The sequence below is a fragment of the Micromonospora sp. PLK6-60 genome (genome assembly GCF_019890675.1).
GTDB lineage: Bacteria > Actinomycetota > Actinomycetes > Mycobacteriales > Micromonosporaceae > Micromonospora.
This window is the reverse complement of record NZ_JAIOAA010000009.1, coordinates 1-114,938: the sequence shown is the minus strand read 5'-3', so window position 1 is coordinate 114,938 and position 114,938 is coordinate 1. Positions and strand designations below refer to the sequence as shown.

Annotated in this window: 103 protein-coding genes, 2 tRNA genes, 1 pseudogene and 1 riboswitch (1 of these 107 running past the window's edge); of the genes and pseudogenes, 51 read left to right on the top strand and 55 right to left on the bottom strand. The window is 74.0% G+C overall.

Going from position 1 to position 114,938, the window contains the following annotated elements:
- A protein-coding gene (gene aceE / locus K7640_RS18685) for a pyruvate dehydrogenase (acetyl-transferring), homodimeric type (protein ID WP_222956150.1) crosses the window boundary here: on the top strand, positions 1-581 show its end. The gene continues 2,164 nt to the left of window position 1, outside the view; 581 of the gene's 2,745 nt are visible here — the last part of the coding sequence; its start codon lies off the left edge, out of view; it ends in the stop codon at positions 579-581.
- 385 nt (positions 582-966) lie between these two features.
- Here the strand turns inward: aceE and K7640_RS18680 are convergent, their stop codons facing one another.
- Positions 967-1,665 (bottom strand): MBL fold metallo-hydrolase, encoded by a 699-nt coding sequence (locus K7640_RS18680; protein WP_222956149.1) that lies wholly within the window; start codon positions 1,663-1,665, stop codon positions 967-969.
- A 412-nt stretch (positions 1,666-2,077) separates the two neighbouring features.
- The gene (locus tag K7640_RS18675; protein ID WP_222956148.1) at positions 2,078-2,524 is read right to left on the bottom strand and encodes an SRPBCC domain-containing protein; all 447 of its coding nucleotides are present in this window, start codon (positions 2,522-2,524) and stop codon (positions 2,078-2,080) included.
- A 188-nt stretch (positions 2,525-2,712) separates the two neighbouring features.
- Here K7640_RS18675 and K7640_RS18670 point away from each other — a divergent pair, with 188 nt between their 5' ends.
- The 3 genes from K7640_RS18670 to gltX all read left to right on the top strand — a co-directional run bounded on the left by K7640_RS18670 (position 2,713) and on the right by gltX (position 6,812).
- Positions 2,713-4,041 (top strand): GH1 family beta-glucosidase, encoded by a 1,329-nt coding sequence (locus K7640_RS18670; protein ID WP_222956147.1) that lies wholly within the window; start codon positions 2,713-2,715, stop codon positions 4,039-4,041.
- The gene (locus K7640_RS18665) at positions 4,038-5,315 is read left to right on the top strand and encodes an MFS transporter (RefSeq protein WP_222956146.1); all 1,278 of its coding nucleotides are present in this window, start codon (positions 4,038-4,040) and stop codon (positions 5,313-5,315) included. Before K7640_RS18670 ends, K7640_RS18665 begins: the two co-directional genes overlap by 4 nt.
- Positions 5,316-5,402: 87 nt before the next feature.
- Entirely contained in the window at positions 5,403-6,812 is a 1,410-nt protein-coding gene (gene gltX, locus K7640_RS18660; RefSeq protein WP_222956145.1) for a glutamate--tRNA ligase, read from the top strand.
- 175 nt (positions 6,813-6,987) lie between these two features.
- Here the strand turns inward: gltX and K7640_RS18655 are convergent, their stop codons facing one another.
- The 5 genes from K7640_RS18655 to K7640_RS18635 form a co-directional block, all read right to left on the bottom strand.
- Positions 6,988-7,605, bottom strand: a complete 618-nt coding sequence (locus K7640_RS18655) for a response regulator transcription factor (protein ID WP_222956144.1) — start codon at positions 7,603-7,605, stop codon at positions 6,988-6,990.
- Complete coding sequence (locus K7640_RS30860; protein WP_308042595.1) at positions 7,602-8,789, bottom strand: sensor histidine kinase; 1,188 nt, start codon at positions 8,787-8,789, stop codon at positions 7,602-7,604. The genes K7640_RS18655 and K7640_RS30860 overlap by 4 nt, the downstream gene beginning before the upstream one ends.
- Entirely contained in the window at positions 8,786-9,604 is an 819-nt protein-coding gene (locus tag K7640_RS18645) for an ABC transporter permease (protein ID WP_308042594.1), read from the bottom strand. Before K7640_RS18645 ends, K7640_RS30860 begins: the two co-directional genes overlap by 4 nt.
- Positions 9,601-10,437, bottom strand: a complete 837-nt coding sequence (locus K7640_RS18640) for an ABC transporter ATP-binding protein (RefSeq protein ID WP_222956143.1) — start codon at positions 10,435-10,437, stop codon at positions 9,601-9,603. The genes K7640_RS18645 and K7640_RS18640 overlap by 4 nt, the downstream gene beginning before the upstream one ends.
- Positions 10,438-10,545: 108 nt before the next feature.
- On the bottom strand, positions 10,546-11,115 hold the full coding sequence (locus K7640_RS18635; protein WP_308042593.1) for a copper resistance protein CopC: 570 nt from the start codon (positions 11,113-11,115) through the stop codon (positions 10,546-10,548).
- Between the two features lie 277 nt (positions 11,116-11,392).
- Here K7640_RS18635 and K7640_RS18630 point away from each other — a divergent pair, with 277 nt between their 5' ends.
- Positions 11,393-12,055 carry a hypothetical protein gene (locus K7640_RS18630; protein ID WP_222956141.1) on the top strand — a complete coding sequence of 221 codons (663 nt, stop codon included), beginning with the start codon at positions 11,393-11,395 and terminating at the stop codon, positions 12,053-12,055.
- Between the two features lie 30 nt (positions 12,056-12,085).
- Here K7640_RS18630 and K7640_RS18625 read toward each other — a convergent pair whose 3' ends face one another.
- Positions 12,086-12,403, bottom strand: coding sequence for a hypothetical protein (locus K7640_RS18625; RefSeq protein ID WP_222956140.1), 318 nt, complete (start codon positions 12,401-12,403; stop codon positions 12,086-12,088).
- Positions 12,404-12,604: 201 nt separating this feature from the next.
- Between K7640_RS18625 and K7640_RS18620 the strand changes: the two genes are divergently transcribed.
- From K7640_RS18620 to K7640_RS18595, 6 genes are all read left to right on the top strand, one after another.
- Positions 12,605-13,804, top strand: coding sequence for a PucR family transcriptional regulator (locus tag K7640_RS18620; protein ID WP_222956139.1), 1,200 nt, complete (start codon positions 12,605-12,607; stop codon positions 13,802-13,804).
- Between the two features lie 135 nt (positions 13,805-13,939).
- Positions 13,940-15,109: an acyltransferase domain-containing protein gene (locus K7640_RS18615; protein WP_222956138.1), complete on the top strand. Its 1,170-nt coding sequence runs from the start codon at positions 13,940-13,942 to the stop codon at positions 15,107-15,109.
- A 58-nt stretch (positions 15,110-15,167) separates the two neighbouring features.
- A complete protein-coding gene (locus tag K7640_RS18610) occupies positions 15,168-16,112 on the top strand; it encodes a beta-ketoacyl-ACP synthase III (RefSeq protein WP_222956137.1) in 945 nt (314 codons plus the stop codon).
- 86 nt (positions 16,113-16,198) lie between these two features.
- On the top strand, positions 16,199-16,438 hold the full coding sequence (locus K7640_RS18605; protein WP_088972559.1) for an acyl carrier protein: 240 nt from the start codon (positions 16,199-16,201) through the stop codon (positions 16,436-16,438).
- A gap of 2 nt (positions 16,439-16,440) precedes the next feature.
- The gene (gene fabF, locus K7640_RS18600) at positions 16,441-17,667 is read left to right on the top strand and encodes a beta-ketoacyl-ACP synthase II (RefSeq protein WP_222956136.1); all 1,227 of its coding nucleotides are present in this window, start codon (positions 16,441-16,443) and stop codon (positions 17,665-17,667) included.
- Between the two features lie 24 nt (positions 17,668-17,691).
- Positions 17,692-19,113, top strand: coding sequence for a carboxyl transferase domain-containing protein (locus K7640_RS18595; RefSeq protein ID WP_308042592.1), 1,422 nt, complete (start codon positions 17,692-17,694; stop codon positions 19,111-19,113).
- A gap of 145 nt (positions 19,114-19,258) precedes the next feature.
- Here K7640_RS18595 and K7640_RS18590 read toward each other — a convergent pair whose 3' ends face one another.
- Positions 19,259-19,480: a hypothetical protein gene (locus K7640_RS18590; RefSeq protein ID WP_222956134.1), complete on the bottom strand. Its 222-nt coding sequence runs from the start codon at positions 19,478-19,480 to the stop codon at positions 19,259-19,261.
- A gap of 115 nt (positions 19,481-19,595) precedes the next feature.
- On the opposite strand from K7640_RS18590, the gene K7640_RS18585 reads away from it, so the two are divergent.
- The gene (locus K7640_RS18585; RefSeq protein ID WP_222956133.1) at positions 19,596-20,306 is read left to right on the top strand and encodes a bifunctional 2-polyprenyl-6-hydroxyphenol methylase/3-demethylubiquinol 3-O-methyltransferase UbiG; all 711 of its coding nucleotides are present in this window, start codon (positions 19,596-19,598) and stop codon (positions 20,304-20,306) included.
- A gap of 4 nt (positions 20,307-20,310) precedes the next feature.
- Here the strand turns inward: K7640_RS18585 and K7640_RS18580 are convergent, their stop codons facing one another.
- The 5 genes from K7640_RS18580 to K7640_RS18560 all read right to left on the bottom strand — a co-directional run bounded on the left by K7640_RS18580 (position 20,311) and on the right by K7640_RS18560 (position 28,375).
- Positions 20,311-22,587 carry a hypothetical protein gene (locus K7640_RS18580; protein ID WP_222956132.1) on the bottom strand — a complete coding sequence of 759 codons (2,277 nt, stop codon included), beginning with the start codon at positions 22,585-22,587 and terminating at the stop codon, positions 20,311-20,313.
- Positions 22,584-23,690 (bottom strand): glycosyltransferase family 2 protein, encoded by a 1,107-nt coding sequence (locus K7640_RS18575; protein WP_308042591.1) that lies wholly within the window; start codon positions 23,688-23,690, stop codon positions 22,584-22,586. Before K7640_RS18575 ends, K7640_RS18580 begins: the two co-directional genes overlap by 4 nt.
- A 104-nt stretch (positions 23,691-23,794) precedes the next feature.
- Positions 23,795-26,071: a hypothetical protein gene (locus K7640_RS18570; protein WP_222956131.1), complete on the bottom strand. Its 2,277-nt coding sequence runs from the start codon at positions 26,069-26,071 to the stop codon at positions 23,795-23,797.
- A gap of 5 nt (positions 26,072-26,076) precedes the next feature.
- Positions 26,077-27,834, bottom strand: coding sequence for a glycoside hydrolase family 3 protein (locus K7640_RS18565; RefSeq protein ID WP_222956130.1), 1,758 nt, complete (start codon positions 27,832-27,834; stop codon positions 26,077-26,079).
- Positions 27,835-27,883: 49 nt separating this feature from the next.
- Positions 27,884-28,375: a DUF3145 domain-containing protein gene (locus K7640_RS18560; RefSeq protein WP_222956129.1), complete on the bottom strand. Its 492-nt coding sequence runs from the start codon at positions 28,373-28,375 to the stop codon at positions 27,884-27,886.
- Between the two features lie 321 nt (positions 28,376-28,696).
- Between K7640_RS18560 and K7640_RS18555 the strand changes: the two genes are divergently transcribed.
- Entirely contained in the window at positions 28,697-29,026 is a 330-nt protein-coding gene (locus K7640_RS18555; protein ID WP_222956128.1) for a hypothetical protein, read from the top strand.
- A 1,043-nt stretch (positions 29,027-30,069) separates the two neighbouring features.
- Here the strand turns inward: K7640_RS18555 and K7640_RS18550 are convergent.
- Complete coding sequence (locus K7640_RS18550) at positions 30,070-30,747, bottom strand: carbonic anhydrase (protein WP_222956127.1); 678 nt, start codon at positions 30,745-30,747, stop codon at positions 30,070-30,072.
- 151 nt (positions 30,748-30,898) lie between these two features.
- On the opposite strand from K7640_RS18550, the gene K7640_RS18545 reads away from it, so the two are divergent.
- The 3 genes from K7640_RS18545 to K7640_RS18535 all read left to right on the top strand — a co-directional run bounded on the left by K7640_RS18545 (position 30,899) and on the right by K7640_RS18535 (position 35,537).
- Entirely contained in the window at positions 30,899-31,867 is a 969-nt protein-coding gene (locus tag K7640_RS18545) for an alpha/beta fold hydrolase (protein WP_222956126.1), read from the top strand.
- A 50-nt stretch (positions 31,868-31,917) separates the two neighbouring features.
- Positions 31,918-34,029: an AAA family ATPase gene (locus K7640_RS18540; protein ID WP_222956125.1), complete on the top strand. Its 2,112-nt coding sequence runs from the start codon at positions 31,918-31,920 to the stop codon at positions 34,027-34,029.
- 283 nt (positions 34,030-34,312) lie between these two features.
- Positions 34,313-34,444, top strand: a riboswitch (cyclic di-AMP (ydaO/yuaA leader).
- A 4-nt stretch (positions 34,445-34,448) separates the two neighbouring features.
- On the top strand, positions 34,449-35,537 hold the full coding sequence (locus K7640_RS18535) for a hypothetical protein (RefSeq protein ID WP_222956124.1): 1,089 nt from the start codon (positions 34,449-34,451) through the stop codon (positions 35,535-35,537).
- A gap of 66 nt (positions 35,538-35,603) precedes the next feature.
- Here K7640_RS18535 and K7640_RS18530 read toward each other — a convergent pair whose 3' ends face one another.
- On the bottom strand, positions 35,604-36,074 hold the full coding sequence (locus K7640_RS18530) for an SRPBCC family protein (protein ID WP_222956123.1): 471 nt from the start codon (positions 36,072-36,074) through the stop codon (positions 35,604-35,606).
- 157 nt (positions 36,075-36,231) lie between these two features.
- On the bottom strand, positions 36,232-36,591 hold the full coding sequence (locus K7640_RS18525; protein WP_222956122.1) for an STAS domain-containing protein: 360 nt from the start codon (positions 36,589-36,591) through the stop codon (positions 36,232-36,234).
- 419 nt (positions 36,592-37,010) lie between these two features.
- On the opposite strand from K7640_RS18525, the gene K7640_RS18520 reads away from it, so the two are divergent.
- Positions 37,011-37,418, top strand: a complete 408-nt coding sequence (locus K7640_RS18520; protein ID WP_222956121.1) for a hypothetical protein — start codon at positions 37,011-37,013, stop codon at positions 37,416-37,418.
- A 105-nt stretch (positions 37,419-37,523) separates the two neighbouring features.
- Here K7640_RS18520 and K7640_RS18515 read toward each other — a convergent pair whose 3' ends face one another.
- On the bottom strand, positions 37,524-40,271 hold the full coding sequence (locus tag K7640_RS18515) for a cellulose binding domain-containing protein (RefSeq protein ID WP_222956120.1): 2,748 nt from the start codon (positions 40,269-40,271) through the stop codon (positions 37,524-37,526).
- Between the two features lie 276 nt (positions 40,272-40,547).
- On the opposite strand from K7640_RS18515, the pseudogene K7640_RS18510 reads away from it, so the two are divergent.
- Together K7640_RS18510 and K7640_RS18505 are read left to right on the top strand one after the other, a co-directional pair.
- A pseudogene (locus K7640_RS18510) lies at positions 40,548-41,003 on the top strand (BON domain-containing protein); the annotation flags it as partial.
- Between the two features lie 11 nt (positions 41,004-41,014).
- A complete protein-coding gene (locus K7640_RS18505; protein WP_222956118.1) occupies positions 41,015-41,563 on the top strand; it encodes a DsbA family protein in 549 nt (182 codons plus the stop codon).
- 41 nt (positions 41,564-41,604) lie between these two features.
- Here K7640_RS18505 and K7640_RS18500 read toward each other — a convergent pair whose 3' ends face one another.
- Positions 41,605-44,382 carry a LuxR C-terminal-related transcriptional regulator gene (locus tag K7640_RS18500; RefSeq protein WP_374198103.1) on the bottom strand — a complete coding sequence of 926 codons (2,778 nt, stop codon included), beginning with the start codon at positions 44,380-44,382 and terminating at the stop codon, positions 41,605-41,607.
- Positions 44,383-44,514: 132 nt separating this feature from the next.
- Between K7640_RS18500 and K7640_RS18495 the strand changes: the two genes are divergently transcribed.
- From K7640_RS18495 to serS, 5 genes are all read left to right on the top strand, one after another.
- Positions 44,515-44,946, top strand: coding sequence for a hypothetical protein (locus K7640_RS18495; RefSeq protein ID WP_255609413.1), 432 nt, complete (start codon positions 44,515-44,517; stop codon positions 44,944-44,946).
- A complete protein-coding gene (locus K7640_RS18490; protein WP_222956115.1) occupies positions 44,943-46,097 on the top strand; it encodes a zinc-dependent alcohol dehydrogenase in 1,155 nt (384 codons plus the stop codon). The genes K7640_RS18495 and K7640_RS18490 overlap by 4 nt, the downstream gene beginning before the upstream one ends.
- Before the next feature lie 62 nt (positions 46,098-46,159).
- The gene (locus K7640_RS18485; protein ID WP_222956114.1) at positions 46,160-47,329 is read left to right on the top strand and encodes a trans-acting enoyl reductase family protein; all 1,170 of its coding nucleotides are present in this window, start codon (positions 46,160-46,162) and stop codon (positions 47,327-47,329) included.
- 61 nt (positions 47,330-47,390) lie between these two features.
- The gene (locus K7640_RS18480; RefSeq protein WP_222956241.1) at positions 47,391-48,455 is read left to right on the top strand and encodes a MerR family transcriptional regulator; all 1,065 of its coding nucleotides are present in this window, start codon (positions 47,391-47,393) and stop codon (positions 48,453-48,455) included.
- A 96-nt stretch (positions 48,456-48,551) separates the two neighbouring features.
- Positions 48,552-49,838, top strand: a complete 1,287-nt coding sequence (gene serS / locus K7640_RS18475; protein WP_222956113.1) for a serine--tRNA ligase — start codon at positions 48,552-48,554, stop codon at positions 49,836-49,838.
- A 324-nt stretch (positions 49,839-50,162) separates the two neighbouring features.
- Here the strand turns inward: serS and K7640_RS18470 are convergent, their stop codons facing one another.
- The 4 genes from K7640_RS18470 to K7640_RS18455 are packed head-to-tail and all read right to left on the bottom strand — an operon-like array spanning position 50,163 to position 54,786.
- The gene (locus K7640_RS18470; protein WP_222956112.1) at positions 50,163-51,032 is read right to left on the bottom strand and encodes a cytochrome c biogenesis CcdA family protein; all 870 of its coding nucleotides are present in this window, start codon (positions 51,030-51,032) and stop codon (positions 50,163-50,165) included.
- A gap of 4 nt (positions 51,033-51,036) precedes the next feature.
- Positions 51,037-51,687 carry a redoxin domain-containing protein gene (locus tag K7640_RS18465; RefSeq protein WP_255609411.1) on the bottom strand — a complete coding sequence of 217 codons (651 nt, stop codon included), beginning with the start codon at positions 51,685-51,687 and terminating at the stop codon, positions 51,037-51,039.
- A 19-nt stretch (positions 51,688-51,706) separates the two neighbouring features.
- Complete coding sequence (locus K7640_RS18460) at positions 51,707-53,173, bottom strand: NADH-quinone oxidoreductase subunit NuoF family protein (RefSeq protein WP_222956111.1); 1,467 nt, start codon at positions 53,171-53,173, stop codon at positions 51,707-51,709.
- Positions 53,170-54,786 (bottom strand): ferric reductase-like transmembrane domain-containing protein, encoded by a 1,617-nt coding sequence (locus K7640_RS18455; protein ID WP_308042590.1) that lies wholly within the window; start codon positions 54,784-54,786, stop codon positions 53,170-53,172. Before K7640_RS18455 ends, K7640_RS18460 begins: the two co-directional genes overlap by 4 nt.
- Before the next feature lie 262 nt (positions 54,787-55,048).
- On the opposite strand from K7640_RS18455, the gene K7640_RS18450 reads away from it, so the two are divergent.
- Positions 55,049-56,494: an alpha-amylase family protein gene (locus K7640_RS18450; RefSeq protein ID WP_222956110.1), complete on the top strand. Its 1,446-nt coding sequence runs from the start codon at positions 55,049-55,051 to the stop codon at positions 56,492-56,494.
- Between the two features lie 239 nt (positions 56,495-56,733).
- The gene (locus K7640_RS18445) at positions 56,734-57,648 is read left to right on the top strand and encodes a L,D-transpeptidase (RefSeq protein WP_222956109.1); all 915 of its coding nucleotides are present in this window, start codon (positions 56,734-56,736) and stop codon (positions 57,646-57,648) included.
- On the opposite strand, the gene K7640_RS18440 is transcribed toward K7640_RS18445, so the two are convergent.
- From K7640_RS18440 to K7640_RS18425, 4 genes are read right to left on the bottom strand one after another with little or no spacing between them, the layout of a single operon-like run.
- The gene (locus tag K7640_RS18440) at positions 57,645-58,265 is read right to left on the bottom strand and encodes a response regulator transcription factor (protein ID WP_222956108.1); all 621 of its coding nucleotides are present in this window, start codon (positions 58,263-58,265) and stop codon (positions 57,645-57,647) included. The genes K7640_RS18445 and K7640_RS18440 overlap by 4 nt on opposite strands.
- A gap of 4 nt (positions 58,266-58,269) precedes the next feature.
- Positions 58,270-59,403 carry a sensor histidine kinase gene (locus tag K7640_RS30855; protein WP_222956107.1) on the bottom strand — a complete coding sequence of 378 codons (1,134 nt, stop codon included), beginning with the start codon at positions 59,401-59,403 and terminating at the stop codon, positions 58,270-58,272.
- 30 nt (positions 59,404-59,433) lie between these two features.
- Positions 59,434-60,234 (bottom strand): ABC transporter permease, encoded by an 801-nt coding sequence (locus K7640_RS18430; RefSeq protein WP_222956106.1) that lies wholly within the window; start codon positions 60,232-60,234, stop codon positions 59,434-59,436.
- Positions 60,231-61,163: an ABC transporter ATP-binding protein gene (locus K7640_RS18425; protein WP_222956105.1), complete on the bottom strand. Its 933-nt coding sequence runs from the start codon at positions 61,161-61,163 to the stop codon at positions 60,231-60,233. Before K7640_RS18425 ends, K7640_RS18430 begins: the two co-directional genes overlap by 4 nt.
- 142 nt (positions 61,164-61,305) lie before the next feature.
- Here K7640_RS18425 and K7640_RS18420 point away from each other — a divergent pair, with 142 nt between their 5' ends.
- The gene (locus K7640_RS18420; RefSeq protein WP_222956104.1) at positions 61,306-62,181 is read left to right on the top strand and encodes an alpha/beta hydrolase; all 876 of its coding nucleotides are present in this window, start codon (positions 61,306-61,308) and stop codon (positions 62,179-62,181) included.
- Positions 62,182-62,191: 10 nt separating this feature from the next.
- Here the strand turns inward: K7640_RS18420 and K7640_RS18415 are convergent, their stop codons facing one another.
- From K7640_RS18415 to K7640_RS18405, 3 genes are read right to left on the bottom strand one after another with little or no spacing between them, the layout of a single operon-like run.
- Positions 62,192-62,344 (bottom strand): hypothetical protein, encoded by a 153-nt coding sequence (locus K7640_RS18415; protein ID WP_222956103.1) that lies wholly within the window; start codon positions 62,342-62,344, stop codon positions 62,192-62,194.
- Between the two features lie 6 nt (positions 62,345-62,350).
- Positions 62,351-62,761, bottom strand: coding sequence for a type II toxin-antitoxin system VapC family toxin (locus K7640_RS18410; protein WP_222956102.1), 411 nt, complete (start codon positions 62,759-62,761; stop codon positions 62,351-62,353).
- Complete coding sequence (locus K7640_RS18405) at positions 62,758-63,039, bottom strand: hypothetical protein (protein ID WP_222956101.1); 282 nt, start codon at positions 63,037-63,039, stop codon at positions 62,758-62,760. Before K7640_RS18405 ends, K7640_RS18410 begins: the two co-directional genes overlap by 4 nt.
- 133 nt (positions 63,040-63,172) lie before the next feature.
- Between K7640_RS18405 and K7640_RS18400 the strand changes: the two genes are divergently transcribed.
- Positions 63,173-64,318 carry a site-2 protease family protein gene (locus K7640_RS18400; protein ID WP_222956100.1) on the top strand — a complete coding sequence of 382 codons (1,146 nt, stop codon included), beginning with the start codon at positions 63,173-63,175 and terminating at the stop codon, positions 64,316-64,318.
- 46 nt (positions 64,319-64,364) lie between these two features.
- Here K7640_RS18400 and K7640_RS18395 read toward each other — a convergent pair whose 3' ends face one another.
- Complete coding sequence (locus tag K7640_RS18395; RefSeq protein ID WP_222956238.1) at positions 64,365-65,600, bottom strand: FAD-binding protein; 1,236 nt, start codon at positions 65,598-65,600, stop codon at positions 64,365-64,367.
- A gap of 68 nt (positions 65,601-65,668) precedes the next feature.
- Here K7640_RS18395 and K7640_RS30615 point away from each other — a divergent pair, with 68 nt between their 5' ends.
- Positions 65,669-66,091, top strand: coding sequence for a hypothetical protein (locus K7640_RS30615; RefSeq protein ID WP_222956099.1), 423 nt, complete (start codon positions 65,669-65,671; stop codon positions 66,089-66,091).
- Between the two features lie 409 nt (positions 66,092-66,500).
- Here the strand turns inward: K7640_RS30615 and K7640_RS18385 are convergent, their stop codons facing one another.
- Complete coding sequence (locus K7640_RS18385) at positions 66,501-67,430, bottom strand: LLM class F420-dependent oxidoreductase (protein ID WP_222956098.1); 930 nt, start codon at positions 67,428-67,430, stop codon at positions 66,501-66,503.
- Between the two features lie 116 nt (positions 67,431-67,546).
- Here K7640_RS18385 and K7640_RS18380 point away from each other — a divergent pair, with 116 nt between their 5' ends.
- The 4 genes from K7640_RS18380 to K7640_RS18365 are packed head-to-tail and all read left to right on the top strand — an operon-like array spanning position 67,547 to position 70,652.
- A complete protein-coding gene (locus K7640_RS18380) occupies positions 67,547-67,852 on the top strand; it encodes a helix-turn-helix transcriptional regulator (protein WP_222956097.1) in 306 nt (101 codons plus the stop codon).
- A 1-nt stretch (position 67,853) separates the two neighbouring features.
- On the top strand, positions 67,854-68,393 hold the full coding sequence (locus tag K7640_RS18375; RefSeq protein WP_222956096.1) for an SRPBCC family protein: 540 nt from the start codon (positions 67,854-67,856) through the stop codon (positions 68,391-68,393).
- A gap of 22 nt (positions 68,394-68,415) precedes the next feature.
- Positions 68,416-69,114, top strand: coding sequence for an ABC transporter ATP-binding protein (locus K7640_RS18370; protein WP_222956095.1), 699 nt, complete (start codon positions 68,416-68,418; stop codon positions 69,112-69,114).
- Complete coding sequence (locus K7640_RS18365; protein ID WP_222956094.1) at positions 69,111-70,652, top strand: DUF6297 family protein; 1,542 nt, start codon at positions 69,111-69,113, stop codon at positions 70,650-70,652. Before K7640_RS18370 ends, K7640_RS18365 begins: the two co-directional genes overlap by 4 nt.
- Positions 70,653-70,660: 8 nt before the next feature.
- Here K7640_RS18365 and K7640_RS18360 read toward each other — a convergent pair whose 3' ends face one another.
- The 6 genes from K7640_RS18360 to K7640_RS18335 form a co-directional block, all read right to left on the bottom strand.
- Positions 70,661-71,149: a hypothetical protein gene (locus tag K7640_RS18360; protein WP_222956093.1), complete on the bottom strand. Its 489-nt coding sequence runs from the start codon at positions 71,147-71,149 to the stop codon at positions 70,661-70,663.
- Positions 71,146-72,153 carry a CCDC90 family protein gene (locus K7640_RS18355; RefSeq protein WP_222956092.1) on the bottom strand — a complete coding sequence of 336 codons (1,008 nt, stop codon included), beginning with the start codon at positions 72,151-72,153 and terminating at the stop codon, positions 71,146-71,148. The genes K7640_RS18360 and K7640_RS18355 overlap by 4 nt, the downstream gene beginning before the upstream one ends.
- On the bottom strand, positions 72,150-74,486 hold the full coding sequence (locus K7640_RS18350; RefSeq protein ID WP_222956091.1) for a hypothetical protein: 2,337 nt from the start codon (positions 74,484-74,486) through the stop codon (positions 72,150-72,152). The genes K7640_RS18355 and K7640_RS18350 overlap by 4 nt, the downstream gene beginning before the upstream one ends.
- Positions 74,479-75,108, bottom strand: coding sequence for a toll/interleukin-1 receptor domain-containing protein (locus K7640_RS18345; RefSeq protein WP_222956090.1), 630 nt, complete (start codon positions 75,106-75,108; stop codon positions 74,479-74,481). The genes K7640_RS18350 and K7640_RS18345 overlap by 8 nt, the downstream gene beginning before the upstream one ends.
- Positions 75,109-75,492: 384 nt before the next feature.
- A complete protein-coding gene (locus K7640_RS18340; protein WP_222956089.1) occupies positions 75,493-76,530 on the bottom strand; it encodes a hypothetical protein in 1,038 nt (345 codons plus the stop codon).
- Complete coding sequence (locus tag K7640_RS18335; RefSeq protein ID WP_222956088.1) at positions 76,530-76,799, bottom strand: hypothetical protein; 270 nt, start codon at positions 76,797-76,799, stop codon at positions 76,530-76,532. The genes K7640_RS18340 and K7640_RS18335 overlap by 1 nt, the downstream gene beginning before the upstream one ends.
- A gap of 371 nt (positions 76,800-77,170) precedes the next feature.
- On the opposite strand from K7640_RS18335, the gene K7640_RS18330 reads away from it, so the two are divergent.
- Genes K7640_RS18330 through K7640_RS18315 form a run of 4 tightly spaced genes read left to right on the top strand, consistent with a single transcriptional unit; the run spans position 77,171 to position 80,256 of the window.
- Positions 77,171-77,605, top strand: a complete 435-nt coding sequence (locus K7640_RS18330) for a YbaB/EbfC family nucleoid-associated protein (protein WP_222956087.1) — start codon at positions 77,171-77,173, stop codon at positions 77,603-77,605.
- A complete protein-coding gene (locus K7640_RS18325; RefSeq protein ID WP_222956086.1) occupies positions 77,592-77,912 on the top strand; it encodes a hypothetical protein in 321 nt (106 codons plus the stop codon). Before K7640_RS18330 ends, K7640_RS18325 begins: the two co-directional genes overlap by 14 nt.
- Positions 77,909-79,867 (top strand): ADP-ribosyltransferase, encoded by a 1,959-nt coding sequence (locus K7640_RS18320; protein ID WP_222956085.1) that lies wholly within the window; start codon positions 77,909-77,911, stop codon positions 79,865-79,867. The genes K7640_RS18325 and K7640_RS18320 overlap by 4 nt, the downstream gene beginning before the upstream one ends.
- Positions 79,864-80,256, top strand: a complete 393-nt coding sequence (locus K7640_RS18315) for a hypothetical protein (protein ID WP_222956084.1) — start codon at positions 79,864-79,866, stop codon at positions 80,254-80,256. The genes K7640_RS18320 and K7640_RS18315 overlap by 4 nt, the downstream gene beginning before the upstream one ends.
- Positions 80,257-80,262: 6 nt before the next feature.
- On the opposite strand, the gene K7640_RS18310 is transcribed toward K7640_RS18315, so the two are convergent.
- Positions 80,263-80,904, bottom strand: a complete 642-nt coding sequence (locus tag K7640_RS18310) for a biliverdin-producing heme oxygenase (RefSeq protein WP_222956083.1) — start codon at positions 80,902-80,904, stop codon at positions 80,263-80,265.
- 238 nt (positions 80,905-81,142) lie between these two features.
- On the opposite strand from K7640_RS18310, the gene K7640_RS18305 reads away from it, so the two are divergent.
- From K7640_RS18305 to K7640_RS18295, 3 genes are all read left to right on the top strand, one after another.
- Entirely contained in the window at positions 81,143-83,533 is a 2,391-nt protein-coding gene (locus tag K7640_RS18305; RefSeq protein ID WP_222956082.1) for an excinuclease ABC subunit UvrA, read from the top strand.
- Positions 83,534-83,605: 72 nt separating this feature from the next.
- Positions 83,606-84,223 carry a metalloregulator ArsR/SmtB family transcription factor gene (locus K7640_RS18300; protein ID WP_255609401.1) on the top strand — a complete coding sequence of 206 codons (618 nt, stop codon included), beginning with the start codon at positions 83,606-83,608 and terminating at the stop codon, positions 84,221-84,223.
- Between the two features lie 21 nt (positions 84,224-84,244).
- Positions 84,245-84,703 (top strand): DUF3291 domain-containing protein, encoded by a 459-nt coding sequence (locus K7640_RS18295; protein ID WP_222956080.1) that lies wholly within the window; start codon positions 84,245-84,247, stop codon positions 84,701-84,703.
- Positions 84,704-84,927: 224 nt separating this feature from the next.
- On the opposite strand, the gene K7640_RS18290 is transcribed toward K7640_RS18295, so the two are convergent.
- A complete protein-coding gene (locus tag K7640_RS18290) occupies positions 84,928-85,413 on the bottom strand; it encodes a MarR family winged helix-turn-helix transcriptional regulator (RefSeq protein ID WP_222956079.1) in 486 nt (161 codons plus the stop codon).
- Between the two features lie 85 nt (positions 85,414-85,498).
- On the opposite strand from K7640_RS18290, the gene K7640_RS18285 reads away from it, so the two are divergent.
- The 4 genes from K7640_RS18285 (at position 85,499) to K7640_RS18270 (ending at position 90,706) form a co-directional block, all read left to right on the top strand.
- The gene (locus K7640_RS18285) at positions 85,499-87,346 is read left to right on the top strand and encodes an LLM class flavin-dependent oxidoreductase (protein WP_222956078.1); all 1,848 of its coding nucleotides are present in this window, start codon (positions 85,499-85,501) and stop codon (positions 87,344-87,346) included.
- Complete coding sequence (locus K7640_RS18280; protein WP_222956077.1) at positions 87,343-88,245, top strand: LLM class flavin-dependent oxidoreductase; 903 nt, start codon at positions 87,343-87,345, stop codon at positions 88,243-88,245. The genes K7640_RS18285 and K7640_RS18280 overlap by 4 nt, the downstream gene beginning before the upstream one ends.
- 329 nt (positions 88,246-88,574) lie before the next feature.
- On the top strand, positions 88,575-90,050 hold the full coding sequence (locus K7640_RS18275) for an endo-1,4-beta-xylanase (RefSeq protein ID WP_222956076.1): 1,476 nt from the start codon (positions 88,575-88,577) through the stop codon (positions 90,048-90,050).
- 113 nt (positions 90,051-90,163) lie between these two features.
- Positions 90,164-90,706, top strand: coding sequence for a 2'-5' RNA ligase family protein (locus K7640_RS18270; protein ID WP_222956075.1), 543 nt, complete (start codon positions 90,164-90,166; stop codon positions 90,704-90,706).
- 205 nt (positions 90,707-90,911) lie between these two features.
- On the opposite strand, the gene K7640_RS18265 is transcribed toward K7640_RS18270, so the two are convergent.
- The 4 genes from K7640_RS18265 to K7640_RS18250 all read right to left on the bottom strand — a co-directional run bounded on the left by K7640_RS18265 (position 90,912) and on the right by K7640_RS18250 (position 93,995).
- Positions 90,912-91,241: a hypothetical protein gene (locus tag K7640_RS18265; RefSeq protein ID WP_222956074.1), complete on the bottom strand. Its 330-nt coding sequence runs from the start codon at positions 91,239-91,241 to the stop codon at positions 90,912-90,914.
- A gap of 315 nt (positions 91,242-91,556) precedes the next feature.
- Entirely contained in the window at positions 91,557-91,865 is a 309-nt protein-coding gene (locus K7640_RS18260; protein WP_222956073.1) for a hypothetical protein, read from the bottom strand.
- A 635-nt stretch (positions 91,866-92,500) separates the two neighbouring features.
- On the bottom strand, positions 92,501-92,893 hold the full coding sequence (locus tag K7640_RS18255) for a hypothetical protein (RefSeq protein ID WP_222956072.1): 393 nt from the start codon (positions 92,891-92,893) through the stop codon (positions 92,501-92,503).
- A 160-nt stretch (positions 92,894-93,053) separates the two neighbouring features.
- Entirely contained in the window at positions 93,054-93,995 is a 942-nt protein-coding gene (locus tag K7640_RS18250) for a DinB family protein (RefSeq protein ID WP_222956071.1), read from the bottom strand.
- A gap of 157 nt (positions 93,996-94,152) precedes the next feature.
- Here K7640_RS18250 and K7640_RS18245 point away from each other — a divergent pair, with 157 nt between their 5' ends.
- Both K7640_RS18245 and K7640_RS18240 read left to right on the top strand, forming a co-directional pair.
- Complete coding sequence (locus K7640_RS18245) at positions 94,153-94,431, top strand: type II toxin-antitoxin system Phd/YefM family antitoxin (RefSeq protein ID WP_222956070.1); 279 nt, start codon at positions 94,153-94,155, stop codon at positions 94,429-94,431.
- A complete protein-coding gene (locus tag K7640_RS18240) occupies positions 94,428-94,838 on the top strand; it encodes a type II toxin-antitoxin system VapC family toxin (RefSeq protein ID WP_222956069.1) in 411 nt (136 codons plus the stop codon). Before K7640_RS18245 ends, K7640_RS18240 begins: the two co-directional genes overlap by 4 nt.
- 281 nt (positions 94,839-95,119) lie before the next feature.
- Here K7640_RS18240 and K7640_RS18235 read toward each other — a convergent pair whose 3' ends face one another.
- From K7640_RS18235 to K7640_RS18225, 3 genes are all read right to left on the bottom strand, one after another.
- Positions 95,120-95,650 (bottom strand): GNAT family N-acetyltransferase, encoded by a 531-nt coding sequence (locus K7640_RS18235; protein WP_255609399.1) that lies wholly within the window; start codon positions 95,648-95,650, stop codon positions 95,120-95,122.
- Positions 95,651-96,869: 1,219 nt separating this feature from the next.
- Positions 96,870-97,727 (bottom strand): protein phosphatase 2C domain-containing protein, encoded by an 858-nt coding sequence (locus K7640_RS18230; RefSeq protein ID WP_222956067.1) that lies wholly within the window; start codon positions 97,725-97,727, stop codon positions 96,870-96,872.
- Positions 97,727-98,014, bottom strand: coding sequence for a hypothetical protein (locus K7640_RS18225; protein ID WP_222956066.1), 288 nt, complete (start codon positions 98,012-98,014; stop codon positions 97,727-97,729). Before K7640_RS18225 ends, K7640_RS18230 begins: the two co-directional genes overlap by 1 nt.
- Before the next feature lie 230 nt (positions 98,015-98,244).
- Between K7640_RS18225 and K7640_RS30290 the strand changes: the two genes are divergently transcribed.
- Positions 98,245-98,649, top strand: coding sequence for a tyrosine-type recombinase/integrase (locus tag K7640_RS30290; RefSeq protein ID WP_255609398.1), 405 nt, complete (start codon positions 98,245-98,247; stop codon positions 98,647-98,649).
- A 14-nt stretch (positions 98,650-98,663) separates the two neighbouring features.
- Here K7640_RS30290 and K7640_RS18215 read toward each other — a convergent pair.
- From K7640_RS18215 to K7640_RS18190, 6 genes are all read right to left on the bottom strand, one after another.
- A tRNA-Ile gene (locus K7640_RS18215) sits at positions 98,664-98,740 on the bottom strand.
- A 74-nt stretch (positions 98,741-98,814) separates the two neighbouring features.
- The gene (locus tag K7640_RS18210; RefSeq protein ID WP_222956065.1) at positions 98,815-100,521 is read right to left on the bottom strand and encodes a pitrilysin family protein; all 1,707 of its coding nucleotides are present in this window, start codon (positions 100,519-100,521) and stop codon (positions 98,815-98,817) included.
- On the bottom strand, positions 100,518-101,477 hold the full coding sequence (locus K7640_RS30285) for a lipopolysaccharide assembly protein LapB (RefSeq protein ID WP_255609397.1): 960 nt from the start codon (positions 101,475-101,477) through the stop codon (positions 100,518-100,520). Before K7640_RS30285 ends, K7640_RS18210 begins: the two co-directional genes overlap by 4 nt.
- A 51-nt stretch (positions 101,478-101,528) precedes the next feature.
- Positions 101,529-102,764, bottom strand: coding sequence for an NAD(P)/FAD-dependent oxidoreductase (locus K7640_RS18200; RefSeq protein ID WP_222956064.1), 1,236 nt, complete (start codon positions 102,762-102,764; stop codon positions 101,529-101,531).
- Positions 102,757-104,889, bottom strand: coding sequence for an MMPL family transporter (locus K7640_RS18195; RefSeq protein ID WP_222956063.1), 2,133 nt, complete (start codon positions 104,887-104,889; stop codon positions 102,757-102,759). The genes K7640_RS18200 and K7640_RS18195 overlap by 8 nt, the downstream gene beginning before the upstream one ends.
- Before the next feature lie 187 nt (positions 104,890-105,076).
- Positions 105,077-105,149: transfer RNA gene (locus K7640_RS18190), tRNA-Asn, on the bottom strand.
- Between the two features lie 269 nt (positions 105,150-105,418).
- Here K7640_RS18190 and K7640_RS18185 point away from each other — a divergent pair.
- From K7640_RS18185 to K7640_RS18170, 4 genes are all read left to right on the top strand, one after another.
- A complete protein-coding gene (locus K7640_RS18185; protein WP_222956062.1) occupies positions 105,419-105,823 on the top strand; it encodes a hypothetical protein in 405 nt (134 codons plus the stop codon).
- Positions 105,824-106,098: 275 nt separating this feature from the next.
- The gene (locus tag K7640_RS18180; RefSeq protein WP_222956061.1) at positions 106,099-109,431 is read left to right on the top strand and encodes a ThuA domain-containing protein; all 3,333 of its coding nucleotides are present in this window, start codon (positions 106,099-106,101) and stop codon (positions 109,429-109,431) included.
- A gap of 91 nt (positions 109,432-109,522) precedes the next feature.
- Positions 109,523-110,596 (top strand): sugar phosphate isomerase/epimerase, encoded by a 1,074-nt coding sequence (locus K7640_RS18175; protein WP_255609396.1) that lies wholly within the window; start codon positions 109,523-109,525, stop codon positions 110,594-110,596.
- Between the two features lie 108 nt (positions 110,597-110,704).
- Positions 110,705-111,889: an ROK family transcriptional regulator gene (locus K7640_RS18170; RefSeq protein ID WP_222956060.1), complete on the top strand. Its 1,185-nt coding sequence runs from the start codon at positions 110,705-110,707 to the stop codon at positions 111,887-111,889.
- Positions 111,890-112,002: 113 nt separating this feature from the next.
- On the opposite strand, the gene K7640_RS18165 is transcribed toward K7640_RS18170, so the two are convergent.
- Both K7640_RS18165 and K7640_RS18160 read right to left on the bottom strand, forming a co-directional pair.
- Positions 112,003-113,013: a sugar phosphate isomerase/epimerase gene (locus K7640_RS18165; protein ID WP_222956059.1), complete on the bottom strand. Its 1,011-nt coding sequence runs from the start codon at positions 113,011-113,013 to the stop codon at positions 112,003-112,005.
- 254 nt (positions 113,014-113,267) lie between these two features.
- A partial coding sequence (locus K7640_RS18160; RefSeq protein ID WP_222956058.1) for a family 16 glycoside hydrolase occupies positions 113,268-114,938 on the bottom strand: 1,671 nt, incomplete at its 5' end.

Genomic DNA, 114,938 nt, shown 5'->3' with positions numbered 1-114,938 from the left:
ACGTGGACGTGGAGGGCCTGCTCAAGGGCATCTACCGCTACTCCCCCGCGCCGAAGGTGGACGGTGACGCGCCGACGGCGCAGATCCTGGCCTCCGGCACCGGCATGCAGTGGGCGCTCAAGGCGCAGGAGCTGCTCGCCCAGGACTGGGGGGTGGCCGCCGACGTCTGGTCGGTGACCTCCTGGACCGAGCTGCGCCGGGACGCGGTGACGTGCGAGGAGCACAACCTGCTCAACCCGGGCAGCGAGCCGAAGGTGCCCTACGTACAGCAGAAGCTGGCCGACGCGGACGGGCCGAAGGTCGCGGTCAGCGACTGGATGCGCGCGGTGCCGGACCTGATCGCCCGCTGGGTGCCCGGCGACTACACCTCGCTCGGCACCGACGGGTTCGGCATGTCCGACACCCGGCACGCGCTGCGCCGCCACTTCCACGTCGACGCCGAGTCGGTGGTGGTCGCGACGCTGCGGCAGCTCGCCCTGCGCAAGGCGGTGCCGGCGAACGTGCCGGCCGAGGCCGCCAAGAAGTACGCGCTGGACGACGTCAACGCCGCCCCGGTCGGCGAGACCGGCGGCGACAGCTAGGTCGTACCGATTGAAGGGCCCGGCGCTTCCCGCGCCGGGCCCCTTCGTCGTCGCTGAGGTCGGGCGGCTGCCGTGCCCTTCCGTGATCACGCTCGATCCTGAATGTAGTGGCCTCGACGAGGTCGGGCGGCTGCCGTGCACTTCCATGATCACGCTCGATCCGGGAAGTAGTGGCCTCGACCTGGTGACAAGGCCACTACATCCAGGAAATTGCGCGATCTTGACCGGCGCGCGGTCCGCAGCGAACGGGGCGCGGGCGCGCGGGCGGCGCAGGTGCAGCCGGCGGCGCGGGTGAGCGCGGGCGCGGGTGAGCGCGGGCGCGGGTGAGCGCGGGCGCGGGTGAGCGCGGGCGCGGGTGAGCGCGGGTGAGCGGGCGGGACGGGGATCAGGCGGCGGCGAGGGTGGGCAGGGCGGCGCGGAGGCGGTCGCGGGCGGCGGTCAGGGCGGGCTCGCCGTGGCCGAAGCAGGCCAGGTCGGCGTCGAGGGCGGCCAGGCGGCGGAACGACTCGGCCGCCCGGGCGCGGTCGGTGTGGAAGACGCCGAAGATCACCTGCCCCGCGTACTCGGCCGCGACGTCGCCGGTGAAGAGCACCCGGTGCCCGGGCAGGTGCAGCGCGATGCTGCCGTCGGTATGGCCCGGCGTGCCCACCACCTCGGCGCCGCCGCCGAGGTCGAGCAGGTCGCCGTCGACCACCTCACGGTCGACGCGTACCGGCGGCGCCGGGGGCAGTCCGGCGGCGACCCGGGCGTGCAGCTCCCGCTCGGCGGCGGTGAAGGCCGGCGGCGGGCCGGGGCGCTCCCCGCGCAGCACCGGGGCGTCCGCGGCGTGCGCGACGACCTCCACGGCACCCCACCCGGCCACCTCGGCGGCGGCCCCGGCATGGTCGTCATGGAAGTGGGTGAGCACCACCCGACGCACGTCGGCGCGGGCGCGGCCGAGGCCACGCAGCGCCGCCTCGATGGCCGGCCCGGAGCCGGCCGGGCCGGGGTCGACGAGGGTGACGCCGTCGTCGTCCAGCCAGAGGTACGCCTGGAAGCCGCCGAGCAACACCCGGTGCAACCGCGGGCCGAGCCGATCCGTCATCGCCCCAGCCTAGAAGCGCCCCACCCACCCCGCCCCCTCCCTCTGCCGACGGCAGAACGCACCGACCACCCCGCGCCGCGACCGAAGGCAGCAACTTCACCGAAGATGCGGCCTCCCCGCGCCCGGAGGCAGCAACTTCACCGAAGTTGTCGCCTTCCGAGTGGCTACCCGGCCGGCGCGGGCGGCGGGCGGCGGGCGGCGGGCGGCGGGCGGGCAGGCGGCGGCGGGCGAGCAGGTGGGCAGGCGGCGGGCGAGCAGGCGGCCAGCGGGCGAGCGAGCGGCGGCGGGCGAGCGAGCGGCGATGGCGGGCGGGCCACGGTGGGGGTGGGCGGTTGAGTCAACGGTGGTCCGGTGCCCCTGGCGGGGACGCCGGACCACCGTTGTCGCGGGTGACGCCGGAGGACGTGGCCGCTCAGCCGACGGCGGCCAGGTCGGTCAGCCGGGCCAGCGAGTCCTCCAGGTCGGCGCCGACCCGACGCAGACCGAGCCGCAGCAGCGCGGCTTTGACCGGGCCGGCCGGCCAGCGTACGACGATCAGCCGCACGATCGTCCCGCCCTCTTCCTCGTCCCCGGTGAGCTGGACGTAGATCTCGGTGCGCGCCTCGGCCCGGGCGCCGGCGCCCTTGGCCCGCTCCCGCCAGCCGATCAGGGTCGGCTCCTGGTAGGCGATCACCTCGGCTTCGTGCGCCGCGCCGCGACCGGCCTGCACCAGTTGTCGTCGGCCGAAGCCCTCCCCGGAGAGCACCTCCGCCGCGCGGACCCCGGCCAGCCAGGCCGGCAACTGCTCGGCGCGCTGCACGACGTCCCACACCACTTCGATCGGCGCCTCGACATGGGCGCTGCGTTCCACGAGGATCATTTCTGTCTTTCCCCCACTTAAAACACATCCGCGATATTCATCACTGTATGCGTCAAAACGGACTTTCCCGGACGGGTTTGGAAAAGACACGCCGAAAACCCTTGCGCGCCGATCGTCGGCCGCCTATGGCGTAGCGACCGGCGAGGTCCTAGAGTTCCGAACACAATTCGCTTATTGCGGGAGGGTGGATGACGACCACGCCGATGCCCCGGTTCCCCGCCGAATTCCGCTGGGGCGTCTCCACCTCGGCCTACCAGATCGAGGGCGCCGCGTCCGCCGACGGGCGCGGGGCGTCCGTCTGGGACACCTTCGCCCACTCGCCCGGCCGGATCGCCGACGGCAGCACCGGCGACGTGGCCTGCGACCACTACCACCGGTACGCCGAGGACGTCGCGCTGCTGGCCGGGCTCGGGGTGTCCGCGTACCGGTTCTCGATCGCCTGGCCCCGGGTGCAGCCGACCGGGAGCGGCCCGGCCAACCCGGCCGGGCTCGACTTCTACGACCGGCTGGTGGACGCGCTGCTGGGCGTGGGCGTGGACCCGGTGGCCACCCTCTTCCACTGGGACCTGCCGCAGGCGCTCGAAGACGCCGGTGGCTGGCTGGCCCGGGACACCGCCGCCCGCTTCGCCGAGTACGCCGACCTGGTCGCCGCCCGGCTCGGCGACCGGGTCAAACTCTGGATCACCCTGAACGAGCCGTTCATCCACATGAGCCTCGGGCACGGCATGGGGGTGCACGCCCCGGGCCGGATGCTGCTCTTCGACGCCTTCCCGGTGGCCCACCACCAACTGCTCGGCCACGGGCTCGCGGTGTCCGCGCTGCGGGCCCGCAGCGCCAGCCCGGTGGCGATCGCGAACAACTACTCCCCGGTCCGGCTCGCCGGCGGCACCGACGCCGACCGGACCGCCGGGGCGGCGTACGACGCGCTGCACAACCGGCTCTTCACCGACCCGCTGCTCGGGCTGGGCTACCCCGACGCGCCGGGCCTCGACCTCAACGTGGTGCGCGACGGCGACCTGGCGGTGATCGCCGCCCCGATCGACGTGCTCGGGGTGAACTACTACAACCCGACCGGCATCCGGGCCGCAGAGGCGGACTCGCCGCTGCCGTTCGAGATCGTGCCGCTGGACGGGTACCCGCGCACCGCCTTCGACTGGCCGGTCGTCCCGGACGGGCTGCGCGACCTGCTCGTGGGGCTCCGCGACCGGTACGGCGACACGCTGCCGCCGATCCAGGTCACCGAGAGCGGCTGCGCGTACGACGACACCCCGGACGCCGACGGGCGGGTGCCCGACCCGGAGCGGATCGCGTACCTCGACGGGCACCTGCGCGCGGTGCGGGAGGCGATCGACGCCGGGGTGGACGTGACCGGATACTTCGTCTGGTCGCTGCTGGACAACTGGGAGTGGGCCGAGGGGTTCACCAAGCGGTTCGGGCTGGTGCACGTGGACTTCGCCACCCAGGCGCGTACCCCGAAGTCGTCGTACGCCTGGTTGCGGGATCTGATCCGGCCGTGACCACGGTGAACCCGACGCCGGCGTCGCTGCCGGCGGCGCTGGCCGAACCGACCGTGCCGGTCCGGCGGAGCTGGATCGCCCTGATCTTCGCGGCGAACCTCGGCGTCTGGATGGCCTTCTTCACCCCGATCCAGGTGCTGCTGCCGCAGCAGGTGGAGCGGATCGCGCCGGCCGACAAGGAGGCGATGCTGGCCGTCGTCACCGGCCTCGGCGCGCTCGCCGCGGTCCTCGCCAACCCGCTCGCCGGGGCGCTGTCGGACCGGACGGTGCTGCGGCTGGGCGGCCGGCACCTCGGCCGGCGGCACGTCTGGACCGCCACCGGGGCGGTGCTCGGCGCGGCGGCCCTGCTGCTGCTGGCCCGGCAGGACACCATCGCCGGGGTGGCGCTGGGCTGGGTCGCCGCGCAGGTCTGCTTCAACGCGATGCTGGCCAGCCTGACCGCGGCCATCCCGGACCGGGTGCCGGTCGTCCAGCGCGGCGGCGTCTCCGGCTGGGTGGGCATCCCGCAGGCGCTCGGCCTGGTGCTCGGCGCGGTGCTGGTCACCGCCGTGGTCACCGGCAACGCCGCCGGGTACGCCGCGATCGCCGCCGCGGTGCTGCTGCTGTCGCTGCCGTTCGCGCTGCTCACCGCCGACGACCCGCTGCCCCGGGAGCACCGGTCGGCGCTGCGGCTGCGGACCCTGGCCGCCTCGATGTGGATCGACCCGCGCCGGCACCCCGACTTCGCCTGGGCCTGGATCACCCGGTTCCTGGTCCAGCTCGGCAACGCGCTCGGCACCCTCTACCTGCTCTACTTCCTCACCGACGGGGTCGGCGTGGCGGACCCCGAGGGCGGGCTGCTGGTGCTGATCCTGCTCTACACGCTCGGCATGATGCTCACCGCCGTGGTCGCCGGGCGGCTGTCGGACCGTACCGGCCGGCGGAAGGTCTTCGTGATCACCTCCGGCGGGATCATGGCGGTGGCCGCGCTGCTGCTGGCACTGGCACCGCGCTGGCCGATGGCGGTCGCCGCCGCGCTGCTGCTCGGCGCCGGCTACGGGGTCTACCTGGCGGTGGACGCCGCGCTGATCACCCAGGTGCTGCCCGCCGCCACCGACCGGGCCAAGGACCTCGGCGTGATCAACATCGCCAACTCGGCGCCCCAGGTGCTCGGCCCGGCGCTGTCCGCCCCGATCGTGGTGCACCTGGGCGGCTACCCGGCCCTGTACGCGGCCACCGCGGCGGTCACCGTCCTGGGCAGCGTGCTGGTGTTGAAGATCCGCTCGGTGCCCTGAGGTGTTAACAGGGGGCCCCGCCTATACCGAATGCGTTAACAAGGGCCCCCTCCTTAACCGCTGGCCGGCGGCCGTAGGCTGGGGGACGTGACGGTACGTGTACGCTTCGCCCCTTCCCCGACCGGAATGTTCCACGTCGGCGGTGCCCGCTCGGCCCTGCAGAACTGGATCTTCGCCAGGCAGCAGGGCGGGGTGTTCGTGCTCCGCGTCGAGGACACCGACGCCGCCCGCAACAAGCCCGAGTGGACCGAGGGCATCCTGTCCGCGCTGGACTGGATCGGCATCGAGCGGGGCAGCTACGAGGGCCCGTACTTCCAGTCGTCGTACGCCGGTGAGCACCGGGCCGCGGCGCAGCGGCTGTACGACAGCGGCCGGGCGTACTACTGCGACTGCACCCGGGAGGCGGTGCAGGCCCGTACCGGTTCCCAGTACCAGGGCTACGACGGCTTCTGCCGGGACCGCGCGCTCGGCCCGGGCGAGGGGCGGGCGTTGCGCTTCCGCACCCCGGACACCGGCGAGACCGTGGTGGTCGACCTGATCCGCGGCGAGCCCACCTTCGAGAACAAGCTGATCGAGGACTTCGTCATCGCCCGCGGCGACGGCTCCCCGGTGTTCCTGCTGGCCAACGTGGTCGACGACATGACCATGGGGATCACCCACGTGATCCGCGCCGAGGAGCACCTGCCCAACACCCCGAAGCAGCAGCTGCTCTGGGACGCCCTGGGGGTCAAGCCGCCGGTCTGGGCGCACGTGCCGGTGGTGGTCAACGAGAAGCGGCAGAAGCTGTCCAAGCGGCGGGACAAGGTCGCCCTGGAGGCGTACCGGGACGAGGGCTACCTCGCCGCCGCGATGCGCAACTACCTGATGCTGCTCGGCTGGGCGCCGTCCGGCGACCGGGAGATCGTGCCCTGGTCGGTGATCGAGGAGGAGTTCCGGTTGACGGAGGTCAACCCCTCCCCGGCCTTCTTCGACGAGAAGAAGCTGCGCGCGTTCAACGGCGAGTACATTCGCGCGCTGCCGGTCGACGAGTTCGTGGCCGCCTGCCAGCCCTGGCTGACCGGCACCGACACCATCGCGCCGCCGCCGTGGCAGCCCGAGGAGTTCGACCCCGCCGCGTTCGCCGCCGTCGCGCCGCTGGCGCAGACCCGGATCGCGGTGCTCAGCGAGATCGTGCCCAACCTCGACTTCCTCTTCCTGGCCTCGCCGCTGATCGACGAGGCGGCCTGGGCCAAGGCGATGAAGGAGGGCGCGGCCGAGCTGCTGGACGCGGCGATCGCCGCGTTCGAGGCGCTGGCGTCCTGGGACGCCGACTCGCTCAAGTCGACGCTGGAGGCGGTCGGCGCCGAGCGCGGCCTCAAGCTCGGCAAGGCACAGGCGCCGGTCCGGGTGGCCGTCACCGGCCGGACCGTCGGCCTGCCGCTCTTCGAGTCCCTGGAGGTGCTCGGCCGGGAGCGCACCCTCACCCGGCTGCGCGCCGCCCGCGTCCGCCTGCCCTGACCGGCCCGCGCCCCCGCCCGGCCCGGGACGTTGGGGCGGGTGGGGCGTTGGGGCGGGTTGCGGCGGGTGGGGTCTTCCGGCGGCGCGGACGGTCCGACTTGCCGCATGTCGTGCCGGGCGCGCCCCACGGGCCGGCGCAGCGCGGCGGCGCACTGCGCCAGCGCACGGCGACGGCTCAGAGCAGGCCGGCGGCCATCGCGGTGGTCACCGCCGCGGTGCGGTCGGAGACGCCGAGCTTGGCGAAGCTGCGCAGCAGGTGCGTCTTGACGGTCGCCTCGCCGATGTGCAGCTCGCGTCCGATCTCGGCGTTGGACAGGCCCCGGGCGACGAGCCGCAGCACCTCGGTCTCGCGCGGCGACAGCGACTCCCGGGCGGGGCGGCGCACCTGGTGCAGCAGCCGGGTCGCCACCGACGGGGCGAGCACGGTGCCGCCCCGGGCGGCGGTGCGCACGGCCTGCACCAGGTCGGCCCGGGAGACGTCCTTCAGCAGGTAGCCGGCGGCGCCGGCCTCCACTGCCCGCAGGATGTCGGCGTCGGTCTCGTAGGTGGTCAGCACCACCACCCGGGTCGCCGGGGCCGCGGCCAGCACCTGCGCGGTCGCCGCGACCCCGTCCAGGCCGGGCATCCGCAGGTCCATGAGCACCACGTCGGGCCGCAGCGCCCGCGCGGCGGTCACCGCCTCCGCGCCGGAGGCCGCCTCGCCGACCACGGCCAGGTCCGGCTCGCCGTCGAGCATCCCGGCCACCCCGGCCCGGACCACCGGGTGGTCGTCGACCAGCAGGATCGAGATCACGGGTACGGCACCTCCACCCGCACCGTCGTGCCGTCGCCCGGGGCGGAGCGGACGGCCAGCCGGCCGCGTACCTGGTCGAGTCGGGCGCGCATGCCGGCCAGCCCGTACCCGCCGCCGGGCCGGTCCGGGTCGAAGCCGGCGCCGTCGTCGACCACCTGGAGCACGACGGCGTCCGGGTGGTGCTCCAGCAGCACCGCCACCGTGCCGGCCGCGGCGTGCCGCCGGGCGTTGGTCAGGGCCTCCTGGGTGGCGCGCAGCAGCACCACCTCCACCGCGGTCGGCAGCGGCCGGTCGGTGTCCGGCACGACGCAGGTGGCCGGCACGCCGGTCTCCCGGGCGAACCGCTCCACCAGCCGGCGCACGGCCTGGGCCAGCGACGAGCCGGCCAGCTCACCGGGGGTGAGGGCGGCGACGAGCGCACGCACCTCGGCCAGGTTGTCCCGCGCCGTGTCGACCGCCAGGCGCAGGTGCCGGCGGGCCGTGGCCCGGTCGCGGTCCAGGTCGGCCTCGGCGGCCTGGACCAGCAGCACCACGCTGGACAGCCCCTGGGCGACGGTGTCGTGGATGTCGGCGGCCAGCCGCTGCCGCTCCGCGGTCACCCCCGCCTGGCGGGAGAGCCGGGCCACCTCGTCGCGCGACCGGCCCAGTTCGGCGATCAGCTCGGCCCGCCGCTCGCTCTCGGCGACGGTGTGCTGCGACCAGACCCCGACCATCGACACCACGGCCGCCACCAGGGCCGCGATCAGCGCCGGCCCGGTGACGTCGGCCAGGTTGTCGGCGCGCGCCGCGAGGACCACCACGTGCACGGCGTTGAGCGCCAGCACCGCGCCGACCGCCGGCACGGCGGGCAGCACCATGAACGCCTGCGGGCAGAGCGCGAAGAGCAGGAAGCTGGCCGAGGTGGAGGCCAGCACGGCGGGCAGGTAGAGGACGAACACGCCGGCCAGGTAGAGCCAGCCGCGCCGGTCCTCGAGGCCGTCGCGCATCAGCGGCCGGCCGAAGGCGACGTACCAGGCGGTGAGCGCGCCGAACAGGACCACCGCCGTGGCCCGGTCGGCGCCGGGACGGCTGGGGTCGGCGGCCACGGCGGCGCCGACCCCGAGCACGGTGATCGCGAAGTAGCCGTCCCACAGTGGGAACCGGGCCGTCCACCCCGAGGTGGCCGCCGGCGTGGTGCCGCTCACCGGTCCCGCCGGCCCCGCCAGCGGAACGTGGTCAGACACAGGACGAGGCCTCCGATGCACCAGGCGGCGAGCACGAGCGCGATCCGGCCGTGCTCCCAGGAGGGTACGACCTCCTGCGCAAGGATGGTGTCGGGCAGGAACACCGACCGGAAACCCTGCGCCATCCACTTGAGTGGGAACAGCGAGCCGGCGGTGACCAGCGGTCCGGGTAGCTGACCGACCGGGGTGAAATAGATGCCGGAGATGAAGGCCAGCACCAGGTAGGGCAGGTTCGTCACCGCGGCGGCGCTGCGGGCCGACCCGGCGAGGCTGCTCACGGCGATGCCCAGCAGCGAGCAGGCGGTCACGCCGAGCAGGAACACCCAGCCGAAGGTGAGCCAGCGGGCCGGGTCCGTCGGCACCGTCAGGTCGAAGCCCACCACGCCGATCACCAGCAGCAGCCCCGCCTCCACAACGGTGATCAGCAACGCGGTCACGGCCTTGCCGAGGAAGTACGCCGACGGCGGCATCGGCATCCCGCGCAGCCGCTTGAGGGTGCCGTCGTCGCGGTCCGCGGCGATGCCCGTGCCGAGGTTGACGAAGGTCGTCGAGGCCACCCCGGCGGCGATCATGCTGGGCGCCAGGTACTGGGCCGTGGTGACGTCGCTGCCCGGGTAGACCCCGTCGAACATCGCGCCCAGCAGGACGAAGACGACGATCGGCAGCGAGAGGGTGAAGACGACCGCGTCCCGCTCGCGGAAGAACGTCTTCAGCTCCACCCCGGCGCGGTGCAGGCCGAGCAGGGCGGCGGATCGACGGAGTGCGAAGGTCCTCACGAGTGGTCTCCGATCAGGTCCAGGTACACGTCCTCCAGGCTGGGCCGGGTCACGGTCAGGCCCGGCACCGGGCCGCCGTAGCGGCGGGTCAGCTCGGCGACGAGGGCGGCCGGGTCGTCGGTGTTCTGCGCGCCGTCGGCCCAGCGCACCAGCGTGCGGCTCGCCCGGCCGGCCAGCGTCGCCGGCTCACCCTCGGCCACCACCCGGCCGGCGGCGATCACCACGATCCGGTCGGCCAGTTCCTCGGCCTCCTCCAGGTGGTGGGTGGTGAGCAGGACGGTGGTGCCGTCCCGGCCGGCCAGGGATCGGATCAGCCCCCAGAACCGGCGGCGGGCCTGCGGGTCGAACCCGGTGGTCGGCTCGTCGAGGAAGAGCAGCCGGGGCCGGCCGACGACCCCGATCGCCACGTCGAGGCGGCGGCGCTGCCCGCCGGAGAGGGTCCGGACCCGGGCGCCGGCCTTGCCGGTGAGCCCGACCAGCTCGATCGCCTCGTCGGGGTCCCGGGGCCGGGGGAAGTAGCGGGCGAAGTGCCGCACGCTCTCGCGTACGGTCAGCTCGCCGAGGTCGGCGCAGTGCTGCGGGACGATCCCGATCTCGGCCCGCCAGTCGAGCCCCGCGTGGCCGGGGTCCCGGCCCAGCACGCTGACGGTGCCGCCGTCACGGTCGCGGTGGCCCGCCAGGATCTCCACCGCGCTGGTCTTGCCCGCGCCGTTCGGGCCGAGCAGGGCGAGCACCTCGCCGGTCGCGACGTCCAGGTCCAGGTCGGTCAGGGCGGTCACGGGGCCGTACGCCTTGCGGAGTCCGCGCACCCGGACCGCGGGGTTCTCGGTCATGCTCCGATCGTCGGTCCGGGGTGGAGCCCGCCGCGACGACCGGTCGACGGAACCGCGCTGTCCGTCGGTCGGTGGACCCCGCGCGGCGGCCGACCAGGGCGGGTCGGGTCAGCGGGCCCGGCGTCGGCGGACGAACACGGCCGCCGCCAGCACGGCGAGCACGGCCACCGCGACCAGCGGCCACCGCCAGCGGGAACCGTCCCCGGTGGACGCGCCGGTCGCCACCGGATCGGCGCTGCTCGGGGCGGCGCCGGTGGCCGGGGTGGCGGGGCCGGTCGTGGCCGGTGCGGACGGGGCCGCGGGTGACGACGGGGCCAGCTGGGGCGTCGCGGCGGGCGTCGTCCCCCGGGTGACGGTGAACCGCACCTCGCCCTTGATCGGGTGCCCGTCGGCCGAGCCGACCCGGTAGGCCACCACGTATTCCCCGGCCGGACCGGCCGCCAGCGGCACCAGGACCCGGCTGCCGGCGAACCGGGGCGGGCCGCCGGCGGCCGGCGCGTCGCCCGGGCCGGTCACCGTGATGGTGGTGTTGTCCGCGTTCACCTTCGCCAGGAAACGCAGCTCCACCTGCGCGGGGGCGGTCGTCACCCGGGCGCCCTTGGCCGGGGTGCTGCCGGTGAACGAGTTGTGCGCGGCGGCCGGCGCGGCCGGGAACATGAGCGAAACACCGAGCGCCACGCCGAATACGACTAGCCACTCACGAGTGACCCGTGCGACCCTGCCCCCCATGAACCCCTCCGCAACGGTACGATCCGCCCACCGGTCGGGGGGCTGACAGTTAGTCGGACCGGGTTCCCAGATAGTTCCAATTAGCGTTCCAGCAGATGCAACCGAGTGACGTTCCACGGAGTCTTTCTGGTGGTGACCGGGATCGTGCCGGTGACCGCCGGCGACCGACCTGACGCGTGACCGGCAGCTAGAGCCATCCATCGATACCGGGGGCGAGGAGGCAGCGATGGTCCGACGGGTGAGGTGGTGGGCCACCGTACTGATCGGTGGTGTGCTGGCGGGCGCGCTGGCGGTGACCGGACCGGCGGTGGCCGACCCGACGAACCCGGTGTCGAGACCGGGGCCGACCGCCGGGGTGCAGATCAGCGGCGACGGGATGGCCGAGCCGCTGCGGCTGCGCTCGCCCGAGCAGCGTCCCCAGGTGCTGGCCGTCATCGACCAGGTCGACTGGATCGGCCGGGTGGGCCGCGCCAAGGCTCCCGCGAAGGCCGACCTCGGGCGCAAGTTCACCGTGGTGGTGTACGCCGGGGACAAGGCCACCCGCACCTTCGACCTCTACCCCTACGCCAAGGGCGGCCCGCGGATCTTCCGGCCGGCCAAGCAGCCCGGGACGCGGGCGGTCAACGCCGGCTGGTTCCTCGGCCGGCTGAACATGTCGGAGACGCTGCGCAGCGTGGGCGTGCCGGTCGAGCGGACCTTCGACACCATCTCCGGCGGCGTCGGCGGCGGCGAGCGGGTCATCCCGGAGGACGCGCTCAACCCGGCCGGGGAGATCGACGACGCCCTCGGTGAGCTGCGCCGCCTGCTGCTGCTCAACGTCTCGGTGGTGCTGGTGATCACCGTCGGCATCGCCGGGATCGCCTGGCTGATCCGCCGCCGCACCCGCTGAGCGGCGACCCGTCGGGGTCGGCCCCGCGGGTCAGCACCAGCGGCGCGGTGGCCGCTCCCGGCGGTGGACCCGCTGCCGGGGACGGACCGGGCCGTGCCGGTGCGCCCCGGCCCAGCCGGCGACCTCGTTGCGGCAACCCGTCGGCTCGGCCTCGGCGGCCGGTGGCTCCCCGGCCCGCTGCCGGGGCACCTGCGGCTCCTCGTCGGCGCGACCGGCCAGGCCCGGCGTCTCCGCCGGGTGGGGCAGGCCGGGCAGCCGCCGGTGGTGCTTGCCGCCGTTGGGGTGCTCCTGGTGGCCCGGGCGGCAGGACTCGTCCTGGGTGCAGCCGTCGGCCTCCCCGTGCGCCATGCCGGCCTCCTCACCTGTCGCCAACCCGCCGGGCGGTCGTCCCGACGTGCCCTGCCACCGTACTGGCCGCCCCCGACGGCTCGTGCGGCGGTTACCCCTGCTCGCGGGCGGCGCGTCGGGCGGAGATCATCCCTCGACCTGGGACGCCGGCCGCCCGGGCCGGCGTGCAGCCGTCACCGGCCGACATGTCAGGCTGGACGGGTGAGCGAGCCGGGCGGGAGTGAACTGTCGGCCACGCTGCGCCGCATCGAACGCGCGGCGGGGGCGCTGGCCACCGCGAGCGTGGCGCGGATGGACGAGTCCCTGCCGTGGTTCCGGGAGCTGCCCGCCGACCAGCGGTCCTGGGTCATGCTGGTGGCCCAGGCCGGCGTCCGGTCGCTGGTGCAGTGGCTGCACTCGGGCGGCGGCACGGTGGACAGCACCCAGGAGGTCTCCGACGAGGTCTTCGCCACCGCCCCCCAGGCGCTCGCCCGCTCGATCACCCTCCAGCAGACCGTCGCGCTGATCCGGGTGACCATCGAGGTGGTCGAGGAGCAGGTCTACCGGCTGGCCGCGCCGGGCGAGGAGCAGCAGTTGCGCGACGCGGTGCTGCGCTTCTCCCGGGAGATCGCCTTCGCCGCCGCCCGGGTGTACGCCCGGGCCGCGGAGTCGCGCGGCTCGTGGGACGCCCGGTTGCAGGCCCTGCTGGTGGACGCGCTGCTGCGCGGCGACTCCCCCGACGTGCTGGCCAGCCGCGCGGCCGCGCTGGGCTGGACCGACGCGCCGCCGGTGGCGGTCGCGGTGGGCCGTTCCCCGGGCGGCGAGGTCGCCGCCGTGCTGCACACCGTCTACCGGCACGCCCGCCGGATCGGTGTCGAGGTGATCGGCGGCGTGCACGGCGACCGGCTGGTCATCGTGCTGGGTGGCGCGGCGGACCCGGCCGGCGCCACGGAGAAACTGCTGCCGGCGTTCGGGGACGGGCCGGTGGTGGTCGGCCCGGCGGTGCCGAGTTTGGACGAGGCGACCGACTCGGCCCGGGCGGCGCTGGCCGGCTTCCGGGCCGCCCCGGCCTGGCCCACCGCGCCCCGCCCGGTGGCCGCCGGCGACCTGCTGCCGGAGCGGGCGCTGGCCGGCGACGGCGAGGCGCGCCGGCGGTTGCGCCGGGACGTGTACGGGCCGCTGGTCCGCGCCGGGGGCGAGCTGCTGGAGACGCTGGACGCCTTCTTCGCCGCCGGCGGCACGCTGGAGAGCGCCGCCCGGGCGCTCTACGTGCACCCGAACACGGTGCGTTACCGGCTGCGCCGGATCGCCGAGGTGACCGGCTTCTCGCCGCTGGTCCCCCGGGACGCGTTCGCCCTCCAGGTGGCCCTGACGGTGGGCCGGCTGGACCCGGTGGTCCCGCTGGCCCCGACCCAGACATGAAACCCAGCAGCCGGCAAAACGGGACAGACCACTGATCATCTTCACCGATCTTTGGAGGAACCCTCCAAAGGTTCTAGTGCGGTTTGGTGGCACTCGTTACAGCGCGACCCATGAGTATCCGTCAGAGTCATAGACGTGCTCGCCGTACTCTCTCCCGGCCAGGGTTCCCAGAAGCCCGGCTTCCTGACCCCCTGGCTCGACGTGGCCGGCGCCGAGGCCCGACTGCGCTGGTTCTCCGCGCTGGCCGGGGTGGACCTGGTGCACCTCGGCACGAAGGCCGACGCGGAGGAGATCAAGGACACCGCGCGCACCCAGCCGCTGCTGGTGGCCGCGGCCCTGCTCGCCGCCGAGCACCTGCCCCTGCACGACGTCGCCCTCACCGCCGGGCACAGCGTCGGTGAGCTGGGCGCCGCGGCCGTCGCCGGCGTGCTGTCGCCCGAGGCGGCGGTCACCCTGGCCGGCGTACGCGGGCGGGAGATGGCCGCCGCGTGCGCCCTGGAACCGACCGGCATGGCCGCCGTCCTCGGTGGCGACCCCGACGAGGTGCTCGCCGCGATCGCGGCGCACGGGCTGCACCCGGCCAACCGCAACGGCTCCGGCCAGGTGGTCGCCGCCGGTTCGGTCGCCGGGCTGGACAAGCTGGCCGCCGAGCCACCGGCGAAGGCCCGGATCATCAAGCTCCAGGTGGCCGGCGCCTTCCACACCCCGTACATGGCCCCGGCCGAGGCCGCCCTGGCCCGGGTCGCCGCCGGGATCGTCCCCGCCGACCCGGCCCGCATCCTGCTGTCCAACCTCGACGGCGCCGCGGTCAACCACGGCCGAGAGCTGGTGCAGCGGCTGGTCCGTCAGGTCACCGCGCCGGTGCGCTGGGACCTGTGCATGCGTACGCTGGCCGACCTCGGCGTCACCGGGGTGATCGAGCTGCCGCCGGCGGGCACCCTCGCCGGCCTGGTCAAGCGGGAGCTCAAGGCCACCGGCGCACCCGAGATCGTCACCCTGAACACCCCCGACGACCTGCCCGCCGCGCGTGACCTCATCGCCCGGCACAGCGGACTGCGCGGCCACGAGCCGGTGATCCAGTTCCGGGTGGTCGTCTCCCCGGCCGCCGGCACCTTCGCCCCCACCCCGGGGCTCGCCGAGGGTGCCGACCTGCGGGCCGGCCAGGTGATCGGCCAGGTAGCCACCCGACAGGGGGCGGTCGAGGTCACCGCGCACGACAGCGGGCTGCTCACCGAGTGGCTCGCCCACCACGACGACCCGGTCGCACCGGGCCAACCCCTCGCCCGCATCGGGGGACCCGCGTGAGCCCTCGGCCGTCGCCGGGCCCGCGTACCCGGCGGTCGCGAACGAAAGGACAGCACCGATGACCGGCAGCCGGATCGTCGCGCTCGGGCACTACCAGCCGTCCCGGGTGGTGACCAACGACGACCTCGCCCAGCTCGTGGACACCAACGACGAGTGGATCAGGGACCGGGTCGGCATCGTCACCCGGCGGATCGCCGGTGACGAGACGGTGGCCGACATGGCCACCGCCGCGGCCGGCAAGGCGCTGGCCAACTCCGGGCTCACCGCCGCCGACATCGACCTGGTGGTGGTGGCCACCTGCACCTCGATCGACCGCAGCCCGAACGTGGCCTGCCGGGTCGCCGCCAAGCTCGGCATCACCGCGCCGGCCGCGTACGACGTCAACACGGCCTGCTCCGGCTTCGCGTACGCGCTGGGCACCGTCGACCACGCGATCCGCGCCGGCGCCGCGCGCAACGCGATCGTGATCGGCGCCGAGAAGCTCTCCGACTTCACCGACTGGACCGACCGGTCGACCTGCATCATCTTCGCCGACGGGGCCGGTGCCGCGGTGGTCACCGCGACCGCCGACGGGGAGCCGGCCGGGGTCGGCCCGGTGGTGTGGGGCTCGGTGCCGGAGAAGAGCGACGCGGTCCGCATCGAGGGCTGGCGGCCGTACATCGCGCAGGAGGGCCAGGCGGTCTTCCGCTGGGCCACCACCGCGCTGGCGCCGCTGGCCCTGCAGGCGTGCGAGAAGGCCGGCGTCGCCCCGGCCGAGCTGGCCGCCTTCGTGCCGCACCAGGCCAACGCCCGGATCATCGACGGCATCGTGAAGCGGCTGAACATCCCCGACGCGATCGTCGCCAAGGACATCGTCGAGTCCGGCAACACGTCCGCGGCGAGCGTGCCGCTGGCCCTGTCCAAGCTGGTCGAGCGGCGGGCGGTGCCCAGCGGCGCCCCGGTGCTGCTGTTCGGCTTCGGCGGTGGCCTGACCTACGCCGGTCAGGTCGTCCGCTGCCCCTGAAGACCCCCCGTGGGCGAACCCGCCCGCAGGAACGACGACCGGCGACGCCGGTCGTCAGGAATCCCCGATGAGAGGAACGAACCGCAATGACCCGTGACGAGATCACCGCCGGCCTCGCCGAGATTCTCGAAGAGGTTGCCGGGGTGAACCCGGACGACGTGGCCGAGGGGAAGTCCTTCACCGACGACCTCGACGTCGACTCGCTCTCCATGGTGGAGGTCGTGGTGGCGGCCGAGGAGAAGTTCGGCGTGAAGATCCCGGACAACGAGGTGCAGAACCTCAAGACCGTCGGGGACGCGGTCAGCTACATCGCGGCGCAGTCCTGATCATGGCGCGCACCGACGTCGTCGTCACCGGGCTCGGCGCGACCACCCCGCTGGGCGGGGACGTCGCGTCGACCTGGGACGCCATGCTCGCCGGCCGCTCCGGGGTGAGTGCGCTCACCCAGGAGTGGGCCGGTCAACTGCCCGTCCGGATCGCCGCCCAGCTCGCGGTCGAGCCGTCCGAGGTGCTCGACCGGGTCCGGCTGCGCCGGCTGGACCGCTCCGAGGCGATCGCGCTGATCGCCGCGCAGCAGGCCTGGGCGGACGCCGGCCTGGCCGACTCCGGGCTGGACCCGGAGCGGCTGGCGGTGAGCGTCGGCTCGGGCATCGGCGGCGCCACCACGATGCTCGCCCAGGACGACATCCTGGAGGCGTCGGGCCCGCGGCGGGTCTCCCCGCACACCGTGCCGATGCTGATGCCGAACGGCCCGGCCGCCTGGGTCGGGCTGGAGCTCGGCGCCAAGGCCGGCGTGCACTCGGTGGCCAGCGCCTGCGCCACCGGCGCGGAGGCCATCGCGCTCGGCCTGGACATCATCCGCGCCGGCCGGGCCGACGTGGTGGTGGCCGGCGGCACCGAGGCGGTCATCCACCCGCTGCCGATCGCCGGCTTCGCCTCGATGCGGGCGATGTCGACCCGCAACGACGAGCCGGAGAAGGCCTCCCGCCCGTGGGACAAGGGCCGGGACGGCTTCGTGCTCGGCGAGGGCGCCGGGGTGGTGGTGCTGGAGAGCGCCGCGCACGCCGCCGCCCGCGGCGCCCGGGTGTACGCCCGGCTGGCCGGCGCGGGGATCACCTCCGACGCGTACGACATCGTGCAGCCGCACGCCGAGGGCGAGGGCGCGATCCGCGCAATCCAGAAGGCGCTCGCCGACGCGGACGTCGCGAAGATGGATGTCATGCACGTCAACGCGCACGCCACCTCGACTCCGGTGGGCGACATGCTGGAGATCGGCGCGCTGCGCAAGGCGGTGGGCGACCACCCGGTGCTGTCCGCGACGAAGTCGATGACCGGGCACCTGCTCGGCGCGGCGGGCGCGTTGGAGTCGATCGCCACCATCCTGGCCATCCGGGACGGGGTCGTCCCTCCGACGATCAACCTGGACGACCCGGACGACGGCCTGACCCTGGACGTGGCCGCGCACAAGCCGCGACACATGGAGATCCCCGTCGCGCTGAACAACGCCTTCGGCTTCGGCGGGCACAACGTGGCCCTCGTCTTCACGCGGGCCTGACACACCACAGCCTTGGAGGCCGGAGTGACAAGCACCGCCGTCGGCCGGGGAACGTCCACCGCGGACCATCGGGATCCCGAGGCGCGGCTGCGGGCCCTGTTCGACGCGGGGTCGCTCCGGCTCTCCGGCCCCCGGGACGCCTCCGGTGTGCGCTGGGCGCGGGGTGAGATCGACGGCACGCCGGCGGTCGCGTACGTCACCGACGCCACCCGGATGGGCGGCGCGATGGGCGTCGACGGCTGCCGGCACATCGTGGACGCGATCGACACCGCGGTCCGGGACCGGGTGCCGGTGCTGGGGCTGTGGCACTGCGGCGGCGCCCGCCTCCAGGAGGGCGTGGTCGCCCTCGACGGGGTCGGGCAGGTGTTCGCCGCGATGGTCCGCGCCTCGGGGCGGGTGCCGCAGATCTCGGTGGTGCTCGGCCCGGCCGCCGGCGGCGCCGCGTACGGGCCGGCACTCACCGACATCGTGGTGATGAGCGGAGCGGGGCGGATCTTCGTCACCGGCCCCGAGGTGGTCCGCTCGGTCACCGGCGAGCAGGTCGACATGGAACGCCTCGGCGGCCCGGAGGCGCACGGCCGCCGCTCCGGGGTCGTGCACGTCACCACCGACGACGACGGGTCCGCGCTGGTCGAGGCCCGCAGGCTCGCCGCGCTGCTGGGCCGGCAGGGCCGGTTCTCCCCGGACGACGTGCCGGTCGGCGACGAGGGCCACGACCTGACCGCGCGGATGCCGGCGCAGGCCAACCGGGCGTACGACGTGCGACCGGTGGTGACCGCGCTGCTGGACGCCCCCGGCGTGGAGTTGCACGCCAAGTGGGCGCCGAACGTGGTCACCACGCTGGGCCGGTTCGCCGGTCGCACGGTGGGCGTGGTCGCCAACAACCCGCTGCGGCTGGGCGGTTGCCTCGACGCGGCCAGCGCCGAGAAGGCCGCCCGGTTCGTCCGGATGTGCGACTCCCTCGGCGTGCCGCTGATCGTGCTTGTCGACGTTCCCGGCTACCTGCCCGGCCTCGGTCAGGAGTGGGACGGCGTGGTGCGGCGCGGGGCGAAGCTGCTGCACGCCTTCGCCGAGGCGGTGGTGCCCCGGGTGACCCTGGTGACCCGCAAGGCGTACGGCGGGGCGTACATCGCGATGAACTCCCGTTCGCTGGGCGCCACCGCCGTGTACGCGTGGCCGAACGCGGAGGTCGCGGTGATGGGGGCCAGCGCCGCGGTGAACGTGCTGCACCGCAAGCGGCTCGCCGCCGCGCCTGCCGAGGAGCGGGAGGCGCTGCGGGCCCAGTTGGTCGAGGAGCAGATCCGGACGGCCGGTGGGGTCAACCGGGCGCTGGAGATCGGCGTGGTGGACGACGTGATCAAGCCGGCGGAGACCCGGCGCCGGATCGCCGAGGCGCTCGCCGACGCGCCCGCCGCCCGGGGCGCGCACGGCAACATCCCGCTGTAGCGGCCCGCCGCGCCGGCGGCTGCGGGTCAGCGATCGACGCACCTCACCGGCGGCGGCGGGTCAGCGATCGGCGCCGCCTTACCGGCGGCAGCGGGTCAGCCATCGGCACGCCTCACCGATCGGCGCCGCCTCACCCGTGGCGTGGTCAGCCGCGGTTGCGCGGATGCCGGCGGGCCTGCCGCTCGTTGCCCCGGCGGTAGTTGCCGGTCCACCGGGCCATCACCAGTTGCGGATCGTCGGCCACCTCGGCGAGGAACTCGGCGGCCCGCGCGCCCCGCAGCGTGCCGGCCGGCCGCCCGTGATGGGTGATCACGACCGTGCCGTCCGCCCGCTCGACGTACTGGAAGCCCTCCGCCTGCCGTCCCATGCCGGTCAGGGTGCCAGCGACCGTGCCCCGGGCGCATCCGGGTTTCCGCCGGGCCGCGCGACGGGGCTCCGGCCGCTAGGGTGAGGCCGCTGAGCACCCCGTCGAGGAGTACGCCGTGGAAGCAACCGAGATCCGTAAGCTCGCCGCGCTGGAGGACACCCACTGGTGGTACCGGGAGCGGCGGGCGCTGCTCGCCCGGTCGCTGCGCCGGCTGGCCGCCGCCGGCGTGCGGCCGGAGCGGGCGCTGGACATCGGCGCGGCCGGTGGCGGCAACACCCGGGTGCTGCGCGCGCACGGCTGGCGTCCGCTGGCCCTGGAATACAGCGCGGAGGGCGCCGGGGTGGCCCGCGAGCGCGGGCTGGACGTGATCCGGGCCGACGCCCGGCACCTGCCCGTGCCCTCGGCGGCGTTGGGCCTGGTGGTGGCCTTCGACATCCTCGAACACTTCGACGAGGACCATCTCGCCGCCGCCGAGATCCGCCGCGCCCTGCGTCCGGGCGGCACCGCCCTGATCGCGGTCCCCTGCGACATGCGGTTGTGGTCGGCGCACGACGTGGCGGTCGGGCACGTCCGTCGGTACGACCGGGAGTCGCTGCGGGCGGTGGTGGAGAAGGCCGGCCTGGTGGTCGACGAGCTGTCCAGCTGGAACGTGGTGCTGCGCCCGGTGGCGGCCTGGCGGCGGCGCACGTCCACCGGCAGCGACCTGGACGACCTGCACCCGGTGGTGAACCTGGGCCTGCGGGCGGTCATCACCGCGGAGCGGTACCTGCCGGTGCGGTCGCTGCCGGGGGTGTCGCTGATGCTGCGCGCCCACCGCCCGGCCTGACCGGTCAGCGCAGCCGGTAGACGGCCACCCGGGAGTTGGCGAAACGCAGGTCGGCCAGGCCCGCCAGGGCGGGGGACTCCGGGGCGACCTGCCGGTCGACGACCAGCCAGCGCACCCCGTACCAGTCGCGCAGCTCGGCCAGGCCGGCGGCGGTGGGCGCGGTGAACGCGGCGTCGTTGCGGCGCAGCAGGTCCTGGTCCCAGAACGGCGCCGCCACCCCGCCCGGCAGGCCGACCATCCGGGGGGCGAAGGCCCAGCCCTCCACCAGCACCGACCGCTGCGCGTACGCGCTCAGCCAGAACAGCCGCGCGTCGCACCGGCCGTCCCGGAGCACCTGCCGGCAGTGCGCGTTGGTGGCCAGCACGTCGCCGGGCGCGCTGTGCCCGTGCACCCAGCGGGCGCCCTCCACCAGCGAGGCTGGCATCGACGCCCGCGCGTACGCCCCGCCGTTGGGCTGGGCCCGGGCCGCGGCGACGTCGAGCACCAGGCCCGGCGCGCCGGCCACCAGCACGCCGGTGAGCAGCACCAGCCCGCCCCGGCCGGCCAGGCCCCGCCAGTGCCGGGCGAGCAGCCACCACAGCACCCCCAGCAGCAGCGCGAGCAGCGCCAGCGCGCCGGCCCAGCGCAGCAGCGGCAGCAGCCGGTCGAACCGCGGCCCGGCGGTCGGCGCCACCGGGTAGCGGAGCTGGACGGCGGTGAGCAGCGCGGCGAACCCGGCCGCCGCCACGCCGAGCGCCACCCGGCCGCGCCGGGACAGCGCCGCCCGGTCGGCCACCTCCACGAAGCCCCAGGCGGACAGGAGCACCCCGAAGGCGAACCCGGCCCGGGTGAAGTACTGGTTGCTGTTGCCCGGGTGGCGCAGCATCAGGTGGATGGCCGGGCCGGCGAGCGCCCCGCCGAGCAGGAACAGTTGCACGCGTTCCAGCCGGAACCGCCGCCGCCACAGCAGCGCCGCGACGCCGGCCAGGCGCAGTTGAAGGCTGAGCAGGAAGGCCAGCACGGTGCCGGCCCAGACGGCGGCCGGCGGATACGCCTCGGTGCCGGCGGTGTAGACCCGGAGGCTGTAGAACGGGTCGATCGCCACCCCGTGGTTGGCGAAGGCGAACAGCACCGCCGTGGCGAAGAGCTGCGCGGCCAGCGCGAGCAGCACGAGCAGCGGCACGGTCCAGGTCAACCGCCGGGTCAGCAGCAGCCCGGCGGCGGTGAACGCCAGCGCGGCCAGCACCACCGGCACCGAGCTGGCCTTCGCCCCGGTCGAGCCGGCCAGCAGCAGCACCACCAGCAGCCACGCGCCGGGCCCGAGCGCCGGCACGGCACTGCCCCGGGCCCGGCCGATCCGGTCGGCGACGGCCGCGATCAGCGGCAGCAACAACACCCAGCTGTACGTCATCGACGGGCTGCCCCACACGATGAACGTCGCCTGGGTGCCGAACAACTGCCGGACCCCGTTCTCGAACCCGAACTCCCCCACCGTGAACATCAACGCCGCCGCCACCGGACCCACCCACGCCCGGCCCGACACCCGCCAACCGACCACCCCGACCAGCACCACCGCCAACGCGCACCACGCCGGCACCGCCAACCGGAAGAACACCGTCGGCAGATCCACCCCACTCACCAGACTGCTCGCCGCCAACTGCGCGAACCCGAACCAGTGATAGTGCAGCGGCTCCCCCGCCACCTGCGGCACGTCCAACGGCACCTGATGCGTCGCCGCCCCCGCCACCGACAACTGGAACGCCAGATCGATGTACTGCTCCTGCCCCTCCGAGCGGGGCAGGACCGGGGTGGTGGTCAGGAACGAGCCGGCGAGATACCCGGTGAAGCCGACCACCACGGCGGCCAGCGCCCACGCCCACCCCGTCGCGACGCGTACCGGGTAGCGCACCCACCAGTGCCGGCGCAGCCGGGGCAGCACCGCGAACGGCACCAGCACCACCAACGGCCACAGCCACAACCAGCGCCCCGCACCGACGGCCACGAACACCGCCCACGCCACCAACTCCAACACCAGCCCGACCACCGCACCGAACGCCAGATCCTCCACCAGCGTGAACGGCCGCGACCGCACCGCCCGGAACACCAACGTCCCCGGCACCACCACCCACCCCACCGCATAACCCGTGTACGCGATCAGGTCGACCAGTGGCGTGCCGACGGCCAGCAGGACCGCCGCGAGCACGGCGTAACCGGCCAGCGCCGGCAGGAAAGCGAACCGGGGCGCGCGGGCGGGGGGCGCGTCGACCGGCCGGACGGGGTCGGCGACGGCGAGACCGCTCACCGGAGGGTGTCGGCGTACGCGGCCGGCTGCCCCTCGGCGCGCGGCGCATCCCCGGCCACCACTCGGGCGGCGGGCTCGGCGCCGGTCCCCGGGCCGGGGCGCGGCACGGCGTCCTCGGCGGTGTCCGCCACCACCTCCGCGCCGCCGGCCGGGCGCACGTCGTCGGCGGTGTCGGCGGCCACGAAGTATGCCGGACGGCCCTGCACCGCAGTGTAGATCCGGGCGACGTACTCACCGAGCAGGCCGAGGCAGAGCAGTTGCACCGCGCCCAGGAACAGGATCGCCACGTAGAGCGAGGGCCAGCCGCTGACCGTGGCCCCGCCCAGCCAGGCGGCCACCGCCAGCACCACCAGCACCCCGCAGACCGCCACCCCGGCCAGCCCCAGCCAGGTGGCGAAGCGCAGCGGGGCGGCGGAGAAGCTGGTCACGCTCTCCGCGGCCAGGCCCACCATTCGCGACAGCGGGTACTTGGTGCGGCCGGCGGCCCGCTCGTGGCGCTGGTAGGTCACCTCGCCGCTGGGGAAGCCGAGCCAGGGCACCACCAGCCGCAGCACCGGGCTGCGCTCGGGCAGCTCCCGCAGCGCCTCCACCGCCGCCCGGCTGAGCAGCCGGAAGTCGCCGGCCTGGGCGGTCACCTGCTTGCCGACCAGCCGGCGCATCAACCGGTAGTACGCGCCCGCGGTCCACCGCTTGAACGCGCCGTCGGTGCTGCGGTCGACGCGGACGCCGTACACGATGTCGAGGTCCTCGGCGCGGGCCCGGCGCAGCATCTCCACGATCGTCTCGGGCGGATCCTGCAGGTCGGCGTCGATGCTGACCAGGTAGCGGCCGTGCCCGCGCAGCAGCCCGGCGACCAGCGCGGCCTGGTGGCCGCTGTTGCGGCGCAGCCGCACCACGCGCAGGGCGGGCCAGCCGGCGCGCAGCGCGGCCAGCCCGGCAGCCGTGCCGTCCGTGCTGCCGTCGTCGACGGCCACCACCTCGTACGGCTCGCCGAGGTCGTCGAGGACCGCCCGGAGCCGCCGCGCGAACAGCGGCAGCACGCTCTCCTCGTTGAACATGGGCACCACGACGGAGAGCAGTGGTTGCGGGCGGGTGGATCCCACGTCGACCTCCGTCACAGCCGCGTCGGCGAACGCGACGGACGCTACCAGCCGGAGCGGGTCCCCGCCGTCCCACGCGGGCCGGTCCCACGGACGGACACCGCTGGTCAGCGCAGCCGGTAGACGGCCGTCCGGTCGTTGTCGAAGCGCAGCTCGGCCAGCCCCGCGAGGTCCGGCGACTCCGGCTCGACCTCGCGGTCGACGACCAGCCAGCGCACCCCGTACCGGTCGCGCAGCTCGGCCAGGCCGGCGGCGGTCGGGGCGGTGAACGCCGCGTCGTTGGCGCGCAGCCGCCCGGGCTCCCAGAACGGCGCGTACGGGCCACCGGGCAGGCCCACCATCCGGGGGGCGAACGCCCAGCCCTCCACCAGCACCGCGCGCTCGGCGTAGGCGCTCAGCCAGAAGCTTCGGGCGTCGCACCACCCGTCGACCACCTGCCGGCAGTGCACGTTGGTGGCCAGCACGTCGTCCGGGTCGCTGTGCGCGCGGACCCAGCGGGCCGCCGCCACCCGGGAGGCCGGCATCGGCACCACCGCGTACGCCCCGCCGTTCGGGTGCTGCCGGCCGGCCGCGGCGTCCGTGACCAGGCCCGGCGCGCCGGCCACCAGCACCCCGGTGAGCAGCACCAGCCAGCCCCGGCCGGCCAGCCCGGGCCACCGCTCCAGCAGCGCCGGCCAGCTCAGCGACACCAGCAGGACCAGCACCAGCAGGGCGGTGGCCCACCAGAGCAGCGGCAGCACCGGACGGTACGCGGGGTCGCTGGTCACGGTGGCCGGGTGGCGCAACTGCACGGCGGTGAGCGCGACGGCGAAGCCGGCCGCCGCGAGGGCGAGCAGCAGCCGGCCCCGTCGCGGCAGCGCGGCCCGGTCGAACAGCTCGGCGTAGCCCCAGGCGGAGAGCAGCACCCCGAAGGCGAACCCGGCCCGGGTGAAGTACTGGTTGCTGCTGCCCGGGTGGCCGACCAGCAGATAGACGGCGGGGCCGGCGAGCGCCCCGCCGAGCAGGAACAGCTGCACCGGCTCCAACCGCCAGCGGCGCAGCCGCAGCAGCGCCACCACGCCGGCCAGCCGCAGCTGGAGGTTGAGCAGGAAGGCCAGCCCGACGGCCAGCCAGATCACCCCGGTGAGCAGGGCCGGACGCCCGGGCACGTCGCCGACGTACGGCCGCAGCCCGGAGAGCGGGTCGACGGTCACCCCGTGGCTGGCGAAGGCGAACAGCACCGCGGTGGCGAAGAGCTGCGCGGCCAGCGCCGCGCCCACCGCGACCAGCAGCGCCCGGGGCATCCGCCGCCGCACGGCCAGCAGCACCACGGCGGTGAACGCCAGCGCGGCCAGCACCACCGGCACCGAGCTGGCCTTCGCCCCGGTCGAGCCGGCCAGCAGCAGCACCACCAGCACCCAGGCGCCCCGGCCCAGCGCGGGCACCGCGCTGCCCCGGGCCCGGCCCACGATCTCACCGAGCGCCGCGATCAGCGGCAGCAGCAACACCCAGCTGTACGTCATCGACGGGCTGCCCCACACGATGAACGTCGCCTGGGTGCCGAACAACTGCCGGACCCCGTTCTCGAACGCGAACTCCCCCACCACGAACATCAGCCCGGCCGCGACCACCCCGGTGAACGCCCGGCCACTGACCCGCCAGCCGACCACCGCGACCAGCACCACCGCCAACGCGCACCACGCCGGCACCGCCAACCGGAAGAACACCGTCGGCAGATCCACCCCACTCACCAGACTGCTCGCCGCCAACTGCGCGAACCCGAACCAGTGATAGTGCAGCGGCTCCCCCGCCACCTGCGGCACGTCCAACGGCACCTGATGCGTCGCCGCCCCCGCCACCGACAACTGGAACGCCAGATCGATGTACTGCGCCTGGGTCTCGGTGCTGGGCAGCACCGGGTTGAGCTTGAGGAAGGACTCGGCCAGGTAGCCGGTGAAGCCCGCGACCACGGCCACCACCGCCCAGGCCCAGCCGGTCGGCACCCGCGTCGGGTAGCGCACCCACCAGTGCCGGCGCAGCCGGGGCAGCACCGCGTACGGCACCAGCACCACCAGCGGCCACAGCCACAACCAGCGCCCCGCACCGACGGCCACGAACACCGCCCACGCCACCAGCTCCAACACCAGCCCGACCACCGCACCGAACGCCAGATCCTCCACCAGCGTGAACGGCCGCGACCGCACCGCCCGGAACACCAACGTCCCCGGCACCACCACCCACCCCAGCGCATAACCCGTGTAGCGGAGCAGATCGACAAGCGGCGTGCCGACGGCCAGCAGGACCGCCGCGACCACGAGGTATCCGACCAGCGCCGGCAGGGCGGTGCGCCCGGCGCGGCGGGCGGGGGCGGCGGTGCGGGCGTCGCCGGTGACGAGCGCGGTCACCGCGGTCAGCCGGCGCAGGTGCTGGCGGGCAGGCCGCTCACCGGCACCGGGGACCGCCCGGTGGGCCGGGCCTTCCCGGCCAGCACCGCGGCGAGCCCGGTCATCGAGGCCCGGGTGGAGGAGTACGTCGCGTACAGCGCCGGCGACTTCGCCCCCGCCAGCACGTACGGGGTGTCCATGGCCACCGTCACCGCCGCGTCGGCGCGCAGGTCCCCGGCGCCGTCGCCGTACCCGACCAGGTGCACCACCGTGCCGCCGGCCGGGACCACCTTCACCCCGGCGGCGGTCAGCGCCTCGGTCAGCGCGGCGCGGGTCCGGTCCCGCCCGTCGGAGGAGGTGACGGTCACCGGGCCGCGTACCGGGGCGCCGCAGGCACCGCGCAGCTGGGTCACCGCGGCGGCGGCGAGCGCGCCGGCCGCCTGCACGTGGGCCGGCGCCGCCAGCGTGCTCAGCGCCGGGGTGGGCCGGCCGGCCAGCTTGAACTTCATGGTGAGCACCCGGGTGGCCGCGTCGACCAGCCGGTCCCGGGGCAGCGAGCCGTCCCGCAGCGCGGCGAGCAGCCCGTCGTACGCCTGGGTCAGGTTCGGGGTCATCAGGATGAGGTCGTTGCCGGCCTTCAGCGCGCGGACCGCCGCCTCACCGGGCGACCACCGCTTCGCCGGGGCCATGTTCATCCCGTCGGTGATCACCACGCCCTGGAAGCCGAGCTGCCCGCGCAGCACGTCGGTGAGCAGCTTGTGCGAGAAGGTCGCCGGGGTGCCGGGGTCGACCGCCGTGACGTCGAGGTGGGCGGACATCACCGCCATCGCCCCGGCGTCGATGCCGGCGCGGAACGGCGGGAACGCGGTGCGGTCCAGCACCGCGCGGGACTGCGGGACCACCGGCAGGTCGGTGTGCGAGTCGGCGGGGCTCAGGCCGTGCCCGGGGAAGTGCTTGACGCTGGCCGCCACCCCGGCCGACTGGAGGCCCCGGACCGCGGCGGCGACCTGCGGGGCGGCGCGCTGCGGGTCGGCGCCGAAGGACCGGGAACCGATCACCGTGCTGCGGGTGACCAGCACGTCGGCGACCGGGGCGAAGTCGAGGTTGATGCCGACCGCGGCCAGCTCGGTGCCGGCGGCCCGCCAGGCGGCCTCGGTCAGCTCCGGCCGGCCCGCCGCACCGGCGGCGAGCGCGCTGGGCAGCGGGGTGACCCCGTTGGTGAGCCGGGTGACCACCCCGTACTCCTGGTCGGTGCCGATCAGGAAGGGCGCGTCGCCGGCCGGCAGCCGGCCGGCGGCCTCGCGCAGCCCGGTGGTGAGCTCCCGGACCTGCTTCGGGTTGTCCACGTTCGTGGTGGCCTGGTTGCTGCTGGTCGGGTCGTCGGCGCTGAAGCCGACCAGGATCACCCCGCCCAGGCGGTACTTCGCCACCATCTCGGCGGGGGTGTCGACCCCGGCCATGGCCCGGTTGCCGGCCGCCGAGCCGGGCGACACCTTGGTGGCGGAGCTGCCGTACGCGTAGGGCATCAGCACCTGGCCGACCAGGTCCTCGTCGCTCAGCCGCCCGACCAGGCCGGCCGCCCGCGCGGCCGGCTCACCGCCGGGCGCCGGGACCGGGCCGGTGCTGGCGGAGGGGTCCGCCGCCGACGGCGCGGCCGACGGCGACCCGGCCGACGGTGCGGGACGGGGTCGCTCGGGTGCCCCGGAGCAGCCGGACCCGAGCAGCACGGTCAGGGCGGCGAGCGCGACGCCGAAGCGTCGCGGGGAAGTCGACACGCGGCCCATCCCACCAGCTTGGCGCGTATCGGGGCAACTCGGCCGGCCGGAGGCCGGCTCAGCCCACCCGGGTGAGCAGCGTCACCGGCGCGCCGTCCCCGGCGTGGCGGTACGGCTCCAGCTCGGCGTCCCAGGCGGTGCCCAGCGCCTTGTCGAGGGCGTGCGCGAGCGCCTCCGGGGCGCGGGCGGCGGCCATGATGGCGCGCAGCCGGTCCTCGCCGAGCTGGATGTCGCCGGCCGCGCCGACCGTGGCCCGGAACAGACCCCGGCCGGGCACGTACATGAACCGCTCCCCGTCGACGCCGGCGCTGGGCTCCTCGGTCACCTCGAAACGGATCATGGGCCACTGCCGGAGGGCAGCAGCCAGCTCGGCGCCCGTCCCCGGGCGGCCGGTCCACCCGCACTCGGCCCGGCGGGCGCCGGGATCGACGGGTTGTGTGGTCCACTCGAGGTTGACCGGCGCGGCGAGCACGCGCGCGATCGCCCACTCGACGTGCGAACACACGGCGAGCGGGGTCGAGTGGACGTATACGACGCCACGCGTTGGCACGGTGACCTCCCGGGGAGCGAGGTGCGTCTTCCCCTACGACCTCGTCCGGCGAGCGGCCCGTGCAACACATGATGACCTGCGTGACGGATGGTGCGCCAGGGAATCGAGAAATTCGCCGGACAAATTGCGAGGTGGAATGCCGGGACGGTCCACCCGGTTGAGCTACCCGGACGGGCACGATGACCAGCCGGGTGTCGTGGTCGTGTACAGTTCAGTCGGCGGGTTGTGCCGCCGCACATCTTCGCGGGCCGAGGTTCTCGCCGGGTCCGCAACAGCCCCCGGACGTTTCCGTCCTCCCGTACGTCTGCAAGGAGTACCTCCGTGGCGAGCAACACCTCTAAGACCGCGCGCGCGTCAGTCCGGGCCGGCCAGGCTGGCCAGGGTGGCGCACTCAGCGTGCTGGGCGAGTTCAAGTACCTCATCCCGCTCAACGGCGGCAAGCACGCCTACGTGCGCAACCTGACCAACGGCAAGACCGCGCACCTGCGCACCGACTCCGAGGCCTTCGTCGAGGAGATCCGGGTGCTGGCCGGGGCCGGCCACGCCGCCAAGATCCGGGCCGAGCTCAACACCCTCAACGCCGCCTACCCGGGCGACGGCTGGGACGCCACCGAGAAGCGCCTCGTCGAGGCCGGCGTCTTCGAGGGCTGAGCGCCCCACCAGCGACACCACGCACCGCCCGTCGGGGGTCACCCCGGCGGGCGGTGCTGCTTTCCGCCCGCCGGGGCGCTGCTTCCTACCTCCGGGCGGCGCTGCTTCCTGCCTGCGCTGCTGCTTCCTGCCTGCGGGCCCGTGCTGATTCCTGCCTGCGGACGTGCTGCTTTCCGCCCACGGCGGCGTTGCCCCTTGCCTGCGGGCCGCCGACGACCTGGCCCTGCCCCACCTGTGGCCCATCCCGGTGAATTCGGCGCTCCGGTCCGCTGCTCGGCGCTCCGGTCCGCTGCTCGGCACTCCGGTCCGCTGCTCGGCACTCCGGTCCGCTGCTCGGCACTCCGGTCCGCTGCTCGGCACTCCGGTCCGCTGCTCGGCACTCCGGTCCGCTGCTCGGCACTCCGGTCCGCTGCTCGGCACTCCGATCTGGTGCTCGCTGACCTGGCGCCGGCCAGCTGCCGCCAGGGGCGCGCTGGACCGGAGCCGGCGCGCCCGCCGCCGCCGGGGCGGGCCAGCTGCGGCCAACGGCACTGGACCGGAGCCGGCCGGCCGGGGCGCGCTGGAGGGGAGCCGGCGGCATCCCATCCGCGCCCTACCAACTTGACCTCACAAACGAATCACCGACCCCACTCATTGCCGCAAACCGGCGCAACCGAGCCGCCGAATGATTCGTTCACGACATCAAGTTGGTAGGGCGCGAAACGCACCCTCCCGGCCCGGGCAACGGCACGCCCGGACCTCTGCGACCAGCCCGCGCCGACAGCCGAACCGGGCTACCGACCAGGCCTCGCCGACCGACCAAGCCTCGCCGACCGACCAAGCCTCCCTGACCGACCAAGCCTCCCTGACCGACCAAGCCTCCCTGACCGACCAAGCCTCGCCGACCGACCAAGCCTCAACGACCAGGCCTCGCTGACCGACCAGGCCACGCCGGCCGACCAAGCCACGCCGCGAGCGCCAGCAGCGGCCAAGCCGCCGCCGTCGCGCCGAACCCCCGGCCCGCCGGCAGCCGGCAGCCGGCACCAGCGCCCGGACGGCCGGCGTCACTGTTCGATCAGGGTGACCTCGCCGGTGGCCAGGTCGTACATCGCGCCGACCACGGCCACCGTGCCGGCGGCGACCGGGCCGGCCAGCAGGTCGTCCTGCCGCAGCGCGTCCACCGTCCGCCGGACGTGCCGGCGGATCGCCAGCGGCTGGGCGTACGGATCGGTCACGTCGACCTCGGCCACCGCCGGGGCGATCTCCTCCACCAGGTACGCCAGCGAGCCGCCCGGCCGCCGGCCGGTGCGCAGCGCCTCGACCGCCGAGCCGACCGCGCCGCACCGCTCGTGCCCGAGCACCATCACCAGTGGCACGCCCAGTTCACCCACCACGTACTCGATCGACCCGCACACCGCCCGGTCCAGCACGTGGCCGCCGGTGCGGATCACGCAGATCGAGCCGAAGGTCTGGTCGAAGATCGCCTCCAGCGGCACCCGCGAGTCGATGCAGCCCAGCAGCACCGCGTACGGCTGCTGGTCGCCGGAGGCGGTGGCCGCGGCGGCGGTGACGTCGTGCCCGTGCACCGGCTGGCCGCTGACGAAGCGGCGGTTGCCGCTGAGCAGCTCGGCCAGCGCGGCGCGGGGCGTGCCGCCCGCGGCCGTCCGCCGGGGGCCCGGGCCGGGCCGGCCGGGGGCGGCCGGGGCGCCGCCGGCCGGCGGCGGTGACGTGGTCGGGACCATGCCACCAAGCCTGGTCATCGGCGTGACCGCAGGTGCGCAATCGGGAATCTTCTCACCGACGCTTTTACCGTGTTGTCATGGCGGGTAGCCGGTGTGTTACCGCCGGGTATCCCGGTGGCGACGACTTCCGGGCGGCCCTGGGGAGGTGGCGATGCCGGACCAGACGGAGCTCCGACTCCCCGACGGCGTACGGCTGCACGTCGAGACGTCCGGCCCGCCGGACGCCCCGGTCACCGTGTTGCTGCTGCACGGCTGGACGCTGGACGGGCGCAGCTGGCACCGGCAGGTCGCCGAGCTGCGCGACCGGTACGGCGACCGGGTGCGGGTGGTCACCTACGACGCCCGCGGGCACGGCCGGTCCAGCTGCATGGCGCTGCCGGCGGCGACCCTGGCCCAGCTCGGCGACGACCTGGCCGCGGTGCTGGACGCGGTGGCGCCGGCCAGCCGGGTGGTGCTGGCCGGGCACTCGCTCGGCGGCATGACGATCATGGAGTACGCGCACCGGCACCGGGCGCACTTCGCCGCCCGGATCGCCGGCCTGCTCTTCGTCTCCACCACCGCCGAGGGGCACACCCACACCGCGTATGGGCTGTCGCCGCGGATCACCCGGCTGATCCGGTTGGCCGAGACCACCGGGGCGGGGGTGCTGGCCCGCTGCGGCACCTGGCGACCGCCGCAGGCCCTGCTGCGCGCCCTGCGCCCCAGCATCCGGTGGGTGCTCTTCGGCGACCGCTGCGACCCGGCCGACATCCGCCTGGTCACCTCGGCGGTGGCCCGCGCCTCGCTGCGCTCGATCGGCGGGTTCCGCCCGTCCATCGGCGCCCACCACCGGCTGGACACCCTGGCCGAGCTGGGCCGGCTGCCGGCCGCCGCGCTGGTCGGCGACCGGGACCGGCTCACCCCGCCGCCGTGCGCCCGGTCGATCGCGGCCGCGCTGCCCACCACCGAGCTGACCGTCTGCCCCGGCGCCGGGCACATGCTGATGATGGAGCGGCCCGCCGAGGTCAACGCCGCCCTGCACGGGGTGCTCGGGCAGGTGCTCGCCGACCGACGGCGTCCCGCCCGCCGCGCCGCCGCGTCCGGAGCCACCCCCCGGCATGCCGTACCCTCGTCCGGTTGACCTGGCGCGCGGCCCCGTGCCGCCCGCGACCGTCCGGAGGAGCACGTACGTTGACCGACCAGACCACCCTGGCGCAGGAGATCGCCGTCGAGCAGCGGCATCTCGACCGGGTGTACGCCCGCCTGGCCGAGCTGCGGCGCTCCGCCGTCCTGGCCGAGCGGGACGGCTACCGGCTGGCCCGGGTCGGCAACTTCGGCGCCCTGGTCGAGCGGGACGCGATGGTCTTTCACGCCGCCCAGCGGCGGCACGCGCTGGACGCCGAGCACGAGGGGCTGGTCTTCGGCCGGCTCGACCTGCGGGACCGGCGGGTGCTGCACGTGGGCCGGCTCGGCATCCGCGACGAGAACGCCGAGACGCTGGTGGTGGACTGGCGGGCTCCCGCCGCCGCGGCGTTCTACCAGGCCACCCCGGCCGATCCGCAGGGCGTGGTGCGGCGGCGCACCATCCAGTCCAGCGGCGAGAAGGTGACCCGGATCGAGGACGACCTGCTCGACCCGGCCGCCGCGCCGGCGGAGCTGGCCGTGGTCGGCGACGGCGCCCTGCTGGCCACCCTGTCCCGGGCCACCGGCCGGGGGATGCGGGACATCGTCGCCACCATCCAGCGCGAGCAGGACGAGGCGATCCGCTCCCCCGGTTCCGGGGTGACGATCGTCTCCGGCGGGCCGGGCACCGGCAAGACGGCGGTGGCCCTGCACCGGGCGGCGTACCTGCTCTATTCCGACCGCAGCCGGTACGCCGGCGGCGGCATCCTGGTGGTCGGGCCGTCCACGGTGTTCGTCGAGTACATCGCCTCGGTGCTGCCCTCGCTGGGCGAGGAGACCGCCACCCTGCGCTCGCTGGGCACCCTCTTCCCCGGCCTGACCGCGACCCGCACCGACCCGCCGGAGGTGGCGGCGGTGAAGGGCTCGCTGCGGATGCGCCGGGTGCTGGAGCGGGCGGTCCGGGACGCGGTGCCGGACAGCCCGGGCGAGCTGCGCCTGCTGCACCGGGGTGAGCTGCTGCGGCTGGAGCGCCGCGAGCTGGACGCCATCCGGGACCGGACGCTGTCCCGGGGGGCGCGGCGCAACGAGGTCCGCCGGGCCGCCTTCGACGCCGTGCTGGCCGCGCTCTGGGCGCAGGCCCGCCGGCTGGCCGGGGGGCGCCTGCCGGAGCAGCCGGTGTTCGAGGACGAGATCATCGAGCGGCCGGAGTTCCGGGAGTTCCTGAAGGGCTGGTGGCCGCGGCTGCTCCCGCGGCACGTGCTGGGCTGGCTGGCCCGTCCGGACCGGCTGCGCCGCTACGCCGGCGGGATCCTGTCCCGCGCGGAGACGGAACTGCTGGTCGAGGCGTACCGGGCGCTGGACCGGCAGGGGCCGACCGTGGCCGACGTGGCGCTGCTCGACGAGCTGGACGCGCTGCTGGGCAAGCCGGTGCTGCCGAAGCGGGCGAGGCGGGACCCGTTCCAGCTGGCCGGCGGGGTCCGGGAGCTGAGCACCTTCGCCGACCGGCAGCGAGCCGCCCGCGAGGCGGCGCGGGAGCGCCCGGAGGACTACCGCGACTACGCGCACGTGGTGGTCGACGAGGCGCAGGACGTCTCGCCGATGCAGTGGCGCATGATCGGCCGGCGGGGCCGGCTGGCCTCCTGGACGGTGGTCGGCGACCCCGCCCAGACCGCTTGGGCGGGCGACCCGCAGGAGCTGGACCGGGCCCGCGACCAGGCGCTGGGCCGGCGGCGCCGGCACCGCTTCACGCTCACCACCAACTACCGCAACTCGGCGGAGATCTTCGCGGTGGCGGCGGCGGAGATCCGCCGGCTGCACCCGGACCTGGCGCTGCCCACCGCGGTGCGTTCCACCGGGGTCGACCCGGTGCAGCGGGTGGTGCCGGCGGCGCAGTTGCCGGCGGCCGTGGTCGAGGCCACCGGCGCGCTGCTGGGCGAGGTGGAGGGCACGGTGGGCGTGATCGCGCCGGTGCCGCGCCGGGACGAGGTCGCCGGTTGGCTCGCCGGGCTGACCGACCGGCGGTTGCAGGTGGTGAACAGCCTTCAGGCCAAGGGCATGGAGTACGACGGCGTGGTGCTGGTCGCGCCGAGCGAGATCCGGTCCGAGCCGTCCGGGGTGCGCACCCTGTATGTCGCGCTCTCCCGGGCCACCCAGCGGCTGACCGTCCTCGACCCGGACTGAGCGGGCCACCCGCCCGACGAGTCGGCCTCTCCCGACGGCCTGGACAGGCCGACCTGCCGGATGTGGGGACAGCCTGAGGTGCGTCGACTGCGGAGGGTTAGCGAATCGCGGCCGGCCGATCGAGTGGCAATTAGCACAGCCTTAATTCTTTCCCGGTACCGTGACCATATGCACCATTTGCAACTCTTGCCCCAGCCGTTGGTGGGAGCGGCCCGGGGCGGCCCCGATGACCCGCCGGTAGGCTCGACCGCGGCCTCCGCCGAGCGGCGCCCGCCGGCGCCTGCGGTGGCCGCCGCCTAATCGCCGCCCGCGGCGAGCCGGGGAACCATGTTCGTGGGGTGCATCCGCGTCAGCGGTAGGGATCTTCCGTCCCGAACCCGTCAGCTAACCCGGCCGGCGGCTGACGGAAGGACATGTGCATGCCAGTAGTTGGCCCCGTGAGACGAACCGCCGCCCGGTTGGCGGCCCTGATGGTGGTGACCCTCGCCCTGGGCGTCGGCGCCGTGCCGGCCGGGGCGGCGTCCGCCGCGCCGCTCGCCAAGGCGCCCGACACCGACCACGAGGGTGGCACCGCCAAACTGCGCGACCAGCTCGACGCCGCCAGCAAGGGCTGGCTCGACGCCCGCACCGCGCTGGCCCGGTCCACCAAGCGCCAGCAGGAGCTGGCCACCCAGCTCAAGACCATCGAGGGTGAGCTGGGCGTCCGGGACGCCAAGGTCGGCGAGATCGCCGTGGTGGCGTACCGGACCGGCCGCTTCGGCACCGCGGCGGCGCTGCTGAGCAGCCGCGACCCGGAGAACTTCATGGACCGGGCCGCCGCGCTGGGCCAGGTGGCCGCCAACGAGGACCGGGCCGTGCGCGGCCTGCTGGAGACCCGCGACCAGGCCACCCGCACCAAGACCGCGCTGGACGGCGAGATCGTCGAGCAGCGCAAGCAGGTGCTGGTGATGGCCAAGCGCAAGGAGCAGGCCGAGAAGGCGCTGGAGGTCGCGGCGGCCGAGGCCCGGCGCGCGGCCACCCAGCGCAGCACCAGCGCCAGCGCGGGCGGCAGCGGCAGCGGCGGCACCTCGACCGCCAACGCGAAGCCGGCGCCGCGCAACTCCGACGGCTCCTGGCCGTCCGAGTCGTGCAGCGTGGACGACCCGACCCCGGCCGACGGCTGCATCACCCCGCGCACCCTGCACGCCCTCCAACAGGCCAAGGCCGCCGGCTTCACCCGGTACGTCTCCTGCCATCGCAGCGGCGGCTCCGGTGAGCACCCCAAGGGCCGGGCCTGCGACTTCGCCGCGCAGAAGGGCGGCTTCGGTGGGGACGCCACCGGCGGGGACAAGACGTACGGCAACAACCTGGCCGCGTACTTCATCCGCAACGCCGACCGGCTCGCCGTGCTCTACGTGATCTGGTACCGGGAGATCTGGCTGCCCAGCAGCGGGTGGAAGTCGTACAGCGGGGCGGGCGGCGACCCGTCCAGCGACCACACCAACCACGTGCACCTGTCGGTCTACTGAGCCGACCGGCCCCGGCCCGGTGACCCGCGTGGGTCGCCGGGCCGTGTCGTCGCCACCCGGGCCCGGTCAGCCCCCGGTCGGGGCGGGGCCGGCGTCGCGGTCCAGCACCTCGCCGAGCCGGCTGGCCAGCGCCAGGTGCGCCGAACGGGCCTGCCGGAAGGCGTACGCGAACAGCGGCGCGGGCGCCGACAGGGTGATCTCCACGTCGACCCGGAGCACGCCGTCGGCCTCCCGGCGCAGCCGGGTGTGGTTGCGTACGGTGGTCGCCGGCTGCTGCCGGGCCACCGTCACGATCTCGTCCTCGGTGGCGACCAGGACGTCGGCCTGGTAGGTGACCGGGAAGTGCAACGGCCCGACGGCCAGCCGGTCGGTGATCGCGTAGCTGGCCCGGGCGCCCGGGCGCGGCGGCAGCTCGCGGACCCGGACGATCAGGGGATGCAGCTCCCCCTGCCGCGTCAGGTCGCTCAGCAGCGCCACGGCGTCGGCCGCGGTGCAGCGAGCCTGGACGCTGTAGCTGAACGTGTCGTGCGTGAGCACCCGTCCCCCTACTGGTAGGTCGCCCGATCCTCGCCCACCGACCGGCGTCCTGGCAACGGTCCAACGACCCTGGTCATCGGGGGGCGAACGGGGACCCTCGGCGGGGCGACCGGGTGGCCCGGCGGGGGTGGCCCGGCGGGGGTGGCCCGGCGAGGGCTCAGGCGCCGAGCGGGGCCTCGGGCGTGGCGGCGGCGAAGTAGGGCTCGGGCGCGCCGAAGAGGCCGAGCAGACCGGTGACCCAGAGCTGCCGGTGCACGAACCGGCTCGGCTGGGTGACGACCAGCTTGACGCCGCTGACCTCGGCGGTCTGGAAGCCGGCGACCATGGCGCTGATGCCGACGGAGTCGATGAAGCTGACCAGCCGCATGTTGAGCTCGATCCGGGTCGGCCGGCCCTTCGCGAGCACCTCGGCGATCGCCTCGCGCACCTCGTACGCGGTGTCCACGTCGATCTCGCCCCGCGGAGCGATCTCGACCACACCACCCGACAGAACCGACTTCACGATCGACAGGCTCACGCGAGCACCTCCACCCGCCCCGCTCGGGGCGCCTCATCAGTACGCGGGCCGCGACCGAGAGTATTCCTCCGACGGTCTCGGTCGCCACCCCTCGGGGATGAGCAAATTCGCGGACCGGGACACCACGGCACCCCGGTTCGGGATTTTTCGTTCCTCTGTCCAACGATCGGGCGGGTCGCCCGATCCGCCGAACAGGGTAACGGTTGCGGCCCACCGGCCGGCGCACCCAGTCTGCCCGGCGCGTCCCACCTGCGCATCCGGGATTTCCCCGAGGTTGCCGCCGGCCCTCGCCGCCCACCGGCGGTGGTTTGCGCGGCGCGGTTCGTGGGCACTGCCGGAGGGAGCGCACCGTGACGCGCGGATGAAGAGGTCGAGGTCCGAAGTGGCCGGCCGACTTCGGCACCCCGAGGAGGTAACCCGTGTTCGCAAACAACGTGCTGGACCGCCGCAGCAAGCCCGAGCGGATCGCCGACCAGGCGTGGACGCACCTGTCGGCCGCCGTCGGCTCGGCCGGCGACAGCGTGCGGGGCACCGCCCGCTCCGCCCGCCGCAACGGACTGGACCTGGCCGACGGGGCCGGGGACCTGGTCGGGTCCGCGGCCGAGGAGGCCCGCCGCCGCGCGCTGCTGGCCTTCGACGCCCTGGCCGGCCGACGCCCGGCCCTGCCCTGGGCGCTGCTGATCAGCGCCGCGCTGGTCGGCGCGGCGGTCGGCTGGGCCGCCGGGACCGCGGCCCGCGCGGTCGGCAGCCGGGACGGGCGCGAGGTCGACGAGATCGAGTTCGTGGACGTGGACCGGCCCGACTCCCCCGTCGGCACCGAGGGCTGACCCGGACGCTCGCTGCGGTGTGGCCGCCCGCGCGAGGGGCGGCCACGGTCCGGGGGCCGGTGTCGGAGCCCCCGCCCGTGGCGGACCGGGGCTCCGACACCCGCCCTAACGGGCGGAGGTGCAGGTGAGGTTGGGCACCGAGTTGGTGCCGCGCCAGCTGGCCAGGAAGCCGAAGGTGGTGGTGCCACCCGGGGCCAGGGTGCCGTTCCAGCCGGCGTCCCGCACCACCACGGAGGCGCCGGTCTGGGTGTAACTGCCACCCCAGAGCTGGCTGATCTGCTGGCCGTTCGCGTAGTTCCACGTCACCGACCAGCTGCTGGTCGACGAGCCGCCGTTGTTGCGCACCGTCACCTCGCCCTGGAACCCGCCGTCCCACGACTGGGTGATCTGGTACGTCGCCGTGCAGCCCCCCGCCGGGACCGGAGTGGTCGGCCCGCCGGTCGGCGTGGCGGTCGGTGACGGCGAGGTGGTGGGCGACGCGGTCGGCGACGGCGAGGTGGTCGGGGAGACGGTGGGCGACGGCGACGTGGTGGGCGACGGCGAGGTGCCGCCGGCCGGGTCGGCGACCAGGATGCCCCGGCCGTTGGTGCCCAGGTAGACCCGCCCGTACACCCGGGGGTCGCCGGTGATCGCCTCGCCCGCGTTGCCGTACTGGTGCTGGTCGTCGTTGATCCGCACCCAGCTCGCCCCGGCGTCGTCCGAGCGGTAGACGCCGTGCCGGCCGTCGACCGTGCCGATCGTGAACAGCGCCGGGTACGTGCGGCCGGGGGCCGCCTTGCCGAAGCCGATGTTGACGGCCGTGGTCACCGCGCCCACCCGTGCGAAGCTCGCGCCGGAGTCGGTGGAGTGCCAGAGGCCGCCCTCGCCGGCCAGCCAGATGTCACCCTCCCGGCCGGGCACCGCCTTGAACTTGACGCCGATGGTGGGCAGGCCGGTCGCCGCGGTGGCGGCGAAGCTCGCGCCCCCGTTGGTGCTGACGTAGAACCGCCCGTCGCGGAAACCGTAGAACTTGTTCGGGTTGACCCGGTCGGACTCGACGGTGGCGTTGGCCGGGATACCGGTGGCCGCCGTCCACGAGTTGCCGAAGCCGACCGAGCGGACCACCTGCCGGCCGGCGTCGCCGGGAGCCCAGACGAACTGGCTGCCGTCGGCGGCGGCGGCGACCGTCCCGCCCTCGTTCACCCCGGCCGGTTCGGTGCCCTGGAACCAGTTCGCCCCACCGTCGGTGGAGAACGCGACGTGGCTGTCGTTCGGCCGGTCGGAGTCGGTGAAGTTGCCCGCCCGCACCATGGTCGCGGGCCGGGTCTCGGCGTAGTCCAGGCTGGTCGTGTTCGTGAAGACCGGCTGGGTGAACATCGCGGACGGCACCGCGGTCAGGTCGGTGTGCCGGAAGCCGCCGATGTCGCCCAGCCCGCTGATCAGCGGGGCGCCGGACGGCGGGCTGATCAGGTCGAGCACGGCCGTCTCCTCCAGGCCCTTGACCATCGGCCGGATGGTGACCTTCGCGCCGGTGTCCCACCTGGTCAGGTCGGTGCTGCCGTAGATGGTGGCGCCGGTGCCGTACATCATCCGGTTGCTGTCGTGCGGGTCGATCTCCATCGACTCGGTCATCCAGCCCAGCTTGGGCGAGACGTCCGGCGGGCTCGGGTTGGCGTTGCCGAAGGTGAGCCACGGGACCGAGCTGATGTCCATGGTGTAGCGGAAGCTGCGTTCCGGATAGCTCGTCCAGTCCCAGATCCGGGTCCAGCTGGCGCCCCCGTCGGTGCTGCGCCAGAACATCGCGTCCGGCCACCAGGACACCTGGCTGGCCACCATGAGCGTGCCGGGGCGCTGCCGGTCGATGGTCAGCCCCGAGTAGCCGAAGAAGGCGTCCGAGCGGGACGACGGGATCGGGCTGATCTGGGTCCACGCCCCGGTGGCCCGGTTGAACTTCCACACGTCGCCCTTGCCGCCGTCGTACGGGCCGCCGGTGTCGCTGGTGGCGAGGTAGAGGAACCCGCCGACCGGGTCCACCACACCCTTGTGCGCCAGGTAGCCGGTGGGCGCGCCGGGGATCCGCTCCCAGGTGGCGCCCGCGTCGGTGCTCCGGTAGACCGGGTTGGCCTTGTCCGCCACGCCGACGTAGATCGTCCGGGTGGCGGTGCCGGCCGTGCCCGTGCTCTTGTCGAAGCTGACCCAGGTCAGGCCCTGGTTCTGCCCGTTGTAGCCGTTCGGGTCGCTGGGGTCGGCCCGGTAGTTGCCTACGTTCGGGAAGTTGCCGACCTTTGCCCAGGTCACCCCATAGTCGGTGCTGCGCCACAGGCCGTTGCCGCCCTCGGCTCCGTAGTACAGGACGCTGTTGCGGTTGGGGTCGACGGCGAGCCGCTCCCCCATGCCCCGGCCGGGCATGTTCCCGCCGTTCTTGAACGGCAGCTCGGTGGCCTGCCAGGTGGCGCCCTTGTCGGTGGAGCGCAGGATCGCGCCGTTGTTCGGGTCCCAGCTGTTGGTGTACATGCCGACGGCGGCGTACACCCGGTTGGTCTGCACCGGGTCGGTGGCGAGGCTGACCACGCCGTTCCAGCCGAACCGGTCGGGGCCGACCCAGTCCAGCAGCGGGGTCCACGACTGGCTGGCCTGCTCCCAGCGGTACGCGCCGCCGATGTCGGTCCGCGCGTAGATCAGGTTTTTCTCGGTCGGGTTGAACACGATGCCGGGGACGAATCCGCCGCCGTCGACCCGGACGTTGCGCCAGGTGTACGACTCGGCGGCCGCCGCGGCGGCCGGGGTGGTGGGCGCTACGGTGACCTGCACGGCGACGACGGCCGCCGCGGCGGCCAGCGCGGACGTGACCGCGCCGGCGAGACCTCTCCGCATCTGCGGTTTCCTCTCGGGGTTGCCCGGGTGACGGGGACGGGAGCGACGCGGCGGGCGGTCGAGGGCGACCGCGCCGAACGGCGACGTGGCGGGGGGGAGCTGCCCAGGCTCCCGACCGGCGTGCTGGCTCCCGCAGCCGAGCGCACTCACCTTAACCGCTTCATCGACACCAATGGAAGCGCTCCCAAAGCCGGGTTTCACCCCCGGCGGGTGACGGCGCCTCACCCCACCCGGCGGCACGATCGGCGGCGAACCGGATCCGGAAGGGAGCCACCGATGGCCACCAGCTCCGTGACGCGCACCGACCAGGACATCCAGACCGACGTGCTCGACGAGCTGACCTGGGAGGCCCGGGTCGCCCCGCACGAGATCGGGGTGACCGTCGACGCGGGCATCGTCACGCTGACCGGCTGGGTGGACAGCTACGCCAAGAAGTGGGCGGCCGAGCAGGCGGCGCACCGGGTCGCCCGGGTCCGCGCGGTGGCAAACGACCTCACCGTACGGCTGAACCCGGCGGCCGAGCGCACCGACGCCGACCTCGCCGCCGCCGTCGAGCGGGCCCTGGAATGGGACGCCTTCGTGCCGGTCGAGCGGATCGCGGTGACCGTCGCCGCCGGCTGGGTGACCATGCGCGGCGACGTCGACTGGGAGTACGAGCGGCGCACCGCCGAGCGGACGGTGGGCCGGCTGACCGGCGTACGCGGGGTGACCAACGGCATCGCCGTCCGGCCGGGAACCGTCCGATGACCACCCCGTTGCAGGTGACCGCGAAGCTGCGGACCCCGGTCGGCGAGCACGACCACGTCCGGGGGCCGGTCGACGCCCCGGTCACCGTCGTCGAGTACGGCGACTTCCAGTGCCGGTACTGCGGGGCCGCGTACCCGAACCTGGCGGAGCTGCTGCGCCAGCGGGCCGACACGGTGCGCCTGGTGTACCGCCACTTCCCGATCGCCAACGTGCACCCGTACGCGGAGAACGCCGCCGAGATGGCCGAGGCGGCCGGCCGGCGGGACCGGTTCTGGCCGATGCACGACTGGCTCTTCGAGCACCAGGACCAGCTGGACCCGGTGCACCTGGCGCTCGGCGTGCAGCAGCTCGGCCTGCCGGCCGACGAACTCGCCGCCGAGGTGGCCGGGCAGGCGTACGCCGACCGGGTCCGAGGGGACTTCGTCGGCGGCATCCGCAGCGGCGTGAACGCCGCCCCGACCCTGTTCGTCAACGACGTCCGGCACGACGGCGGGTACGACCTGGCCGAGCTGCTCGCCGCCGTGGACGCCGCGGCCGGCGCCTGACCCGCGACCCCGGCCCGGATCGCACCGGGGCCGGGGCGGCGTCAGATCAGCCGCAGCTCCCGCGCCCGCCGGACCGCCTCCCGCCGGCGGGTGGCGTCCAGCTTCCGGTAGATGTTGCGGACGTGGGTCTTCACCGTGTTGACCGACAGCGACAGCTCGGCCGCGATCTCCACGTTGGACAGGATGCTCTGCAGGTAGCGCAGGATGGTCAGCTCCCGCTCGGTGAGCGGCTCGTCCAGCACGTCGCCGGTCCCGGGCCGCTCCCGGGCGGTGGGCTCGTCGACGCTGTGCTCGTCGGCGGTGCGGACCAGTTCGCTCACCGTCGACCAGTGCGCGGTGCCCGAGTCCAGGTGCGCGGCGAGCAGGTCCCGCACCTCCTCGTCGGCGCGGGTGAAGAGCCGGCGGAAGCCCTCCGGCTCGGCCAGCTCCAGCACCCGCTCCAGGGTCCGCCCGGCCCGCCGCTCGTCGCCGCCCCGCCGGGCCAGCACCGCGTCCAGCAGGCCGGCGTCGAGGCGTACCGGCAGCGGCCAGTCGGCCGCGTCCGGTCCGTCCCAGTCGGGCAGGGCGTGCCCGGCCGCGCCGGGATCACCGGCGCGCAGCTCCGCCCGGGCCAGCGCGACCGCCAGCGCCCCGGCCGGGCCGTCCGGATCGGGTACCCGGTCGGCCAGCCGGGCCCGGGCGGCGTCCGGGTCACCCCGCGCGCTGTCCAGGTCGGCCTGGGCGGCGAGCAGCCAGTGCGCCACCTCGCGGGCCGCCGGCCGGGCGGCCAGGCGCTCCCGGGCCGCCACCAGCAGCCGGTGCGCGGCCACCGGGTCGCCCGCGTCGCGACGCAACCGGGCCCGGCACAGCGCGGCGAGCGCCGCCACCACCGGCTCCTGCTCCGCCGGCCCGGTGACGGCCAACCGGGCGACCGCCTCCGCCGGCTGGTCCCGGTGCAGCGCGACCACCGCCAGCGCCAGGTGGGCGTGGGCGCAGTCGGTCCGGCAGGCCCAGCCCCGGCACGGCGGCAGGGCGAGCGCCTCCCGGGCGGCCCGCTCCGCCGCCCGCAGCTCGCCCCGGACCGCGGCGAGCAGGGCCATCCGGCTGCCGGCGACCAGCTCGGTGCGCTGCCGGCCCGCCGTCCGGGCGGCGGCCAGCGCGTCGGCGAACGCGGACGCGGCGCCCGCCAGGTTCCCCTCGTCCAGCGCGGTCAGGCCGAGCGCCGTGCCGGCCACCGCCCGCACGTCGGCGTCCTCACCCCGCGCCGAGCGCGGGTCGCCGTCCGGCCCGGCCCCGGGCCGGGTGCCGAGCAGCCGGCCGGCCGCCGCGCGTACCTCGGCGTGGTCGCCGGCCGCCCGGGCCAGGGTGAGCTCCAGCGCGGTGGCCAGCCGGCGGAACCGGTCGCGGCGCGGCGCGGCCAGCGAGCCGGCCGCCGCCACCGCCCCGCGCAGCCGGTCCGCGGCGGTCGCCGGATCACCGGCGTACGCCCGCTCGGCGGCCACCGCCAGCGCCAGCTCCGGGTCCCGGCGGACCGCCTCCGCCGGGGGCGCGGCCGGGGCCGGCCCGGCCGGGACGTCCCCGTCGTACGGGGCGAGGTCGGGCCAGCGGTCGATGAACAGCTCGGTGGCGGTGTCCCAGCTCCCGGCGGACAGGGCGTGCCGCAGCGCCTCCGCCGGGCGGCCGTTCCCGGCGTACCAGCCGGCCGCCCGCCGGTGCAGCGCCCGCAGCTCGGCGGCGGGGAGCCGGCCCAGCTCGGCCCGGAACAGGTCGGCCAGCAGCGGGTGGCACCGGTACCAGGGCGGGCTGCTGTCGTCGGAGCGCAGGAAACCACCGTCGCGGGCCAGGGCGGCCAGCACCGGCCCCGAGTCCCCCCGGCCGGCGAGCGCGTCGGCCAGGTCCGCGCAGACGGCGTCGGCGACCGCGGTACGCGCCAGCAGCTCCCGGGCGCCCGCGTCCCACCCGGCGAGCACCTCCTCCCGCAGGTAGCCGGCGACCTCCGGCTGGTCCCCGGCGAACTGCTCCACCCGGCGGCCCGGGTCCGGCTGCCCCCGCGCGGCCAGCGCGGCCAGCCGCAGCCCGGCCGCCCACCCGCCGGTGCGTTCCCGCAGCCGGCGCACCGCCGCCGCCGGCACCGGCGCCGCGTGGGCGGTCAGCAGGTCGGCCACCTCGTCGTCGGTGAAGGCCAACTCGGCCGGCCCGAGTTCGGTCAGCTCACCGGCCAGCCGCCACCGGTGCAGCGGCAGTGCCAGGTCGGTGCGCGCCCCGGCCACCAGGCGCAGCCGCTGCTCGGCGTGGCGCAGCAGGAACTCCAGCCCGGCCAGCGCCGCCGGTGCGGTGATCCGGTCCAGGTCGTCGAGGACCAGCAGCACCGGCCGCTCCCGGGCGGCCAGCGCGGCGGCCAGCAGTTCGAGCTGGTCCGGGCGGGGTGGCCGGTCCGGCACCGGGGCGGCGTCGCCCGCCGCGCCGACCACCGCCCGCAGCGCCGCCGCGACGTACGCCCAGAGCCGTTCGCCGGTGTCGCCCCGCTCCACCGACACCCAGGCCGGCGCGCGGTCCCCGGCCCGGGCCCAGGACGCGAGCAGCGTGGTCTTGCCCCAGCCGGCGGGCGCGGACACCACGGTGACCGGGCCGGCCGTCCCCTCGTCCAGCCGGGCCAGCAGGCGCGGCCGGAGCACGACCGGTTCGGGCAGCGCCGCCGGCGTCAGCCGGGACGCCAGCAACGGCGGCCCGGCCGGCGCCCGCTCCGCCACCGCCCGGCTCAGCTCGTCGGGCATCCGGCCTCCCCACCGACGCTCGCACCCCCGCTCCGGCGGGCGGTTACCCGGCCCGGCCCGGTTCACCCCTTCAGGGCGAGCCCGCTTCACCCACCCCCGGCCGACCATGGGGAGGTACGCGGGCGACCGGCCGCGCGTGACCGGCCGCCCGCCGTCCCCGGGACCGTCCCGGGACGCGCGGAGGGACAGGTGGTACGGATGGGACGGCTGGCCCACGGTGGGACGGTGCTGGTCACCGCGGCCGCCGGCGTGGCACGGGCGTTGCGCGTACCCCGGCGACGCCGGCCCGCGACCGGCCCCGACCCGCGACCCGCCCGCTGGCAGGTGGTGACCGTCGACCGCCCGCCGGAGCAGGTGCTGCCGCAGGGCCGGTGGCCGGAGCCGCTGCGCCGCCTCGACGGGGCGGTGGAGCTGTACCTGCGCCCGGCGCCCGGCGGGCGCGGCACCGAGCTGGCCGCGCGGCAGCTCGCCGGCCGGGCGGCGCTGCCCGGGATGGCGGCGCACCTGGTCGGCGACGATCCCGGGCGGCTGATCCGGGAGACGCTGCGCCAGGCCAAGCAGTACGTGGAGACCGGCGAGGTGCTGCGCGCCGACCGGTCCCGGCTGGACCGCCCGGCGGTGCCCGGATGAGGGCGCTGTGCTGGGAGGGCGCCGGGGAGTTGGCGGTACGCCAGGTGCCCGACCCGGAGCTGCGCAACGCCGGGGACATGATCGTCCGGGTGCGGCGCAGCGCCACCTGCGGGGCCGACCTGCCGCTGCTGTCCGGCCGTACCCCCTTCCTCACCGCCGGGGACGTGCTCGGCCACGAGTTCCTCGGCGAGGTGGTCGAGGTCGGCCCGGACGTACGCGGGCACCGCCCGGGTGACCGGGTGGTGGTCTGCGCGGCGGTGGCCTGCGGCGCCTGCTGGTACTGCCGGCAGGGCCTCTACGCCAGCTGCGACAACGGCAGCGCCGCGGCGGACCGCGCCGAGGCGGCCTGGGGCCAGCCCACCGGCGGCTGCTTCGGGCACCCGGCCGCCCTGGGCGGCTTCGCCGGCAGCCACGCCGAGTACGCCCGGGTCCCGTACGCCGACACCGGCGCGTTCCGGGTGCCCGAGCCGCTCAGCGACGACCGGGCGGTGTTCGCCTCGGACGCCGCCCCGTCCGGCTGGATGGGCGCCGAGCTGGGCGGGGTGCGCCCCGGCGACGTGGTGGCGGTGTGGGGCGCCGGCGCGGTCGGCCAGCTCACCGCGCAGGCGGCCCGGCTGCGCGGCGCGGACCGGGTGATCGTCATCGACCGGCACCCCGAACGGCTGGACATGGCCGAGCGGCACGCCGGCGCCGAGACGTTGCACTTCGAGCACACCGACGTCCCGGCCGAGCTGCGGGAACGCAGTGGCGGTCGAGGGCCGGACGTGTGCGTGGAGGCGGTCGGCGCCGACGCGGAGCCGGGCCGCTCGCTGGCCGACCGGTTCGGCGTCGGCCGGGCCGAGCGGCCGATCGCGGTGCGCGAGGCGGTGCACGCCTGCCGCAAGGGCGGCACCGTGGTGGTGCTGGGCACATTCGCCGGCTTCGTCGACACCTTCCCGCTCGGCGCGGTGATGCAGAAGGGGCTCACCCTGCACGGCGCCCGGCAGCACGGCCAGCGCTACATCCCGCGGCTGCTGAACATGATGGCCCGCGACCAGCTCGCCACCGAGCACCTGGCCACCCACCGGCTGCCGCTGGAGCAGGGCCCGGGCGGGTACGCGCTGTTCCGGGACCGGGCCGACGGCTGCGTCCGTACCGTCTTCGCGCCCTGACCGGTGCGGGGCGGCACCCGGTCCGCCGCGCGGCCGGGGCCGGCGGCTGGCACACTCGGCGGATGCGCGACGACCGCCCGCACGACCTGGTCCTGTTCGGCGCGACCGGCTTCACCGGCGGCCTCACCGCGGAATACCTGGCCCGGCACGCCCCGGCCGGGCTGCGCTGGGCGCTGGCCGGCCGCAACCCGGCCCGGCTGGCCGCGGTGCGGGACCGGCTCGCCGCGATCGACCCCGCCCTGGCCGACCTGCCGCTGCGCACCGCCGACGTGACCGACCCGGCCTCGCTGCGGGCGGTGGCCGAGGGCGCCCGGGTGGTGGCCAGCACCGTCGGCCCGTACGTGCACCACGGCGAGCCGCTGGTGGCCGCGTGCGCCGCCGCCGGCACCGACTACCTGGACATCACCGGTGAGCCGGAGTTCGTCGACCGGATGTACGTGCGCCACCACGCCGAGGCGGTGCGCACCGGCGCCCGGCTGGTGCACGCCTGCGGCTTCGACTCGATCCCGCACGACCTCGGCGTCTGGTACACCGTCAAGCAACTGCCGGCGGACGGGCCGATCGCCGTCGACGGCTTCGTCCGGGCCGGCGGCCGGTTCTCCGCCGGCACCTACCACTCGGCGCTCACCGCGTTCTCCCGGATGGCGGAGGCGAGCCGGGCGGCGCAGGAGCGCCGGGCGGTCGAGCAGCGCCCGGAGGGGCGCCGGGTCCGCGCGGTGCCCGGCAAGGTGGGCCGCTCCGCGGAGGTCGGCGCCTGGGCGGTGCCGCTGCCGACGATCGACCCGCAGGTGGTCCGCCGCTCCGCCGCGGCCCGCCCGGAGTACGGGCCGGACTTCCGCTACCGGCACTTCGCCGCGGTGAAGCGGCTGCCCACCGTCCTCGCCGCCGGGGCCGGCCTGGGCGGGCTGCTCGCACTGACCCGGCTGCCACCCACCCGCCGCTGGCTGATGGGCCGGCTCGCCTCCGGCCAGGGGCCGAGCGCGCAGCAGCGGGCGAAGTCCTGGTTCCGCGTCCGGTTCGTCGGCACCGGCGGGGGCCGGACGGTGCTGACCGAGGTGGCCGGCGGCGACCCTGGCTACGACGAGACGGCCAAGATGCTCGCCGAGTCGGCGCTCTGCCTGGCCGGCGACGACCTGCCGGCCACGGCGGGGCAGGTCACGCCGGTGACCGCGATGGGTGATGCGCTGCTCGAGCGGCTCGTCCGCGCGGGCATCGCGTTTCGCACCCTTTGACACCGCCGGCTTGACCCTCGACCGGGTGCAGCCCCCAGGATCGGACGCCGTGGAGAGCGAACTGCGCAGCATCGGTGAGCTGGCCCGGGTCAGCGGCCTGACGGTCAGCGCGCTGCGGTTCTACGACCGCAGCGGGGTGCTCACCCCGGCGCTCGTCGACCCGGTGACCGGCTACCGCTGGTACACCGACGAGCAGGTGGCCCCGGCCCGACTGGTGGCCGGGCTGCGCCGGGTCGGCATGCCGCTGGCCGGGATCGCCGCCGCGCTGCGGCACCGGCACGAGCCGGCCGTGCTCGGCGCGCTGCTCGACGAGCACCAGCGCCGGCTGGAGGACGGCCTCGCCGACGCCCGCCGCGAGCTCTCCCGGATCCGTACGCTTATCGACCCCGGGGAGCGACCGATGACCACCCGACTCGTGCTGTCCCGTACCGACCTGGCCGCCGCCGTCGACGCGGTCCGCTTCGCCGTCGGCGCCGACCCGGAGCTGCCGGTGCTCGCCGGCGTGCTGTTCGACGTCGAGCCGGACGGGGTGCGGCTGGTCGCCACCGACCGGCACCGGCTGGCCACCGCCCGGGCCGGCGCCCGGGTGGACGGCCCGGCGGTCCGCGCGCTGCTGCCGGTCGCCGCGGTGGACGAGCTGCGGGCGCTGCTGGACACCGGGGACGGCGCGGAGGCGTACCTCACGGTCGGCCCGGCCGAGGTGGTCACGTCGGTGGCCGGCCGCGTGGTGCGCGCCGTCGGACTGCCGTACGACTTCCCGGACCACCGCCGGCTGCTGCGCGAGGCGCTCAGCGACGCCCCCACACACCGGGTGCCGGTGGACGTGCTGACGCTGCGCGCCGCGCTGACCACCGGGGAGGTACTGCTCAGGGAGTACGCCGGCAGCCGCCACGAGGTGGCCGTGCTCGGGCTCGACGCGGCCGGGCTGCGGGTGCTGGCGGCCGACGAGCCGCCGGCGGCGGGCGTGGTCCGGGTCGGGGTGAACCGGCACTACCTGCTCGACGCCCTGGACGCGGGCGACCGCGGCCAACTGGTGCTGGAGCTGGACGGGCCGATCGCCCCGCTGGCGGTGCGCCGGCCGGACGACGGGGACGCCTTCTCGGTGCTGATGCCGATCCGGCTCTGAGGTCCCGTGCCGGGCGGCGCGGAAAGGCCGGTGCGGCGGCGACGGTAGCATCTGGGGGTCCCACCTGGAGTCCGCGGACGGAGGCGTACGGAGCGCATGCTCGACATGGAGTTGATCCGGAAGGATCGCGAGGCGGTGGCGGTCGCGCTGGCCAAGCGATTGGATCCGGCCGAGGTCAGTCAGTCGCTGGACGACATCCAGCGGCTGGACCAGGAGCGACGCGCGCTGATCACGGAGATCGACGCCGAGCGGCAGCGCCGCAAGGCGGAGTCCCGGGCGTACGCGGAGGCGAAGCGGGCCGGCCGGGAGCCGGAGCCGGTGGCCCCGGAGGCCGAGCGCAAGCAGCTCGCCGAGCTGGAGACCCAGCTCGACGAGGTGCAGGCGCGGCTGCGGGACCGGATGAGCGAGCTGCCGAACCTGCCCGCCGACGACGTGGTCCCCGGCGGCAAGGAGGCCAACCGGGTGGTGCGCACCTTCGGCGCGCCGCCGGTGATCGAGCGGGTCCGCGACCACGTGGAGCTGAGCCGGGCGCTCGGCCTGGTCGACCACGAGCGCGGCGTCAAGCTGGGCGGCTCCGGCTTCTGGATGTACACCGGGCTGGGCGCTCGGCTGGAGTGGGCGCTGCTCAACTGGCTGATCGAGCGGAACATCGCGGCCGGGTACGAGTTCCTCCTCCCGCCGCACCTGCTGCTGGACAGCGCCGGTTTCGCCGCCGGCCAGTTCCCGAAGTTCTACGACGACGTCTACCACCTGGACCGGCAGTCCGCCCCGCGCGGGCAGTTCCTGCTGCCCACCTCGGAGACGGCGATCCTCGGGGCGTACCAGGACGAGATCCTGGAGACGGCGAAGCTGCCGCTGAAGGCGTTCGCCTACACGCCGTGCTACCGCCGGGAGGCGGCCGGCTCGCACTCCGACGAGCGCGGGACGGTGCGCGGGCACCAGTTCAACAAGGTGGAGATCTTCCAGTTCACCCTGCCCGACCAGGCGGACGCCGCGCTGGCGGCGATGGTCGCCCACGTGGAGGGCCTGGTCGAGCAGCTCGGGCTGCACCACCAGACCAGCCTGCTCGCCGCCGGCGACGCCAGCGCCTCGATGAAGAAGACCCTCGACATCGAGGTGTGGATGCCGAGCACCGGGAAGTACAAGGAGGTGTCGTCGGTCTCCTGGGCCGGCGACTACCAGGCCCGCCGGGCCGCCATCCGCTACCGCGAGCCGGGCGGCAAGCAGACCCGGTTCGTGCACACCCTCAACGGTTCGGCGCTGGCCACCAGCCGGCTCTTCCCGGCCATCCTGGAGCAGTTCCAGCAGGCCGACGGCTCGGTGCTGGTGCCCGAGGTGCTCCGCGACAAGCTCGGCACCGACCGCCTCACCCCGGTCCGCTGACCGCCTGACCACCCGACGACGGCGGGGCCGGGACTCCCGGCCCCGCACCGTCCCGCGCCGTCTTACTCCGCGCGCCGTCCCACCCCACGCGCCGTCCCCGCCCCCGCGCGCGTCCCACCCCCGGCCCGAGCCGACGGACACCCCCGCCGCAGACTTTGCTCTGCTGCCCCCGAGGCAACACCTGGGCGGCAGAAGTGTTGCGGCGAGGGCAGCAGAGCAAAGTCTGCGGTTGGGGGTTCCCTTGTCGGCCCGGCGAGCTGGGTGGCGGCATCCCGCACCGCCGTCGTCGCGCCGCCTGAGGCGGCCGGGGCCGGCCGCGGTGGATCAGGGTTTCGCCGGGCGCCGGCTCCGCAGCCGGCCCCGGAGCGCCGGCCAGCGACGACGGAGGCCGGCGGCGAGCAGCAGCGCGGCCAGGGCCACTGCCAGGGCCGCCGGGCCGGCGGCGTCCAGCACGGCGACCAGCCGCTGCTGGAGGCGGGCCGCGGCGACCACCACCGGATCGCCGAAGGCGTCGTGCCGGCCGAGCGCCAGCCGCACCTCGTACCAGCCGTACCAGGCGACGTAACCGCCGGCGACGAGCAGCACCAGGCCGCCGAGGCGGGGCACCAGCGCGCCGGTCCGGCGCATCCGGGCCAGCACCGAGCCGCGGACCAGGGCCACCGCGAGGGCGGCCACCCCGACCACCAACCCCATCCCGATCGCGTACGCCCCGAACAGCGCCAGCCCGCGCAGCGTCGAGCCGGCCCGCAGGCTGGTCACCACGATCGCCAGGAACGGGCCGACGGTGCAGCTCAGCGACGCCAGCGCGTACGCCATGCCGAACAGCGCCATCGACGCCCAGGAGCGGGTGAGCCGGGGCGCCCGCAGCCCCGCGCCCGGGCCGGGCAGCCGCCGGCCGGCGAGCAGCCAGCAGCCCAGCGCCACCAGCAGCAGGCCCAGCCACACGGTGAGCCACGGCAGCCGGGGCCGCAGCCAGCCGGCCAGCGGGGCCAGCGCCAGCCCGAAGGCGCCGAAGACCAGGACGTACCCGCTGGTCAACCCGGCGGTGGCGAGCAGCGCGCGGCGCACCGCGCCCCGGCCGTCGGCGGGCCCGGCGACCAGCAGCGACAGGTACGCCGGCAGCATCGCGAAGCCGCACGGGTTGACCGCGCCGAGCATGCCGGCGGTCAGCGCCAGCAGCAGCGGGGTGCCCACCGGGTCATCCGGCCAGCTCGGCGACCCGGCGGGTCAGCGACTCGCCGTCCAGGAAGCCCTGGTGGACGACCCGGCCATTGCGGTCGAGCACCACGAAGGTGCTCTGCTCGACCACCTTGAACCGCCGCCAGAGCACCCCTTCGCCGTCGTCGAGCTGGGGCGTGCCGGCCAGGTCGAACTCGGTGACGAAGTCCCGCATGGCCGCGCGCTCGCCCAACCCGGCGACCCCGACGATCGGCACCGTGTCGCGGTATCTCGGCGCGATCTCGGCCACCGTCCACGCCTGGCTGGCGCAGGTCGCGCACCACGGCGCCCAGAACCAGAGCACCACCGGCCGCCCGGCCAGCGCGGCGGCGGGGAAGGCCGCGCCGTCCAGGGTGGTGCCGGTGAACCGCAGCGCCGCCGGGACCATGGCTGACGAGGCGCCCGGGCCGGCAGCGCCCGATGAGCCCGCAGCGCCCGGTGACGCGCCGGCTCCGGCCGGCTCGGCCGAACCGACGGCGCCGGTCGGGGTCGGCGAGGTGGCGGCTGACGGGCCGGACCCGGCGGTGGCCGGTTCACCGGCCGGTCCGCCGACCGCGCAGCCGCCGGCGAGCAGCACGACGACCAGCCCGGCGGTCGGCATCCACCGGCGCACCCGCGACGACCTCGACATCCCGCTCCTCCTCAATGGGCTACTCGACCTTGGACAGTCGCAGCGCCAGTTCGGGGCAGACCTTGACGGCCTTCAGCGCCCCCTCCCGCAGCCAGGTCGGCACCGGGGTGGGCGGGAAGGCGGGGTACCCGTTGCCGTCGAGCCGGATGAAGTCCGGCACCACGTGGGCGCAGAGCCCGTGTCCGTCGCAGCGCGACCAGTCGAGGGTGAGCTTGCGCGGGTCGGCGTCGGGGGCCCCGGGCAGCCCCATCACCCCCTTGACCCGCCGGCCGCAGCCCTCGCCGGTGGTGTGCAGCCGCAGATCCTCGGCGAAGACCTCGATCGCGGAGAGGGCGAACCGGGCCGTACCGTCGGGGTGGCTGCACGCGCCCCGGCCCTTGACGTTGCCGGCGGCCGCGCGGACGATCTCCACCGGCGCGCTGCCGGAGACCGCGAGGTCCACCGAACGGGCCAGCTCGGGCAGGCCCATCTTGCACGGGCCGCACTGGCCCGCGGACTCGCCGGCCAGGTAGCGCACCACCTGCGCGGCCTCGCCGAGCGGGCAGGTGTCCCGGCCGAGCGGCACGATGATGCCGGCGCCGAGGGTGCCGCCGACGGCGGCGAGCCCCTTGCGGGACACCTCGGCCCGGTCCGCCGCCTCGGCGGTGATCCACTTGCCGTGGTAGCCGCCCGTCAGGATGCCCGGCCCGTCGGGCACCTCGCACAGCTCGAGGATCTCCCGCAGCGGGGTGCCGGCGGCGCACTCCACCACGGCCGGGCGGGCGGCCGCGCCGGTCACCGTCAACAGCACGGTGCCCGGCTCGTCGTCGGTGCCCAGCGCCGCGTACTCGTACGGGCCGAGCCGGGCGGCCACCGCCACCTGGGCGTACGTCTCGGCGTTCGACAGCAGGGTGGGCAGCCCGCCGACCCCGGAGTCGCTGGACCGCTTCTTGGTGCCGGGCGGGATGTGCGGCAGCCCGTTGATCCCGTTGACCAGCGCGCCCCCCTCGCCGGAGATGAACCGGTGCGGCACGGTGACGATGCTGGTCGGCACCGGCATCCGCCGCTCACCCAGCGCCTCGGTCAGCGACGCCCGGCCGATGTCGTCGTCGGCGACCCCGATGACGATCTCCTCGGCGTCCAGCGCGTACGCGGCCAGCGCCGCGCCGTCGAGGATGAGGTGCGGGGCCCGGGTGAGCAGCACCTTGTCCTTCCAGCTTGCCGGCTCGCCCTCGGTGGCGTTGACCACCACCACCGCCGGGGCGTCCTGCCGCTGGCAGGACTCCAGCACGGCGCGCAGCTTGCGGGCGAACGGGAAACCGGCGCCGCCCTTGCCCTTGAGCTGGATGCCCTCGGCCAGCCGCAGCAGGTTGGCCGGTTCCATCGGGCCGATCGGCCCGTGCACCTCCTCGTGCGCGGCCAGGTCCAGCCGGCCAAACTCGGCGAACCCGGCGGTGAGCCGCGGCTCGCCGACGCAGGCCACCGGCGGCACCTTGGTCCGGATCACTTCGCCTCACCCCGCAGCCCCGCCCAGTACGCCCCGTCGACCGCGTCGGCGTTGGCCCGCCGCCGACGGCTCGACCGGGACTCCCCGGCGGCCCGCCGCTTCCGGCGGGAGGCCAGGTCGACCAGGGTGGGAGTGTCGTCCACCGGCGGCTCGTCGGCGGCGTAGCGGGCCGGGGGCCGCCAGTAGTCCGGCTCCACCGGCACGTCCTCCTCGCGGCTGTGCCGGCCGGCGGAGACCGGCTCGGCGGAGATCGGCTCGGCCGACACCGGCGTGGCGCTCTCCCAGCGGCGCGGGCTGTCCCACGGCAGCTCCGGCTCGGGCTCGCGGGGCGGCGCCGAGTACCGCGCGACCAGGTCCTCCTCCTCGCGGGCGGCACGGCGGCCGGCCGAGACCGGGGCGTCCTCCTCGACGTACCGCGACCGGCGTCCGGCGGAGACCGGCGCCACGTCGCGCGCCCCGGTCACCGGCGCGTCCTCCTCGACGTACCGGGACCGGCGCCCACCGGAGACCGGCGCCGTCTCGGGCGCCCCGGTGACCGGGGCGTCCTCCTCGACGTACCGGGGCCGCCGTCCACCGGAGGCGGGCGCCGCGCGCCGGGCGGCCGGCTCCAGGTCGCGGTCGCGGCGGCGCGGCGCTTCGCCGCGGCGCAGGGTGCCCGGCTCGGGCACCACCGGGACCGAGAACCGCTCCGGGTCACGCCGCCGGGGCGGCGGCCCGAGCCAGCCGGTGGTGGCCGGCTCGGCCCAGCCGCCCCGATCGTCCTTGGCCGCGCCACCGCTGCGGCGGCGGGTCAGCCCGGCCAGCAGGCCGCGGCCGGTGCCCTCCTCCGTCGAGCGGGCGGCCATCGCCTTGTTCATCGCGGCGGCCTGGTGCTGCTCGCGGCTGCGCCGACCGAGGTGCACCGAGACCCGGACCAGCAGCGCCAGCACCACCAGCAGCACGCAGGCCAGGTAGCTGAGCACCACCCAGGAGGCCGCGGCGCGGCCGGCGTTGAGGCCGTGCACCAGGGCGAACGGCCAGGAGACGTACGCCGCGGAGTGCAGCGCCCGCCACAGCCATTTCGGACCGACGCCGGCGAAGCGGGCCCGGATCAGGCCGGTCCAGAGCACGCTCACCATCAGCAGGGCGGCCACCGTGCCCAGGCCGACGTAGAGGCCCTGCCCGCCGAGGAACGGCAGCACGGCGTCGGTGACCCCGGCGCGGCCGATGGCGACCTTGGTGATGACGTGGAACACCAGGCCGGCGATGCCGAGGATGCCGGTGGCCCGGTGCGCCGACTGGAGCAGCACCCGGTGCCGGATGAGCAGCACCAACCGGTCGGTGGCCAGCAGGCCCAACATCACGGTGAGACTCAGCGACACCAGGGTGATCACCCCGGCGAAGAACTCGGTGAAGAAGAAGCCGTACGCGTACATCACGGCGCCCTCGCCGGTGAGCTCGATCCCCGCCCACAGCAGCGCGAGCACCGAGGCCGCCAGCGCCGCGATCGCCCGCCCGGAGACGGTGCGTACGCCACGGCTGGTGCTGGCGGTCCGGACGGCGGCCGACTTCTGGTTCTGCTGTCCCCGGCCCATCTGCTCCTCGATCGTCACTCGCGGCGGCGCGCGCACCACCGGCCGACCCTGCTCCGCCCAGCAGTACGCACGCCGGGGGTGAACGGATCAGCGCGCCGCCCATTTTCTCGGCGGATCCGTCGAACCGTCCCGGTCCGGCGCGCGTGTAGCGCCCTACGCAACGACGGATTTCCATTCGTTGACAGTCCTTGCAACAGGCTTGTAACCTTGCCGAAAATTTTCAGTGCCGACTGCAAGAACCCGGCACTGAAGCGCTCCCCCGCGCACCACCACCCCGTCCCCCGCACCCCCAGGAGTACCGATGCATCGACGCCGACGCCGCTCGGTGGCCGTCGCTCTCGCCGCGATCACCGGCCTGCTCGCCCCGACCGCCGTGGCGGCACCCCCGGCCACCGCCGCCACCCCGGGCAGCAAGAAGGTCATCGTCCAGCTCTTCGAGTGGAACTGGGCCTCGGTGGCCAGCGAGTGCACAACTGTGCTGGGCCCCAAGGGCTACGGCTACGTCCAGGTCTCCCCGCCGCAGGAGCACGTCAACGCCGCCCCGTGGTGGGTCTCCTACCAGCCGGTCAGCTACCGGATCGAGTCCCGCAAGGGCACCCGGGCGCAGTTCCAGTCCATGGTCAACACCTGCCACAACGCAGGCGTGAAGGTCATCGTGGACACCGTGGTCAACCACATGTCCGGCCAGGACAACGGCGGCACCGGCTGGGCCGGCTCGCCCTACGGCCACTACGACTACCCGGGCACCTACGGCCCGCAGGACTTCCACTACTGCGGCCGCAACGGCGGCAACGACATCGTCAACTACAACGACCGGTACGAGGTGCAGAACTGCGAGCTGGTCAACCTCTCCGACCTCAAGACCGAGTCGGACTACGTCCGGACGCGGCTCGCCACCTTCATGAACGACCTGCTCTCCCTCGGCGTGGACGGGTTCCGGCTGGACGCCAGCAAGCACATGCCGGCCGCCGACATCGCCGCGATCAAGGGCAAGCTCTCCCGCTCGGCGTACATCGTGCAGGAGGTCATCTACGGCGCCGGTGAGCCGATCCAGCCGACCGAGTACACCGGCAACGGCGACGTGCACGAGTTCCGGTACGGCAAGGACCTGGCCCGGATGTTCAACAACGAGCGGCTGGCGTACCTGAAGAACTTCGGCGAAGCCTGGGGCTACCTGCCCAGCGGCGGCGCGGTGGCCTTCGTGGACAACCACGACACCCAGCGCGACGGCGGGGTGCTGACCTACCGCAACGGTGGGATCTACGCGCTTGCCAACGCCTTCATGCTGGCCTGGCCGTACGGCACCCCGGCGGTGATGTCGAGCTTCACGTTCAGCAACAAGGACCAGGGGCCGCCCTCGGACGGCAGCAACCGGATCACGAACACCACCTGCAACTCCGGCTGGCAGTGCGAGCACCGCTGGCGGGTCATCGCCAACATGGTCGGCTTCAACAACGCCGTCCAGGGCACGGCCGTGGCGAACTGGTACGACAACGGCTGGCAGCACATCGCGTTCAGCCGCGCCGGCAAGGGCTACCTGAGCATCAACGACGAGGACTTCGCGATCACCGGCCGGTCCTACTACACCGGACTGCCCGCCGGCCGCTACTGCGACGTCATCCACGGCGACTTCAGCAACGGCTCGTGCAGCGGACCGGTGATCACCGTGGACGGCAGCGGCTGGTTCGCGGCGAACATCAACGCGCACGACGCGGTGGCCATCCACGTCGGCGCCAAACTGCCCTGACCCCACCCCACCCCCCGCCCCACCCCGTTGATCAAGGGGTTTGCGTCGCCTGCAACGCCGGATTCCTGACGCAAACCCCTTGATCAACGGCCACCGCCAGCGGCCTGATGCCCCCCACTCGCCGCAACCCGCACCAACAGCCACCGATCAACCGGCCAACAGCCGGCGGCGACAGAGCCTCGGCCAGCGCCAACGGGCAACGGGCAGTTGCGACGGCCAAGGCCGATTAGAGTACTTACGTGCTGTTTGACCGATTGGCCTCGCGTTGGACGCTCGGCTGGTTGCTCGCCGCGTTCGGCGTACCCCTGCTGCTCGCCGCCGTTCTGCTGCTCGACCGGGCGCTCACCCCCGCCCGCCCGGCGGCCGGCCCGGCCGTCACGTCGCAGGCCCCCGATCCGGCCACCCCGACCCCATCGGAACCGGAGCCGGAGCCGGTCCCGGCCGCGGCGCCCGCGCCGGCCGGCCTGCCGGTGGTCGACTACGACCCGGCGCCCACCGGCTTCCCGGCCGATCCGCGGCCGGGCGACACCACACCGCTCGCCACGGGCGCCAGCCCGACCCGGAACGTCGCCGCCTACGACGCGCCGGGTGGGAAGCCGCTCGCCTTCCTCGCCCCGACCATCAGCGGCGTCCCGCTGACCATGCCGATCGCCGACCGGCGCTCCGGCTGGACGGCGGTGCTGCTGCCCTCCGCCAACCGCCGGCTGGCCTGGCTGCCGCCCGGCAGCGGCTGGACCACCGTCCCGCTGCCCGACCAGCTCGTGGTGGAACGCCGCCCGCACCGGCTCACCTGGTTCCGGGCCGGCCGGGCGGTCCGGTCCTGGCCGGTGAGCCTGGGCCTGCCCGGCCAGGAGACGCCGCTCGGCCGGACCTTCATCCTGGGCCGCACTCCCCCGCCCGAGGCGGTCTACGGCGGGGTGGACATCTTCGCCCTCGGCGCGGTGCCCGACGACCCGGACGCGGTGCCGACCGGACTGAAGGGCGCGCACATCGGCCTGCACAGCTGGCACAACGACGACACCCTGGGCCGGAACGTCACCAACGGCTGCATCCGGCTCACCCGCGCCGCGCAGCGGCAACTGCTCGACCAACTGGTCCCCGGGACCAGCCTGGTGGTGGTCGACCGGCTCCGCACCCCGCCGCCCACCGCCTAACCCAGCAGCCAGCCGTTCTCCTCGGCCACCCGCACCGCGTCGGCCCGGTTGCGGGCGCCGGTCTTGCCGATCGCGGCGGAGAGGTGGTTGCGGACCGTCCCCTCCGACAGGTGCAGCGTCGCGGCCAGCTCGGCGACCGTCCCACCTCCCCGGGCCGTCCGCAGCACCTCGGTCTCCCGCTCGGTCAGCGGGCTCGCGCCGGTGGCCAGGGTCTCCGCCGCCAGCGCCGGGTCGACCACCCGCAGCCCGGCGTGCACCCGGCGGACCGCGTCGGCGAGCTGCCGGGCCGGGGTGTCCTTGACCACGAAGCCACCCGCGCCGGCCTCCATCGCCCGGCGCAGGTACCCGGGGCGGCCGAAGGTGGTCACCACCAGCACCCGGCAGCCCGGCACCGCGGCCCGCACCGCCCGGGTGGCGGCGATGCCGTCCAGGCCGGGCATCTCCACGTCCAGCAGGGCCACGTCCGGCCGGGTCCGGCGGGCCTCAGGGACCACCTCGTCGCCCCGGCCCACCTCGGCGACCACCGTCAGGTCCGGCTCCAGCGACAGCAGCGCGGCCAACGCCCCCCGGACCAGCGCCTGGTCGTCGGCGAGCAGCAGCCGGATCGGCTCGGTCACCCGGTCACCGGTCCCCGGCCGGCACGGCCACCCGGAGCAGGAAACCCCGGGCGTCGGGCCGGCGGCCGACGGTCACCGTGCCGTCCAGCCGGCGGGCCCGCTCCCGCAGCCCGGCCAGGCCGTGGCCGGTCTCGCCCGGCGCGTCGGCCGGGCCCCGCCCGTCGTCGCGGACCTCCACCGCCGCCGGCTCCACCCGGATCACGCACCGCCGGGCGCCACTGTGTCGGACCACGTTGGTCACCCCCTCGCGTACCGTCCAGCCGAACAGTTCGTCGCGCTCCGCCGGCAGGTCCGGCACCGTCTCCGGCAGGTCCGCCGCGACGCCCGCGGCGGCCAGCGCCGTGCGGGCGCCGGCCAGCTCCGTGGCCAGGCTCACCCCGCGGTACGCCCCGACGGTGCCCCGCACGTCGGCGAGGGCCTGCCGGGCCAGCCGCTCCACGTCGGCGATCTCGGTGGCCGCCCGGGCCGGGTCCAGCTCCAGCAGCCGGCCGGCCAGCTCGGCCTTGACCGCCACCACGGTCAGCGAATGCCCGAGGATGTCGTGCAGGTCCCGGGCGGTACGGGCCCGTTCCTCGGTCACCGCCAGCCGGCGGATCTCCGCCTGCGCGGCCTGTAGTTCGCTGTTGCGCTGGGCCAGCCGACTCACCCCGAACATGGCGATCGAGGCCAGCACCACCGCGAAGACCACGCTGCCCTGCGCCTCCCAGCCGGGCACCAGCGCGGCGGTCACCGGCGGGGTCAGCGCGGCCAGTCCCACCACCACCAGCGCCTGCCGGCCCGGCAGCAGGAACACCGCCGCCACGGCCACGAAGACCAGGGTGGCCAGCCAGTCCCCGCCGGTGCCCGGGATGCCGGCCAGCCCGAGCCCGAACAGCGCCGCCAGCGCGGCCCAGGCCCGGCCGCGCGGGATCGGCACGCGCGCCTGGCGGAGGGCGCGCGCCCACTGGAACACCGCCACGTAGCCGACGCCGAAGGCGACCAGGGTCGACACGCCGACCACCCGCCGCCAGGGCTCGGCCTGGTGCAGGGCGGTGGCCAGCGGGATGTTGAGGAAGAAGAGCCAGACCCCGGCCAGCACCCAGCCGGTGATCCGCCAACGGATCACCGGCGGTCGGGTACGGTCCGGCGGCTGGCCCACGGTGCTCACGCTAACCCCCGCCGGCACCAGTCAGACGCGGGTGGTGTCGCGGCGGAACAGCCGGGCGGCGCCGAGGCCGAAGAAGGCGGCCCAGGCGGCCACGTTGCCGACCGCCGCCCAGTCCACCCCGGTGCCGGTCAGCGGCGCGCGGGCGAGCTGACCGACCCCGTACACCGGGGTGAACTTGGCGATCTGCTGCATCACGTCGGGCAGCAGAGCCAGCGGGACGAACAGTCCGCCCAGCATGGCCAGGATGGCCAGCGCCGGGCCCATGAACTGCATGACGTTCTCGGCCGGGGCGAGGTAGCCGACGAACAGGCCGAGGGCGGCGAAGACCAGCGAGCCGAGCCAGGCGGTCAGGCCGGACTCCAGCCACACGTGCGCCGGCAGCCGGACCCCGGCGGCGGCGCCGACGGCGAACTCGACAAGCACGCCGAGCAGGCCGAGCACCATCGCGGTGGCGATCTTCGTGGCCACGTACGCGGCCGGGTGCAGCGGGGTGAGCCGCAGCTGCCGGCTCCAGCCCAGCGCGCGTTCGGTGGCGACCGCGCCGCCGGCGCTGGTGGTGGCGACCATGGCCGCGTACACGGCCAAGCTGATCATGATCCAGCCGGTGACCGGCAGGCCGTTGTCCAGGGTCTGGCCGCGCTGCGGCAGGCCGAAGAGCAGGAAGAACACCGCCGGCATGACCAGGATGAACAGCAACGTACGGCGGTTGCGCAGCACCCGGCGGATCTCGATGCCGAGTACGACGGTGGAGAACCCGCCCAGGGCAGGCGGCCGGCGGTCGCGGGTGGTGGCGGTGGCGGTGGGCGAGGCGGTGACGGTCATCTGGGGCTCCGGTCTCCGGCGTCGGCGGTGGCGGTGGCGTCGGCAGTGGCGGTCAGGGCGAGGAAGGCGTCCTCGAGGTTGCGCGAGGTGATCTCCAGATCCCGGGCGGCGGTGCGGGTCAGCAGGTGCCGGGCGACCACGTCGGAGTCCTCGCTGTGCACCAGGACCGCGTCGCCGCGTACCTCGACCGAGCGGACGCCGGGCAGCGCGGCCAGCGCGGCCTGGTCGGCGCCGGGCAGGGTGGCCCGCACGACCCGGCCGGCGGCCAGGTTCTTGATCTCGGCGGTGGTGCCGTCGGCCACGATCCGGCCCTGCCGCAGCAGCACGATCCGGTCCGCGTACGCGTCGGCCTCGTCCAGGTAGTGGGTGGCGAACAGGACGGTCCGGCCGGACCGGGCGTCGGCCCGGATCGCCTGCCAGAAGTCCCGCCGGCCCTCGACGTCCATCCCGGTGGTCGGCTCGTCGAGCACCATCAGGTCCGGGTCAGGCAGCAGCGCCAGGGCGAAGCGCAGCCGCTGCTGCTGGCCGCCGGAGCACTTGCCCACCGGCCGGTCGGCCAGCTCGGCGATGCCGGCCCGCTCCAGCACCTCGGTCGCCGGGCGGGTGTGGCCGTAGAAGTGCGCGGTCATCCGCACCGTCTCGGCGACCGTCAGATCCTTGAGCAGCCCGCCGGTCTGCATCACGGCGGCCACCCGGCCGAGCCGGACCGCGTCGGCCGGGGTGCCGCCGAAGAGCCGTACCGTGCCGGCGTCCGGACGGGCCAGGCCGAGCAGCATGTCCACCGTGGTGGTCTTGCCGGCGCCGTTGGGGCCGAGGAAGGCCACCACCTCGCCCGGGTTGATCCGCAGGCTGAGCTCGTCGACGGCGGTCACCGGGCCGAAGGTCTTGGTGAGTCCGGCCAGTGCGACGGCCGGTGCGGTGTCGGTCATGCCAACGATGCTCCGGCCTACGGCGCCTCGGTCCCCGGAGCGCGCGTCACCTTGCCGCCGTGACATTTGTCAGGCCCGCCGGGTGCGGGCCCGGCCCGGCCGGGTAAGCGCCCGCCGTCCGCGCACTCGGGGAGGTCAGGACATGGCGGCACCGACGGGACGGGTCGACACGATCGTGCTCATTCACGGCCTGTGGATGACCGCACGCAGCTGGGAGCACTGGGCCGACCGGTACGCGGCGCGCGGTTTCCGGGTGCTCACCCCGGCCTGGCCGGGCATGGACCGCGAGGTCGAGGAGCTGCGGGCCGACCCCGCGCCGATCGCCGACCAGCGCATCCCCGACATCGTCGACCACTACGCGGCGATCATCCGGCAACTGCCCCGCCCGCCGATCGTGATGGGCCACTCGTTCGGCGGCCTGATCGCCCAACTCCTGCTGGACCGGGGCCTGGGCGCCGCCGCCGTCGGGGTGCACCCGGCCTCGGTCAAGGGGGTGCTGAAGCTGCCGCTGAGCACCCTGCGTTCCGGCTTCTCCATCCTGCGCAACCCGGCCAACCGGCACCGCGCCGTGCCGTTCACCGCCGACGACTTCGCGTACGCCTTCGGCAACACGCTGAGCCGGCCGGACTCCGACGCCGCCTGGCAGCGGTACGCCGTGCCGGGCGCCGGCCACGTGCTGTTCGAGGGCGCGTTCGCCAACCTGGACCCGCACGCCGCCACCGAGGTGGACACCCGGCGCGGCGACCGGGCCCCGTTGCTGCTGACCGCCGGCGGCGAGGACCACGTGGTGCCGCCCTCGGTGGTCTCGGCCAACGCCCGGCTCTACCGGGGTTCGCCGGCGATCACCAGCTACCGCGAGTTCCCCGGCCGGTCGCACTTCGTCGGCGGCGAGCCGGGCTGGGAGGCGGAGGCGGACTTCGCGCTGGAATGGGCGGTGGAGGCGGCCAACATGTACTCGCCGACGGTGGTCAGCGAGGCGCCGGGGTGGGTGACGGAGAGTCGGCGCGGCGGCCGGTGAAGCCGCGTGATCACAGGCCGAGCTCGTCGCGCAGCTCAGTCAGCGGAACCGGGGTGTCGCCGGCATCGATCCGGGCCAAGGCATCGCGGGCGGCTGAGACGTCGGCGGCATCCTCTGCTCGTGCGAGCACCCCGGCCGAGCGGGCGGGGTCGACGACAGCCATCGGGGCTCAGTCCCAGGTCCCGCTGATGTCAAGGAGCTCCAGCCCCTGCGGGATCGCCGGCGTCACGGCCTTGGGGTCCCGGGTGACGAGATAGCACCGGTAGAGCGCGGCGGTGGCGACGGCGTGCGCGACGTCCAACGGCACGTGGGACCGCGCGGCGATCCGGGCGACCCGCCGGCTCGTGGCCGCGTCGTAGACCGCCACCTGGATGTCGCGGTCCTCGGTGAACAACAGATCGAGCATGACGGCGGCGGCGGAGCCTGCCAGCTCGAGCTGCGCCTGCCCGAGGCAGAGCGCCGGCACCCACACCTGCTGCTCGGGGTCCTCCTGCGCGAGGGTCAACATCGCACCGGGTTCGACACTGGTGCCGGAGGCGTAGGCGAGCAGCGCGGAGGTGTCGAGGACCAGGCCGTTCACGCGGCGGCGGTCCCCTCGTCGTCGAACTGGCGAAGCCATTCGAGGTTGCGCGCGTGCTGTTCGTCGCTGATCGGTGGCAGGGCCGCGAGGCGGGCCCGGGTCCGCTCAATGTCCTCGTCGGAGACCACGTAGCCGAGCTGCGCCCACTGCTCGCGGAGACTGTCCGCGCGCATCTTCCGGCGGAGGATCCCGGCGATGAAACCGGACGTGTTGCCCTGGGTCCGCTCGACGTAAGCGGCCACGTCGTCAGGCAGGCTGATCGTGATGCGGCGGGTCATACTGTGAGCATACCCGATGCATACTGAACACAGTCACTGACCGGTGACGATACGTGGCGAAAAACGACCAGTGGCCTTCGATGGTGACCTTCCGGCCTGGTGTGGACCGGTCGGCGGGGGGTATGACGGAGCCATGAGGGCGAGCTTCCGGCTTGGCCGGGTCGCGGGCGTACCCGTCGGGGTCAACTGGAGCGTCCTGGTCATCTTCCTGCTCATCGCCTGGGCGCTGTCGGCGGTGCAGTTCCCGCGCGCCTACCCGGGCCGGTCCCTGGTCGAGTACTGGGCGGCCGGGCTGGCCGCGGCGGTGGTCTTCTTCCTCGGCCTGCTGGCCCACGAGGTGTCCCACTCGGTGGTGGCCCGGCGCAACGGCATCGGAGTCGAGGGGATCACGCTGTGGCTCTTCGGCGGGGTCTCCCAGCTCAAGGGCGAGGCCCGCGACCCGGGCGCGGAGCTGCGGATCGCCGGGGTGGGGCCACTGGTCAGCCTGCTGATCGGTGCGTTCTTCGGCGCGATCGCGGTGGCGCTCAGCCTGGCCGGGGTGCACGGCCTGCTGCTCGGCTCGCTGGCCTGGCTGGCCGGCATCAACGTGCTGCTGGCGATCTTCAACATCCTGCCCGCCGCGCCGCTGGACGGCGGGCGGCTGCTGCGGGCCGCGGTGTGGAAGGCGACCGGCGACCGGACGAAGGCGTCCGTGGTGGCGGCCCGGGCCGGCCGGATCCTGGGCGTGGTGCTGATCGGTCTGGGCCTCTGGCAGTTCATCGCCGGCGCCGGCGTCGGCGGGCTGTGGCTGGCGCTGATCGGCTGGTTCCTGATCGGCGCCGCGGGCGTGGAGGAGCAGCAGGCCCGGATGGGCAGCGCGCTGCGCGGCGTCCGGGTCGCCGACGTGATGACCCCACAGCCGCAGACCGCCTCCGGGGCGATGACGGTCGCCGACTTCGTCGACAACTACCTCTTCGCCTACCGGCACACGGCGCTGCCGCTGACCGACGGGGACGGCCACCCGGTCGGCCTGGTCACCCTGGACCGGGTACGCGGCATCCCCGCCGACCGGCGGGCGGCCACCACGCTGGGTGAGGTGGCCTGCCGGGCGGACGAGCTGGTGCTGGCCCGGCCGGACGAGGACCTCACCGAGCTGCTGCCCCGGCTCAGCGAGTGCGCGGACGGCCGGGCGCTGGTGGTGACCGACCAGCGGCTGGTGGGGATCGTCTCGCCCAGCGACATCAGCCGGGCGGTGCAGCGCGGCAGCCTCCGCGACCAGCTCACGCCCGGCGGTCACTGAGCCGGGAGGCGCGGCGGACCACCGCGCCCCCGAAGACCGGACACGGTCAGGACCGGGGGAAATACCGGTCCAGCAGCTCGGTGCGGAACACCCCGCGCGGATCCAGGTCACCCAGCAGGGCCCGGAAGTCGTTGTACCGCGGGTAGCCGGCGGCCACCACCGCCGGGTCCACGGTGAACACCTTGCCCCAGTGCGGGCGCGCCCCGAACGGCGCCAGCCGCCGCTCCACCTCGGCCAGCACCGGCCGCACCGCGGCCTCGTCGGCGACCCAGGTGAAGTGCACCGCCACGGTGTCCCGCCCGTGGTTCGGGCTGAGCCACAACTCGTCGGCGGCGACCGTACGCAGCTCGCACACCTGGGTCAGCGGGGCCAGCCGGTCCCGCATGCCGGCCAGGGCGGCGTACGCGTCGGGCAGCGCCGTCCGGGGCAGGTGGTATTCGGACTGGAGCTCGTCCCCGGCGCTCGGGGTGAAGTCGAGCCGGAAGTGCGGCAGCCGCTCGTGCCAGGGGCCGGGCACGCCGAGCTGCGGCGTGCAGTGCGCCGCCGGCATCCCGGCGATCGGGTGCGCCGGTTCCCGTGCGGCGGTGGCGCCCAGCCAGTCGGCGGGCGGCGGCGGCTGGTCCGCCCGCTGCTTGCGCCACACCTGGTCCAGCCGGTCCGACCGCCACCGGGTGAAGGCGCTGACACTGTACGCCGCGCCGAACACCGACGGCAGGGCCTCGGCCGGCAGTCCGAGGTGGACGTACTGGCGGATCTCGAAGGCCGGCACGACGTCCAGGGTGACCCGGGTGACCACGCCCAGCGCGCCCAGCGCCACCACCATGCCGGCGAACCGGTCGTCGGCGCGGTCCACGGTCAGCAGGTCGCCGTCGGCGGTGACCAGCTCCAGCCCGGCCACCGCGGCGGCGAGGTTGCGGTTGCCGTCGCCGCTGCCGTGGGTGCCGGTGGCCACCGCGCCGGCGACCGAGATGTGCGGCAGCGAGGCGAGGTTCGCCAGGGCCAGGCCCTCGGCGTGCAGCCGGGTGGCCACGTCCCCGTAGCGCAGCCCGGCGGTGACGGTGACGGTGGCCCGCTCCCGGTCGACCTCGACGGTGGGCGGCAGCCCGGCGAGCGACACCAGGTCGCCGGTGGTGTCACCGAACCGGTTGAACGAGTGCCCGGTGCCGACTACCCGCAGCCGGTCGCTGCCGGCGACCAGCCGGCGCAGCTCGTCCAGGCTGGACGGACGGTGGCGGCGGGCCGCCGCGTACCTGATGTTGCCCGCCCAGTTCCGGTCACTCACCGTCACGTCCCACTCCCTGCCGGCGCACCGCGCGGTTGTCGGCCCCGTTTCCGGGGAACCATACGCCGATGAGCAGCTACCGCGACCCGAGCCTCCGGGGTGACGTGTACCCCTCGGAGGAGGAGATCGACCCGACCGGTGTGGGCCCCGATCCGGTGTCCGCGCCGGCCGCGACGTCCCCGGTGCCGGCACCCCTGCCGGAACCGGAGCCCGCGCCGGGGCCCGGTCCGGCGCCCCGCACGGCGGAGCCCGGGCCGGCGCACTGGCCCGGTCCGGCGCCCCGCGCGGCGGAGCCCGACGGGCACTCGATCGTCACCCACCACCTGGACGGGTCCACCCAGGTGGTCACCGACCTGGACGGGGACGGCGTCGCCGACGTGGTCCAGATCGACCTGGACGGTGACGGGGTGCCCGACGTGACCTGGCTGGACAGCGACCACGACGGCCGCCTGGACACCGTGCTGCGCCCGCCCTCCGCCCCCACCCACTAACCCGGGCCGCGCTCGCAGGCGCACCCAGGCGCAGCTTGCCGCAATCTGGCCCTTCCGCGTCGCCGGACACCCCCACCCACCGCAACCCGCCCCGACGCCCCGACGTCCGGCGCCGGGCGCCGGGCGCGATCTGCCGCAAGACGGCCCTTCCGCGCCACCTTGACACACCCACACGCAGCAACCTGACCCAACGAGCCCGCCCGCATGCCTCCCCAACACCCCGACGCCGGAGGCCCCGGCGCCCCGACGCCCGACGACGGACGCGACCTGCCGCAAGTCGGCCCTTCCGCGCCGGCTGAAGCACCCACCTGCCGCAAGCCGCCCCGCGCCCGCACCGCCCCGCGCCCGCACGCCCCCTCGCCCCGCACGCCCCCTCGCCCCGCACCGCCTCACGCCGCCCGCCGCGCGGTCAGAGCTGCGGCATCACCTCCGCGGCGACCAGCTCCAGGTGGTCCAGGTCGTCGAGGTCGAGCAGCTGGAGGTAGAGCCGCTGGCTGCCGACCGCCGCGTACCGGCCGATCCGGTCGACCAGCTCCGCCGGGGTGCCGGCCAGACCGTTCTCCCGCAGCTCGGCCGGCTCCCGCCCGATGGCGGCGGCCCGACGGGCGACCTCCGCGTCGTTTCGCCCGCAGCACAGCACGAGCGCGTTCGACAAGCGCATGGTCTCCGGCGCGCGGCCGATGGCGGCGCACGCCTCGCGGACCCGGGCGAACTGGGCGACGGTGTCCTCGACCGAGACGAAGGGCAGGTTGAACTCGTCGGCGTAGCGGGCGGCGAGCCGGGGCGTACGCTTCGGGCCCATCCCGCCGAGCAGGATCGGCGGGCGCGGGTCCTGCGCCGGCTTGGGCAGCGCGGGCGAGTCGCTGACCGGGTAGTACGTCCCGGCGAAGTCGAAGGTCTTGCCGACCGGGGTCTCCCACAGGCCGGTGATGACGGCGAGCTGCTCCGCCAGCCGGTCGAACCGCTCCCCCACCGGCGGGAACGGGATCCCGTACGCGGTGTGCTCGTCGGCGTACCAGCCGGTGCCGATGCCCAGCTCGACCCGGCCGCCGCTCATCTGGTCGACCTGCGCGACGGTGATGGCCAGCGGGCCGGGCAGCCGGAAGGTGGCCGCGGTCATCAGCGTGCCGAGCCGGATCCGCGAGGTCTCCCGGGCCAGCCCGGCGAGGGTGGTCCAGGCGTCGGTCGGTCCGGGTGCGCCGCTGCCCGAGCCCATCTTGAGGTAGTGGTCGGAGCGGAAGAACGCGCCGTAGCCGGCGTCCTCGGCGGCCCGGGCCACGGCGAGCAACTGGTCGTAGCTGGCCCCCTGCTGGGGTTCGGTGAAGATCCGCAGTTCCATCCCCCGAGCATATGGCGGGGCAAGGAAGGGCCCCTTGTTAACGCATTCAGTAGTAAAGGGGCCCCCTCCTAACACATGCCTTGACGGGTATATAACGCGGAAGGCATAGTTACGGCGTGACCGTCGACGCCTTCGCCGTACTCGCCGAGCCGACCCGGCGCCGGATCCTCGACACGTTGCGCGGCGCCGAGCACAGCGTCGGTGACCTGGTCGACCTGTTGGGGGTGAGCCAGCCGGCCGTCTCCAAGCACCTGCGGGTGCTCCGCGAGGCCGGCTTCGTCACCTGCCGCACGGCCGCCCAGCGGCGCATCTACCGCGTCGACGTGCGTCCGCTGCGGGCCGTCGACGGCTGGCTCGCGCCGTACCGCCGGCTCTGGACCGATCACCTGGACGCCCTGGAACGCCATCTCGACAAGGAGTGACATGGACAGGAAGCACTTCCGCCCCGGCCCGCTCGCCCAGGTCTCCCGGGTGCCCGTGGCGGACCGCTGGGACCTGGTTCTGGTACGCGACCTGCGGCACCCGCCGGAGCGGGTGTGGGCGGCGCTCACCGAGCCGGCCCGGCTCGCCGAGTGGGCCCCGTTCCTGGCCAGCCGGGACCTCGGCACGCCGGGCGAGGCCACCCTGAGCACCGTCGACGGTGACCAGAGCCTCGACGCGCCGGCCACCGTGCTGCGCGCCGACCCGCCGAAGCTGCTGGAGTACACCTGGGGGGACGACCGGCTGCGCTGGGAGCTGGACCCGGCCGACGCCGGCACCCGGCTGACCCTGCGGCACCGGATCGGCCAACCGGAGCTGGCGCCGGTCATGGCCGCCGGCTGGCACCTCTGCCTGGACGTCGCCGGGCACCTGCTCGACGGCGACCCGGTGGGCCCGATCCGGGGCCGGGAGGCGATGGACTTCGGCTTCGACGAGCTGCGCGCCGCGTACGCCGAGCGGCTGGCGCCGGACGACGGCGCGTGACCCCGCTGGCTAACCTGACCCGGTGACCTCACCGGCCGTGTCGATCCACGGGCTGCACCTCACCTTCGGGGCCCGCACCGTCCTGCACGACGTCGACCTGACCGTCGCCACCGGCGGCGCGCTCTGCCTGACCGGCGACAACGGCGTCGGCAAGACCAGCCTGCTGCGCTGCGTCACCGGGCTGGTCGAGCCGGACGCCGGCACGGTACGGGTGTTCGGCGCGCCGCCGGACGGCACCGCTGCCTTCTGGCGTCGGGTCGCCACCACCGTCGAGCAGCCCAGCTGGTACGCGGGGCTGACCGTCCGGGAACACGTCGAGCTGGTCCGGCTGGCCGTCGGCGCCGACCCGGGCGACGGCCGGATCGACGAGCTCTTCGCCACGCTGGGCCTGCGTCCGCTGGCCGACGCCACCCCGGACACCCTCTCCTCCGGCGAGCGGCAGCGGCTGCTGCTCGCCGCCGTCCTGGCCCGCCCCAGCGACCTGCTGGTGCTGGACGAGCCGGAGCAGCGGCTGGACGCCGCCGTCCGGCGGGTCGTCGCCGGGCAACTGCGCGAGCACCTGGCCGCCGGCGGCACCCTGCTGATGGCCAGCCACGACCCGTCCTTCGTCGCCGCCGTCGGCTGCCCCGTCCGCGCGCTGGACCCGGCACCCGCCGCCGTCGACTGTCCCGTCCGCGCGCTGGACCCGGCACCCACCGCCGACCCGGCCATGCCCCGGTGAGCGAGACCCTGGTCCGCGCCGACGGCACGACCGGCCGGCCGGCGTCGGCGCGGCGACTCCGCCGGTGGGTGCGCCGCCGCCAGGTCGCCGCTCTCGGCTCGATCGGGCTCGAAACCGTCTACGTGGGAGTGCTGGCCGCGGCGATGACGGTGGCGCTGCTCGGCCCGCCGTTGGGGCGTACCCTCTGGCCCGCCGAGGCACTGCCCGACCCGCACCCGCTGACGGTCGTCGCCCTGGTCGGGATCGGCGCGGCCGGATTGCTGGCCGCGCTGCGCCGGCTCGGGCCGGTGGTGATCGGGCGGTCGGACGCCAGCTGGCTGCTCGCGTCGCCGGTGCCCCGGCGCGGCCTGCTGCTGCCGCCGCTGGTCCGGGTCCTGCTGCTGGTGTGCCTGCTGGGCGCCGTCGGCGGCGCGGCCGGGGTGGCCCGGCACGCCGCCCGTCCGGTCGACGTCGGGGCGCTGCTCGGCTGGGCGACGGTCGGCGCGGCCGGCGGGGTGCTGCTGGCGACGGCCGCCACCGCCGGGCAGCGCGACCCGGCCTGGGCCCGGCGGCTGGACCGGCTGGTCGCCGCCGTGCTGCTCGGCGGCGGCGTGGCGGCGCTGGTGGCGCCGGAGGTGCCGGCTGCGCGGGTCCCGGCGCCCACCGCGGCGCTGCTGTGGGCCACGGCGACGGCGGCGGTCGCGGCCGCGGCCCTCGCGGTCGCCGGCACCGTACGCCGGCTCGACGCCTTTCCCGACCGGCGCCTGCGGGGCACCGCCACCCTGGTCGGGGCGCACCTGGACGCGGTCTACGCCGTCGAGCCGTCCTACCTGTCCGACCTGTGGGAACGCCGGTCCTGGCAGGGTCGCCGGCTGCGTTCGGCGCCGGTACGCCGGCCGCTCGGCCTGCCCGTGGAGGTGGCCCACGACCTGCTGGTGCTGCGCCGCAAGCGACGCCGCCTCGGCTGGCTCGCGGCGGCCACCCTGCTGCCGGCGTTGCTCGCCGACGCGCCCGGCTGGCTGCTCGCGCTCGTCGTCTTCGCCGGCGCGCTCGGCTGCGCCGACACCACCGGAGACGCGGTCCGCCGGGACAGCCGGCAGCCGGCCCTGCTCCGGCTGACCGGCCGCACCGGCCGCCGGGTCGTCGCCGCCCGGTTCCTCGTCCCGGCGGTGCTGGCCGCGCTCTGGTCGGCGGTGGCGCTGACCGGCCTGGCCGTCCGGTCGGGTCAGCCGCCCGGCCCGTGGTGCCTGCTCGGGCTGGCCGTGGGGCCCGCCGTCGCGGTGGCCGCGCTGCGGCGGGCCCGGTCCCGCCCGGTCGACCATGCCATGCCGATGATCGACACCCCGATGGGCAGCTTCACGCCGGGGCCGCTGGTCTGGCTGCTGACCGGGCCGGACCTGCTGGTGGTGCTCGCCCTGCCGACCCTCGCCGCGGTGCTGGACGTGACCGGCACGGGCTCGCCGGGGCCGGCCCGGCTGCTGCTCCAGGCCGCGCTCTCCGGGCTGGGCGCGGCGGCCTACCTGCTGCTGGGCGCGGACCGCCGGCGCAGCCTGCTCTGAACCCCGGGTCACTCGCCGAAGGCGGCCACCCACATGTCGACGGGGCTCAGGCAGGAGCCGGGCGGGCCGTCCGGGCAGTGCCGCTGGTTCCACCACCAAAGCCAGCCGAGCGCCACCAGCAGCACCAGGCCGCCGTGCACCCGGGACAGCCGCTGCGCCGCCGGGGTGACGGCGGCGGTGCACCGTTGCAGCCCGAGCACCAGGGACACGACCGCGTCGCCGTAGCCGTAGACCGCCGCCGGGGGCCGGTTCCCGCCCCGGCGGAAAACCGCCGCCAGCACCAGGTCGGGCAGCAGCAGCACCGCGCCGAGCAGCACGGCCAGCAGGCCGAGCCCGGCGGTCAGCAGCCGGCCGAGCGGGGGCAGCGCGCGGCGGGCCTGCAACAGGCCGAACACCACCACGGCGAGGAGCAGGGGCAGCCAGAGTACGCCGCGCGCGTCGGCAGGCAGCACCGGCAGCCCCCGCAGCCAGCCGGCGAGCAGATCGAGGAGCTTCACGACCGCTCCCCGGCGCCGTTCCCGCCGGCGTCCCCGGGCTCGTCCGGGGCGGGGGCGGCCTGGTCGGCGATCATCTGCGGTTCCTCCGTGGCCCGGCCGAGGGCCGGTTCGCCGAGGCGCAGCCCGCCGCCGGAGGGGCCGACGATCGCCTGGAACCGCCGTACCGCCGCGGTCACCGCGTCGTCGAGGTCGCCCAGCCGCAGCTGGCCGCCGTCCGAGATCACCTTCAGCGCGTCGATGGCCAACTGCTGGTCCTTCTCGTACAGGTCGACCATGAAGCGGACCGCCTCGTTGGCCTTGCTCGGGTCCTCGGCCGCGATGACACCGGCCAGCGCCGCCCCACCCCCGGCCAGGAGCTCGGCGAAGTACGTGGACCGCTCCCGGTGCCGGGCCAGGTCGGCGTCCTGGGCGGCCTTGGTCCGGTCGATCTCGCCGCGCTGCTTCAGCAGCTCGACCTCCTGCCGCAGTTTCTCGATCTCCAGCTCGCTGGCCAGGGCCTTCTGCTCGGCGTTGATGGTCAGCTCCACCCGCAGCCCGCTGACCCGCAGCCCCCGGCCGACGTCGACCCCGACCGGGGAGAGGTCGCCCCGGATCGCCTCCTCGGCGTCGTGGCTGTCCAGCGCCGCGAACCGCTTGGTGATGGTGCGCAGCCGCTCCCGCAGGAACCGCTCGCAGTGCGCCGCCGGGTCCGCCTCCTGCTCGCGGACCACGGTCTCCGGCTCGATCACCTGCCAGGAGTAGTTCACCACCGCGTCGAAGTGCAGCGCGCCGGCGGCGCACGGCAGGGTGCAGGTGAAGTCCTCCGCGTGCTCGGTCACGTCCACCACGTACATCGCGCGCGGCCCGCGCCACCAGCGCTCCCCCGCCGTGTACGGGTGCCGGGGGGCGACCAGTTCCCCGTCCGGCTTCTCGAAGACCAGCCGCGTCCCCTGCCGCGGCGCCGGCCACCGACGGAACGGCAGCCGGCTCAGCTCCTCACGACCCAGTACCGGATTCATGCTCACCCACGGCCCCTTCTGTCCAGCACGTCCAACAATCTCGCCGCGATGTCCGGCGCCAGCGGCTCCGGATCCCGCCACCGCCGCGCGTGCGCGGCCAGCAACCGCCCCTGCCGATCCGTGGTCGCCGCCTCCACCAGCAGCTGCACCAGGTGCGGCCGCAGCTCCGGCCACCGTTGCGCGCTCCACGCCCAGCCGCCCAGCACCCGGTGCACGGCGTCGTCGGCCCCCGGGGCGACCAGCGCCCGGCCCCAGAGCCGGGCGACGATCGGCCGGGCGGGCGCCAGCTCGGCGTCCTCGGTCGCCCCGGCGGTGGCCAGCCAGAGCAGCGCGGGCCAGTGCACCTCGCCGTCCGGGGTGGACCGGGGCAGCCAGAGCGAGGCGGCCACCTCCAGGAAGGCCAGCACCCCGGCGGACTGCCGGCCGTCGGCATGCTCCGCCGACCAGTCGTCCAGCAGTTGCAGCAGCGCCACCCGCCGGCCGGCGTCCGCCGTCTCCTTCACCAGCTCGGCGATGCTGTCGCCGATGAGGATGTGCAGCACCGGGTCGTCGTCCTCGGCCAGCTCGGCGAGGCGCTCGTCGGGCCCGCCGGCCAGCAGGATGCCGACGCTGTCGCCCAGCGCGCGGGCCGCCATCCGGCGCAGCGCCGGGTCGCGCCGGCCGTACCAGTCGAGCACCAGCCGGAACACCCGCTCGGCCACCTCCGGGCCACGGGCCGCGACCTCCAGCGCCGCCACCGCGCGTTCCCGCAGGCCGCCGTCGCCGCTGCCCGCCCACGGGGTGATGATGTCGCGCCGGATGGTGTCGAAGGCGAACCAGCTCAGGTAGCCGATCGCCTGCGCGGCCCGGATCCCGACCCGGCCCTCCACGTCGACGGCGAGTTGCCGGAGCCAGCGCAGCAACAGCTCCCGGTCGTAGTCGTGCTCGTGCCAGGCGTGCCGCAGGATCCGGCGGGGGTAGGTGTCGTCGAGGAACGACGCCACCTCCAGCTCGCCGCTGCCGTACCGGGCGGACCAGACCTCGCGGTCGATCCGCGCCCGGGCGGCACGCAGCCGGACCGTGCGGGGCCGGCGGTCCCGCCGCGGCGGCGCCCCGGCGCCGGCCTCGTCCGCCCGCCACGCGTCCAGCAGCAGGCCACTGGCCCGGGCGACCGCGTCGAACGGCATCCCGTCGAGCACCGCCAGCGCGAGCACCAGGGCCCGCTGGTCGAGCGCCTCGGTGTCGTCGTACCAGGACTCGACGTCGCGTTGGGAGCGTTCCTCGAAGCGGCTCAACGCCTCCTCGAAGCCGAGTTCGTGCCGGGCCACCTCCGCCAGGTCGCGGGCCAGCTCGACCAGCTGGGACGCGTCGAACGAATCCGGCCCGACCGCGGCCAGCCGCTCGCCGACGCCCGGCTCGGCCAGCAGCCGGTCCGCCTCCGGGGCCGAGTCCAGCAGCAGGGTCAGGTGCCGGGTGACCAGCTCGGCGGCGGCGGGCGGGCCGGTGATCCGCTGGGCGGCCCGCTCGACCGCGTGGTCGGCGAACCGCCACTCGGCGTCGACCACGACCACCAGTTTGCTGTCCCGCTTGGCCAGGCGCTCCTCCAGCACCGCCAGGTCCTGCGCCCGCAGCGAGGCGACCTGGCGGGCGGTGATCCGGTCGAAGACGTAGCCGTACCCCTCGGGCAGCGACTCCACCGGCAGGTTCGCCAGGTCGCCGCCGAAGCGCAGCTCGTGCACCTGCGCCATGCCGCGCACCAGCTCCACCGCGGTGGTGCTGCCGCCCCACCGGCGGCAGCAGCGCAACAGCAGCAGGAACCGGCCGTCGCAGGCGTGCCGGATCTCGTCGAAGCCGCCCGGCGGGACGTACACGTCGCCGACCTCGGCCACCGTCCGGGGCGGCAACTGCTGGGACACCGCCTGGTCGCCGGCGGCGGCGCCGATGATGACGTCCCGGCCGGCGACCGGCCCGTTGAAGGTGTTCTCCGCACCACCGACGACGATGGCGCCCTTGCGGACGCCGTACGCGCCGAGTCCTCGCGACCGGGTCCGGCGGAACTCCTCCTGCTCGCGGGTGCGGTCCTCGTCACCGGCCCGGGCGTCCCCCTCGGCCGCCCGGTGGTTCTTCGGTCCGTCACCCGTACCGGCGGCGAGCCCCTCCGCCACCGCCCCGTCGGCGGCCTGGCCCGGCTGGCCGCCCTTCGGGTCGGCGCCCGCCCCGGCCGCCGGACCGCCGGCCCCGGCCTTCGCGGCGCCGGCTGGACCGGCACCTGCCTTCGCGGTGCCGGCCGGACCGGCACCGGGCTTCGGGGCGGTTCCCGGGGCGGCCGGGCCCGCCGCGGCCTTCGGCTCCTCAGCCACGGTCCCCGCCACCCGGGAGATACTGGTCCCGGCCGGCCACCGGGCCATGGAAGACGGCGCCGCCCTGGACGTGGATGCCGTTGTACTCGCCGGCCTGGTCCGCACCACCGGCCTGGTCCGTGCCGCCGGCCTGGTCCGGGCCGGCACCGGGGCCCGGCCGGGGCAGGTGCGCCGACAGCTCGTCGACGAGCGTGCGCAGGTCCGCCTCGTCGTGGCGGGCCCGGAACTCCGCCCAGTGCCGGTGCGCGAACCCGGCGATGTCCGCCGGGAGCTGGTGCGCCTTCGGCAGCGTCGCGCCGTTGAGCAGCAGCGGGATCAGCACCATGTCCGGCCGGCCGAGGGCGTACCTGATCTCCATCCGCACGAAGTCGTCCGGGTCCTCGATCCGGCGTCGCCCCCGCTCGTCGCGCAGCTCCCACCAGCGGGGACCGACCAGCGCCAGCAGCACGGTGCTGCGCTCCAGCGCCCGCTGGATCTCCGGCTGGAAGTCGCGGCCGGTACGCAACGAACGGCAGTCCCGGAAAACCCGATCCCGGCCGAACACGCGCCACAGTTCCCGGTCCACCAGGGCGGCGGCGGACGCGTCGTCGTCGGTACGGTAATTGATGAATATGGCGGCCATCGGGGACCTTTCCACACGGGCCCGCCAGGCGCGTCGAGAGGATTTCCTCTCGCCGCGACTCGCGGGCGGAATGGTGTGTCCGTGGTGGACGGCGGCGGGTCGGGTCGGGGCTGACCGGCGTCGCCGAACTCGCGGTGGTGCCTACCGTCGAGCCTGGCACCAGCGAGCCGGTCGAGGCAATGTGTTGCCCTCGGCCGAGTGGACGGGCAACGGAAGACGAGCGGGACCACGGCCTGAGCCGGGTGTGTCGAGGGTCGACCGAATGACGATCGGCGTCAATCACACGGGTGACCCGCGCATCGTATTCCGGAGCGCGGGCGAGGAAAAGGCCCACCAATTCCGTGGGCCTTTCCGCGTTGTCGGGTCACCGTTTCCCGGGCGATCTCAGACGTACGGCGGGGTGGCGTACGCGGCGCGCAACGCGGCGAGCCCGGTCGCCTTCGGCGAGAGCGTCCCCCAGCCGGAGTTGAAGTAGTTGGTCCGGGCGATCCGGGGCCGGCCCGCCGCGTTCAGCTGGGCGATCGCCGGTGGCACGGTGGCGATCCAGGCGGCCTGGTCGGGGAACTCGGCCACCCGTACGCCCCACTCGCCGATCAGCACCGGTCGGGACAGCGCGACCGGCCCCAGGTCGGCCACCGCCCAGTCCTTGGTCCGGCGGAACCGGGCGAGCGCGGTGTCGCCGGGGCTGGTGGCGTAGACGTTCCAGTGCAGGAAGTCCAGCTTGGCCATCAGCGCCTCCGGGTGGGTGCGCTGGTAGCTGGCCCGGTCCCAGCCGCCGACCCCGACCGAGAAGGTGGTGCCGGCGGGCAGGCTGCGCGCCTTGAACCAGTTGACGATGTAGGTCACCGCCTGCACCGCCCGGGCGTCGGAGTCGACCCAGCCGTACGCCACCCCCGACTCGGTGGTGCCGTACTGGTGGTCGGTGTCGAGTTCGGAGGCGAGCTGGATGTTCACCCCGAAGCCCAGCGTCCGGTACTGGGACAGCGCACGGGCGAACAGGCCGTCGCACTGGCCGGCGAGCACCTGGCCGTACCCGTACGCCTTGGGCCAGGTCGTGCCGGGCTGCTGCTGGATGGTCATCGCGGGCGCCGGGACGGTGTACGTCACCCCGTCCACGGTGAACGTCTGCGCGCCGGTGTTGGAGTTGCCGTAGTGCTTCAGCTCCAGCACCATATTGATCTGGATGCCGGCCTGGCCGAGGGTGGTGAGCCAGGTCTTCTGGTAGCCCGGGAAGGTGTAGCCGTCGGCGAAGCTGCGGTACTGGGTGAGCGAGCGGAAGTTCCCGCCCGCCAGGTCCGCCGTCGGGTCGGCGTTCCCGGCGAGGTAGTAGCCGCCCAGCACCGGCGGGGCGATGCCGTAGTCGGCGATCGCGGTGGCGGCGTTCCCCGCCTTGTCGCGCACGGTGACGGTGACCCGGGCCATCACGCCACCGCCCGGTAGACGGCGACCGAACCGGTGTCGGAGACCTTGGTCCAGGCGCGGGCGGAGTCGTCGGTCACGGTCACGGTCAGCGGATCGATGACGGCGTTGACCTTCACCGGGTTGCTGCTGTTGCCCTTCGAGTCGGTGACCACGACGGTGACGGTCACCTGCTGGGTGTCCGGGTCGCCGTAGGTCACCGTGAGGAGCATCTGCTCCCCGGGCGAGTAGGTGGTGGCGTTCAGCGAGGCGGACGCGGTCGGAGCGGCCATGGTCGGGCCCTTCCTTTCTTCGCTCGGCCGCCGAGCCGGTCGCCGGCTCGGGGCCGGCAACGGCGGAAGGTGGCGTGTCCGAGGAGTGGGACGAGGCCCGTCGTCGTCGCTTCTCGTTCTCCTTCAACACTGCTGCGACCAGGCACTTCGCGTCCTGTGAGGTTTCCGACGGCCGTACCGTCGGACAGCCGACTGCGCCCGCGCCGGGACCGGCGGACAATTCGGTGCTCGCGCGTCGGAAGCCCTTGTGGAGGGCCGGTTCACCGGCCCCCGGGACGGGGCCGGAATGGCGTACGGTGGGTCAGCCGTGGCCGGGCCGGCCACCGGCGCGAACGGGCGGGAGGACGCGCCCGAGCAACGGGGAGGACGGCATGACCCAGATGCCGGCGGGTGACTTCGGCGCGGCCACCGAACGGTTCGTGGCGTCCTGGACGGCGAGCGTGTCCGAGCGCGCCGCCCGGGCCCAGGCGCTGTCCGAGCGGGTGGCCGCCCTGTCGGCCACCGCGGACGGGGCCGAGGGCGCGGTGCGGGTCACCGTGGCCGCGACCGGCGCGATGACCGACCTGCGCCTCGACGACCGGGTGCTGCGGTGGCGGGCCGACGAGATCGCCGCCGAGGTGCTCACGGTGATGCGGCGCGCCCAGGGCCGGCTCGCCGCGGAGGTGGCCCAGGCGACGGCGGAGACCGTCGGCGCGGAGTCGGAGACCGGCCGCGCTGTGGTGGCCAGCTACGCCCGGCGCTTCCCCGAGCAGCCGGAGGACGAGTCGGACGCGCCGGACGCCGGGGGCCACCGTGGCCGCTGGTGACGGCTTCCAGGTCACCAGCGCCGCGCTGGTGCGGCACGCCCGGTCGGTGGACCGGATCGCCGACGAGGTGGGCACCGCCCAGGCCGCGGCGGCGCAGGTGCGGATGGGCGGTGCGGCGTACGGCAAGCTGCCGGTCTGCCAGGCGATCCCGCTGTTCCTGAACGTCCTGCAGGACCGCGCCGTGACGGCGCTGAGCGCCGCCGAGGCGGCCCTGCACAGCGCGGCCGCCGCGCTCGACCACAACGCCAACGCCTACGACGACGCGGAGTCGGGCATCTCCGCGGGCTTCACCGGGATGTACCGGTGACCGCCGGCGTGGCCAACCCCCTGGTCGCGCAACGGCAGGACAGCACCGAGTGGTACACCGGCGTCGGCGTCGCCGAGAGCATCGCCGACCTGCGCTCCGGCATCGAGTCCGGCTCCTGGGTGGACCTGACGATCGGCGGCTTCGGCACGTCGATGGAGGCGCTGGCCTTCTGCACCGACCCGCTGGGCTCCCTGGTCTCGTGGGGCGTGGCCTGGCTGATCGAGCACGTGCAGCCGCTCTCCGACGCCCTCGACTGGCTGGCCGGTGACCCGGACCAGATCGCCGCGTACGCGCAGACCTGGCGCAACGTGGCCCGGCACGTCGGTGACCAGGCCACCGCCCTCGGCGCCGCGGTCAGCAACGAACTCGCCGGGTGGGCGGGCAGCGCGTCGGACGCCTATCGGCGCTACGCCGAGCAGCACCTGCACAGCCTCACCGAGATCGGCGGGGCCGCCGACCTGCTCGGCCTGATCGTCGAGGGCGCCGGCCTGCTGGTGTCCCTGGTCCGCGAGCTGGTCCGGGACCTGATCGCCGACTTCGTGTCGGTGCTCGCGGTCCGCCTCTGGGAGTGGCTGGCCGAGGCGGGTCTCACCCTCGGCATCGCCACCCCCTGGGTGGCCACCCAGGTGTCCGCCCTGGTGGCCAAGTGGGTCGCGAAGGTGGCCAAGATCCTCACCGCCCTCGCCTCCAGCATCAGCCGGCTCCGGCCGATCCTCGCCCGCCTCGGCGAGATCGTGGACACCCTGGAGTCGGTGCTCAAGGCGCTGCGGCGTACGCCCGGCGGCGGCCCCGGCACCCCGGACCTGCCGACCACCGGCCCCCGGGTGCACACCCCGACCGCCGCCGGCGGTGGCGGCCCGCCCCTCCCCCCGTGGGCGACCGACAGCCCGGCCGGCGGCCCCGGGCATTCCGGCGCTCCGGGCACCACCACACCGCACGCCCCCGGCTCCGGTGGCAGCCCGGGTGGCGGCTCCGGTGGCAGCCCGGGTGGCGGCTCCGGTGGCAGCCCGGGTGGCGGGTCCGGTGGCGGCCCGGGCGCGGGTTCGGGTGGCGGCTCCGGGGCGGCCACGCCCACGACCCCGCACCCGGACGCCGGGGGGGCCGGCCAGCCGTCCGGATCACCCGGCGGTGGGGCCGACGGCCATGCGCCGCCGAAACCCGACCACGGCCCGCCCGACCCGGCTCACCCCGCCGACCCGACGGACCCCGCCGACCCGGCTCATCCCGCCGACCCGGCTGATCCGGCTGATCCCGCCGACCCGGCTGATCCGGCCGATCCCGCCGACCTGGCCGATCCGGCTGATCCCGCCGACCCGGCTGATCCCGCCGATCCGTCGGCGCGGCCCGCCGACCTGCCGCCGCCGCGCGAGTTCGCCAGCAACGCCGACGGCGCGGCCTACGGCCGGGACACCTGGGCGCAGGCGCAGTCCGATCTCACCCCCGACCAGGCCGACGCGCTCAGGTGGTACACGGGCGAGAACCCGCCGGGGGCCGCGCCGTGGCCGCCGGACTACAAGGACATCAACGGAGCCCTGCGCGGGCACTCGCCGATGAGCCCCGAGCTGTCCGAGGTGGTCGACCGGATCGACGAGTCGATGGGGCTGCGCCCGGTGCCGGAGAACGTCATGGTCACCCGGGAGACCGGGCTCAACGCCTTCAACTGCGACCCGGCGGATCTGGTCGGCAGCGTCCAGCGCGAACCGGCGTACCTCTCCACGGCACTGGGCCCCGACCCGAACTTCGCCCCGCACAAGCCGGTGGTGCTGCACCTGGAGGTGCCTGCCGGCACCCCCGCCATGTACGTTGACGGCGTCTCGAAGTTCCCCGCCGAGCGGGAACTGCTGCTCGGCCGGGGGCAGACGTATGTCATCGACTCGGCCGAGTACGACGCCGCGGGCCGGCTGCATCTCAAGGCCCGCATCATCCCCGGGGCGAGCAGTGGAGGGGTGTCATGACCCGCGGTCCGATGTCCGAGGATCCGGAGTTCCAGACGGTCTCCGTGCCGGACAACTACCCGAACACCACCACCGCGCCGGTGCGCTGCGTGCCGGTGCTGCTCGGGGACCGGACGATCGGCTACCTCTGGGCCGCCGTCACCGACGACGCGGCCGGTTTCGTGCCCCGCCCCGACGCCGGTCCGGCCGGGCTGAACGCGGGCATCGGCTGGGTGCAGCGGATCCGCTGGGCGAAGGCCAACCAGGTGTCCCCGTTGCAGGTGCTGCGGCACTGGGCCGGCAAGCCGGAGCACGCGCGGGCCGGACGCGTGCCGGAGGTGGCCGCCGCGCAGGCCCCGAGCCTGGCGGAGTTGCGCGCGTACGCCCAGGGGCCGGGACCGGCGGCCTGACGCCCCTCAGCGGGCCCGGGGGCGGGCGGTGGTGGGCCGGGCGGCGAAGGCGGCTGCGGCGGTGCGGGCGATGACCGCGAAGGTCTCCCGCGCCGCGCGGACCGCCTCGGCCCGCTCCGGCGCGGACCACGCCCGGCGGTCCACCGCCGTGCGGAAGGCCCGCCAGTCGGCGTCCGGGGTCCGGCCGGCCCGGCGGAAGAAGCCGGTCCCCCGGCCCTCGGGCAGACCCAGCCGCCGCTCGATCACCGGGGCGATCACCCGGCCGCCCAGCGCGCTGCCCACCAGCACGTACCGCCCGCCCACCGCGGCGGCCGCCCCGCCGAGCGCCGGGAGGTCGCCGGGTGCGGGGCCGCGGCCGGCCGGGGGGTCGTCGGCGAGCAGGGCCAGGTCGGCGCGGAGCAGGTCGGCCGCCGCGCCGAGCCGCGGGTCGAGGCCCAACCGCCCCCAGTCGTACGCGGTGGCGAGGCGCTCCTCGACCGGCTGCCAGGCGGCCAGCATCGCGTCGAGCACGATCACCAGGTCCCGCCGGTCCCGGACCCGGCCGGGCAGGTCCAGCACCCGCTCGACGGCATGGTGGTGCTCCGGGGTGCCGGCGCGCAGGGCGGCCAGCATCGTCCGCTCCCCCGTCGAGGGCCGGTGATCAGGCATCGGGCCAGTATGCCCGGGCGGCCGGGCCGCCAACCGGTAGGCGGCGACCGGTCAGAAATCGAGAAGCACGGGCCCTCGGGCCGCGCCTAGCCTGATCGACGGGACTCCGGCCGGCGGTCAGGTCGCCGCTGCTGGACGGCCGTGCCGGCCCCATCCTGTCGCCCGGACGGCGTAGTCTCTATGCCTTCTCCAGCCCTGACCCGCACCCAGCACGGTACGCCCGACCGAGGGAGACACGATGAGCCTGGCGACGAGGACGGATCGGCAGCCGCCCGCGCCGCACGCGGCCGACAGCCACGACCTGATCCGGGTGCACGGCGCCCGGGAGAACAACCTCAAGGACGTCAACGTCGAGCTGCCGAAGCGGCGGCTCACCGTCTTCACCGGTGTCTCCGGCTCGGGCAAGAGTTCGCTGGTGTTCGGCACCATCGCCGCCGAGTCGCAGCGGATGATCAACGAGACGTACAGCGCCTTCGTGCAGGGCTTCATGCCCACGCTGGCGCGCCCCGACGTCGACGTGCTCGACGGGTTGACCACCGCGATCATCGTCGACCAGGAGCGGATGGGGGGCAACGCCCGCTCCACGGTCGGCACCGCGACCGACGCGAACGCGATGCTGCGCATCCTGTTCAGCCGGCTCGGGCAGCCGCACATCGGCTCGCCGCAGGCGTTCTCCTTCAACGTCGCCTCGATCAGTGGCGCGGGCGCGGTCTCGGTCGAGCGCGGGGGCAAGACGACCAAGGAGCGGCGCAGCTTCAGCGTCACCGGTGGCATGTGCCCGCGCTGCGAGGGCCTGGGCCGGGTGAGCGATTTCGACCTCTCCGCGCTGTACGACGACAGCAAGTCGCTCAACGAGGGCGCGCTCACCATCCCCGGCTACAGCATGGACGGGTGGTACGGCCGCATCTTCAGCGGCTGTGGCTTCTTCGACCCGGACAAGCCGATCCGGAAGTTCACCAAGAAGGAGCTGAACGACCTCCTCCACAAGGAGCCGACCAAGATCAAGATCGAGGGCATCAACCTGACCTACGAGGGGCTGATCCCGAAGATCCAGAAGTCGATGCTGTCCAAGGACATCGACGCGCTCCAGCCGCACATCCGCGCCTTCGTGGAGCGGGTGGTGACGTTCACCGCCTGCCCCGACTGCGGCGGCACCCGGCTCAGCGAGGCGGCCCGTTCCTCGAAGATCGCCGGCATCAACATCGCCGACGCCTGCGCCATGCAGATCAGCGACCTCGCCGCGTGGGTGCGTGGCCTGGACGAGCCGTCGGTGGCGCCGCTGCTGGCGTCCCTCGGGCACACGCTCGACTCGTTCGTGGAGATCGGGCTCGGCTACCTCTCCCTCGACCGGCCGTCGGGCACGCTCTCCGGTGGTGAGGCGCAGCGCACCAAGATGATCCGCCACCTCGGCTCGTCGCTGACCGACGTCACCTACGTCTTCGACGAGCCCACCATCGGGCTGCACCCGCACGACATCCAGCGGATGAACGACCTGCTGCTCCAGCTCCGCGACAAGGGCAACACGGTGCTCGTCGTGGAGCACAAGCCGGAGGCCATCGCGATCGCCGACCACGTGGTCGACCTCGGTCCCGGCGCCGGCACCGGCGGCGGTCAGGTGGTCTTCGAGGGCACCGTCGAGGGGCTGCGGGCCAGCGGCACCGTCACCGGCCGCCACCTCGACGACCGCGCCACCCTGAAGCCGTCCGTCCGGACGCCGACGGGGACGCTGGAGGTGCGCGGCGCCGACACCCACAACCTGCGCGACGTCGACGTCGACATCCCGCTCGGGGTGCTCGTCGTCGTCACCGGCGTCGCCGGCTCCGGCAAGAGCTCACTGATCCACGGCTCGGTCTCCGGGCGCGAGGGCGTGGTCTCCATCGACCAGGGGGCGATCCGGGGCTCGCGGCGGAGCAACCCGGCGACGTACACCGGGCTGCTCGACCCGATCCGCAAGGCGTTCGCGAAGGCCAACGGCGTGAAGCCGGCGCTGTTCAGCGCCAACTCCGAGGGCGCCTGCCCGGGCTGCAACGGCGCCGGGGTCATCTACACCGACCTGGCGATGATGGCCGGGGTCGCCACCGTCTGCGAGGAGTGCGAGGGCAGGCGGTTCCAGTCCTCGGTGCTGGAATACAAGTTCGGCGGCCGGGACATCAGCGAGGTGCTGGCGATGTCGGTGACCGAGGCCGAGCGGTTCTTCGCCGAGGGCGAGGCCCGCACCCCGGCGGCGCACCAGATCCTCGACCGGCTCGCCGACGTCGGGCTCGGCTACCTCACCCTCGGCCAGCCGCTCACCACGCTCTCCGGCGGCGAGCGGCAGCGGCTCAAGCTGGCCACCCAGATGGGCGACAAGGGCAACGTGTACGTGCTCGACGAGCCCACCACCGGCCTGCACCTGGCCGACGTCGAGCAGCTGCTCGGCCTGCTGGACCGGCTCGTCGAGTCCGGCCGGTCGGTGATCGTCATCGAGCACCACCAGGCGGTCATGGCGCACGCGGACTGGATCATCGACCTCGGGCCGGGCGCCGGCCACGACGGTGGGCGGGTCGTGTTCGAGGGCACCCCCGCCGACCTGGTCGCCGCCCGCTCCACTCTCACCGGCGAGCACCTCGCCGCGTACGTCGGGGGGTGACCGGCCGCTTTCCGAGCCGCGAGCGGTATGACGCCCGCGTCCCGGCGACGCCGGGCGGGTAGCGTCGACCCCATGTCACTGGAGGCCATCGGGGCGTTGCGGGAGCCGGCGCGCCGGGCGGTCTACGAGTACGTCGCCGCCCGGCCGGAGCCGGTGAGCCGGAACGAGGTGGCCGAGGCGGTGGGCATCGGCCGCACCCTGGCGGCGTTCCATCTGGACAAGCTGGCCGAGGCGGGCCTGCTGGAGACGGCGTACGCGCCGCGCAGCGGCGGCCCGGGGGCGGGGCGGCCGGCCAAGCTGTACCGCCGGTCGGCCGCCGAGCACGCGGTGACCTTGCCGCCGCGCGACTACCGGCTGCTGGCCGAGGTGCTGGCGAGCGCGGTCGAGCGGGCCGGCGCGGAGCCGGCGGCGTACGCGGCGGCCCGCGAACAGGGCGCGAAGCTCGCCGGGGGCGAGCTGATCCCCCGCCTGGCGGCACTGGGCTACGAGCCGTTCGAGGACGCGGACGGGACGATCCGGCTGCGTAACTGCCCGTTCCACGCCCTGGCCCGGGCGCACCCCCCGCTGGTCTGCGGGTTGAACCTGGCGCTGCTGGCCGGGCTGGCGGGGGACGGCGGCCTGGACGCGCGGCTCGACCCGCGTCCGACCGGCTGCTGCGTCGCACTCACTTCTAAAAACAATGAGCGTTGACATAGACGGTACGCTAACCGCATGGCGGACCATCACCTCGCGCAACTGAACATCGCCCGGCTGCGCTCCCCCATCGACAGCCCCGAGCTCGCCGACTTCGTCGCCCAGCTACCCGAGATCAACGGCCTGGCCGACCGCTCGCCCGGCTTCGTGTGGCGACTCCAGGACGACTCCGGCGACGCGACCGCCCTGCGCCCGTTCGCCCCGGACGTCATCGTGAACCTGACCGTGTGGCAGTCGGTCGAGTCGCTGCGCGGCTTCGTGTACCGGTCCGCACACCTGGAGCCGATGCGCCGCCGGCGCGAGTGGTTCGTCCCCCTCGACGGGCCGCACCTCGTGCTGTGGTGGATCCCCGCCGACGCCCTGCCGACCATCACCGAGGCCGCCGAGCGGCTGGCGCTGCTGCACCGCGACGGCCCGTCGGCGGCGGCGTTCACCCTCCGCGAGCCGCACCCCGCCCCCGGCGCTCTCGCCGGGTGACCGACCATCCCCATTATGTCGATCATCTTTGTCTTCTGAGGATGACCCTGAGGGACCGGGCACGGCTCGCCCGCCGCTATCGCCCGTTGGCCCACCTCGGCGCCGCCGCCACCGTCGACGGGCTCCTGATCACCGCGCTGCCGCACTGCGCCGGCCGGCGCCCAGCCCGGGGGGCTCAGCCGGCAGCGCGGTGAGATCCACCGCGGCCCCGGGCCGTGGTGCGGCTATGAGGTGGCGTCGATGATCTCGCAGGCGTCCGCGCCGCTGTCGGCGAGGCCACCCGCCGCCTTGGCCAACAGTCGCCGGAACACCGTGCGCTCCTGCTCGTCCAGCGCGCCGAGCACGGCGGCTTCGGCAGCGGCCACCTGGCCACAGAGGGTGGCGACCGCGTCACGCCCACCGGGGGTGGCGACGATCCGTCGCTGGCGTCGGTCGGACGGGTTGGGCTGACGTTCGACGAGGTTCGCCGCGACGAGGTCGTCGATGACGTAGGTCATCACCGTCCGGTCGATCCCGAGTCGGTGGGCCAGCGCAAGTTGACTGGGCTGCTCTGCGCGGACGACCTCGCACAGGGTCTGGTAGCCGCGGGCGCCCTGCGGGAAGTCGCCAAGCGTCGGCGGCAGCGTGTCGCGGTAAGCCCGCAGCAGCACCCCCAGCGCCCAGCCAAGATCCTGGTCCGGTGAATGACTCTTCCGCGTGGTCCCGCTCATGGGAACAGCATAGCCGCCACCCGCTGTTGAACAGATCGTCTGTGCGGCATACGATCTGTGCGACAGAAGATTAGTGGAGGGTGGCATGGCCATCGAGTTGGGAATCGTGCTGGACCTGCCGGCGGCGGACGGCGATCCGGCGGCGCTGGTGGACCTGGCGCGGCAGGCGGAGTCGGCCGGCCTGGATCTCGTCGCGCTACGCGGCGAGGCCGGCGCGGAGCAGGGGCTGGACCCGTGGACGACCGCCGTCTGGTTGGCCGGGCGGACCACGCGGATCCCGATCGGCATCGCTCCCGACCTGAACTCGCCCGATCCGGGCGGCCCCGGGCCGGCGTACCCGTCGGTGGTGGCGAAGGCGCAGCAGAGCCTCGAAGTGCTGGCCGGCACCAGGTTCGTCACGCCCGACGCGGGTTGGGTGGTCGCGCCACCGGACGCCGGAGCCGAACACATCCGCAGACTGGCCGATGCCGGAGCGCCGGTGGTGGTGCCGGCCCGGTCGGCGGAGGACGTTCGCCGCATCGCCGGGCTGGTCGCCAAGGAGAACCGCCCCGCAGGCCGGTCCGCGGCGGTCCGGGCGCGCCGCCGGGCGGGCATCGACTACGACGGCGTACCGGCGTCGTTGGCCGACGTCGCGATCGAACCGGGTGATCCGGCGTACCGGAGGGTCACGTCGACATACCTGCGGGGCGGCTCGCCGGGGCTCGTCCTGCGACCACGTACGTCCGACGAGGTGGCGGACGCGGTGGCCTTCGCCCGGCGGCACCGGCAGGTGCCCCTCGGGCTGCGCAGCGGCGGCCACGGGATCAGCGGCCGGTCCACCAACGACGGCGGTCTGGTGATCGACGTCGGGGCGCTCAACGGCATCGAGGTCCTCGACGCCGCGCAGCGACTGGTCCGGATCGGACCGGGCGCGACCTGGAAACAGGTGGCCGCGGCGCTGGACCCGTACGGCTGGGCGCTGGGCTCCGGCGACTACGGCGGCGTCGGCGTCGGCGGCCTGGCCACCGCGGGCGGGATCGGGTATCTCTCCCGCCGCTACGGCCTGACCATCGACCGGCTCCGCGCGGTCGAACTGGTCCTCGCCGACGGCAGCCGGGTGCGAACCTCCAAGCAGGACCACGCCGACCTCTTCTGGGCGGTACGGGGAGCCGGGGCGAACTTCGGCGTGGCGACCGCGTTCGAGTTCGAAGTCAGCGAGGTCAGGCAGGTCGGCTGGGCGCAACTGGTGCTCGTCAGCACCGACCTGGAGCAGAGCCTGCGCCGCTACGGCGAGCTGACGAGCGCGGCGCCCCGGGACACCACCGTGTTCCTGGTGACCGGCCGTCCGCGCCAGGGCCGGTCGGTGATCCAGCTGTACGCGATGGTCGACCAGGAGGACCCCGAGGTGATCATCGAGCGGCTCACCCCGTTCACCGAGCTCGGTGCGCTGGCGCAGCAGCAGGTGGTGCGCACCTCGTACAAGGACGTCATGGCGCTGGCCGCCGACGTCGGGCCGGACGGTCACCAGGGCATGGGCGAGCCCGTCTCCCGGTCCGCCTTCCTGCCGGCGCTCACCGGCGACGTCGCGCGCGACGTCACGCGGTTGCTGCGCAGCGGGCTGGTCTACTTCTTCGAGCTGCGGAGCATGGGCGGGGCGATCGCCGACACCCCGGCCGACGAGACCGCGTTCGCGCACCGTACGCCCGCTTTCCAGGTCACCGCGATGGGTGCGGACCAGTCCCGGCTCAACGCGGCGTGGGACGGGCTCGGCCAGCACTTCGACGGCCTCTATCTCAGCTTCGACACCGACCTGCGCCCGCAACGTCTCGGCGACGCGTTCCCGCCGCGCGTGCTTTCGCGGCTGCGGGAGCTCAAGCGGCGCTACGACCCCGACAACCTGTTCCGGGACAACTTCAACATCGACCCACGGCTGACCGAGGAGCACACCCGATGACCGATTACGGACATGACCTCCTGTTCGGCTTGTTCGTCACCCCAAGCGCGCAGAACGCGCCGCGCGTGCTGGAGCTGGCGGCGACCGCCGACCGGGCCGGCCTGGACCTGGTCACGTTCCAGGACCACCCGTACCAGCCGGCGCTACTGGACACCTGGACGCTGCTGTCGTACGCGGCGGCGCGGACCGAGCGGGTCCGGCTGAGCGGCAACGTGCTCAGCCTCCCGCTGCGGCCCCCGGGCGTGCTCGCCCGCGCCGCGGCGTCCCTCGACATCCTCAGCGCCGGCCGCTTCGAGCTCGGCATCGGCGCGGGCGCATTCTGGGACGGCGTCGCGGCCATGGGTGGCCGACGGCTCACCCCGAGCCAGGGTGTCGACGCCCTGCGGGAGGCGATCGCCGTCATCCGGGACCTGTGGGACACCGACGCGCGCGGCGTCGTCCGCCACCAGGGCCCGCACTACCCGATGACCGGCGCGAAGCGCGGCCCGAAACCGGCCCACGACATCCAGGTCTGGGTCGGCGCCTACAAGCCCAGGATGCTGGCGCTCACCGGTGCGGTCGGCGACGGGTGGCTGCCCACCGTCGAATACCTGCCCGACGGCGTCGCGTCGCTGCCCGGGCTCAACGCCCGGATCGACGAGGCCGCCACGGCGGCGGGACGCGCACCGGCCGCCGTCCGGCGCCTGTTGAACGTGATGAACGTGCGGTTCTCCCCGACCTCGCGAGGGCTGCTCGACGGCCCGCCGCAGCAGTGGGTGGAACAGTTGGCCGACCTCGCCCTCACCCATGGTGTCACCGCGTTCCTCGTCGGCGGCGACGACCACACGATCGCCGAGCGGTACGCCGCCGAGGTGGCGCCCGCCGTCCGCGAGCTCGTCGCGCGGGAACGAGGGCGATAGGTCCGCGTTCCGTCACCCGGGCCGGCATCGGATCACGATGCCGGCCCGCGGCATGCGGTGGCACAACACCCCGCCTCCGGCAGGGCGGCGGGAGAGCGGAGACGGCGGCCGGAAGGTTTCGCCCATGGCGACCAACCATCCGGTACGCGCGGCGGAAAACATCGCGCCAGCCACCCGAAACCATCGACATTGACCGATCGTGCTGTCGGGAGTATCTTGCCGATGAAGTTACCGGTACATTTCCGAAAAGTTTCGGAGCCAGTGACAGATACGCGGGCCCGCGTTTCCTCACCACCTTGCGCATCACACCCGATATGCAGAGGAGCGTCATGAAACCCCTACTGAGGCGTGGTCGCTACCGCGTCGTGCTGGCCGCCGCCGCCAGCTCGCTGGCGCTGGCCGGCGCGGCGCTGGTGGTGCCCACCCTGGCCCAGGCGGCCAGCACCCTGGGCGCCGCCGCCGCGCAGTCCGGCCGGTACTTCGGCACCGCCATCGCCGCGAACAGGTTGAACGACTCGACGTACAGCACCATCGCGGCGCGCGAGTTCAACATGATCACCGCCGAGAACGAGATGAAGCCGGACGCGACGCAGCCCCAGCGGGGTCAGTTCAATTTCAACTCCGGTGACCAGATCTACAACTGGGCCACGCAGCGTGGCCTCAAGGTCCGCGGGCACACGCTGGCCTGGCACGCGCAGCAGCCGGGCTGGATGCAGAGCCTGAGCGGCAGCACCCTGCGGCAGGCGATGATCGATCACATCAACGGCGTGATGGCCCACTACAAGGGCAAGCTCGCCGCGTGGGACGTGGTCAACGAGGCGTTCAACGAGGACGGCAGCCGCCGCAACTCCAACCTCCAGGGCACCGGCAACGACTGGATCGAGGTGGCGTTCCGCACCGCCCGGGCGGCCGACCCGTCGACCAAGCTCTGCTACAACGACTACAACATCGAGAACTGGAGCTACGGCAAGACGCAGGGCGTCTACCGCATGATCCAGGACTTCAAGTCCCGCGGCGTGCCGATCGACTGCGTCGGCCTGCAGACCCACTTCACCGGCGGCAGCTCGCTGCCCAGCAACTTCCAGACCACGCTGTCCAGCTTCGCCGCCCTCGGAGTCGACGTGGCGTTGACCGAGGTCGACGTCACGAACGCCTCCACCAGCCAGTACCAGGGCCTGACCCAGGCCTGCCTGAACGTCCCGCGGTGCATCGGCATCACCGTGTGGGGCGTCCGCGACAGCGACTCCTGGCGCTCCAACGAGAACCCGCTGCTCTTCGACGGCGGCGGCAACAAGAAGGCCGCGTACACCTCGGTCCTCAACGCCCTCAACGCCGCCGGCCCGGGCCCGACCACCTCGCCGACCACCTCGCCGACGGCCACGCCCACCACCTCGCCGACCACGCCGCCGCCGGCCGGCGGCGCCAACCGGATCGTCGGCAGCCAGTCCGGCCGGTGCATCGACGTGCCCAACTCGTCGCAGACCAACGGCACCCGGGTGCAGCTCTACGACTGCCACGGGAACACCAACCAGCAGTGGACGTACACCGCGAGCAGGCAACTGACCGTGTACGGCGGCAGCAGGTGCCTGGACGCCGCCGGCTCCGGCAACAGCGCGGCGATCCAGATCTACGCCTGCAACGGCCAGACCAACCAGCAGTGGAACGTCAACTCCAACGGCACCGTCACGGGTGTCCAGTCCGGCCGCTGCCTCGACGTCTGGGGCACCGGCAACGGGCAGCAGGTCCAGCTCTACGACTGCAACGGGCAGGCCAACCAGCAGTTCCGGCTCGTACCCATCTCCTAGCGACCGGCGGTGGCTCACCGTCGTGGCTGGTGCCACGGCGGTGAGCCACCCCCGCCCGTGCCGGTGGCGAAACCGCGTGGACCAGCACCGGCCCGGACCGGGAAACTTCCGGGATGGAACCGACACAGACGGCGCTCATCGTGCCGATACCCGAGGCCGAAGAAGCGGTGGGCCGGTTCCGGGAGTCGCTCGACGCGGCTGCCTCGTGGGGTGTGCCGGCACACGTGACCGTCCTCTACCCGTTCCTGCCTCCGCAGCAGATCAACCATCGAACACTGGCCGTGCTGCGGGAGACCATCGCCGGCATACCGCGGTTCGACGTCGCCCTGACCCACATCGGCTGGTTCGGCGACGCGGTCGTCTGGCTCGCGCCCCAGCCGGATCGCCCGTTCCGGGACCTCACCGCGGCGGTGTGGCAGCGGTATCCCGAGGTCGCCCCGTACGGCGGGGCGCACACCGAGGTGGTGCCGCACCTGACCATCGGCCATGACGCCCCCAAGCCCACCCTGAGCCACGCCGCCGAAACCGTCGCCGCGCAGCTGCCGATCAACGCCGCCGTCGACATGGTTCGCCTCATCGCCGGCACGCCGGGCCTGAGCCCGTGGCGCACCGTCGGCGAGTTCCCACTGGGGGCGGATCGTCAGCAGCCCGCCTGACCAGGGGCTTTGCGTGGAGGGGCGGGCGGGACTCGAACCCGCGACCGAGGGATTACGAGATCAAGTTGCCCACCCTGGGCCACCTGCACGTACCGGCGTCCAACAGGGGAAACGGCTCTCGACATCGCACAGCGCTCCCCGCCGTTGTCGCCCTCTTGCGGACTGAGTGCGGACAGCCAAGGCGGGCGGCTGTGACACCTTGTCGTCACCCGCTGCTGTGACCGAACGGGTTCCGCCTGGTGGCTGTCAGGTAGAGCGGGAAGAACACTATCCACAGGATCAGACAACCGAGGAACCATGCCTCCGGAGTCTCCACCCGGATCGACCCAAGGGAAACGGAGACGGGGTTCCCGCGCCTCAGTCGCTCCTTGGCGTCGGCGTAGACCCATACGTCTATGGCAAGCACTACGAGCAGGACGACGATCGACACCAGTGCGGCGGGAGGCATCCCTGTCATTTTGGCCGTGCTTCCGATGGGCTGGTCACGGGATGAAATCGCCATCGTACCTGCGCCGAACTCGCCGCCGGTTGCCACGTCCAGGAGCTGACCGCCGTTGACCTTCGGCTCTCACCCCAACGGGGACGCAACTGGCACGCCGGCCCCTTCCTTACTTGGCCACCACACCGACCCTGGCCTGCGTTCTGCGACCTTGCACCCCTTCGTTTGGGTATCCGCTTCGAGTGGGGCGGGCGGGACTCGAACCCGCGACCGAGGGATTATGAGATCAAGATGGGCGTTCCGACGACCTGCGCAACCGGCCTTCTAACGGCGGAAACACCTCTCGAAATCTCCCATCACTCCCCCGCTGTCCGCCGACCTCTTGCGGACCAGATGCGGACCGCTCGCCAGTCAACGGCTCGAATTGATCGGCGCGCCCGAGAACACGGCGTAGGCGAGAACGATCAAGAACATGACGCCCATCGCAGTGAAGATCACGCCGATCGCGCGTTCCATCAAGACGAAACGTGCCACGCGCTGGTCGTAGCTCGCCATTGGTAGCCAGCGCCATGGCGGTACTCGCCGTAACACGCTTGCGGTAGCCATCGACCGCCGCACGTGCCACTCCGTCACGCCACGAAAATTGGTCGCTAGGGCAGCACCTACAAGGCTCACAACCAGGCACGCGACGGCACTGGCGAGCATGCGCCACGTCTCCATCCGACCTCCCCGGGGCGCGATGCGGTCACGAGATCATAGCGGCGAGCTGATTCTGATGACTTCCTCGCGCATTGAGCTGACTCGCGCTCCTCCTCCCACACGCCGGGCCCAAGAGCCATCTCCGCCGTGAGTCCTACACATCGTGGAGGACTCACGGTGGGGATGGCGACCCGCGCAACCATCGACTACCGCACCGTCTGGACGGGCCTCCCCATCTCTGTCGAAGATCCCTGCCCAGAGGGCAAACAGCTCTTGCAGTCCGTCAGCGTGGCCGGCCGGCCCGGCCGATGCCGGCCGAAGGTCGCCAGCAGGCCGGGGCCCGGCCGGCGCGGCCCGCTTGCGGGCCGCCTTGATCCTTAAAAGGTCAATTCGGCAGTGTCGCTTGGTCGTGCAGTACGGACACGCCGTGGTGAGCGCGGATGGCTGGCTGGCTTCGTCCAGGGCGTCGAGCACGCGGACGGCGTACGCCTCATCCATGCCGCTGGCGACACGTTCGCGGTTCCACCACTCGGCTCGGGTGGCCGACCCGCCGAAGATGTAGAGATCCGCGACCACACCTCGCCTCGACAGCCGGTCCCCGAGCCGGCGGAAAGCATCCTCGATCGCCGCGCGGTCCAACAGTGGATCATCAAGGCTCACGCGACGTTCAACTCCTGCGCCGACACGTACACACCCCGACGACGGAACGCTGCCGGCGCGTGCACCACCGCGTCGACCCGCGCAGCCCGGGTGTTGAAGGGGAACCAGAACCGCCGCAGCGACCGCGTCTCGACCCACGGCGGCGCACCCCGCCCGTCCTTGGCAGCCAAGTGCTCCGTCAATGCCGCGAGGAACACATCCCAGTGCTCGTCACCGGTAGAAGTGGGTTCCTGCTCCAGCAGACCGGCGCGCACCTCGGCCGGCTCCCAGCGGTACTCCTCAAGGAACTCCGCCACCAGCCGCCACCGTCGCGTCTCGTCGGATCCGACGAGCAGAGCACCCAGGCGTGCCACCGTCAGTGGCTCGTACCTCGCAGCGCGGTCCCTCATTCCCCCGACGCTAGTACATCCGGCGGCGGATCCGTGGCCAGCCACAGTCCGCGTCGAGCAGCTACGCAGAGCGGCGCGACGCCGCCGCTGCCAAGGGGGTTCGCACGAAAGATCAACAGGGTGGGCGGGTGGGACTCGAACCTGGGCTCGTGCTCGCCGATCAGCGGGTGTGGAGCAGGGCGAGGTCGCGCTCGGCAAAGCGACGGTGCTCGCAGTGTTCTTCCATCACCCACCGCAGGCAATCGCCGGCCGAGTGTGACTCCACACCCCATGCCGGTGCGGGCGCAGCGGTGATGATCCGCTCCATCTCGGCGTCGGTCAGGGTGTCGAGGACGTTCCGCGTCTGCGCCCGGCGGTCGGCGTGCAGCGCCACCATCTCGCCATACGAGGGACGGGCGTCCAGGTCGATCCCCAACTCCGCCGCTCCGGCGGCAGGATAGTCCGTGGGCGGCAGGCCCAGCCGGTGGTACGGCGTCTCTTTGGCGAGGAGCATTCGCCCCACCCATACGTCGATCGCGAAGACGAGATGACGCAGCGTCTCGACGAAGGACCACTCGCCATCGACTCGCTCCTGGCGAGCGGTCTCAGACAGCAGCTCGGCGTGGGCGAGGGTGTCCGACCAGAGGCGTTCGAGGATGGCCCACATCTCGCGGTAGTCGTCCGCCTTCCGGATCGCCCGCACCTGCACGCGCTCGGGATATCGCCGGTCGAGCTCAGCACCAACGAAGGCAGTGACATCGACGTCATCGATGACCACTGTGCCGACGCGCCCCCCGAATCCGGACACTCTCAGCTCGGCAACCTCCGAACTGACGATCCTGACCTGCCTCAGATCACAGTCGCGAAACGTCGCGCCGGACAGGTCCGTGCCTCGGAAACTGGCACCACGGAACGCATCGGTATTGGTGAACTCTTCCGCCATGGCGCCATACTGCCTGATCAACCGGCCCTCGGCCGCCCCCTCCACCCAGGCTCGGATGCTGGTGGCCCTGCCATCGGCAGCATGGTTGACCAGGGGCTGTGCGTGGTGGGCCGGGGGTACCACCACGCGAACCACCGCGCCACGATCGCAGGCGATCCGCTGCCCCCTGAACTTGCCCAACTCGCGGACCTCGTGCGCGATGATTCCGACATCACCCCACCGAACCGCCGAGCAGCCACACGGCCTAGACATCGTGGATCTCTCTACTCGGCGAACAGGCGGCCCGGATGACGCCAGGAGCTAGAACCGTAGAACATATAGTTCTACACTCGTGTCCATGGAACGCATCGGTGTCCGGGAGCTGAACCAGAACACCAGCCAGGTCTTGGCTCGGGTGAGTGGCGGCGAGACCGTCGAGATCACCGATCGCGGACACCCGATCGCCCGACTTGTGCCGGTAGGCGACGACAGGTCGGTTTTGGCCAAGTTGGTAGCGGCAGGGCGAGCCGTCCCTCCCACCGGCGGCGGCTCTGTTCCACTTCCGCCGAAGCTCGGTGACGAGAGTGTGGACGTGGCCGCCTCGCTCACTGCAATGCGTGACGAGGAGCGCTGGTGATCTATCTCGATTCAGCTGCCGTCGTCAAGCTGGTTCGGCAGGAGATGTGCAGCGCCGACCTTGTCTCCTGGCTCAACAAGCACAACGACGTGCCGCTGGTCTCCTCCGCTCTCGTCGAGGTGGAAGTATCCATTGCGCTGCGCCGATCAGCTCCGCAGGCTTTGATCGGAGTGCCGGCTGCCGTCGGACGGCTGTTCCGACTGGAGATCGACAGCACGATCCGTGCAACCGCAGCCGCGTTCGCCGAGCCGACGCTCCGTAGCCTCGACGCCATCCACCTGGCCACCGCCCAGGTGCTAACCAACGAATCCGGTACGGCACTCACCGCCTTCGTCACCTATGACCGGCGGCTGCTCGAATGCGCCAAGGAAGTGGGGCTACCCGTAGCAAGCCCCGGCCAGAACTGACCCCACGAGTCCACCACCCGGTACGAAGTCCGACCGCCGCTTGGCCACCACATCGGCCGTGGCCGGCGTTCTGCGACCTTGCACCCCTTCGTTTGGGTATCCGTTTCTAGTGAGGCGGGCGGGACTCGAACCCGCGACCGAGGGATTATGAGATCAAGATGGGCGACCCGACGAGCTGCCTGGTTGGCCTTTTAGCAGCGGAAACACCTCTCGACATCTCTCACTACTCCCCCGCCGTCCGTCAACCTCTTGCGGACTGCACGGCCGGAGACAAACCCGGATCAGGCGAGTGACTCGTCGCCACGGATACGGGCGTGCAGGTGCATGTCGTGCCGGCCGTCGGAGTGGATGGCGTCGCTGCGTTTGGTGCCCTCCAGTAGGAACCCGGCTTTGACGGCGACGCGGCAGGAGGCCTGGTTGCGGGTCGAATGATCCAGGTGCAGACGATGGAAACCGGCCTCGCCGAGCGCCCAGGCGCTCAAGGCCATCAGCGCTCGGGAGGCCACGCCTGCTCCACGAGCGGCCGGGAGCACCCAATATGCGCACCCTGCGACACCGTCATCGAGATTCATGCTGCCCATGGCGATGCGCCCCAGCACCTCACCGCCGCCGCGCGTCACCGCCCAACTCGCGCCCGTCTCCTGCTCCCAGGCCCGGTGATACTGCTGGAACCACTCACGGACCTGGTCCTCAGACGCGGGTTGGCGAGTGTGCCAATGCTGAATGTCGGGGTCCCGGTACGCAGCGAAGAAGACCGACGCATCGGAAGGCCTCCACGGTCGCAAGAGCAGGTCGCCCTGAGCGGAAAGCATCGGTTGTGGACCTGCGGCGAGGGCGCCGGCGGGAATAGCAGGTGGTGTCGAAAGGGAGGACCGCACCCGCCTATCCTCTCGTGGCGACGATGTCTCGCGTCAAGTTCCCAGGGGTAGACCGTCCAGCCTCCCTCGCCGAATGTGGCCGCGAGACTGCCCCATCCCCGGATAGGTGCCGAGGACTGCGGCGCACGGTCGGGGTCAAGGGTGGCCGCAGGCCATCGGTGTGCCGACGCGCGGCGCCCTTGACGCCGGCCGGGTGGCGTAGAGGATCGGGCATCCGGGGGATGGGTCACGCCCTGGTCCTCGTCGTCATCAATCCGCGGGCAGTGCCCACCAGACTCCAGGGGCAAGCAGCTCTGCTGCGCGGCAGCGATCGCCCCGCCCTCAATGGACAGCAACCCCGAGGGCGATCGTCCCGCCTCAGCCCTTCGTGCCAGTGGTCGCCGCAGTGCAGCCGGCCGGCCCGGCCGATGCCGGCCGAAGGTCGCCAGCAGGCCGGGGCCGGCCGGCGCGGCCCGCTTGATCTATAAGAGGTCAATTCGGCAATTGCTCGGGAGCGACACTCGGGCAGCGACTTGCCGTCTGTGCCGTGCCTAGGTCGGGAGGTCTTGGGCAGCCCTACCGGGGTGAGCTCTCGTGACACTCGACGCCTATCGCGAGACGCACGTCAACCTGTCGTCCCTGAGACCTGATTACCAGCGGTACGCACGCCGGATTTGACACCCAGGTGCCGCCGGTGAAGACCGACCATCCGGCCGGCGTGCCCCTGGCGGGGCAGGCCTCGACCTGCACAGTAGTTGTCGGTTTGGCGTTTCTGCCCCAGCCGATGCGGGCGCGGTCCTCCCATCCGGGTGCCACTTGCAGCTCCGCAGCCGTTCCGGCCCGCACGTAAAGGCCCCATTTGGCGAAGAGCCGAGTCGGCCCCCGGTTATCGGATGACTCATTGGGTTGCAGGACCTGGGACGACACCGCGACGGTGTCCGTCGCTATGCGGTACAGCTCGCCCGGATCCGCCTCCGTGGCGACGGAATCGATACACGACGCGCGCTGTCCGCCCTGCGGCAGCGGTGGCAGCAGCGGAGTTTGTGAGCCGATGGACCCGGAGGATGCGGAGCTCGGCGCGCCAGCTTCGGGTCGTCCCCCGTCGTCCCCGGTCGTGCAACCAGTCGACGCCAATAGCAAACAGGTAGCCACCGCGAGAACTTCAAACTTCCGGCTACCGGCCCACACGCCTTTGATCTTTCCAAACTTCTTGCCGATCGAACAGTTGGGTATAGTAGGCGGCCGTCGCGTCGTCGTGGGTCTTGCCGCGTGGCCAGCGGATGCCTTGTAGGTCGGAGTCTTCTGCGGCACGGACGCGGCGGATCAGTTCGGCTGGGCCGTGGTCGTGCAGGATCGCCAGTAGGCCGGGCCAGTCGGTCAGGGCGAAGCGGTCGGTGAGGCGGCTGGCTCCGTCGCTGAGCAGGGCCGCAGAGGTGATCGGTCGGCTTCCGAGGATTGCCTCGTCGGCGGCTCGTGGGTCGGCGGCGGCAACCCAGAATCCCCCGGCTGTGTTGCGGTGGGCGCGCAGGGCTTGGACGTAGTCGCGGCGGGCCTGGTCGTGTTCGGGTGTGCCGTTGGTGAGGTTGTCCATCGCCGAGCGGTACCGCTGTCCGATGTGGGCCTCGCGGTCGTCGGTGATGACCAGCGGCGCGTCGTCGGCCAGGTTGAGCACGAGCACGGAGTCGGCGAGCACCAGGTACTCCAGGTCATCACCGGTAGTGCGGAGCATGACGACGGTCGCGGACGGTGTGCCGGGGTCGTCAAGGTCGCAGGTGCCTTCATGTGCGTCGGCCGTCTGCCTGATCGCCTCAGCGAGGATGGCCGCTAGGTCCTGGCCGTCGTCGCCAGCGAGGCCGGTGAGCAGCGCCCCGCCGAGGTGGCGGGTGTACCAGGCGACGCCGTGCGAGCAGCGTGAGGTGGTGCCGGACAGGCCGGCGCCGTCGAGCAGGACGACACCGTTCGGGGTGGCGGCGGTGAAGTCCTCGTTGGGTTGGTCGGGCGTGGCTGGGCTGGTCGCCATGGTGACCTGCATCAGTTGTCCTCCAACCGGTACAGCGGCGTCAGAAGCTCCACGTGACGCGGCTCGTGGGTGTCGGGTTCGTACTCGGTGCCGACCAGCACCGAGAAGTTGCCGGTCTTGACCTCGCTGTACAGCTCGCTGATCCGGGTGCAGAGCAGGTGGACGACTCCGAGGGAACCGGGCGGGTGGATGCCGGTGAAAATGATCAGCGAGCCCTGCCGGTCCGGTCGGGGTAGGCGGCCCAGGTACGCCACGTCCCAGATGCGCTGCGGCGTCTGGTCCTGCCCGGACCGGTACACGGTGCCGGTTTTTGCGGTCGACCAGCGTCCATGGGCCGTTGCTGGCGCGCTCGAACTGCAAGACGGGGTCCTGCGCGAGCACCTGGGCGATGTGCTCGGCGATGCGCGGACCAGAGATCACCACCTGGTTGGGACGGTTGAGGTCGATCTCGCCGCCGATGGGAATCGACTCGAACGACGGCTCTAGACCGAGGCTGCGCGCGAGGTCCCCAAGTCGCTGAGCGCCGGTCATGTCTTCGATCGCGACCACCGGCCGTGACCTGATCGCCTCCTGCTTGGTGTTCACGTCCCCGGCCGGCGAGGTGCTACGGAACAACAACTTCCGCCGCCGCGTCTTCGATCGGGCTGCGGAGTTGATCGGCCTCGCCGGTCTGACACCGCACGAGCTGCGGCACACGGCGGCCAGCCTGGCGGTGGCCGAGGGCGCCAACGTGAAGGCGGTTCAGCGGATGCTCGGGCACGCCTCGGCGGCCATGACGCTGGACGTCTACGCGGACCTGTTCGAGGACGACCTGGACCAGGTAGCCGACCGCCTCGACCGGGCGGCGGGTCGTGCTGCTGCGGACTCAGTGCGGACTGAGGGCGTCGGTCCGGACCTGAATGCGGTTCGCCCGGGTCGCCGGCAGCATGGTTGAGCTGGGAAAACGGATGGTGGGGCGGGCGGGACTCGAACCCGCGACCGAGGGATTATGAGTCCCCTGCTCTAACCCGCTGAGCTACCGCCCCGTTACCGCGCCGGATCGTAACCTGCCCTCTCGGGCTCCGGCCACCACCTTCGGTGGCGGATTTCGCCCGCGCCGTCAGGACCTGCGCCGCAGGGACCGCACGAAGGGCAACGCGAGGATAACAGCGAGCAGCCATGACACCACGATCAGGATCCATACCCCGGCGGGGTCGGAGACGTCGTCGAACGCGGCCCCGAGGGTGCACAGGCAGGACACCCCGGCCAGCAGTGCGGCCAGCACCAGCGTGGTGATCACCACCGGCTTGGCGGACCAGTTGACCGCCGGGGCGTCCGCGCCGGTCGACCCGCCGGCGGCGGGGCGGGCGGAGCGCGTCGCCGGTTGGGGGATCCGCTCGGGCGCTCGTGGCGGCAGGTCCACCCGGCGATCCGGCGTGATCTGCCCGTCCAGGTACTGCATCGCCCCGGGGTGCAGGTCGAACAGGGTGGGTTCGATCCGGACGATGATGCCGTCGTGGCCGGTGAGCTGCCGGGCGCCGTCGGGCCAGGCCAGCATGGCGGCGCACTCGGCGTACCGGACGGTGAGCAGCCCGGCGGGCAGGACGAGGCTGACCCCCTCGGGACCGATCCGCAGTTCGCCGCCGTCGTCCTCGCGGGACCGGTACGGGGTGCCGGCGATGGCCTCGGTGGAGAGGGTGGGCGCGGCGACGAAGCCGGCCCAGTCGGCGGCGCTTCCCTCGGGCACCATCAGCAGCGCGGAGGCCATCACCTCCTGGGCCACCGCGTGCACGTCGGCCGGGGTGACCGCCGCCAGCTCGGCCCGGTATTCCTCGACGGTCAGGTTGGGGTGCCCGGTGAGCAGGTTGAACGCCCGGGTCGGCAGCATCGCGGCGTGCACCTCGGCCACCCCGAGCGATTCGCCGGCCTTGGCCACGTACGCGTCGACGTCGGCCTGCTCGACCCGGCCGACGGCCAGCTTCGCCAGCACGTCGACGAATCCGCCCAGCACCGCGTCCTGCTTGTCGGGCAGCGCGTCGGCGAGCCCGCGTACGGTGGCGTACCCGTCTCCGCGCGGCTCGTAGCCGGCGGTGGCGGTGTAGCAGAAGCCGCCCTCCTGGCGCAGCGCCCGGAACAGTTCGCGTTCCAGCACCCCGGCGAAGACGCTGCCGGCGGTCCGGCGGCGGACCACGGCGTCGAGCGCGACGGCCCGGCCGGGCCCGACGAAGTACGCGGGCGTCTCGGGCAGCGCCGACGACGGCGCGGGCACCGGCTGCCGGTGCCCGCCGGGCAGGGCCAGCCGCAGCCCGGCCGGGACCCGGTCGCCGGCGATCCAGAGCACGGCGTTCTCCCGGGTGAAGTACCGGGCGGCCCAGTTGCGCAGGTCGTCGGGGCCGAGCATGCCGAGCCCGAACTCGGGGTAGCTGGCCAGGCCGTGGTCCCGGGCGCCGTGCCGCCACAGCGGTACGGAGTCCATCGCGCCGGGGGTCCGGGTGCTCCACTCGGTGCGCAGGATGTCCTTCTCCATCTCCAGCCGTTGCAGCGGCGGCTGGTGCAGGTGCTGGCAGACCGCGGTGAGGAACCGGGCGATGTCCGGCTCGGAGCCCTGCATGTGGAAGTAGGTGAAGACGCTGCCGGTAGCCCCGTTGTAGTGGTAGTCGACCTCGCTGAGCGAGGCCAGCGCCAGGTGTTCCAGCAGGTGGGTGATGCCGGCGCGGGCCAGCGTCTCGTCGGCGGTGCCGACCCGGAACACCAGGCCGGCGCGCATCGGGCCGCCGGTGGGCGCGAGCAGGGTGGGCACCCCGTCGACGTCGAACTGCCGGATCATCGCGGGCCGCCCTTCGCGTACGCCTCGGCGCGGTACTTCTGGAACTGTTCGGCCGGGTCGCCGGGGAGGTAGTCCCACAGCCAGTCGTCGCCGTACGGGCCGAGGGCGGCGAACTGCCCGGCCGCCGCCGGCCACTCCCCCATCAGGCTGAAGGCCAGCGCGAAGGTGCTGCGGGTGAGCACCCAGCCCGGCCCGTGCCGGAACGCGGGGTTCCAGACCGACCGCTGGGCCGCCTCGTGGATCTCCTGCCCGACCTGCGGCGTACGCAGGTAGCCGGTGGCGTCCCCGACGTCGCCGAGGTCGAGGGCGTGCTCCAGGTGCCCCTCGACGACCACGACCGGGCTGCACGATCCGGGCGGCGCGGTCCGCAGGCACTCCCGGGCGAAGCCGTGCGCGCCCTCCCAGGTGCCGCTCCACTTGGGGCAGAGCTTCTGCAGCAGCGACGACTGGGCCGGTTGGTGGTGCGGCTGGTGCCGGGCCAGCCGGTCGTAGCGGCGGCGCGCCTCCGACTCGCCCAGTTCGAGGCCGCGGGCGGCGGTGATGCGCAGGTACCAGGCGGTCACGTAGTCCGGGTGCCGGGCGGTGACCTGGATCAGGATCCGCTCGGCCTGGCGCAGGTGCTCGTGGAACCGGGCGAACTGGTCCCGGCTGACGTGCTGGGCCCGGTGTGCGGTGCGGATCCGCCAGCCGGTCCGGATCAGGGTGGAGGCGAGCAGCGTCGCGGCGACCGGGTCGGCGGGTTGCCGGGCGACCACCGCGCGGAGGAACTCCTCGGTCCCCTCCAGGTCGCCGCAGAGCCCGGTGAAGATGGAGATGCCGGCCCAGTCGAGCCCGCCGACGATCTGCCGGACGCCCGGCCAGTCGCCGGCGCCGAGCGCGGCCCGCATCCGGGCCAGTTCCGGGTACGCCGCGCCCGGCTCGAACACGGGCGCCGAGGGCTGGCCGGGAGCAGGCATGGCGGGGATCATAGTGATCCACCGGCCGGCCATGTGCCCCGTGACCGGCGGCTATCCCGCCCGCAGCCGGGCCAGCACCGCACCGGCGGCGCGCCAGCCGCTGGCGAGCGCCCCCTGGATGGACGGGCTGTCCCGGTGGTCCCCGGCCACGAAGAGCCCGTCGCCAAGCTCCACCGGCTTGCGCAGCCGGCCCTGTGGCGGCGGCGCGGCGGGCAGCGCGGCCGGGACGGAGACCGTGGTCAGATGGGTCCAGTCGGCGGTGGCGCGCCCGTACAGTCGGGCCAGCTCGGCCCGGATCACCGGCTCGGGCGGGGCGAGCGGCCCGACCACCGAGGTGGCCACCAGGTGCCGGCCGGCCGGCGCGTACGTCGGCGCGGCCCGGCTGACCACGACGGTGTTCGCGACCAGTTCCCGGCGGTCGCCGTCGACCAGCAGGATCGGCTCGTCCAGCGGCGGCTCGTCGGTGCCGTGGTAGTACGTGGTGTAGCTGTGCACGCGTACCGGGGGCAGGGCCGGCAGGAGCGCGGTCGCGGCCGGCGGGTCGGCGGCGACCACGACGGCCCGGCAGCCGACCTCGCCGGACGCGGTGCGGACCCGGCCCGGCGCGACCCCGGTGACCGGGGTGTCCAGCTCGATCAGGTCGGTCGGGAGCGGGGCGGCGACGGCCCGGGGCAGCGCGGCCATGCCTTGCGCCGGCAGGCCGATCCGGCCCCGGGCGAACGACCGCAGGATCATCGCCAGCACGTGGCTGGAGGTCTCCAGCTCCCGGTCGACGAGGACGCCGGACAGGAACGGCCGGAGCAGTTCCTCGATGATCGCGTCGGAGAGTCCGGCCCGGCGCAACGCCGCCTCGGTGCTGGTCTCCGGCGCGTCGAGCAGCCGGCCGACCGGCAGGGTCGCGCAGCCGGTGGCCAGCCCGGCGAAGCGGATCCGGTCGCGCAGCGAACCCACCCCGGCGAGCGCGGTGCGGGGCGCGCCGCCCGGCTCGCGCAGCGGGTTGACCAGCCGGTGGAGCCGGTCACCGCGGCGGACCAGCACCCCGGCGGTGAACCAGCCGAGGTCGAGGGCGGCCGGGTCGACCAGCCGGCCCAGCCGGGGGTAGCCGGTGTTCAGCACCTGGAAGCCACGGTCCAGCAGGTAGCCGTCGACGGCGTCGGTGGCGACCCGGCCGCCGAGCCGGTCGGCCGCCTCGACCAGCCGCCACGGCACGCCCGCCCGGTGCAGCCGGCGGGCCGCGGCCAGCCCGGCGAGGCCGCCGCCGACGATGACGACGTCGGTGTCAGGCATCGGCCCGCTCCCCCGCGTCCGCCGCGCCCCGGGAGGACCGGGACAGCCGGCTGGGCCACCACACCTTCGGCCCGATGTCGTACGCGAGCGCGGGCACCAGCAGCGACCGGACGACGATGGTGTCGATCAGGACGCCCACCGCGACCGCCACGCCGAGTTCCACCAGCACCACCAGCGGGAGTACGGCGAGCGCGGAGAAGGTCGCGGCGAGCACGATGCCGGCGGAGGTGATCACGCCGCCGGTGACGGTCAGGCCGACGAGCACCCCGGCCCGGGTGCCGCGCCGGACGGACTCCTCGCGGACCCGGCTCATCAGGAAGATGTTGTAGTCGATGCCGAGCGCCACCAGGAACACGAAGGCGAAGAGCGGGAACGACTGGTCGACGCCGGGAAAGTCGAGCAGGTACCGGAAGACCAGCGCGCAGAGCCCGAGGGTGCCCAGGAACGACAGCACCACGGTGGCGATGAGCAGGACCGGGGCGACCAGCGCGCGCAGCAGCAGGGCCAGGATGACCGCGATCACCACCAGCACCACCGGGATGATCACGTTGCGGTCCCGGGCGGAGGCGTCGGCGGTGTCCACGTTGATCGCGGTGAAGCCGCCGACCACCGCGTCCGCGTCGGGCACCCGGTGCACCGCCTCCCGCAGCGCGCGGATGGTCCGCTCGGCGCCGTCGCTGTCCGGCGAGTCGGCCAGGGTCGCCTCCAGCTCGACCTTGCCGTTGCTGACCACCGGTGGGGCGTTCGGGTCGGGCACCCCCGCCGGGCCCGGACCGGGCAGCGGGCGGACGGTGACCACGCCCGGCACGGCCTGGGCGACCCGGGTCACCTCCTCGGCGGCGGGCCGGTTGGTGAAGATGGTGGCCGGGCTGCCGGTGCCGCCGGGGAAGTGCCGGGAGATCACCTCCTGGCCGGCCACCGAGTCGGTGCGCCGGGTGAACTGGTCGGACTGGCCGAGCGTGGTGACGCCGAGCTGCGGCAGGGCCAGCACCAGCAGGGCCAGCAGGGCGGCGGTGACCAGCCAGACGGTCCGGGCCCGCCGGGCGACGAAGCGGGCGATCCGGCTCCAGAGGCCGTGCTCGGCGCGCGGGTCGGCCTGGTCCTCGCGCGGGATCCGGGGCCAGAACGCCCACCGGCCGCCGAGCACCAGCAGGGCGGGCAGGAAGGTAAGCATCACCAGCAGGGTGGCGGCGATGCCGATCGCGGCGACCGGGCCGAGCGCGCGGTTGGAGTTCAGGCTGGAGAACAGCAGGCAGAGCAGGCTGACGATGACCGTGCCGCCGGAGGCGACGATCGCCGGGGCCGCGCCCTTCCAGGCGGTCCGCATGGCGGGCCAGGGTCCGGCGTGCCGGTGCAGCTCCTCGCGGTAGCGGGCGATGAGCAGCAGCGCGTAGTCGGTGCCGGCGCCGAAGACCAGCACGGTGAGGATGCCCTGCGCCTGCCCGTTCAGCTTGAGCACGTCGTCCCGGGCCAGGACGTAGACCAGGACGGCCGCCAGCGAGTACGACATCCCGGCGGCGAGCAGCGGAAAGATCCAGAGCACCGGGCTGCGGTAGACGATCAGCAGGATGATCAGCACCACCGCGAGGGTGACCAGGAGCAGCGGCCCGTCGATCGCGGAGAACACCTCGATCAGGTCGGCGAGCAGCCCGGCCGGGCCGGCCACGTCCACGGTCATCCCGCCGCGGTTCTCCCCGACGACGGCGCGCAGCTCGTCGACGACGGCGCCGATCCGTTCCCCCTCGGCGCCGTCGATCGGCACCACCACCTGCACCGCCTGGCCGTCCTGGCTGGGGATCGGCGGGGGCAGCGGCGCGACCACGCCGGGCACCCGGGCGAACCGGGCCGCGTCGGCGGCCACCAGTTGCTTGTCCGCCTCGGTGATGCCGGCGGTGCGTTCGTAGACCACCAGGGCGGGGGTGGTGACCTTCTCGGTGAACCCGGCGGCCAGGTCCTGGGCCTTCGTGGCCTCCGCGTCGGCCGGCAGGAAGGCGGCGTTGTCGTTGGTGGCCACCTCGCTCAGCCGCCCCGCGTACGGGCCGGCGATCCCGCCCACCACCAGCCACCCGAGCACGATCGCCACCGCGATCAGCGTGGCCGTAGCCCGGCCCCGTCCTCCGGCCATCTGCACCCGTCCTGAGAAATCGACTCACCGATCGACGCAGCGGGAGTCTAGGTCGACATCGACCATCCTGCCGCCCGGGGCGGGTCGGCGGGGTACGAAACGGTGGCTTGGCACGGCCGGACCGGCGCGCGGCCCGGAGACGAAGGACGCCCGCCGGCGATGCCGACGGGCGTTGAGGGTGGAGAAGCTCCCCCGTTTGGACTCGAACCAAAAACCTGCCGGTTAACAGCCGGCTGCTCTGCCAATTGAGCTACGGGGGACCGCAGGCCGTCGCGCCCCGGATCTCTCCGGCGCTCGGCGACGGCACAAGAGTACAGGACTCCGGGGGGTGTAGGTCCAGGGGGTTACCGACGCCGCCGGGCCGCCCGAGAAGCCACTAAAGCGGACATCTCGCCATCCGGGCACCACCAGGTATGAGCGCGGAGCAGGATGGGTAGTTAGGGCAGGACACAGGACGCAGGCGCGAGATGGTCGCCCCGGCGGTACACCCGCCGGGTCCGACGGCGCGTCAGGTACGGAAGGAGCCGCCATGCGCGGAAAGATCATGTTTCTTGGCGGGCTGGCTGCGGGATTCGTCCTGGGCGCCCGTGCCGGCCGGGAGAAGTACGAGGAGCTGGTGGTCCGGGGCCGCAAGGTGCTCGACCACCCGACCGTCCAGGAGGCGGCCGGGGTCGCGCAGGCCCAGGCGACTCGGCTCTACAGCGAGGGCAAGGACAAGCTCGGCCAGTCCAAGCTGGGCGAGAAGCTGAGCACGGGCAACGGCAACCGGCAGGAGCTGACCGCGGCGGACGACGCGTTCGCGGGCACGCCGGCCACGGTCGGCGCCAAGGCCGGCGGCAGCTCGTCGAGCAGCAGCTCGACCAGCTCGTCGTCGACCAGCACCACGCCGCGCGGCAAGTCGTCCGGCACCGGCACCAACGGCAGCACCATCTGAGTCACCCGTACGCGGAAGGGGCCGGCCACCTCGGTGGCCGGCCCCTTCGGCGTTCCCGGCGCCCGTCCAGCCGATCGGTCGCCCACACTTTTGCCGATCTGAAGCAAAAGTACGGACTCTTTGTAGAAAACTTAGGCCGCCAGCCTCTTTTCTTTATCGCCGCTCGGAAATATCGTCCTGCGTAGAACCTGGCCAGGCTCTCGTCTCCCCCAGAGCGACCACCTCAGCCGCACCCAACGGACTGAGGCGGACCCGCCCGACCAGAGCGAGGTTCGATGCACATACCGGGCCACAGGGCCACCACCTTCCTCAGTCTGCTCACCCTCGTCGGCGCGACCCTCGTCGCCACGGCGAGCCAACCGACCGGCCCGGCCACCGCCGCGCCGGTGCTCACCACCCCCGCCCCGAACAGCAACGGCATCCAGTACAAGGTCCTGGTCTTCACCCGGTCCGCCAGCGGCAGCAACGCCGCCACGGCGGCCGGCGTGCAGGCGATCCAGCAACTCGGCAAGGACCGACGGTTCACCGTGGAGGTCACCAACGACCCCCGCAAGTTCGACAAGCCGCACCTCAAGCAGTTCCGCACGGTGGTCTTCCTGAACACCGCCGGTGACGTGCTGAACGACGCGCAGCAGGCCGCCTTCGAGGGGTACTACCGCGACGGCGGCGGCTTCGTCGGCGTGCACTCCGCCATCGAGGCCGAGCCGGAGTGGTCCTTCCTCACCGACGTGCTCGGCACCCGGGCCGCCGGCGCCCCCTCCGCCGCCAGCACCGCGACGGTGACGGTCGCCGACCGGGTGCACCCCGCGTCGGAGACCCTGCCGGAGCGCTGGAGCACCACCGACCGCTGGTACAACTACGCGGCAAACGTCCGCGGCGTCTCACACGTGCTGGCCACGGTGGACGAGAAGACGTACACCGGCGGGACGATGGGCTTCGACCACCCGGTCACCTGGTGCAAGGACTACCAGGGCGGCCGGTCCTTCTACACCGGCCTGGGCGCCACGCCGGAGAGCTACGGCAGCGCCGACCTGCGCGCCCACCTGGGCGGCGCGATCCAGTGGTCGGCCGGCGTGACCGACGGCGACTGCGGCGCGACCGTGCTGGCCAACTACCAGATGACGGTCATCGGGGCGCAGCCCAACGTCAGCGAGCCGATCGGCTTCGACGTGCTCCCCGACGGCCGGGTGATCCAGACCGACCGGCGCGGCGGCGTACGCCTGCACAACCCGGAGACCAACCAGACCACCGTGCTGGCGCAGATCCCGGTCTACACCCACAGCGAGGACGGGATGTACGGCCCGGCGATCGACAACGACTTCGCCACCAACAAGTGGGTCTACCTGTACTACGCGCCACCCTTGAACACACCGGTGGGTGCCGCGCCGACCACCAGCACCAACCCGGCGGCGTGGGACCAGTGGCTGGGCTACTTCCAGCTCTCCCGGTTCAAGTTCGTGGACGGCGAGACGCCCTCGCTGGACGTGAGCACCGAGCAGAAGATCATGCAGGTACCGGTGGACCGGGGCGCCTGCTGCCACGTGGCCGGTGACATCGCGTTCGACTCGAAGAACAACCTCTGGCTGGTCACCGGGGACGACACCCCGGCCGGCGGCGGTGGCTCGGGCGGCTTCTCGCCGCACAACGACTCGGTCAGCGCGACCGGCGTCTACCAGGCCCCGTTCGTGGACGCGCGGCGCAGCTCGGCGAACACCAACGACCTGCGGGGCAAGATCCTGCGGATCACGGTCGGCGCGGACGGGTCGTACACCGTGCCGGCGGGCAACCTGTTCCCGACGGGCACGGAGAAGGCCCGCCCGGAGATCTACGCGATGGGCCTGCGGAACCCGTTCCGGATCACCCTCGACAAGGACGACGTCGCCTACGTCACCGACTACTCCCCCGACTCCTCCACCGCGGCCGTCGGGCGGGGACCGGCGGGCACCGGCCGGATGATGGTGGTCGACAAGCCGGCGAACTACGGCTGGCCGATGTGCGTGCAGCCGAACCTGCCGTACATCGAGATGAACTGGACCACCAGTCCGATCTCCCCGGTCGCGCCGTTCGACTGCGCGGCGCCGCGGAACACCTCGCGGCACAACACCGGCCTGACCGACCTGCCCCCGGTGGAGAAGTCGGAGCTGTGGTACTCGTTCCAGGCGCCCACGCCGTGCCCGGAGTCGTACCTGTCGACGCCGACGCAGACCTGTCCGGTGCTCTTCCCCGAGCTCGGCACCGGTGGCGTCGGTCCGCACGGTGCGGCGAAGTACGACTACGACCCGGAGCTGAGGTCGGAGACGAAGTTTCCCGAGTACTTCGACGACGCGATCTTCTTCGGTGAGTTCACCCGGGACACCCTCAAGGAGATCCGGCTGGACAGCAAGGGCGACATCCTGAAGATCAACAATGTGTTGAACTGCGGGCAGGAGCCCACCACGCCGACCAAGCCGTTCCTCTGCGACAACCCGATGGACATGCGCTGGGGCGCGGACGGCAACTTCTACCTGCTGACGTACGGCGACGGGTTCTTCAACATCAACCCGGACGCGGCGATGGTGAAGTTCAGCTACGTCAAGGGCCTGCGGGCGCCGAGCGCGGTGCTGAACGCGACCCCGACCAACGGCCGGGCGCCGCTGACCGTCGCCTTCTCCAGCGAGGGTTCGAAGGACCCGGACCCGGCCGACTCCATCTCGTTCGCCTGGGACTTCGACGGCAACGGCACCACCGACTCCGTCGACCCGAACCCGACGTTCACGTACACCACCAACGGGGTCTACACCGCGCGCCTCACGGTGACCGACTCCAGCGGCAAGAGCGCGTCGGCGAACACCACCATCACGGTCGGCAACACCGCGCCGACGGTCACGGTGAACACCCCGCTGGAGGGCGGCTTCTTCCAGTGGGGCGACGACATCCCGTTCTCGGTGACGGTCACCGACCCGGAGGACGGCCCGGTCGACTGCGGCAAGGTCGAGGTCACCTTCGTCCTCGGCCACGACAGCCACGGCCACGGCGAGGCCAACATGTTCGGCTGCTCGGGGGTGCTGCCCACGGAAGCCGACAACGCCTCACACGGCGGCTACATCTACGGCGTGATCAGCGCGTCCTACACCGACAAGGGCGCCAACGGCCAGCCGGCGCTGACCACGGTGGGCCAGCAGATCATCCAGGACAAGCGGCAGGAGGTCGAGTTCGCCCAGGAGCAGTCCGGCACCACCGTCGCCACCAGCGGTGACGTCGGCGGCGGCCAGCAACGGGGCAGCCTCGACCCGGGCGACTGGATCGCCATCAACAACAAGGTGAACCTGAAGAACATGCAGTCGGTGACGCTGCGTACCTCCGGGGGCAGCGCGGCCACCGCCGGCCAGCCCCGGTTCGGCGTCGAGTTCCGGCTCGACTCCCCCACCGGCCCGCTGCTGACCACGGCCACCGTCAACGCCACCACCGGAAACACCGCCTTCACCAGCACCAACGCCCCATTGACCGACCCGGGCGGGTCGCGGAAGCTCTACCTGGTCTTCACCACCGTTCCTGGTGGCCCGGCCAGCGGCTTCGGCAACCTCAACTGGGTCCACTTCAACGGTCAGGGGATCGGGACCACCCCCTGACCGCCGGCGGGTGGGGCCGCCGACCGGCCCCACCCGCCACCCCCCACCATCGCCAGCACCACCACCTTCCGTACCGAAAGGCAGACAGGACATGAGCGACACACAGCACGGGATGAGCCGCCGCCGGATGCTCGGCGCGATCGCCGGGGCGGCCGGCGCGGCCGCCGTCGGCGCCGCCGGGCTCGGCGGCACCACCGCCTCCGCCGCCAACGGGGTGCTCGTCCCGCCCGGCAAGCGGGGCATCATCCTCTACAGCGTCCGGGACCGGATCAGCGCCGCCCCGGACGCCAGTGGCGTCCCGTACGGCTTCGAGCGGGTGCTCGGCCGGCTGGCCGAGATCGGCTACAAGGAGATCGAGTTCGCCGGCTACACCCAGAACACCGGCATCCTCGGCCGGCAGATCACCCCGGTGGAGATCCGCAAGATCCTGGACGACAACGGGCTGCGCGCCAACGGCTCGCACGCGTCGGTCCCGGGCTCGGTCACCCCGACCACCCTCGCCCAGTTCGAGCAGACGCTGGACACCGCCGAGATCCTCGGCATGACCCACATCGGCACCGGCTCCGACCCGACCAGCAGCAACTACAAGGCGGACTGGGACGCCGCGGCCGACCGGTGGAACACCTTCGGTGAGCTGGCCGCCGCCCGTGGGCTCAAGCTCTACACCCACAACCACGACGCGGCGTACAACTTCCTGCTGGACAGCGGGCCGCTGGACGCCGCGGGCCGGCCCACCCGGTCCACCGGCGTCCGGAAGCTGGAGTACTTCTTCGGGCAGACCAACCCGGAGTGGGTCTGGTTCGAGATGGACATCTACTGGGCGCACGTGGCCCAGCACCGCTTCCACACCTACACCGACCCGGACGGCCAGCTCCAGACGAACGTCTTCGACCCGCTGGCCACGGTCGCGTCCCGGACGCAGCGGTTCCCGCTGTTCCACGCCAAGGACGGCGCGCTCCGCCCGGACCTGGCCGCCGGCTACGAGATGGCGCCGCTCGGCCAGGGCGACATCGACTACGGCACCTTCTTCAAGAACATGGGCGCCAAGGGCTACCACAACCCGATGTGGGAGCAGGACACCGCGCCGGGCGGCACCGCCGACCCGGGTCGCTCGCTGCGCTTCGCCGAGATCAGCTACCGCCACATGGCCAGCCTGCGCGGCTGAGCCGTACCGCGGCAGGTTTGGGGGGTCGTGTCCGGGAAACCGGATACGACCCCTCGCGCCATCCGGTGGAAACGACGTCGTGCAAGATTCCGGGTGGAGGTGATTCGCGTGGTCGTCGTCCGACCGGAGAACCCGCACCAGGCGCGCCTGCTGCGCCTGCTGCGTGATGACGGCCCCCGCTCCCGGGCGGAGCTGGGGGATGCCGTCGACCTGGCCCGGTCCCGGCTCGCCGGGGAACTGGACCGGCTGATCGAGCGGGGTCTGGTGGAAAATGCCGGCCCGGCGGCCTCGCGCGGCGGTCGCCGGTCGCCGTTGCTGCGGGTCGCCGGCTCGGTCCGGTTCGTCGGGGTCACCGTCGCGCCGGACCGGATCGACCTGGCGCTGACCGACGGCGAGCTCGGCGTGCTGTCCCGGGCCGGCGAACCGACGGACGTCCGGAGCGGGCCGGAGGCGGTCGTGGCCCGGGTGGTCGAGCTGATCGGCAAGCTGCGCGCCGAGGCCGGCGTGGACCGGCTCACCGGGGTCGGCGTCGGCCTGTCCGCGCCGGTCGCGTTCGCGGAGGGGATGCCGGTGTCACCGCCGGCGCTGCCCGGCTGGCACCGCTTCCCGGTCCGCGAGGCGCTCGCCGCCGAACTCGGCTGCCCCGTGCTTGTCGACAACGACGCCAACGTGATGGCGCTCGGCGAGAAGCACGCCGGCACCGGCCGGGCCTTCGAGGATTTCCTCTACGTCAAGCTGGGCTCGGCCATCGGCTGCGGCCTGGTGCTCGACGGGGCGGTCTACCGGGGGGCCACCAGCGGCGCCGGGGACATCGCCCACCTGCGGCTGGCCGAGGACGGCCCGCCGTGCGGGTGCGGGGACAACGGCTGCGTCGAGGCGTACTGCGGCGATGCCGCGCTGGTCCGGGAGGCGACCGCGGCGGCGCGGTCCGGCCGGTCCGGGCCGCTGGCCGACCGGCTGGCCGAGGCCGGCGGGCTGACCGTGACCGACGTGGCGCGGGCCGCGACCGGCGGGGACGCCAGCGCCCAGGCCCTGGTCCGCGCCGCCGCCCGGCGGCTGGGGCAGACCCTGGTCGGGCTGGTCAGCTTCTTCAACCCGGGCATCGTGATCATCGGCGGGGTGGCGCCGGGCATCGGGCCGGTGCTGCTCGCCGAGATCCGCGGCGTGGTCTACCGCCGGTCCGCCCCGCTGGCCACCGGGAACATGCCGATCGTCCTCTCCGACCTGGACGACCGCGCCGGCGTCGTGGGCGCCGCCCGACTGGTCAGCGACCACCTCTTCACCCCCGCCTGACCACCCCGGCGCCGGACGCCGGCGGGCAAGATCCTGCTGTTTCCGGGATGTAGTGGCCTCCAAGTTGTCGGGAGGCCACTACATCCCGGATCGAGCGTGCTGGTCGGCGAGGGTCAGTCCTTGCTGCTGCTGAAGGCCGCGTCGAAGGCCGCCGACGGGGCGTCGAAGGCGAGCCGGCGGACGAACTGCAACGCCTCCGGGGCACCGACCAGGCGGTCCATGCCGGCGTCCTCCCACTCGACGGAGATCGGGCCGGTGTAGCCGATCGCGTTCAACGCCCGGAAGCAGTCCTCCCAGGGCACGTCGCCGTGCCCGGTGGAGACGAAGTCCCAGCCCCGGCGCAGGTCGGCCCAGGGCAGGTGGGAGGAGAGCCGGCCGCGCCGCCCGTCCCCGGTACGGACCTTCGCGTCCTTGCAGTCGACGTGGTAGATCCGGTCGGCGAAGTCGAAGATGAAGTTGACCGGGTCCAGCTCCTGCCAGACGAAGTGCGACGGATCCCAGTTCAGGCCGAACGCGGGACGGTGCCCGATCGCCTCCAGGGTCCGCTTGGTGGTCCAGTAGTCGTAGGCGATCTCGCTGGGGTGCACCTCGTGCGCGAACCGCACGCCCACCTCGTCGAAGACGTCGAGGATCGGGTTCCACCGGTCGGCGAAGTCCTGGTAGCCGCGCTCGATCATCGCCGGCGGGACCGGCGGGAACATCGCCAGGGTGTGCCAGATCGACGAGCCGGTGAAGCCGACGACGGTGTCGACGCCGAGCTTCGCCGCCGCCCGGGCGGTGTCCTTGATCTCCTCGGCGGCCCGCTGGCGTACCCCCTCGGGCTCGCCGTCGCCCCAGATCCGGGCGGGCAGGATGTCCTGGTGGCGCTCGTCGATCGGGTGGTCGCAGACGGCCTGGCCGACCAGGTGGTTGGAGATCGTGAAGACCTGGAGGTTGTGCTTGGCCAGGGTCTCCTTCTTGCGCTCGACGTACGAGTCGTCGGCCAGTGCCTTGTCGACCTCGAAGTGGTCGCCCCAGCAGGCGATCTCCAGCCCGTCGTAGCCCCACTGCGAGGCGAGCCGGCAGACCTCGTCGAACGGAAGGTCGGCCCACTGGCCGGTGAAGAGCGTGATGGGTCGCGCCATTGTCCTTCTCTCCCCTGTCGTGATGGGGATTCCACGGTGCGGAAACCGGGGCGAGGGCGACCGGGCGGTGCACGGCGAACCGCCGTGCGGGCACCGGTGGGCGCGGTTACGCGCCTGACTCGACGGGTTGCGCCTCCCGTCGGGCCACCGGCGGCCTGCGCGGTCGCCGTCACCCACTCTAGGGCCGCACCCCGACGGTTAGGAAGGGCCCCTTCTTAACAGACGTCTGTTAAGAAGGGGCCCTTCCTTTCACCTCAGGGCAGGGTCCACTTCTGGTTGGCGCCGGTGTGGCAGGTCCACAGGTGCACGGCGGTGCCGTCGGCGGAGTTGTTGCCGGAGACGTCCAGGCACTTGCCGGACTGCGGGTTGCGCAGCGTGCCGTCGGCCTGCGCCGACCAGTTCTGCGCGCCGCTGCCGTTGCAGGTCCAGAGCTGGATCTTCGTGCCGTCCGCGGAGGCGCCACCGGAGACGTCCAGGCACTTGCCCAACGCCTTGATGGTGGAGTTCGGCGTCACCGTCCAGGTCTGCGCGGCGCTGCCGTTGCAGGTGTAGATCTGGATCTGCGTGCCGTCGGCCGTGGCCGCGTTGCGCACGTCCAGACACTTGCCACCCAGCCCCTTGATCGGGCCGGTGCCGGGCGTGCCGCCGGCCGTTCGCACCAGGGTGAAGTCGTCGACGTCGAACAGTCCGCTGCCGGACCCGGTGAAGGTCAGGTAGAGGGTCTGGCTGCCGCTGGGCACCCCGGACAGGGCGGTGGACACGTCGGCGAAGGTGGTCCAGCTGCCGGTGTTCGGCACGGCCACCTGCCCGAGCAGCGCGCCGGTGGGCGAGCCGGTGCGGACTCCGATGGTGCCGCCGGGCCCGCCGGAGACCACCCGGGCCCGGAACGAGGTCACCCCGGTCAGGTCCAGGCCCTGGTACGCGGCCCAGTCGCCCGGGTCGACGTACCCGAGGGTCTGCCCGCCGTTGGCCCCGGTCTTGCCGTACGCGCTGACCCCGCTGGCGGTGCTGAACGCCTCGGCCTGCACGGTGGTGTTGCCGGTCGGCGGCGGGGTGCCGCCCAGCTCCTTGATCCGGATGTTGCGGAACGAGACGTCGTCGCCGGTGCCGTGGTTCTGGATGCCGATGTGGCCGGCGAGCGAGCGGACCGGGTCGGTGTTGGTGAAGTCGTTGATCTTCACCCCGTTGAGCAGGACCTGGAGGCGTTCCCCCTCGACCAGCAACTCGTAGGTGTTCCACTCACCGGCCGGGTTGAGCGCCGCGTCCCGGGCGGCCAGGTCGGCGGACTTGAACCCGTAGACCGCCCCGGTGGTGCGGTCCGCGCTGTCAGTGGGGTCGATCTGCACCTCGTACCCGTTGTTGATCGCCGAGTTCGGATCGCTCGACGGCGGGAAGCCGATGAACACACCCGAGTTGTCGTCGCCTTCCAGCTTCCAGTCCAGCTTCAGCGAATAGTTGGTGAACTGCTTCGCGCTGTACCAGTAGAGGCCCATCCCGCCGACCGAGGTGAGGGTGGCGTTGGCGTTGCTGAAGCTGCCCGGCCCGGCCTGCGACCAGCCGGTGGTGGAACCGTTGTACAGCGCGGTGTAGCCGGTCTCCGGCCGGCAGTCGGCCTTGGTCCGGCCGGCCGCGTACCGGATGCCGCCCAGCAGGTGGGCCCGGAACGCCGGCTCGGCGTACGACGCCTGGGTGTGGCCGCCGCCGGTGTAGAAGGACCGGCCGCCCGCGTACGCCTTGCACCAGGCGTGCGGGTGGTCAGCCCCCATCCCGCCCCCCGAGTACGACGACTCGTCCAGGTTGGCCAGCACGTGCGCGGTGGACCGGGCGTTGGTGCGGTAGTTGTACCACTCGTCGGTGCGCTGCCAGGTCGGGCCGAGGTGGGCGGTGGCCGCGTGCGCCCGGTCCTCCACCCGCACGGTGGCCTG

Coding starts and splice junctions, on each gene's coding strand:
- K7640_RS18280 (WP_222956077.1), top strand. CDS start 87,343: ATGACCGATTACGGACATGACCTCCTGTTCGGCTTGTTCGTCACCCCA.
- K7640_RS18535 (WP_222956124.1), top strand. CDS start 34,449: ATGCCAGTAGTTGGCCCCGTGAGACGAACCGCCGCCCGGTTGGCGGCC.
- K7640_RS18490 (WP_222956115.1), top strand. CDS start 44,943: ATGAGGGCGCTGTGCTGGGAGGGCGCCGGGGAGTTGGCGGTACGCCAG.
- K7640_RS18340 (WP_222956089.1), bottom strand. CDS start 76,530: ATGGCCCGGGTCACCGTCACCGTGCGCGACAAGGCGGGGAACGCCGCC.
- K7640_RS18175 (WP_255609396.1), top strand. CDS start 109,523: ATGAGCGACACACAGCACGGGATGAGCCGCCGCCGGATGCTCGGCGCG.
- K7640_RS18545 (WP_222956126.1), top strand. CDS start 30,899: ATGCCGGACCAGACGGAGCTCCGACTCCCCGACGGCGTACGGCTGCAC.
- K7640_RS18230 (WP_222956067.1), bottom strand. CDS start 97,727: ATGCAGGTCACCATGGCGACCAGCCCAGCCACGCCCGACCAACCCAAC.
- K7640_RS18550 (WP_222956127.1), bottom strand. CDS start 30,747: ATGGTCCCGACCACGTCACCGCCGCCGGCCGGCGGCGCCCCGGCCGCC.
- K7640_RS18195 (WP_222956063.1), bottom strand. CDS start 104,889: ATGGCCGGAGGACGGGGCCGGGCTACGGCCACGCTGATCGCGGTGGCG.
- K7640_RS18185 (WP_222956062.1), top strand. CDS start 105,419: ATGCGCGGAAAGATCATGTTTCTTGGCGGGCTGGCTGCGGGATTCGTC.
- K7640_RS18400 (WP_222956100.1), top strand. CDS start 63,173: ATGAGGGCGAGCTTCCGGCTTGGCCGGGTCGCGGGCGTACCCGTCGGG.
- K7640_RS18295 (WP_222956080.1), top strand. CDS start 84,245: ATGGCGGACCATCACCTCGCGCAACTGAACATCGCCCGGCTGCGCTCC.
- K7640_RS18465 (WP_255609411.1), bottom strand. CDS start 51,687: ATGTCGAGGTCGTCGCGGGTGCGCCGGTGGATGCCGACCGCCGGGCTG.
- K7640_RS18605 (WP_088972559.1), top strand. CDS start 16,199: ATGACCCGTGACGAGATCACCGCCGGCCTCGCCGAGATTCTCGAAGAG.
- K7640_RS18495 (WP_255609413.1), top strand. CDS start 44,515: ATGGGACGGCTGGCCCACGGTGGGACGGTGCTGGTCACCGCGGCCGCC.
- K7640_RS18405 (WP_222956101.1), bottom strand. CDS start 63,039: ATGACCCGCCGCATCACGATCAGCCTGCCTGACGACGTGGCCGCTTAC.
- K7640_RS18210 (WP_222956065.1), bottom strand. CDS start 100,521: ATGATCCGGCAGTTCGACGTCGACGGGGTGCCCACCCTGCTCGCGCCC.
- K7640_RS30615 (WP_222956099.1), top strand. CDS start 65,669: ATGAGCAGCTACCGCGACCCGAGCCTCCGGGGTGACGTGTACCCCTCG.
- K7640_RS18640 (WP_222956143.1), bottom strand. CDS start 10,437: ATGACCGAGAACCCCGCGGTCCGGGTGCGCGGACTCCGCAAGGCGTAC.
- fabF (WP_222956136.1), top strand. CDS start 16,441: ATGGCGCGCACCGACGTCGTCGTCACCGGGCTCGGCGCGACCACCCCG.
- K7640_RS18330 (WP_222956087.1), top strand. CDS start 77,171: ATGACCCAGATGCCGGCGGGTGACTTCGGCGCGGCCACCGAACGGTTC.
- K7640_RS18415 (WP_222956103.1), bottom strand. CDS start 62,344: ATGGCTGTCGTCGACCCCGCCCGCTCGGCCGGGGTGCTCGCACGAGCA.
- K7640_RS18625 (WP_222956140.1), bottom strand. CDS start 12,403: ATGGCGCACGGGGAGGCCGACGGCTGCACCCAGGACGAGTCCTGCCGC.
- K7640_RS18675 (WP_222956148.1), bottom strand. CDS start 2,524: ATGATCCTCGTGGAACGCAGCGCCCATGTCGAGGCGCCGATCGAAGTG.
- K7640_RS18310 (WP_222956083.1), bottom strand. CDS start 80,904: ATGCCTGATCACCGGCCCTCGACGGGGGAGCGGACGATGCTGGCCGCC.
- K7640_RS18485 (WP_222956114.1), top strand. CDS start 46,160: ATGCGCGACGACCGCCCGCACGACCTGGTCCTGTTCGGCGCGACCGGC.
- K7640_RS18425 (WP_222956105.1), bottom strand. CDS start 61,163: ATGACCGACACCGCACCGGCCGTCGCACTGGCCGGACTCACCAAGACC.
- K7640_RS18245 (WP_222956070.1), top strand. CDS start 94,153: ATGGAACGCATCGGTGTCCGGGAGCTGAACCAGAACACCAGCCAGGTC.
- K7640_RS18270 (WP_222956075.1), top strand. CDS start 90,164: ATGGAACCGACACAGACGGCGCTCATCGTGCCGATACCCGAGGCCGAA.
- K7640_RS18260 (WP_222956073.1), bottom strand. CDS start 91,865: ATGGAGACGTGGCGCATGCTCGCCAGTGCCGTCGCGTGCCTGGTTGTG.
- K7640_RS18430 (WP_222956106.1), bottom strand. CDS start 60,234: ATGACCGTCACCGCCTCGCCCACCGCCACCGCCACCACCCGCGACCGC.
- K7640_RS18255 (WP_222956072.1), bottom strand. CDS start 92,893: ATGAGGGACCGCGCTGCGAGGTACGAGCCACTGACGGTGGCACGCCTG.
- K7640_RS18680 (WP_222956149.1), bottom strand. CDS start 1,665: ATGACGGATCGGCTCGGCCCGCGGTTGCACCGGGTGTTGCTCGGCGGC.
- K7640_RS18610 (WP_222956137.1), top strand. CDS start 15,168: ATGACCGGCAGCCGGATCGTCGCGCTCGGGCACTACCAGCCGTCCCGG.
- K7640_RS18335 (WP_222956088.1), bottom strand. CDS start 76,799: ATGGCCGCTCCGACCGCGTCCGCCTCGCTGAACGCCACCACCTACTCG.
- K7640_RS18630 (WP_222956141.1), top strand. CDS start 11,393: ATGGTCCGACGGGTGAGGTGGTGGGCCACCGTACTGATCGGTGGTGTG.
- K7640_RS18505 (WP_222956118.1), top strand. CDS start 41,015: ATGACCACCCCGTTGCAGGTGACCGCGAAGCTGCGGACCCCGGTCGGC.
- K7640_RS18315 (WP_222956084.1), top strand. CDS start 79,864: ATGACCCGCGGTCCGATGTCCGAGGATCCGGAGTTCCAGACGGTCTCC.
- K7640_RS18180 (WP_222956061.1), top strand. CDS start 106,099: ATGCACATACCGGGCCACAGGGCCACCACCTTCCTCAGTCTGCTCACC.
- K7640_RS18300 (WP_255609401.1), top strand. CDS start 83,606: ATGTCACTGGAGGCCATCGGGGCGTTGCGGGAGCCGGCGCGCCGGGCG.
- K7640_RS18235 (WP_255609399.1), bottom strand. CDS start 95,650: ATGCTTTCCGCTCAGGGCGACCTGCTCTTGCGACCGTGGAGGCCTTCC.
- K7640_RS30285 (WP_255609397.1), bottom strand. CDS start 101,477: ATGCCTGCTCCCGGCCAGCCCTCGGCGCCCGTGTTCGAGCCGGGCGCG.
- K7640_RS30290 (WP_255609398.1), top strand. CDS start 98,245: ATGTCTTCGATCGCGACCACCGGCCGTGACCTGATCGCCTCCTGCTTG.
- K7640_RS18565 (WP_222956130.1), bottom strand. CDS start 27,834: ATGGGCCGCGTGTCGACTTCCCCGCGACGCTTCGGCGTCGCGCTCGCC.
- K7640_RS18200 (WP_222956064.1), bottom strand. CDS start 102,764: ATGCCTGACACCGACGTCGTCATCGTCGGCGGCGGCCTCGCCGGGCTG.
- K7640_RS18305 (WP_222956082.1), top strand. CDS start 81,143: ATGAGCCTGGCGACGAGGACGGATCGGCAGCCGCCCGCGCCGCACGCG.
- K7640_RS18420 (WP_222956104.1), top strand. CDS start 61,306: ATGGCGGCACCGACGGGACGGGTCGACACGATCGTGCTCATTCACGGC.
- K7640_RS18165 (WP_222956059.1), bottom strand. CDS start 113,013: ATGGCGCGACCCATCACGCTCTTCACCGGCCAGTGGGCCGACCTTCCG.
- K7640_RS18515 (WP_222956120.1), bottom strand. CDS start 40,271: ATGCGGAGAGGTCTCGCCGGCGCGGTCACGTCCGCGCTGGCCGCCGCG.
- K7640_RS18345 (WP_222956090.1), bottom strand. CDS start 75,108: ATGGCCGCCATATTCATCAATTACCGTACCGACGACGACGCGTCCGCC.
- K7640_RS18375 (WP_222956096.1), top strand. CDS start 67,854: ATGGACAGGAAGCACTTCCGCCCCGGCCCGCTCGCCCAGGTCTCCCGG.
- K7640_RS18385 (WP_222956098.1), bottom strand. CDS start 67,430: ATGGAACTGCGGATCTTCACCGAACCCCAGCAGGGGGCCAGCTACGAC.
- K7640_RS18450 (WP_222956110.1), top strand. CDS start 55,049: ATGCATCGACGCCGACGCCGCTCGGTGGCCGTCGCTCTCGCCGCGATC.
- K7640_RS18285 (WP_222956078.1), top strand. CDS start 85,499: ATGGCCATCGAGTTGGGAATCGTGCTGGACCTGCCGGCGGCGGACGGC.
- K7640_RS18290 (WP_222956079.1), bottom strand. CDS start 85,413: ATGAGCGGGACCACGCGGAAGAGTCATTCACCGGACCAGGATCTTGGC.
- K7640_RS18590 (WP_222956134.1), bottom strand. CDS start 19,480: ATGGGACGGCAGGCGGAGGGCTTCCAGTACGTCGAGCGGGCGGACGGC.
- serS (WP_222956113.1), top strand. CDS start 48,552: ATGCTCGACATGGAGTTGATCCGGAAGGATCGCGAGGCGGTGGCGGTC.
- K7640_RS18670 (WP_222956147.1), top strand. CDS start 2,713: ATGACGACCACGCCGATGCCCCGGTTCCCCGCCGAATTCCGCTGGGGC.
- K7640_RS18275 (WP_222956076.1), top strand. CDS start 88,575: ATGAAACCCCTACTGAGGCGTGGTCGCTACCGCGTCGTGCTGGCCGCC.